We start from the raw sequence: 115343 nt of genomic DNA, 5'->3' as shown, positions 1-115343 counted from the left end.
ATTCTGAACCTGGGAGCGGCACAACTATAATGGCTTATGCCGGAATTACAGGTCCAGACAATGTGGCCTTAAACAGTGACGATTATTTTCACTACCACAGCATTAAGCAAATACTGGATAATTTAGCAACAAAAAGCTGCCAAACCACTGAAGCTATTGCTAACAACCCGCCAATTGCTGATGCCGGAAATGATTATAACATACCCAAAGGCACAGCCTATGTTTTAAAAGGCGCTGCAACCGATACTGACGGGAGTGACAACCTTACCTATTGCTGGGAACAAATTGATAGCGGGGTAACAAATTATCAGAATTTTGGCCCAACACTACTTGGTGGTTCTATGAATAGGTCCTTACCGCCAACTGGATTTTCTTATAGGTATATTCCTAAATTTTCAAGTGTAGTTAGCGGTAACACAACCCAAACAAACCCTGTTTTAGGGAGTGATTGGGAAACCGTTTCAACTGTAGCAAGAACTTTAAAATGGGCACTAACAGTAAGAGACAGATCGCCTTCATCTGCTAGTGGCGGGCAAACCAGCTACGATACCATGCAAATAAACGTTGAAGATGTAACACCATTTACTGTAACAAACCCTATTTATTGGGTTCAAGGCACTACAGAAACTATCAATTGGGAGGTAGGACAAACAACAAATGGCACTATAAATTGCCAAACGGTAAATATTAAATTATCCACTGATGGTGGTTTAAAGTTTTTAACACCTATAGCTACAAATGTGCCCAATAACGGAGCGTACACTTTTACGGTTCCAGCAGTTGCCAATACCGATAAAGCAAGAATATTAGTAGAGGCTGCCGATAATATTTTCTATGATGTTTCTGATTTTGATTTTTTAATTACAACAGAACCTGATTTTTTAATGATAAATGAAACTTTAGATCCTATTGGCTGTGGAAATACTGCCGTTTTTCACTTTGATTTTATTACTTTAAACAGCTTTTCAGAAACCACCACGTTTAGTGCTACTGGTAACCCTGGAGCTTCAGTAGTTTCGTTTTCACCAAGCGCCAGAAACACATCGGGCCCAGTAACCATGACGGTATCTAATTTAGATGCTGTACCACAAAACGATTACAATATAACCATTACAGCAACCCCAACACCCACTTCAAGTTTAACGAAATCCAAAGATGTAAATCTTCCGTTTTATAATCAGATTTGTGGGTCTGTGGCAAACACAACTTATAGTACGAGTACCACTTTGGTCGAGTTTAATACCATTAATAATTCTACAGGTAAAGGAGATGATATTCCTGTCCCTCCCAATAGCGATGGCTATAGCGATTACACTTCAATCTCCACTAACTTAAACCGAAACAGCTCTTACAACCTAACAGTACATGCCAACACAGACGGCGACTTTACCACTAGCACTGCGGTTTGGATAGATTGGAACCAAAATTGCAGTTTTGATGATGCTGGAGAAGCCTATAATTTAGGTGATGCTACCAATACTGCAGATGGGGCAACAGGTAACTCGCCACTATCTATTGTGGTCCCCAATGATGCTGTTTTAGGCAGTACCATTATGAGAGTATCTACAAAGTTTAGCGGAGACGGCAACCCTATTGCCTGCGAAAATGGTTTTGATGGCGAAGTGGAGGATTATACACTTAACGTACAAGCATCATTAGCTGTTGAAGAATTTGGTTTCGATAATTTTGTGGTTTTCCCCAACCCAAACAAAGGCGAGTTTACCATAAAATTAAACAGCTCGTTATCTAGTACCATTTATGTGGAGGTTTTTGATTTGAGAGGCAGAACAATCTATAAAAACACCTACAAAGATACTGGCGATTTTAATGAAAAAGTAAATTTAAACATGGTTCAATCCGGAATGTATATTTTAAATGTAAGCGATGGGTTACGAACATCTACTAAAAAGATAATTGTTGAGTAAATAAAAGCCAATTTATAAAAAAGGGACAAACTGAAAAGTCTAATTCTATTTTATACTGAGTACTTAGACTGCGCTCAGCACAAACTTTGCCCAAATATTTTACTTATTTACAATCAAGAAACTAAAGCTATCAAATTAAGCTAAAAAGGCTTTTTAAACAGCTTTTTTTATTTGCCATTAAAGCTATTCATGGTATGGTTAACACCTGCCAACACAAAAGATTTTATAAGTTCTACCGATTTTTCTAAACGTTCTTTAAGGTTTTTGTTTTCTTGTTCGGTCCAATCGCCCAAAACGTAATCTACTTGCCGGCCTTTGCTAAACGTGTCGCTTATCCCAAACCTAAAACGATTGTATTTTACGGTGTTTAATTTATTTTGAATATCTTTTAATCCGTTATGCCCACCATCACTTCCTTTGGTTTTTACGCGAATACTGCCAAATGGCAAGTTTAAATCGTCTGTTATAACCAACAGGTTTTCTAAAGGTATTTTCTCTTTTGTTAGCCAATACAAAACAGCTTTTCCGCTTAAATTCATATACGTGTTGGGTTTTAAAAATATAAAGGTTCTGCCTTTTAATTTGTAAGTAGCAAGGTCTCCTAGTTTTTGGGTTTCGAAAGTCAAATCTTCTTTTTGAGCAAAATAATCTAAAACTTTAAAACCAATGTTGTGTCTGGTATTCTGATATTTTTCGCCAATATTCCCCAGGCCTACTATTAAGAATTTTTTCATTGAATCTTGTTCTGCTGTTTTATTTTTCTTGTTAAATAAGTTTGACAAAAATTGCCACATCTGTTTTTTTTTTGCTAAAATACATTAAACATGCCAAAAATTGGATTGTTACTTTGTTTTAGGCTGATATGCCCGCGTTAGGGATTGTAGTGGAAAGCCCGACCTGCCACCTTGAGCGGAGTCGAAAGGCAAGGGTAACGCCCAAATTTTGATTATAAAAAAAGCATCCTGAATTAACAGAATGCTTTTTATTATTTGATTGAGGATATATTTCTATTCTTGTGCTGCTGGTGCTTCTGCGCCTTCTGCCTCTGTGCCTTCTACTTCTTCTTCGTCTTCATCATCTACAATTGCTACTCTAGACGTGCTCACTCTACAAACCACAGTATTGTCGTTGTGCAAGAAGGTGTAGCCTTCAGTTGGCAAATCGCTAACTGCTACTTTATCGCCAATTTTAAGAGGTGTAATATCTATTTCTATAAAATCCGGTAAGTTTGCAGGTAGTGCCTTAATACGGAGTTTTCTGTTGGTTCTTCTTAAAACACCACCGTTTTTAACACCTCTTGAGTTCCCTACAAGTTTAACGGGTATGTTTAGTGCTATTTCTTTGTCTTCGAATAACTGATAGAAATCTATGTGTAAAATCCTGTCTGTTACTGGGTGGAATTGAATGTCTTGAAGTACAGCGTTAAAAGTGTTTCCATTGTCCAGCTCAATCACAACTGTATGCGCATTTGGCGTATATACAAGTTTTGAGAAGGCTAATTCTGGTGCAGAGAAATGCACTGGTTTGTCTCCTCCGTATAATACGCAAGGAACCTGACCAGCATTACGTAAGGCTTTTGTTGCTTTTTTGCCCACGCTTTCTCTTTGAGATCCGTTGATTGTAATTGATTTCATTTAAAAATTATTTATTGATTATTAATATTATTATTGAACACTTCTTTATCTTATACTTTGCAGTGTCCCTTTAACCGTTCTGGACAAAAAAAGGGCTTTACATTACAAATTGAGAACTTATAGATTTGTTGTGATGCACTTTATGCATTACGTTTGCAAACAGATCGGCACAGGTTAAAACCCTTACTTTATCGCTTTTCTGCGTTAAAGGAATTGAATCTGTTACTATTAATTCTTCAAGTTTTGAGTTTTCCAATTTTTTGTAAGCGTCTCCAGATAATATAGGATGGGTACAAATGGCCCTTACACTCAAGGCACCGCGCTCCATCATTAAATCTGCGGCCTTGGTTAAGGTTCCTGCCGTGTCTACCATATCGTCAACCAGTACTACGTTTTTTCCTTCAACATTACCTATAAGCTCCATGTGCGAAATCACATTAGCCTTAGCGCGCTGTTTGTAACAAATTACAACATCGCTTTCTAGTGCTTTGGAGTAAGCATAAGCTCTTTTAGATCCACCCATATCTGGAGAAGCAATAGTTAAATTTGGCAACTTTAAGCTTTCTAGATAAGGTAGAAAAATAGTGGAGGCAAACAAATGATCTACGGGTTTCTCAAAAAAGCCCTGTATTTGATCGGCATGCAAATCCATTGTAATTATTCTGGTTGCACCTGCAGCTTCAAGCATTTTAGCTATTAATTTTGCTGCAATGGGCACTCTGGGTTTATCTTTTCTATCTTGTCTTGCCCAGCCAAAATATGGCATAACTGCTGTTATGTGTCTCGCAGATGCGCGTTTCGCAGCGTCTATCATTAACAACAGTTCCATTAAATTTTCAGAACTCGGATTGGTAGATCCTATAATGAAAATTCGGGTTCCTCTTATAGATTCCTCGTAAGAGGGCTGAAACTCGCCATCGCTATACTTAGATGTAATTACATTACCCAATGCTGTCCCATAGGCTTTTGCAATGTTTTTGGCAAGTTCTGTACTTTGCGTACAAGTAAATATTTTAGCTTCCGTATTAGCGGTTGGCATAGTTAATAGGTTGTATTAGAGTGTAAAAGACGCACTTTTTTTTATCGAGGTGCAAATTTATACATTTATTTTTACCTGTAAAGTATATTGTATGGAATTTTTGTGATTTATATAAAAAATATATTTATTTTTGCAGTCTTAAATTGCTCAAGTGGCGGAATTGGTAGACGCGCTGGATTCAAAATCCAGTTTCTTCGGAAGTGTGGGTTCGATTCCCACCTTGAGTACTTAGCAAAAGTCGAGGTTTTTTTACCTCGACTTTTTTTGTTAAAGCAAACTCTAATAATATAATCGAGGCTAAATCTAAACAAACATTTTCTAAACCTTTGCTTTTACTTACCTTTGCGCAACTTAATATATTTTGAATATGATACATTCAATGACAGGTTACGGAAAATCTGTATTACAATTGCCCACAAAAAAAATTACCATCGAGCTTAAAAGCCTAAACAGTAAAAACTTAGACTTAAACGCGAGAATGCCCTCTATTTACAGAGAAAAAGAACTCGCCATAAGAAAGCTTCTCGCTAAAAAACTAGAACGCGGTAAAATAGATTTTTCAATTTATGTTGAAACCACCGCCGAGGATACCTCGACACAAATTAACGAACCTGTTGTAAAACAATATATTAACCAACTAAAAAAAGTAGTTGACGGCAACGCCATGGATTTACTTAAAATGGCCGTTCGTTTTCCCGATGCTTTAAACACCATTCGGGAAGAGATAGACGAAAACGAATGGAAATCCATTGAAAACGAAATCAACACAGCCATAGCCCATTTAAACAATTACCGCCTAACAGAAGGCAAAGTTTTAGAACAGGATTTTATAAACCGCATAACAACCATTGACAACATACTAGAGCAGGTAGTTACCATGGATCCGGACAGGATAACAGGTGTTCGCGAGCGTTTAGCAAAAGGCATTGATGAGCTAAAAGAAAAATACGACGAAAACCGTTTCGAGCAAGAACTTATATACTATATTGAAAAATTTGATATTACCGAAGAAATAGTGCGCTTAAAAAACCATTTAAACTATTTTACAGAAAGCCTGAACTCCAACGATTCCAACGGCAAAAAATTAGGATTTATCGGCCAAGAAATAGGCAGGGAAATTAACACTATTGGCTCTAAAAGCAATTACGCGCCCATGCAGCAATTGGTAGTGCAGATGAAAGATGAATTGGAAAAAATCAAGGAACAATTATTAAACGTACTGTAAAAAAATTAGCAATATTCAGTAAAAAACATTCGTGTATTCGTGACAAAACATAAAACAAAAAAACAAGGAAAACTTATCGTGTTTTCGGCCCCATCTGGGTCTGGCAAAACCACTATTGTAAAGCACCTATTGGAGATTAAAGATTTAAACCTGGAGTTCTCGGTATCGGCAACCTCCAGAGCAAAACGCGGTGAAGAAATCGATACCAAAGACTATTATTTCTTATCGGCAAAAGAATTTAAAACCAAAATAAAAAACGATGAATTTTTAGAGTGGGAAGAAGTATATCGCGATAATTTTTACGGCACGCTAAAAACCGAAGTGGAACGTATATGGGCTAAAGGGAAACACGTTATTTTTGATATTGATGTATCTGGCGGATTACGCATAAAACGCAAATTTCCAGATGAAACTTTAGCGGTTTTTGTAAAACCCCCAAGCATAGACGAGCTAAAAATAAGGCTTAAAAAACGTAAAACCGAAAGCGACGACAAAATAAACATGCGCATCTCTAAAGCATCAGCAGAATTGGCCACAGCCCCTTTGTTTGATGTGGTTATTGAAAACGATAATTTAGAAAAAGCACTTAACGAAGCCGAGACTTTAATACGTAATTTTGTAAACTCTCAATAGAATAATCATGAAAATCGGGTTATACTTTGGCTCTTTCAACCCCATACACATTGGGCATCTTATAATTGCAAACCACTTAGCAGAACACAGCGACCTGGACCAAATATGGTTTGTGGTAACACCGCACAATCCGCATAAAAAAAAGAGCAGCTTATTAAATAATTACGATCGCTTAGAAATGGTATATCGCGCCACAAAAGACTACATAAAACTACAACCAAGCGATATAGAATTTAACCTGCCACAACCCAATTATACTATAAACACATTGGTTTATTTACAAGAAAAACATCCCAATAAAACCTTCGCATTAATTATGGGCGAAGATAATTTAAAGAGCTTCCATAAATGGAAAAATTACGAGCTAATACTGCAAAACCACCACCTATACGTATATCCAAGAATCTCAAAAGAGAAAGCCGAAACGCGTTTCGACAAGCATAAAAAAATCCACCATATTGATGCGCCCATAATGGAACTCTCTTCAACATTTATTAGAAACGCCATTAAAACAGGAAAAAACATTAAACCCATGCTACCACAACCCGTCTGGGAGTATTTAGACGAAATGAATTTTTACAGATAACCCAAAGAAACTGTCAGGAATATTAATTTTATTCAAAAAAATCATATTTTTCTATTAAAAACAGCAACTTGTTAGCTTTTTTTTAATTTTTTTCTTAGTTTAGATTTTACATTACATATTTAACGATGACGAGTAAAAATCCCAACTTCTATGTTGTTGGTATTGGTGCTTCAGCTGGTGGTTTGGATGCTATACAAACCCTTTTTGATCATGTACCCAACAACACGGGAATGGCATTTATAATCATTCAACATCTCTCACCTGATTTTAAAAGCTTAATGCCCGAATTGCTTAGTAAGCACACTAGCATGCCTATTTATACTGCCAAAGAAAAGCAGATTATAAAGCCTAACTGCATATACTTAAACCAACGGACTAAAAACCTCCATATAAAAGGCAAAAAGCTCTATTTGCTTGATAAAGGCCCCAAGCACAACCTTAACTTGCCCATAGACATCTTTTTCCATACTCTTGGAGAAGAATACAAAGAAAAAGCCATTGGCGTTATATTGTCCGGAACCGGTACCGATGGCTCTAGGGGCATACGCACCATTAAAGAAGGTGGTGGCACCATAGTGGTACAAGACCCTGTTTCTGCCCAATTTGATGGCATGCCAAATTCGGCACTTGCAACCAATATAGTTGACTATGTTCTGGCTCCAGAAAAAATAGCGGAAATATTCAACAAAACACAAGCCAATAAACCTTTGTTAACCAAAGATTTTCATGAAAACCCTTCAAACGACACCATAGTAAATGATATTCTTACCATGGTCTATAAATATTCTGGGATAGATTTTAGAGAATATAAAAAAAACACGCTTTTACGACGACTAGAAAAGCGCATGAACATAAACAACATTGAACACTTAGTTGACTATGCCACATTTTTATCAAGCAACCTAAACGAAAAACAGACGCTAAAAGAAGATTTTTTGATAGGGGTTACACGTTTTTTTAGAGACACCGAAGCTTTTCAAGAGTTAAGGACCAAAGTGATACCAGAACTATGCAAATCGAAAAACAGCACAGAAATCATTAGGGTTTGGATTGCCGGTTGCTCTACAGGCGAAGAGGTGTATTCCATTGCTATTTTAATTGATGATTATATTAAAACGCACAAGCTAAATCTGGATTTCAAGATATTTGCCACAGATATCGACCCTAAGGCCCTTACCATAGCAAGTTTAGGCACCTACCATATAAATATTGTTAATGAAATAGAAAAACCTTATTTAGAACACTACTTTTTAAAAACAGGAGATAGGATTCAGATTATAAAGCGTTTGCGCGAAAAAATTGTGTTCTCTAACCATAATTTAATAAGCGATCCGCCATTTATTAGAATGGACCTTATCTCGTGCAGAAACCTGCTTATTTATTTCGATAATAAAATACAGAAGAAAGTCATGCACAACTTTCAGTTTGCATTAAATCAATTTGCCTATTTGTTTTTAGGAAACAGCGAGTCTTTAGGCGATATTGCAAAGTTTTTTAAAGCCATAGATGTAAAGTGGAAAATCTTTCAAAACATATCTCAGGCAAAACACATTCCCTCCCATAGCAATACCATGGAGCGAATTTCTACATTTTCATACAAAACCCCTGTGCAACCCTTAAGCATCAATCCATCCAAACCCCTAGAAAGTACAGAGCTTATATTTCATAAATACCTCAGCAAAAAGTTTAGCCCTTCTTTGATTTTTATAGATAAAACCTTTAACATTCTTTTTATAAAAGGCGATGCCGGAAAACGTTTGTCGCACAACGAAGGCGTTTTCCAGAACAACTTGCTAAAAATAGTAAGCAAAGATGTTGCCACGGTTATAAGAAGCGGCATTAGAAGATTGGAATCCGAAAAACAGGATATTGTTATTAAAGGCATTGTCAATAAAATCAAGGAAGCCTATTTTACCTTCGATTTGAAATTCCATAAACCACCCCCTGACGAAGGCTTGGAAACCTGCTACGTTATTGAGTTTAGCGAAGACAAAGCGCATGGTAAAAGCGCACCGTTAGAAATTAAAAACGTTGATGTCGATGAGGTTTCAAACCAGCGTTTGGAAGATTTGGAAAACGAACTGAAAATCGTTAAAACCGAATTGCAAAATGCCATTGAAGAGCTAGAAACCAGTAACGAAGAGCTGCAATCGTCCAACGAAGAATTAATGGCATCAAACGAAGAGCTTCAAAGCACAAACGAAGAGCTTCAATCTGTAAACGAAGAGCTCTATACCGTAAACTCCGAAATGCAAGAAAAAAACAAGGCGCTAACCAATCTAAGCAACGATGTTACAAACCTTTTGGACAATACAGATATTGCAACCCTGTTTCTGGATACCGATTTGCGGATCAGGAAATTTACTCCGGCCCTAAAAGAAGTCTTTAATTTGCACGAAGCAGATCATGGCAGATCAATTTCCACCTTTACCTCTAATTTTGATGAAGCAACAAGAACATCAATAATCGAAGACTCTAAATTGGTCCTTAAAAAATTAATCACCATAGAAAAACAAGTTACAGACAAAAACCATAATTATTACCTTAAACGCATAAGCCCCTTTATAACATCTTCAAAATCCATTGATGGCGTCGTGATTACTTTAGATAACATCAATAGACTTATAGAAACAAAAAAAGAATTAGTACAGAAAGACAAAGCATACCACAACTTATTTAAAAACCTAAACGAAGGCTTTATACACGCCAAAATTATAACCAACAATAAAGGCGAACCCATAGATTGGGAATATATAGACGTAAACCCAGCTTACGAGAAACTACTGGGGCTAAAAGCAAAGGATCTTATAGGCAAAAAAGTGTTGGATATTTTGCCAAATTTAAAAGACGACCCCAATAAATGGATACAAAAATATGGCGAAACCGCCCTAACGGGCAAAGACCAAACCCTTGAAGGCTACGTTTACCCCTTGGACAAATACTTTTTTGTAAACGTGTTTAGCCCAAAAAAAGGCGAGTTTGCGGGAACCATATCCGATTTTACAAATTTAAAAGAAAAAGAAAAAGCCCTGATTAAAAGCGAATCGGAACTTAAAAGAGTGCAGGAAATAACGCGTGTTGGAAGCTGGTTTTTCGATGTAAAGACCGATCAGGTAAGATGGACCAAGCAGCTGTACCAGATTTATGGATTTGATGCCTCATTGCCTATACCGCCCTACTCCGATCACCAAAAGCTATTTACAGAAGAAAGCTGGAAAACACTATCTGAAGCTGTCGAAAACACCAGAAAAACAGGAAAACCTTATAATATCGAGTTAAAAATAATAAAAGAAAACGGCAAAAATGGGTGGATATTATCGCATGGCGAAGCAGTAAAGGATGCCCAAGGAAACATAATTGCATTAAGGGGCGCAGCACAAGATATAACCCAACAAAAGCAAAATGAAGAAGAATTGATAAAAGCCAAAAAAGCTGCAGAGGCGGCAAACATCCATAAAAACTACTTTTTGGCAAACATGAGCCATGAAATAAGAACACCAATGAATGGTGTTTTAGGATTTTCAGAATTGTTAAAAAACAGCAATGTTACCGAAGACGAACGCATAAAATATTTAGAAATTATAGACGGCAACTCCAAGCAACTGTTAAATTTACTCGACGATATTATTGATGTGGCCAAAATTGAAGCCAACGAAATTAAAATGGTTTACAGAGCGTGCAACATCCCTAAACTAATCAATAACCTAGAAATAACGTACAACCAATTAAAAATAGCAAGGCACAAAACCGATATTGCCATTAATAAACATATCCCGCAAAAACATAAAGATTTAACCATTATAACAGATGGCCAGAGGTTGCAGCAAGTTGTCTCCAATCTTTTAAACAATGCTTTAAAATTTTCAGAAAAAGGCGAAATTAATTTCGGGTTCAATGTCGAGAGCGGCAATATTAAATTCTTTGTAAAAGATCAAGGCATAGGCATTAGAAAAAACAAGCAAATTGAAATTTTTGAACGTTTCAAGCAAATCAATTACGAAAACAATGCAAGATATGGCGGCACAGGCTTGGGGCTAGCCATTTGTAAAGGTATTGTTGAATTGCTGGGAGGCGAAATTTGGGTAACATCAAAACTCAATATTGGCACCACATTCGAGTTTACCATACCTTTAAATCTTAGCAAAATCAATAAAAAAAACCATAAAAACGTAATTGTAAACGGCAAAGATTTTCTTAAAAGCAAAACCATTTTAATCGCAGAAGACGATGCACTTATACAAATGCTTTTTCAGGTGGTCTTAAAACATAGCGGGGTAAAAATAATATTTGCAAAAACAGGTAGGGAAGCCGTAGATATTTACTCGAAAAACCAAAATATTGATGTCGTTTTATTAGATATAAGAATGCCGGTAATGAACGGGATCGATGCCTTAGATGAAATCTTAAAAATCAACCCAGACGCTAAAATAATCATGCAAACAGCTTATGCCATGCCAGAGGAAAGAGAAAAATGCTTCAATAAAGGTTGTGTAGATTTTCTTTCTAAACCCGTTGTTAAAGAAGAGTTATTTAAAAGTTTATGTAAGTGGGTAAATTAACGCTTACCTTTTTATATAAAATCAGTAAATAACGTATGTAATACTATATAATAAAACTAAGTTTTTGTTTATTTTTGGGCATGCTAAAATTACTATCTTATCCCTTATCGGCAATTTACAACTTGTGCTTTTTAATAATACTGCTCATATTCCATCCCATACAATGGATTTGTTTTAAAGGTTTTGGGTATCAAGCCCATAAAAAAAGTGTTGATGCCCTACAGTACGCCTTAATGCTTTGCGGAAAAATTTTAGGAATTCGATACTCATTTAATAACCCACATAATATAGATACAAACCAAGCCTTAATTGTTGTTGCCAACCACCAAAGTTTACACGACATCTACCCGCTTACCTGGTACATGCGCAAGCACCATCCAAAATTTATTAGTAAAATAGAATTAGGCAAAGGCATACCCAGCGTATCGTTTAATTTACGCCACGGCGGCGGCGCATTGATAGACAGAAAAAACCCGCGTCAATCCTTACCTGCACTCATGAAATTTGGCGAGTATATTGAAAAAAACAAGCGTGCAGCAGTTATATTCCCAGAAGGTACCCGAAGCAAAAACGGCAAGCCAAAACCTTTTCAAACCAAAGGATTGGAAATCTTATTTAAAAAAATACCATCGGCATGGGTTGTTCCCGTTTCCATAAACAACTCCTGGAAAACCCAGCGCTACGGCAAGTTCCCCATGGGTTTGGGCACTCATATCACTTTTACCGTGCATAAACCCATAAAAATTAGTACCTTTAAAGATAAACAAGCTCTTATAAATAGTATTGAAACCACTATAAAAGCACATATCCATCCTTAAAAGCAAAATTATGTCGTCAAAGAATGTTAGATTAGAAGTCATGCAGTTTTTAGAAAAAGACGTTGAATCCTTAATAGAAAAATACCTGATCCCCGTAGAAAAAATATGGCAGCCCACCGATTTTTTACCGAATTCTGAAGGAAACCGTTTTTTTGAAGAACTTACAGAAATACGAGAACTCTCAAAAGAATTGCCCTACGATTTCTGGGTGGTTCTGGTAGGCGATATGATTACCGAAGAAGCCTTACCCACCTACGAATCGTGGTTAATGGATGTAGAAGGCGTTAACCAAGTAGATGGCGAAAATGCTTGGGCAAAATGGGTGCGCCATTGGACCGCCGAAGAAAACCGCCATGGCGATGTACTTAACAAATACCTGTACCTTTCGGGGCGTGTTAACATGCGCGAAATTGAAAAAACCACACAACATTTAATTGCCGACGGTTTCGATATTGGCACCGATAGAGACCCATACAAAAACTTTGTTTACACCAGTTTTCAAGAATTGGCAACCTATGTATCGCACAACCGGGTGGCTAAATTGGCTAAAGAAAAAGGCAACAAGCAACTGGCTAAAATGTGCAAGATTATTTCGGGAGACGAGATGCGGCACCACCACGCTTACTCAGAGTTTGTGGAGCGTATTTTTAAAGTCGATCCTAGCCAAATGATGCTGGCGTTTCATTATATGATGAAACAAAAAATAACCATGCCTGCCCACTTTTTAAGAGAGTCTGGAGATAAAATAGGTACAGCTTTCGAAGAGTTTTCAAACACAGCGCAACGCATTGGGGTTTATACCTCAAAAGATTATGTAGATATATTGCAAAAGCTAATTAACCGTTGGGAAATCGATAAAATTACAAACCTAAGCGATGAGGCCGAAAAAGCCCGGGATTACCTTATGAAACTCCCAAACAGAATGATGCGTTTGGCAGACCGTATTAAAATACCGGAAAACTCATTTCAGTTTAAATGGGTAGAACCTGCAAGAATTAAATAGTAATCGATTTAAAAAAGGGGCTGTCTTTAAAAATAAGTTCTATTGTCTCATTAAGCACTTCAACTAAGCTCAGTACAGGCTCTATCTAAATGTTTTACGCTATTAACAATCAATAAAAGATTTCAACTCTAGTTTATCCTGAGCGCAGTCAAAAGGCTCAACCTAACAAAAAGATATACTTTTATTTTATACCGCTTCTTTTTTATTTTTATACCATGCATGCATCCGAAGAACTCCTAAACAAAACCAAAGCCTTTGTAAAAAAAACACTAGCCAATGCCGAGGGCGGACACGATTGGTTTCACATAGAGCGTGTTTATAAAAACGCTTTGCTCATTTCAAAACATGAAAAAGTAAATGTGCTTGTTGTTCAATTGGGTGCCTTACTTCACGATATTGCCGACAGTAAATTTAATAATGGCGACGATACCGTTGGGCCTAAAATAGCACGCGAATTTTTGTTTAAGCTCAATATAGATTCTGCGATTATCGAACATGTTGTAAAAATTATTGAAAACATATCCTATAACAAATCCATTGAAAAAGGGCAAAAATTCAAATCGTTAGAATTAGGTGTGGTACAAGATGCCGACAGATTAGATGCCATTGGCGCCATTGGTATTGCACGTTGTTTTAATTATGGTGGTTTTAAAAACAGAGCGCTTTATAATCCGGAAATTAAGCCAAACCTAAATATGAGCAAAGCCGAATATAAAAGCTCAGATGCGCCAACCATCAATCATTTTTACGAAAAACTATTGCTGTTAAAAGATAAAATGAATACCAAAACCGGGAGGCAAATTGCGCAAAACCGGCACGATTATATGCTCGGTTTTCTCAATCAGTTTTATAACGAATGGAACGCTAAAGCTTAACACAAACGGTAAATTTATCTGCCATTCCGGATGAGGCACGAGGAGGAATCCCATAATTACTGGATTTCTCGTTGGTTGTTCATCACGCTATCAAAATACCGCTGCACATAAAACCAATGCTTGATTTGGCAATCAATCATAGATGTATTAATAAAACCCACGTTTAAAACAACTTTAATTGACTAGTTTTATAAGGCTCGTGTAAATCGCAATTTAATTTCGGCATAACCTTATTTTTAAAATACTTTTTTCTAGCCAAATGCACCAACATATTTATTTGTTCGGCAATTTTACCTTCGCCTCGCATACGTGTCCCATAACGGCTATCGTTTAATGTTCCGCCGTGGCAACTTTCAATTTGATGCAGCACTTTATCGGCGCGATCGGGCATGGTTTTTTTAATCCAATCGGTAAAAATTTCGCCTATGGCGCCATTAAGCCTTACAATGGTATGCGCTATTCCTAAAGCACCATTATCTGATGCGGCTTTTGCCAATGGTAAAATTTCGTGGCTGTTTATAGACGGAATAATAGGCGCTAACATCACGTTAACAGGAATCTCATTTTCACTTAATGTTTTAACGGTTTCCAATCGTTTTTTTATGGTAGTAGTTCGGGGTTCTAAAAGGCGTCGTGTATCTTCGTTCAGCGATGTAATCGATAGGTTTACACCAATTAAATTATGTTTTGCTAACGCTTTTAAAATATCCAAATCCCTTAAAATCAAAGCGTTTTTTGTAATAATGGCCACTGGGTGTTTGTATTTTAAAAACACCTTTAAACATTGTCGGGTTATTTTAAATTGCTTTTCGGCAGGCTGGTAACAATCGGTATTTCCGGACATCACAATGGGGTGAGCTTTCCAACTTTTCTTTGTAATTAAAGCTTCCAACAGTTTTGGCGCATCTTTTTTTACCATAATACGGCGTTCAAAATCCAATCCAGCGCTATAGCCCCAAAACTCGTGGGAGTTACGTGCGTAACAGTAAATGCAACCGTGTTCGCAACCTTGGTAGGCATTCATGGAGTATGCCATACCAATATCGGGGCTCTCCACTTTATTCACTATGGTTTTTGGGAACACCTCAAGATACAGCGTTTTGTTTTTATCGCTGGCTTCACCTTCTTTATGGCAGAATTCTAAAAAATCGTCGCGTATGTCGTGGCTTAATTCGAAAAAACGATTGGGAGCATTAAGCTGTGCGCCACGGCCTTTTATGGTAGATTTTGGGTTCATTACAGTAAAAATAAAGGTTGAATTTGCCTTGAAAGGCTCTTTAAAATTACTTATAATTTGTTTTGGAAAGTGTTAAAATATAGACAGGTTGTTAACAAAGTTGATGAATTGAGGTTTAAGCATTAAAAAACAGAGATAAATATCTGCCCATTTTTATCTTGATTTTGTAGAAAATTTCAGCTAGATTTGTTTGGCTTCCAATATAAATTATTAAAATGATTTTCAAATAGTTAAATCATTGAAAATAAGCTAAAAAAATGCTCTACAAAAGCAATAATAAGAAGAAATAAAATATATGTTCGAACAAACATTTAAAAATATAGACGACCTGCTTTACAAAGATTCTGGAGCAGATAGCGAATTAGATTACATTGGGCAAACCTCTTGGGTAATGTTCTTGCGCTACTTGCACGAGTTAGAACAAGACAAAGCAGACGAAGCCGAATTAAAAGGGGAAACTTACAACTTTATTTTAGATGAACAATACCGTTGGCCAAATTGGGCAATGCCAAAAGTAAAAGTAATAAAAGGGAACACTGAGGTTCTCGAAGTGGACCATCACGCGGCTTTAACAGGACCAGATTTAGTGGCTTTTGTAGATGGAAAGCTATTTCCGTACCTCGCAAAATTTAAACAAGAAGCAGATTCTGCAAATAGCATTGAATACAAGATTGGGGAAATTTTCTCTGAACTTAAAAACAAGATCCAATCTGGTTATAACCTGCGTGAGATTTTAGAATATGCAGACCAACTGCCTTTCCGTGCTTCAAGTGATAAACATGAGTTAAGCCACCTATACGAAACCAAGATTAAAAACATGGGAAATGCAGGCAGAAATGGCGGGCAATACTACACACCAAGACCACTTATTCGTGCTATGATTAATGTGATTAACCCACAAATAGGCGAAAAAATTTATGATGGTGCAGCAGGTTCTTGTGGCTTTTTATGTGAAGCTTACGAGTACATGTACCAGCGCATGGAAAAAACCACAGACAACCTTAAAACCTTACAAGAAAACACCCTTTACGGCAAAGAAAAAAAGAACTTAGCCTATGTAATTGGAATAATGAATATGATTTTGCATGGTATTGAAGCACCAAATATTATACATACCAATACATTGGGCGAAAATATACGCGACATACAAGAGAAAAACCGCTACCATGTAATTTTAGCAAATCCGCCATTTGGAGGAAAAGAACGCAAAGAAATCCAGCAGAATTTTGACATAAAAACAGGAGAAACCGCTTTCTTGTTTATGCAACATTTTATAAAGAGTTTAAAAACTGGCGGTCGTGCAGCCATTGTTATTAAAAACACCGTATTAAGCAATACCGATAATGCTTCTGTTGCATTGCGTAAACACCTATTAGAAAGCTGTAATCTGCATACCATTTTAGATATGCCAGCAGGTACTTTTACAGGTGCAGGCGTTAAAACCGTTGTCTTGTTTTTTACAAAAGGCGAACCTACCAAAAACATTTGGTATTACCAATTAGACCCAGGACGAAACATGGGAAAAACCAATCCTTTAAACGATAAGGATATGGAAGAATTTGTCAAATTACAAAAGGATGTCACCCTGAGCTTGTCGAAGGGCGAAACCGAAAAATCTTGGACTATAAAAGTAGCAGATATAGACGACACTACTTTTGATTTATCTACCAAAAACCCAAACACACCAGAAGAAACACCTTTGCGTAGCCCTGAAGAAATATTAGCAGAAATGGAAACTTTGGATGCAGAAACCAATACGATACTTAAATCTATTAAAGCGTTGATATGATTGGATGGATGTATATATTAGAGTGCTCTGACGGAAGCTACTACACAGGGAGTGCAAATAATTTGGAGCTGCGTTTTCAACAACACCAAAATGGAGAAGGTGCAAATCATACAAAAAAAAGATTACCAGTTAGGCTGTTATATTTTGAAGAATTTCAAAGAATTGATGAGGCTTTTTACAGAGAAAAACAAGTGCAAGGATGGAGCAGAAAAAAGAAGGAAGCCCTAATACTTGGCTTTCATGAAAAGTTACCAGAACTTTCAAAAAATTACACTCAATATAGAGGGGATGTGGTTTCGACAAGCTCAACCACCGAAAAAACAACAAGTTCAACCACCGAAAAAACAATAAGCTCAACCACCAATATAAATCCGTTGCCTGAGCCTGTCGAAGGCAACACTCAAAAATTAAAGAGTTAATATGAGAGAAGGATGGATTTGTGAGGAGTTAAGTAATTGTATCAAATTAAAAAGTGGTAATGGTCTAACTGCTAAAAAAATGGTTACAGGTAAATTCCCTGTTTTTGGAGGTAATGGTATTGCAGGTTATCATAACACTTATAATTTAGAGGGAAAAAATATAATAATCGGACGTGTTGGTGCTCAATGTGGAAATGCACGTTTTATTGATGAAAAGATATGGTTGACTGATAATGCATTTAAGATTTCTGAATTTATACATGATTTTGATTTTCAATTCTTGTACTACCTTTTAAATCATGTTGATTTGAGAAGTTATGCTCGACAAGCAGCTCAACCAGTAATTTCAAACTCTTCATTAAAAAAAGTAAAATTATGTTTTCCTACGTCTCTAACAGAACAAAAACAAATCGTAGCCATACTCGATAAAACCTTTGCAGCCATAGACCAAGCCAAAGCCAATATTGAAAAAAACATAGCAAACGCTAAAGAGTTGTTTCAATCTAAACTCAATGACATTTTTAGCCACACTTCAACAGGCTCAGGGCAAGCAGGCAATGGTTGGGAGGAGAAGACTTTGGGGGAAGTTGCGAATGTTAGCTATGGCTTTACAGACAAATCAACTTCAGATGGGGACTATAGATATATCCGAATTACTGATATTGATAAGAATGGTGAATTAGATGAAAGTGGAAAAGTTTATATAAAATCTTCAGAGAAAGCACTTGAATTTATTCTAAAGGACAACGATTTATTAATGGCTAGAACTGGAGCAACTTTTGCAAAAACTCTTCTTTATAAAGATTATGAACCCTCAATTTTTGCATCCTATTTAATAAAGATATCTTTTACAGAAAATATTTCAAATGAGCTTTATTGGTATTTTACTAAATCTGGATATTATTGGGAACAAGCTAATAATTTATCCTCAGGCTCTGCTCAACCCCATTTTAATGGTGCAGCTTTAAAGAAAGTCAAATTTTCTTATCCGACAGAAACTAAGAAACAAAATGATTTAATAGAAATAATAAAAGGATTCGACATTTCAACAAAAAAAATAATTTTTTCCTATGAGCAAAAACTAATCAAATTAGAAGACCTCAAAAAATCAATCCTTCAAAAAGCTTTTGCAGGAGCATTAACCAGTCCTGAAAGGACGCCTTCTATCAAGGATGGAAGCATTCCATCCCTATTAGACACAAACAAATAAAAACCCTAAAAGGGTGTTGTAAATGATAAGTAATGAACTGATATATAAAAAACATAAAAGGGTGATATAAACTATGGGACAGTCACTCGTACAGAACTACATACATATCGTCTTTAGTACCAAGTACAGAGAAGAACTCATTTATCCACCCTATGAGCAAGAATTGCATGCGTATTTAGGTGGTGTATGTAACGAGTTAGAATGCCCAGTTTTAATAGTTGGCGGATATACCAATCATATTCATATTTTATGTATGTTGTCCAAAAAAATAGCTTTAATGACTTTAGTACAAAAAATAAAAGCCCATTCAAGCAAATGGATAAAAACGAAAGATAAAAGTTTGGCTAATTTCTTTTGGCAAGATGGTTATGGTGCGTTTTCAGTAAACCCAAGAGAAGTAGATGTGGTAATTAATTATATAAAAAATCAACACGAGCACCATAGCAAAAAAGATTTTAAGGAAGAATATAGAAGTTTTCTAAAGACGTGTAACGTAGATTATGATGAAAAATATGTTTGGGAATAGATATATCGCCCTTTCAGGGCTTTACGCAGCATATCATTATAAGGCAGGACTTCGTCCTACCTTTTTGAACATCATCCCTTCGGGATTAAAAACCAAAAACAAATGAACGAAGAACAAACCAAATACGATTTAATAGAACCAGCATTGCGTGAGGCAGGTTGGGGCATAGTTGAAGGCACTAAGGTTTGGAAAGAGTTCCCCATTACACAAGGAAGAATAATTGGTCAAAATAGAAGAGCTCAACCACTCAAAGCAGATTATGTATTACAATACAAAAACAGGCGCATTGGCATTGTAGAAGCAAAAAAAAGAGATTTATACTATACAGATGGCGTTGGGCAAGCCAAAGATTATGCAGAGCGATTAAATATTCGTTTTAGTTATGCCACCAATGGTTTGCAAATCTATGGAATAGATATGGACGATGGTACAGAAGGCGATGTATCCAACTATCCTACACCAGACGAGCTTTGGGAAATGACTTTTCCAACACCTAAAGAAGCGTACAAAGTGGAGATTGCCAATTGGAAAGAACGCTTATTTGCCATCCCATTTGAAGACAGAGGTGGTACTTGGCAACCCAGATATTACCAACAAAACGCCATTGCCAAAGTGTTGGAAGCTGTTTCAGAGAAAAAAGACAGAATCTTGCTCACATTAGCCACAGGAACAGGAAAAACAGCCATTGCCTTTCAAATTGCTTGGAAACTGTTTCATGCCAAATGGAATTTAAAACGTGATGGAAATCGTGCACCTCGCATTTTATTTTTAGCAGACAGAAACATATTGGCAGACCAAGCCTTTAATTCGTTTAACGCCTTTGATGTTATTGATGAAAATATAAAAGTAAGAATTCGTCCTTCCGAAATAAAAAAGAAAGGTAGTGTACCAACCAATGGAAATGTGTTTTTTACCATTTTTCAAACCTTTATGACAGATGCGCAGAAAAATGCTTATTTAGAAGAGGCTCCTGAAGATGAAGCAATTACAAAAAAACAACCAGAGGATTTTAATTTCGGACAGTATGCACCCGATTTTTTCGATTTCATAATTATAGACGAGTGCCATCGTGGTGGTGGAAATGATGAAAGTTCTTGGAGAGCCATCATGGATTATTTTTCGCCTGCTGTACAACTGGGTTTAACCGCTACCCCAAAACGAGATGTAAACGGAGACACTTACAATTATTTTGGCGACCCTGTTTATACCTATAAGTTAAAAGATGGTATTAATGATGGTTTCTTAACACCTTTTAAGGTAAAAGAAATTCAAACCAATTACGATGAATATACGGTAACCAAAGATGACACCATTTTGTTTGGTGATGTAGAAGTTGGAGATACGTTTACCTATCGAGATTATGGTCGTAAAATAATCATTCAACAAGTTGAAGCATACAGAGTTAAAAAATTCTTGGAAATCATTAACCAAAGTCAAAAGTCGCTGGTGTTTTGTGCAACACAAAAGCATGCTGCTTTAATTAGAGATTTAATCAATCAACATTCAACTAGTACGAGTACCAATTATTGTAATCGTGTAACAGCAGATGATGGCAACATAGGAGAACAGCATTTACGCAATTTTCAAGATAATGAAAAAAGCATTCCAACAATACTAACAACTTCTCAAAAGCTAAGCACAGGTGTTGACGCACCAGAACTAAGAAACATTGTGTTGCTTCGTCCAGTAGATTCTATGGTAGAATTTAAACAAATCGTTGGGCGCGGTACACGATTGTTTGATGGTAAGGATTATTTCACGGTATTCGATTTTGTACATGCACACCATCATTTCCAAGACCCAGAATGGGATGGAGAACCATTAGAACCAGAACCACCAACAGGAGGCGGAACACCAAGACCTTGCAACGTTTGCAATATATCTCCTTGTATTTGTGCCAAAGAACCTGAACCAGATTATGTGTGTACTAAGTGTGATAATGCACCTTGTGTTTGTGATACACTACCGCGACAAATGATTAAAGTTAGACTTTCAGATAATAAAGAGCGGGAGATAGATTCTATGGTAAAAACTACTTTCTGGAGTCCAGAAGGCAAACCCATTGGGCACCAAGAATTTTTAGACCAGCTTTTTGGCGATTTACCAGAATTCTTTAAAAGTGAAGATGAGTTACGAAAAATTTGGAGTTTACCAAGCACCCGTAAAAACCTATTGACTGAATTAGAAGAAAAAGGATATACCAATGCGCAATTAGAAGATTTACGTCGATTAATTCATGGAGAAGATAGCGACCTTTTTGATGTGTTAAGTTATGTGGCTTATCACAAAGACCTTGTTGCAAGATTAGAACGCGCAAGTAGAGCTAAAATCCAAATGAATGAATACAACCAAAAACAACAAGAATTTTTAAATTTTGTCTTGGAACAATACGTAAAAGAAGGAGTTGATGAATTAGACGACTCAAAACTTCCTGACTTGTTGGAATTGAAATACAAAGCCATTGCAGATGCAAAACGCGAATTAGGAGATATTAAATCGATTAGAGAAACCTTTATCGGATTTCAAGAATACTTATACCAAGAAAGAGCCATCTAGAGAGGGGTGCCAAACCTAAATCTACTTCCCTATAAAATCCGCTCTACGCTTCTCTAAAAAAGCGGTGGTGCCTTCGGTAAAATCCTGGGTATCAAAACAGTTTCCAAATTCAAAAATTTCAACCTCAAAACCATTGGTGCCGTCTTTATAATTTGCGTTAACGGCTTTAATGGCGGCACCAATGGCCACCGGGGAGTTTCGGGCTATTTTACCGGCTATTTTTTCGCACAACGGCAACAAATCTTCGGGTGCGGTTACGTGGTTAACCAAACCGTAGCTTAAGGCTTGGTTAGTATCAATCATGCCTGCGGTCATAATCAGTTCCAAGGCGCGTCCTTTGCCAATAAGCTGCGGTAAACGCTGTGTACCACCATACCCCGGGATAACACCAAGCGATACTTCGGGCAGTCCCATTTTGGCATTGTTGCTGGCCACCCTAAAATGGCAGGCCATGGCAAGCTCCAGTCCGCCACCAAGGGCAAAACCGTTAATAGCGGCAATGGTTGGAGTAGATAGGTTTTCAATAAAATCGAACAATAATTCCTGACCCTTTTGGGCTAGTTTCTTGCCTTTTTTAGAATCGAAATGGGCAAATTCCGATATATCTGCACCTGCAACAAAGGCCTTTTCTCCGCTGCCCGTTACAATAATAACCTTGGTGTTTTTATCGGTATCGGCATGTTTAAAAGCCGCATGTAATTCCTTAATGGTAGCCTTGTTTAAAGCGTTTAGTTTACTAGGGCGGTTTACGGTTATGGTTGTAATGCCCTGGCTAAATGCGGTTAAAATGTTATTGTAATTCATGTTGTAATGCTTTTGGAAATGTTACTGTAAATGTTGTGCCTTTATCTTTTTCTGAGGTAAACGTAATGCTGCCCTTATAGGTTTCCACAATGTTTTTCACCATGGCCAACCCAAGGCCCATTCCGCTGGTTTTTGTGGTAAATTTGGGCTCGAAAACCTTTACCCTGTTTTCTTCTGAAATACCGTTGCCATTATCTGAAACTATAATCTTTACATGGTTGTTTTCTGAAGTTACCAGAACAGCAACACTTGGGTTTTCATTGTTTTCCGGAATGGATTGAATGCCGTTTTTTACCAGATTGGTAACCACCCGAATAAGCTGTGTACGGTCTAATTTGGCAACTATCTCGTCTTCATCGGCTTGAAAATGAATATAATCTTCGTTAAAGATATCTAAGGCCAGCTTAACGATTTTTACAACGTTCAAGGTTTCGTTTTGTTGCGCTGGCATTTTGGCAAAGTTAGAAAACGCCGAAGCTATAGAGCTCATGGTATCAATTTGCTGTATTAAGGTTTTGCTGTACTCGTCAACTTTGTTATGAATGTTTTCGTCTTGCGGATTAAACTTACGTTGAAAGTTTTGAACCGTTAAACGCATGGGCGTTAATGGGTTTTTAATTTCGTGCGCCACTTGTTTTGCCATTTCTCTCCAAGCTTGTTCGCGCTCGCTCTTTGCCAATTGTACCGCACTCTCCTCTAGCTCGTCAATCATACTGTTGTAAGATTTTACAAGGGTAGATATTTCTTCGCTGGTATCTTCTATTTCTATTTTTTCGTTGCGCTTCTCTAAGCGTGTCGCATTAATTTTATCGCTAATGGTTTTTAGCGATTTAGTAATGTATTTTGATAATAAAAAAGCAATACCAATGGCTATAAGCAATACAAACAAATAAGCATAGGCGATACGCTCTAAAAAGGCGTCTAATTCCTTAGAGAGAAAACTATCTCTTTCTAAATAAGGTATGTTCAATATGGCCAAAGGTTTGGATTTACTATCGTTAATATAGGTGTATAAAGACTGGAAAGTCTCACCGTTTTCTTTATGGTAATCTACAAACCTATGCTCTGGGGCATTGGTAATACTGTTTATTTTCAAGGTATTAGACAGGTCGTTAAGTATGTGTGCCGCAATACATTTATCTTTTAAACTGGGCTGCATGTTGGCTTTCGATGAGATTAAAAGTGCGCCCTCTAAATCGAATAGGTTAATCTGCAGGCCATGTATTTCGGCTATGTTGCCTATTTCTTCTTTAAAAATCAATGGAATGTTCTCGGTTTTAACTTCCCAGGTGTTTTGTCGTCCATTCAAAACCCTGCCAATATGGGTCTTTATACTATGCTCTTTGCGCTCTAAGCGTTGTTTGTGGTAGTCTTTGGTTTCTTCGCGGTATTGGTAAATGGCTACGGCTGCAATTAAAATAGAGGCCAATAACACCAGCAGTATCATGGTTAAAAAAATACGTGTCCGCAAAGAGAGTTTCCTTAATTTCATTTGAAGTAATAATGCATAAATATAGTAATAATCAAACCAAAGCCCCTAAGGCTTATTTAAAAAACCAAACAAGAACCAGTACTTGGCAGGCACCAAGGTTTAAGGCACTGCAATAAACTGAGCTAAAGAGAAAGCCAGTGTGTTTTTTTTGTGATGGGCTTACACTATCTTGTTTAAAGCCCAAGAAGGAACAATTAACTCTGTTGTGGGCGGCTCAGGATAAGCAAAAACGCATCAATCTAACTTATCGGTTAATTTTTTAAAGATCTTTTTTGGATTTTTGTTTTCGTATAATATCGCGTAAACGGCATTTATAATGGGTATTTTTGCTTTTTTACCATTTTTTTCGTGCAGTAAATGGGCACTTTTTGTAGCGTAGTAGCCCTCGGCAATCATATTCATTTCCATTTGAGCAGACTTTACGGTATAGCCTTTACCTATCATGTTTCCAAACATACGGTTTCTAGAAAACACCGAGTAGCCCGTTACCAACAAATCGCCCAGATATGCCGAATTATTAATGTTACGCTTCATTTTATGGCGCTTTTTTATAAAACGCTTCATCTCTCTTATGGCATTGCTCATCAGTACACTCTGGAAATTGTCGCCATAACCCAAGCCATGTGCAATTCCTGCAGCAATAGCATAAATGTTTTTTAGCATTACGGCATATTCTACACCAATAATATCGTCGCTAATTTTAGTTTTAATGTAATCGCTAGATAAGTTATTGGCTATGTGTTGCGCCTTTTTGGCATCGGAACACGATACCGTTAAATACGACAAACGCTCTAAGGCAACCTCTTCGGCATGGCAAGGGCCCGCAATTACAGCAATATTGTTATAGGGGATTTTATAAACCTCATGAAAATGCTCGCCAACCAACAAACCGGTTTCGGGCATTATGCCTTTTACCGCAGAAACTATAATCTTGTTTCCAATGTTAGTAGTTAATTTTTCTAATTCTGAGTGCATAAAAGCCGATGGAATTACAAATATCAATACATCGGCATATTCGGCAATTTCATTAATATCGTTGCTTAGTTTCAATTGTTCTAAATGAAACTCTACCGAGCTTAAATAACTCGGGTTGTGCTGTTCTTTAAGCAAATGTTCTTTGGTGTAAACACTACGCATGTACCACCCTACTTCATCTAAATTTTCGCAAAGCATTTTTACAATGGCCGTTGCCCAACTTCCTGCACCAAAAACCGCATATTTTAAAGGTTTGTCCATAAAAAACATAAATTGTTTAAGTGCCAAAAATACATAAAATATTTATCTGCCTTAAGCATGTACTCAATAAAGATCAATCTATAGAAAAAGGGCCAAAAACCAAAACATATTAAATTTTTGGCACGCGTTTTGAAACCCTTTTTACAGAAACCCTAAAATGTTTTAATTATGAAAGCCGTAAAATTACTTTTAACCTTCGCCTTAGCCTCAACACTTTTTACAGCCTGTTATGTAGAAACCAACATAATCGAAGAGGAACCCACAGTTTCAATTCACCAATTGTTAAGCACCTACGAGCTGTGGTACGTAGATATTAACAGCACCAGCGGTTATGGCACGACCCCGTTTTTACAAAAAGCGTTTACTATATCGTTTAAAAACGGTGTTATGTACGCCAACAACAACTTGGTGGGCATTGGCAGCAGTGGCAACGGCTACGGTATTGCGGTGGCAAATTACGATGCTTACGACATGATTTTAGATGTAACACACGACATTGATGGCTTTGAGACTTTTGATGTGTATCAAATTGACAACAATACCATAGAATTGTACAATCCCAATAACGATACATCGTACTTTTTAGACGGCTACCAACGCAGTAATTTCGATTACGATTTTGTGTTTTATGACAATATTCATTATTTCTTACAAGAATACGAAGCTTGGGAAAAAACATATACCAGCGAATTTGGAGCGATTAATGAATTTGATAACGAAAATTATTTACAGTTTTTGGCCGGCGGAAACGATGAAACCTTTAGAAGCTCGCAAGACGAAACCGGAATTAGCACAAACAACCTGGTTTGGGATTACACAGGCGTTTACGGCGTTGGAAACGTAACCGGAAACACCATGCTTAAAACTTTAACATTAGATTATAATTACTTCAACAATGAATATTTTGAATTAAGCGTTATTAATGATGCAAAGATAGAACTGTACCACCCTACTTCTGAAACCGTTTACCGGTTTGAAGGCAGAGGATATATACAGTATTTAAAAAACAGCAATGCAAAAAAAGCATCAGTAAAAAGAAACGACATGCGTAAGCATAGAAAAAACAAAATAGACAACCCAAGAGAAAACACTAGGGTTAACTAAGAATTTGGTTGGTTATTTAGTTAAAAAACTGTCTTGGGCAATTTGCCTTAGGCAGTTTTTTTTGTTTAAAAACAAGTAAGTTTTCAATTAAAAATCATTCCTATAAACCACATTAAAACATTTGTTGTTTTTTTAATTTACTCAGGATTAATTTCCAATAAGCATTGCACCTGTTTGTTTAACAGATTAGAATTAAACGTATATTCTCGATTCTAAAAACATAGGGGCATTAAATATTTTTAGACTTAATATGTGACCAAAAAATCTTTTTGTGTCCAAACCAATGTATCGATAAAATTACGTATTTTAACCCTGCAAAAACTTATTAGTAACCCTTAAAAAAACAAAACAAAATGGGACTATTTTCATTCATTAAAAACGCTGGTGCCAAAGTATTTGGCATAGGAAAAACAGAAGCCGAAGAAGCAGCCGAAGCAGCCGAAGCGAAACTTAAAGCAGAAGCGGCGGCGGCGGCAAGTTTACAAGAAACCGTTGCCGATTTGCAATTACAAGTAGAAAACCTAAACATCCACATAGCCGGAGACACTGCCACCATAAGCGGAATGGCTTACAACCAAGCCACAAAAGAAAAAGTGGTTTTAGTAGTAGGCAATTCAAATGGTATTGCAACGGTTGACGACCAAATGACGGTGGAGCACGTAGAGCCTGAAGCCCAATTCCATACCGTTATCAGTGGCGACACACTAGGCAAAATAGCCAAAAAATATTACGGCAACGCCATGAAATATCCAGAAATTTTCGAAGCCAACAAGCCCATGCTTACGCATCCAGATAAAATTTACCCAGGACAAGTATTACGTATTCCTGCCTTAAACTAATTTAAATCACCTACCTCTTATGCAAAAAGCCAACTAAATTAATAGTTGGCTTTTTTGTTTCTACTGGTCATTCCAGAGCGAAGAAGGAAAATCTGTAAATTATTAGTTGCAATCAAAAAGATTGATAGCCACCCTTCCTTCACAAGAATCAATATTTTTTTAACAATGCTCGTTATAAGCATCAACAAGGTTTTCGGCTATTAATTCTGCTGGCCTGCCTTCAATATGGTGGCGTTCTAACATGTGCACCAATTGGCCATCTTTAAACAAGGCCACACAGGGCGAACTTGGAGGGAACGGTACCATGTGCTCTCGCACTTTGTCCACAGCCTCCTTATCAACACCTGCAAAAACAGTAGTAATATGGTCTGGCCTTTTGGCATTTTGCAAGCTCATGCTAGCTCCTGGGCGCGCATTTGCTGCCGCACAACCGCAAACCGAGTTTACAACCACTAAAGTGGTTCCTTGCTTTGCTAAAGCTGCCTCAACAGCCTCGGCAGTTTGTAATTCTTCAAAACCCACATTGGTTAAGTCTTCGCGCATTGGTTTTACTAATTCTGCTGGATACATATCGTAACTTTTAAATTTATTATTGTTAAGTTGCAAAGTTAATCAAAAAACATATAATTAGTATTGGGCATCCCCTTAAAACGCTTATGGAGCTATAAGGTCAGGCTATATACTACATCTTTTGCAAAAAAAAGCAAAAGGATAAATTTATCCTGAGCTTAGTCGAAGGGCTTCTATCCTTAACCTATAATACCAATTTAATTTTGAAATGTCGTGATGATAAATTGATTTATTTTTTGTTTTAACAAGGCAAAAAATATCAGCATAGCCATAGCTACGGTTTTATTTTTTAACGCTGGAAAAACAAAAAAGAAACTATTTATAGCGACATTTTGAGGTTAAATTGGTATAAATTAGTAACAAAACAAAATGAACATAAAAACTTAAATATCGAGATTAAAGCATACGCAAGAATTAGTATATTTACGCATGCAAATTCCCAAAGGAAAAAAAATATATTTCGCCTCAGATAACCACTTAGGCGCTCCAACACAAGAAGCCTCGCGCCCGCGCGAAAAAAAATTCGTAGCTTGGTTAGACGAAGTAAAACACGATGCTGCAGCTATTTTTCTTTTAGGTGATCTTTTCGATTTTTGGATGGATTACAAATATGTAGTACCAAAAGGGTTTACACGAACCTTAGGAAAACTTGCCGAATTATCAGACTCAGGGATTCCAATCCATTTTTTTGTGGGCAACCACGACCTTTGGATGAACGGCTATTTTGAAGAAGAACTAAACATTCCCGTATATCACAAACCAAAAGTATTTAGTTTTAACAACAAAACGTTTTTAATTGGGCATGGCGATGGTTTAGGCCCTGGCGACAAGGGCTATAAACTCATGAAAAAAGTATTTACAAATCGGGTATGCAAATGGCTATTTAGGTGGCTACACCCTGATTTGGGGGTACGTTTAGCACAACACCTATCGGTAAAAAACAAACTTATTTCTGGAGAAGACGATGCCAAATTTCTGGGAGAAGAAAACGAGTGGCTCGTACAATATTGCAAGCGAAAACTAAAAGACCAACACCGCGATTTCTTTATTTTTGGACACAGGCATTTGCCACTGGATATAGACCTAAACGAAACATCCAAATACATTAACCTGGGCGATTGGATTCAATATTACACCTATGGGGTTTTTGATGGCGAAACCATGGAATTAAAAGAATTTAGCTAATATTTTATTTTAATAACCATTTAAAGAAACGCCAATATTAGCAATAGCACAAACCTTTTTATCTTTACAAGCATGCAAGAATTCCATCTATATTTACTAATTTTTGGAGTAGGGATTGCAGTGGGTTTTATTAACACTATCGCTGGAGGAGGCTCTTTGCTTACTCTACCAATACTTATTTTTTGTGGCTTAGCACCAAGTGTAGCAAACGGCACAAATAGAATAGGTATTGTGTTTCAAACCGCTATGGCCACCGCAGGTTTTAAAAGCAAGGGCGTTTCTACATTTCCGTTTAATGTTTATTTGGGCATTTCGGCCATATTTGGAGCAATTATTGGGGCTAACATTGCCGTAGAGGTTAAGGGTGAAACCTTTAATAAAATTCTCGCCCTTGTAATGATAATTGTAGTGCTTTTAATTCTGTTTAAACCAAAACTAAATACTACCGATATACAAGAACGGCTTACGGGAAAATATTTATGGGTGGGCATAATTGCCTTTTTCTTTTTTGGTATTTATGGCGGGTTTATTAATGCCGGATTGGGTTTTATAGTTATTTTATTTTTGCATTTTTTCCATAAAATGAATTTGGTTAGGGTAAACGCCACAAAAGTTGTGGTTGTTCTAATCTATACGCTTTCGGCACTTGTTGTTTTTGTAATAAATGATAAGGTTGATTGGAAAATTGGATTGATTTTAGCCTTGGGAAACGGTATTGGAGCTTGGTTTGGAAGCCGTTTTTCGGTAAAAAAAGGAGAGGGCTTTATTAAATCCTTTTTGGTGGTCATGATTGTAATCATGTCTGTAAAACTTTGGTTCTTCAACTAATACCCATAGTGCAATCAGGCTTTAATATCACGAAGTTTTAATTGAAGCGACACATTGCCCCTAAATTCGTTTTCATCAATAGAATATACGGCCTTAAATGGTTTTTTACCAGAAATCAATTCATATTTATCGCCCATGCCAAAGCCAATACAAACTATACTTTTAGAGGCTTCGGGTTGCGTTGCGGTTAAGCGCAGGTGGGTTTTATCTGCGCCAACGCATTTACCGTAACCGGTATCTATTAAATCTTCTGTTATAAAAACAGGAGTCATATTTGCTGGCCCGTAAGGTGCAAACTGTTTTAAAATCCTGTAAAATTTAGGTGTAATATCGTTTAAATCTATTTTAGCGTCAATTTTAATTTCTGGGGTTAATAAATCCCTGTCAATTGTTTTTGTAACCTCGTCTTCAAAAGCTTGTTTAAAGGCTTCGTAATGCTCCTCTTTTAGTGTTAAACCTGCCGCATATTTATGGCCTCCAAATTGCTCTATGTGCATACTGCATGCCTCAATGGCATTATATACATCGAACCCACGAACAGAGCGTGCCGAGGCTGCTAATTTTTCGCCGCTTTTTGTAAAAACTATGGTAGGCCTGTAATAAGTTTCTGTTAATCGGGAAGCAACAATACCTATAACGCCCTTGTGCCAATCTTCTTGATAAACCACAGTTGTTAAGCGGTTTTGCTCTTTGTTGTCTTCTATTTGCTTTAGCGCTTCTTCTGTTATTTTTTTATCGGTTTCTCGCCTGTCTAAATTATACTCGTCTATTTCAGAGGCATATTGATGTGCTTTATCAATATCTTCTTCGGCCAATAAAGTTACGGCATAATTACCGTGTTTCATGCGTCCCGCAGCATTAATTCTGGGGGCTACAATAAATACCACATCGGTTATGGTGAGTTCGGTTTTTTCAACCTGATCTAAGATGGCTTTTATCCCGGGGCGCGGATTGCTGTTAATAACCATAAGGCCATAATAAGCTAATGTGCGGTTTTCGCCATCAATGGGCACGATATCTGCACCAATGGCTGTGGCAACTAAATCTAGATATTCGGTTAAATCGTCAATCGTTTCTCCGTCTTTTGAGGCCAATGCCTGAACCAGTTTAAAGCCAACTCCACAACCACACAATTCTTTATAGGGGTAATTGCAATCATCTCGTTTGGGGTCTAAAACAGCTGCTGCTTTTGGGATTTCGCTTCCGGGTCTGTGGTGATCGCAGATAATAAAATCGATGCCTAATTTTTTAGCATGGGCTACTTTTTCAACCGATTTAATGCCGCAATCTAAAGCAATAATTAGCGAGAAATCGTTCTCTAAAGCAAAGTTTATGCCTTTATACGATATGCCATAGCCTTCGTCGTACCGATTAGGGATATAAGTATGTACCAGTGGGTATTTGGATTTTAAATAAGTTGACATTAAAGCGACTGCCGTGGTACCATCGACATCGTAATCACCATAAACCAGGATATTTTCTTTATTGGCCATGGCTTTTTCTATGCGCGCTACGGCCAGATCCATATCTTTCATTAAAAACGGATCGTGCAAATCTTTTAACCTGGGCCTAAAGAATGTTTTGGCCTCATCAAAGGTTTCAATACCACGTTGTATTAACAGGGTTGCAATGGGTGTATCTACATGCAATGCTTCTTTTAAAACTGCTATTTTATCGGCTTCGGGTTTTGGCTTCAGTGTCCAACGCATTTAAAAAAAATTTAAGTTTAAAGTGCATTTAGTTGCTTTGTTACTATATTATTTTAGTTTTAATCCAGCTATTGAAATACCCCTATTAAGGTTTAAAAAAAAATTATGTGCCATAGTTTGTTTTGGGCGGCTAAAGGGTTTAACAATTGATGTTAAAAACCAGTATTGGATTAAATTTAAAATAAAACCTTCTTTTGTGTTTAAAAAATCCAATTACTTAAAACATTATTTATTGTGATAATGGACATCTATTTTAATTTCGGCAAAATGACGAAACATTTCCATAACACCGCAATATTTTTCAACCGAAAGATCTACTGCGTTTTTTATTTTGTTTTCATTCAAATCCTTACCGTAAAAATGATAATCTACCGATACTTTGTGGTAGTATTTAGGATGCTCTTGGGTAAGTTCGCCTTCAACAACCATTTTAAAACCATCAATTTTAACGCGCATTTTGTTTAAAACCGAAACCACGTCCAAACCCGAGCAGCCTGCTAACGAAGATAGCATCATCGCCTTTGGCGCCATGCCAGAGTTGGTGCCCCCAAATTCTTCTGAGGCATCCATCATTATAGATTCCCAACGCGGGTTATCCGATTCAAAAACCATATCGCCTTTCCACTGTGTGGTAACTTTATCTGCCATTTTATAAATATTTTTGTTACTTGTAGTTTCAAAAGTACTATTTATATACTTAAAACAATAATCTTGCTATTATTATGAAATCTTTTTTTAAGCTTTTATTGCTGTTTACAACCTTATCTGTGGCTAGCCAAACCACCCATTTTACTTCTAAAATCTATGAAACTTACTATGTTTACAAAGAAACCAGCTTAGATAAAAGGCGCATTAAACACCAAGATATTCAACCTTTAATTAATACGCTTAAAAACAAACCTGGGTTTAGCGTAAATAAAGTGGGGCAATCTATTGAAGGGCGGGATTTAACTTTAATTAGTATTGGTTCTGGCAAAACCAATGTGTTTTTATGGTCGCAAATGCATGGCAACGAACCCACGGCAACTCAGGCTATTTTTGATATTTTTAACCTATTGACCAGTAGCGATTTTTTAAAGGAAAAGGAAACCATACTTAATAGCGTAACGCTTCATTTTTTACCCATGTTAAACCCCGATGGCGCAGAAAAATACATGCGACGCAATATTTTAGGAATAGATATTAACCGAGATGCGCTACGTTTACAATCGCCGGAAGGCCTAACTTTAAAGCGCATTAGAGATAGCCTTAATGCCGATTTTGGGTTTAACCTGCACGACCAAAACATTTATTACAATGCCGAACTTACCAACAAACCGGCAACCATTTCGTATTTGGCACCGGCCTATAATTACGAAAAAGACATTAACCAAGTGCGGGGAGATGCTATGAAGCTTATTGTTTTTATGAATAACATTATCCAGAAATACGCACCCGGGCAAGTGGGTAGATACAATGATGCTTTCGAGCCCAGGGCTTTTGGCGACAACATACAGAAATGGGGCACCAGCACCATTTTAATTGAATCTGGAGGCTATAAAAACGATGTTGAAAAACAAGAAATAAGAAAACTAAATTATGTGTCTATTCTATCGGCTATTTATGCCATTGCTAACGGGCAGTACAAAAATATTGCTATTGATGATTACGAAAAAATACCGAGAAACGACAGCAAATTATTCGATTTAAAAATTGAAAATGCCACCTATAATTTATTGGGAAAACCTTATAAAATTGATATTGGCGTGAAGCGTTATGAGGTTGACAATGCAGATCATTCCGATTTTTTTAATGTGGGCAGAATTGTTGACCAAGGCGATTTATCGACCTATTATGGTTACAACACTTTTAACGCGGAAGGTTATACTATTGTTGAAGGCAAAGTACATTACGAGGTTTTTAAAACTGTTGATGCGCTATCGGATCCAAAAGTCTATGAGCTTTTAAAATCGGGTTACACTTATATTAAAATAGAAACGTTGCCCGAAAACAATATTGAGGCTACAAAACCTATCCATTTGGTTAAAACCGATTACGAGTTACTTGAATTTAAAATAAAGCCTGGAGTTAATCCAACGTTTTTGTTGCAAAAAAATGGGGTTAACGAATATGCTGTAATCAATGGGTTTTTAATTGATTTGAAAACTGAAAAGAACGCGCTTAAAAATGCATTGGTTTATAGGTAGTTGTTAATAATTATCGCGAAGCCACTCAAAAATTAATTGCATGCGTTTTTTAACATCGGTTGTAGGTTTTCGGTAATGGTTGTTCATAAAACTAAAAACCAAGGTTTTTCCAGAGTTTGTAATTAAATAACCGCTTAGCGAATAATTATTGCCCAAAGTGCCCGATTTGGCATAAATATAAGGTTTCCCTTCGCCCAAATAATAGTTTGTTAAAGTACCAGATGCTCCGCCAGCAGGAAATAAATTAAACAAGCGTTGCTGCGGAATTTGATTGTGCAATTTTTCGAGCACCTGCACAAAGGATGTTGGTGTAAATAAATTATATCGGCTTAAACCGGAGCCATCAACCCAACGCGGTTTTTGTTTTAAGTCTTTTAATTGTTTGTTTAAAATAGTGTCTCTAATACGTTTTGAACTCAATGTATCTGAAAGTGTTGATGATGCCAAAATAAGCATCTGTTCGGCTAAAAAATTATCGCTAACCAACATCATCCGTTTGTATAACGAATCGGATGGCACACTACTATAAGCTATTTTATCTAATTTTTTTCCATCATATTTAGAAATGGATACTATACCTGGCAATACATCATCCCATAATCTCGATAGTAATAAGGTATCAATTACCATGGGTACTTCAATGGTATCTTTCCGTTTTGGGTTGTAATAAAATGTATTATCGTTAAATTGTCTTCTTTTATTGGATTCTGAAAAATGGACGTGATTTTTTAATGCTTTTGGAATACTTTGCAAACTATCTTGATTACTAATGGCAACCACATTACCATACATGGGGAAGCTGCTTTTTTCTGGACTAAAATAAGTGTCGTAATCTTCCCAAGCCCAACCGGGGCCAAATTTTTCATCCTCTAAATTATTTAAAATCAAATTAACATTTTTATAATTTTTTGCCATTTTTAACGCAGTGCTGTCATTAAAAAACGGATGTAAAAAAGTGGGGTTTCCAATACCTTGAATGGTAATGGTGTCGTTTTCAACACCATATTTAAACGCTGGTATTTGTGCAGGCAACATTTGCAAAGCCGTATATAAAGTAAATATTTTGGTGTTGCTTGCCGGCGTAAAATATTTGTCGGCATTATACTTAAATACGGTGTCTTTTGTTTTTGGATGGTAAACCAGCAATCCCGTAAACTGGTTGTTATAAAAGGAATTACCTAAGTTTTTTGAAATGTAGTTTGATTTACAGCTAAGAAAAAGCAATGCCAATAAACATAAATAAATTAGTTTGTTTTTTAAAGCTCTCAACATTTTAAGAATGGTATTATTCTGTTTCTTACGGAAGGAAATAAAATTCATTTCAAATAAAATTAGAATCACTTTTGATTAAATAATTACCGCGTTAATGGCATTAAAATCTTCAAAAACAGGATTTGATGGGTCAATATCGGTAATGATGGCATCTATTTCGTTAATGGGTACAACGGTATGCCTTTTAACCGACATAAGTTTGCTGCTAATACACATAACCGTAACGTGGTTTGAAGCTTCAATCATCCTTCTTTTTATTCGAGACACGTCCCAATCTTGTTCTGTTAAACCTCTTTTAAGGTTTATGCCGTCCACACCCATAAAGCAAATATCGGCACTTATATTATTAATTGAAGTTACCAAATCTATCCCAACGGTAACCTGGGCCGCTTTATTTAATTTTCCGCCCAAAAAAATAACCTCAATTAAAGGGTGATACGACAGTTGTGTGGCAATGGGCAAGCTGTAAGTGTAAACGGTGGCGTTTATATCTGGTGGAATAATTTTAGCCAATTCTAAATTGGTCGAGCTGCCGCTCATAATAATGGCTTGCCCGTTATGTATTAAATTAACGGCTTTTTTTGCAATTTTCTTTTTCTTATCAATATCGGCAATACTTCGTTCATCATAAGATAATATCCTGCTTTCTTTTAATAAAGCGCCTCCATGTACTTTATAAACAAGGTTTTTAGATTCTAATTCTTTTAAATCCCGCCTAATGGTATCTTCTGAAACCAGCAACTCTTGACTCAATTTTGCAGACAGTACTTTTTTTTGAGATTTTAGCTTATCTAAAATTGCGTGATGTCTTTCTTGCTTTAGCATAATTTCTATCGAATTTTCACTAAATATGCAACAAACCAATCAAAATTGCAAAAAAACGCAGACAAAACACTTAAAAAACTGCATATAAATTATTATATTTGAAGGACTATTAATTCAAACTCTTAATTTATGAACAAAAAAACAACCCTCTCTTTTCTTGTTTTTTTTGCCGCTACCTGTAGTTTTCTGTTTGCTCAAAACATAACTGTAAGTGGTACGGTAACCGATGCGTCAAGCGTTCCGTTACCAGGTGTAAACATTCAAGTAAAAGGTACAAGTAAAGGAACATCAACCGATTTTGATGGAAATTATTCTATTTCTGCAAATCAAGGTGATGTGCTAATTTTTTCTTTTATAGGATTTACTACTAAAGAAATTATTGTAAACAGCGCTACAGTTAATGTTAGTTTAACAGAAAGGGCAGATGCCTTAGACGAAGTAGTTATTACAGCGTTTGGTATTCAAAGAGAAACCCGAGAACTCGGTTATTCTGTTACACAAGTAGATGCCAACGATGTAAATTTAGCAGGACAAGCTAATGCCATTACCGCATTACAAGGTCGTGTTGCCGGTGTTCAAATCAATCAAACCTCTGGATCTGCTGGTGGTGGTGTAGATATTTTAATTAGAGGTATCACCTCTGTAAATCCAGACAGGAACAATCAACCCCTTATTATTGTTGATGGTTTAGCCTTGAATAACGACACCTTTTCTGGAGCCGATATTTTACCTAGTGCTGGTTCTAACTCACCAAGTAGTTCGGAGCAATTCTCTTTTTCAAACAGGGCTTCAGATATAAACCCTGAGGATATTGAAACCTTTAGTGTATTAAAAGGCGCAGCTGCTACCGCTTTATACGGCGTTAGAGCATCAAACGGCGCCATTATAATTACCACAAAAAAAGGTAAAGACGGAAAAGCTAAAGTTAATATATCGGCCTCAACAACGTTTAGAAGCATACAAAAAACACCCGAATTACAAACCACTTACCGTGAAGGATGGAGAGGATTGCCCAGAGCAACCTACAGCCCAGAAACTGGTATTACCAGATTGGGCGGAACGGTATTTTATTCATGGGGCCAAAGTTTTCTGATGATAGTGTAACTTTAGGTGATGGTACTGTTGTAGATTTATCCGACGATAAATTCTATAGCCCTTATGAGTTGTTTAAAACAGGTATTAATTCGCAAATCAACTTTAACATTAGTGGTGCTAACGATAAGTTAGATTATTTCTTTTCTGTTGGTAACAATAGTGAAGAAGGTGTACTACCAAATACCGACTACGACAAAACAACACTACGCTTTAAAAGCGGTTATAAAGTTACCGACAATTTTAACATTAACACCTCTATCGCCTATACAAACGCAGGTGGAAAACGAGCTAACGGTGGCGATAAATCGGTGTTTAGTTCACTAACCTATTGGTCTGGCACATTTCCTATTAACGATTATTTGAATGACGATGGCTCGCAACGCAACTATACATTTGGTATTATTGACAACCCGCGTTATTTCTTAGAAAAAAGCCCATTAATAGACGATGTTAATCGTTGGGTAGGTAGTATTAACATGAATTGGGCACCAAAAGATTGGATTAACGTTTCTTATGCGGCTCAAATTGATAACTATTCAGATAACAGAAACCGTTTTATGCCGCCAGAATTAGATGCAGGTTCTCAAGTAGGTGGCTTTATAGTAAACCAAAATATTAACCTTTTAGCGTTAGAATCTAATTTATTGGTAACCTTAACTAAAAATTGGTCTGAAGATTTTGGCACTACTTTAACATTAGGCAACCAAGTATCCGACTCTAAACGAGATTATTCATTTATAAGAGGAGAAACTTTAAATGTTCCTGGAATTAACGATTTAGCAAATACCATTAACACCTTTGCTGGCAAAACTGTAACACAAACTAGAAACGTAGGTGTTTTTGGAGAGTTAAAGTTAGATTATAAAAACAAGCTGTTTTTAACCTTAACAGGAAGAAACGACTGGATTTCAACCTTGCCCAAACAAAACCGTTCGTTCTTTTATCCATCGGTAAGTTTAGCTTACGATGTGCATGATTTATTTGCAAAAGATAGCGAAGTCTTTACATTTGGTAAACTAAGAGCCTCTTGGGCCGAAGTTGGTAAAGGCCCATTATTTGGAAGAATAGGGCAGTATTTTATAGCCGATGGTAATTTCCCGTTTGCAGGCTCTGGTGGCTATAGAGCAAGTACCAGATTAGGAGACCTTAACATTCTCCCAGAACGAAATCGATCTATAGAATTTGGTGCCGATTTACGGTTCTTTAGTAACAGATTGCGTTTAGATTATGCCTATTATAAAACACGTATTAAAAACCAGATTTTTACGGTTGGCACAGCATACTCAACAGGCTTATCTGGTATTGTTAGAAATGCTGGCGATTTTGAAACCTCTGGACACGAATTCTTATTAACTGCCGATATATTTAAAAATGATAATTTTACTTGGGAAACCACCTTAAACTGGTCAACCAACGAAGGTAAAGTCTTGTCATTACCAGACGACATTGAGGCTCTTATTTTTGCTAATTCCGGTTTTGCAGGTGTAACTTCCGAAATTAGGGATGGCGACAAAATGGGCTCTCTTTACGGTTGGAAATGGCGCTACGAAAACGGACAACGTTATATTGGCGACGACGGATTACCACGTGTAGATTTTGATGAAAGACAAAAAGTTGGAAATGCTTTTCCTGATTTTATTGCATCCATCGGAAATCGTATAACTTATAAAAACTTTGGACTGGATTTCTTATTAGAATGGAAAAAAGGAGGCGATTTATACACCTCGGGCATCAGAAATTCCATTAGAAACGGTATCTTAAAATTTACAGAATTTAGAGACGTAACTACCGTTTTAGAAGGTGTTAAAGATGATGGAAATGGCGGGTTTGTAACCAACGATCAAGAAGTTGAAATTACCCAAGATTACTACCGAAGTTCTACCCGTTTCAACAGAGCATCAGAAATTTTAGTACAAGATGCCTCTTGGGTTAAACTACGCAACATTGGGCTTAGTTACAATATAACTGGTAAAATATTAGACAAACTGCGTATGGATAACATATCGCTAACTGCAAGTGCTAATAATATTTTAATATGGACACCATTTGAAGGATTTGATCCGGAAGGCAACCAATACAGCGCAGGAAGTAATGTATATGGATTTACTGGTTTAAGCACTCCAATTACTGAGAGTTATTCATTCGGAATTAAATTAGGATTTTAAAAGATGAAAAAGATGAAAAAAATTATAACAAAAATAATGTTACTCGGATTCCTGTCAGTTGTCATTTCAGCTTGCAGCGAAGCCTATTTCGATGTAAATACGCCATCTGGAACTGTAGAAGAAGAGCAGTTAAGAATGAACGATTTACTGGGGCCAGTAATATACAGAACCGTAACAGGTCAACGATCCGCAGAGTTATCATTTGGTAACTATACACAATACTTTGTAAGCGATGGTGGCGGTGCTGCTGGCGAAACTACAGCAAGCGGGCTTTGGTCTAATGTTTACTTATACGCGCTGCCAAACTTAAAAACGATCAAGGAAAAAGCCGCAGAGGCAGGTGCTGTTCATTATGCTGCTATTGCAGATATTTTAACAGCCATGAATCTTGGTATTGCAACAGATACTTGGGATAATATTCCTTATTCTCAAGCCGCTTTAGGTCAGGATAATTTATTCCCGTCTTTTGATACGCAACAATCTATTTACGATGAAATTTTTAAATTATTGGATAGTGCTATTGCAGGCTTGCAAAGTGCTGATAATTCTGGGATTTCAATTGGTAATGGCGATATTATTTATGATGGCGACATTAACAAATGGTTAAGAGCCGCTTACACCGTAAAAGCACGTTATCAATTACATTTAGTTAACAAAGGTATTACTTCTGCTAACGATGTGCTTGCAAGTATAGCCAATGGTTTTACTTCTAACGCTGATGATTTTCAAATGTTATTTGACGATAAAAATATCAACCCTTGGTATTCGGGTGAAATTTTAGCACGTAACACAGGAAACTTTCACCATGATATTGCAAGCCAATTGGTAAGCTCGATGAATGGTGATTATTACCCGTTTGAAAGTGGCGTTGTAGAAATAGACCCAAGATTACCTCGTTTTGCTACCAATGATGGTGCTGCCGAATGGAAAGGCTATGTTAGTGGTGGTGGTGGTTTAGCACCAGACGGAACAGATGCAAATACCAACTTTGTTGAAAACGGATTTTATACAAGTATAGATTCACCATTGTTAGTAATAAGTTATGCTGAAGCAAAATTTATAGAAGCCGAAGCTGCGTTTTTAGCTAATGGCGGAAACACAACAAGTACAGGCTCTAACACTGCGGCATACACCGCCTATATGGAAGGCATTAATGCAAGCATGAGCAAATACGGTGTTGATGGAACAGATTATATGGCAGATACAGCAGTAGATGTTGGAGAAGCTGGCTTAATGCTAAATCATATTATGAAAGAAAAATACATACATAATTTCTTAAATCCTGAGACTTTTGTGGATTTTAGACGCTATAATTTTTCAGATGATGTGTTTAAAGGTCTTACCATTAGAGAAGAAGAAGATTCAGAAGGAGATTATTCTGGCCAATGGTTTAGACGCGCTAGCTATCCTTCAACAGAACTTAACCGTAATGGCGATGTTGTTGAAGCCAACCAACAAACTCCAGTAACGCCAGTTTGGTGGGAACAGTAAAACAGCATAGTTTAAAAAAGAATTCCTCGAGGCTCTGCTTCGGGGTTTCCGTTGAATTTGTCATTCCCGAGAAATCGGGAATCTAAATAATAAAATTTTAGTTTTTGACTCAAAAGTCAAAATGAAATGAGCAAAATATCTCAATGGCTCTGCCTCAAAGATAGTTCGTTTCAATAAATTTTTTATTACAATTAAAAACCGCTCTTTTTTAAAAATAAAGAGCGGTTTTTTTATGTTTTAAATAAATATTTCACAAAGAAACCAACGCCTCTTTCAACCTTGTTAAATCTTCTTTAGTATGGTTTGCCGTTATTACAATCCTATTCATTCCATCTTTATAATTGGGGTATTTAAAATTTGTAATAACAATGTCTTTTTCAAGTAATTTTTTATAAATAGATTCTTCAATGCTATAAATTACGGGGTAATCTCTATTAAACTTAAAGCTATCTTTTAATTCTAAATCTTTAAATAAAAAATCTAAATTGTCTTTCAGTTTTCTTTGTTGATTTTTAATTAAGCTTTGCGACAACACATAACTTTCTAAATAAGCCGCATTGGCGCAGGATGATGACACAAAAAGCACTTCGTTCTTTATAGCGTTAATAAAGCTTTCATCTGAAGCAATAACACCTCCCGAAAGCCCTAAAGCTTTTCCTAAAGAGGCTATCATTATTTTTCTTTTTAAGCTTTTATTTTGAATAGTCTTGAAAATACCTTCACCTTGTTTTCCTAAAACACCCAAACTATGCGATTCGTCAACAACTAAAGTAATCTGTTTTTCATTAGAAATAGCATCTAAAAAATCGAATGTTGTTGGCGCAACTTCTAAAGCTAAAACGGCATCGACTGTAATTACGATGCTTTCCGTTTTATTATCAACAAGATTTTTATGAAGTATTGCGTTTTCAAATAAAGGCAAACTATTATTTTGTAAAATCGCCGGATGTGTTTTGGGGTAATGGTAAAATGTGCTTTCCGTTTTTGATAAATATTCTAAAACCAGTTTCCCTGCTAAAGTTCCGGATGAGGCAATCACAGTTTGTTCTACGCCTATTTGTTGTGCAAACAGATTTTCTGCTTTATTGAAAACAGATAGTTTTATATTGGAGTTTCTTGAGCTTCCGTAAAACGACCCCCATTTTGCTATACTTTTAATTAGTGCATTTTGAAAATTAGCATTAGTAGGAAGTCCTAAATATGCAGTTCCTCCAAAATATAAATACTCTTTTTTATTTATTGTAACGGTTCGGTCTGGAAAGCTTTCAACAATCATTAAAACATTAAATTAAAGAAACCCCCGTTCCGTTTAAATGGCTGTATTCAACAACACCATTTTTAATAGTTACACCTTGGGCAATATCTTCAGACAATAACAAGGCACCATCCATATCTACATAATCCAAAAGCGGCAATACATGTGCTATTGCAGAAATACCAACCGAAGATTCCGTCATGCAGCCCACCATGGTTTTCATGCCCAATTTTCTGGCTTTGCTTAGCATACGTCTTGCTGGAGTTAATCCGCCACATTTTACCAGTTTTACATTAACGCCATGAAAATGGTTGTGGCATTTAGCAATATCTGCTTCAATTTGGCAGCTTTCGTCGGCAATAATGGGCAACACCGATTTATCGAAAACTTCTTTATGCGCGTCCCAATCGTTGGCCTTTAAAGGTTGTTCTAAAAATTCAACACCAAGAGCTTTTAAAGCAATGGCGTTTTTAATGGTTTCATCAACCGTCCATCCGCAATTGGCATCAATTCTAAAAACAGCATCGGTGTGTTTCCGTAAAGCTTCAATTATGGCTATATCTTCTTTTGTGCCCAGTTTAATTTTGTAAATGGGCCATGGCAACTCTTTCATTTTGGCTACCATTTTATCAATAGTATCGATGCCGATGGTATAATCGGTTAGTGGGTTGTTATCAATATTGTAGTTCCAAAGTTCAAAAAGTTTTTGTCCTTTTTTGCGAGCAAACAAATCGTTATAAGCCAAATCTAAGGCGCATAAGGCAAACATGTTGTGTTTTAAATGCGGGTACATGGCATCCCAAAAGGCTTCGGGCGTTTTATTGCTATTAGCTTCAATTATATGCTTGATGCGTAATATATCATCAGTCATTTTTTGTACCGTAGTGCCATAATACGGGTTTGAAGTAGCCTCGCCATAGCCCGAAAAACCGCCATCTTTTAGCTCGACAATTAATGTAGGCTGTGTGTTAATAGACTCCCTAGAAATTGTAAACGTATGCTTTAATTTAAGCTCGAATGGTCTTAAAATTAGATTCATAAATTGCGATTTATTTTACTTTGGAAAGTTAATAAAAATTATACCCTTCAATATAACATAATATTATTTTTTAGATACACTTAATACGGGATCGCAAAAAACTTAGCACATAACTGGAGACGTTTATTAAATGAATACAATAAAGTTAATAATGATTAGATTTATTTTCTGAAAATTTTGGCTAAAAAAATAAAGCTATTAGCATATTTTTCGAATATTTATAAATGAGCAATGACAGGTTGCACGGTACTTTAATACTAAATCGAGATTACATATTTGGGGAACTGTAAATCTAGATTTTTTTCGTGCTTGCTGCCATTGTTCATGCTAGTTATTAACAAGCTTTAATGCTTTATTAATTTCATTGTAGTTTTTTTATTTTCCGAATCAATCGATATGAAATACATACCTGGTTCGAGGTTTAAATCCAGTTCTAATGTTTGTGTATTTTTGTAGCTAGATAGGTTTATTAGTTTACCGTTTATATCATTAATTCTAACGGTGCATGCTTTCATCACTTTACCTAAATCGATTTTAACCATACCGTATGTTGGGTTTGGGTAAACAATTATTTTATTGCTAAATGTGTTTTCAAAAACATTAAGTGTTGTTACTGCATAACATGTAGAGGTTTCTACACAGTTATTTTGCGTTATTTTAACGGCATAGCTTCCATTTTGAGTTGCAGTAAAAGATTGATTGGTTTCGCCATCAATTACTGAAAAACCATTATTACAATCTAACCATTGATACGCTGCTCCTGTTGTGTTTGCCGTAAGCAGTTCTCCGTTTTGAGTTACAGAAACATCAACGTTGTTAATGTTAATGGGTAAATTAATTGTGTGCGTATCATGTGTACCCAATAACGTATCAGTTACCTTAAGGTTAACTTGGTAGGTGTTAGATGTATTGTAAACATGGGTTGGATTAGCTAGTGTACTAGTATTGCCGTCATCAAAATTCCACAAATATTCATCGCCGTCTATACTTAAATCTGTAAAGCTAACTACAGTAGAGCCACACCCTACTTGTGTTGAATAGCTAAAATCTGCAATGGGTAAAGATTTTTTTGTAATGGTATCTGTTGTAACAGAACTCCACATGCCCAAATTGTCTTTAAACTGAAAACTAATACTGTGCTCGCCTTTAGGGATTTTAGTAAAATCAAGATTATCTATTAGGTTAAACTGTTTAATTGGTGTCTGTAAAACAACATTAACGGCATTTACAAAATCATTACCTACCCAATAACGATACTCTGTAATTAAATTATTACCTATTGTTTGTTCTGGCATTTTATAGAAAAAATTACTTGTTGTACTGCTCCACAGGCCTCTATCGTCTTTAAAGCGAATATTAAAAACATGGATACCGTTAGTGAGTGTGCTCATAGAAATCAATTCGTTAACATTAATTTGTTTTTGTACAGGTGTATTAACAACCACGGCACTCGCATAATCGTTATCTAGCCAATATTCGTAAGACACTAAATTTGAAGTGCTTTGTGCAGTGGAAGGCATTTTGTAGAAAAACTCACTTGTTGTGCTACTCCATAAACCTTCATTGTCTTTAAAGCGAATATTAAAAACATGAATCCCGTTTGTTAATCCGGTAGTTGGGATATTTTGATTAACAAGTAATTGCTGCGTTGTTGTAACTGTTGTTGTCGTTTTATTGGCAAAATCATTATTGAACCAATATTCATACTCCTCAATATTTGATTGCCCATAGGAACAAATTACCCCCAGCCATAGTAGAATTAAAAAGTAAATATGTTTCATAGTTATTGGTTTTGAGCTTCCACTTGTATTTGTATTTGCAAATCGCCGTTTGCATCGGTAGCGGGTGCTATATCTTTGAGTTGAATATGCGGATTAGTTGGTATCATGCCTACTTTTGCAGGTGCAAAACCACCATAAATACCCACTTCATTGCCTGTTGTACCAATATAACTTGCTGGGTTAAGCAGATGAAAGTCTTCTTCATAATTAAATACTATACCCGTATAATTGGTAAAAAAAGAATTGGAGGCAACACCAAAAAAGTTATTTTCTCCGGTATTTAGCGACAGATTAGGGTTTCCGTTAAACACATTGTTTTTAAACGTGTTGTTTAACACGTTGTCTCTTAACACGTTATCAACCCTATTCCCTTCGTTAAATATTATATTATTATCAAATAGGCAATTTGTAATGTTACTAAGCATATAATAATTCCTGTAGTTAACACTATGCCCTTTTGCTACTATAATATTATTGTGTATCCATGCATTATTGTTAAAATTATAAATCACATCGTACCCATCTTTTTTAATGATATTATTAGCAATAACTGTATTTACAGAACCTGTCCCAGCTATACCTTCAATCACATTTTCTATAATTTGAGTTCCAACCGAGGCATGCCCCCCAAAATCAACCGATGTTAGTTTACAGCGTTTTACTACTACCGAGTCGGCAACAGCACCATAGTACAGACGAGTAAAACTAAGCCCCTCAAAATGGCTTTTTGCAGCTCCCGAATACAAATTTATATATCCGGTGAGTATTGTTTTACCCATTACCGCGGTATAATCGGGATGATGTCCGCTTCCGTAAACCACAATGTGCTTGTCAATATTATCTGGCAACGCGTAGGTGCCTCCTGGCAGGTAAATTGTGTCTCCATCAACAGCAGCAGTATAAGCTTCTTGGAATGGATTGGCACCAGTGAAAAAACTTGATACGCCATTACTGTGCAATGCTACCTTGTTTTGTGCTAAAAGTGCATTAACACTAAGTAAAAGTGCAACGATAAATAATTGTTGTAGTTGTTTCATAATATTTAGTTTTAAAATTAATTGTCTTGTGCTTCAACCTGAAACTCAATTTGCAAATTTCCACTGGCATCGGTGGTTGGCGCTATTGTTTTTGAACTTATATGAGGGTTTAGTGGAACAAAACTTTCTTTTAACGGAAACATGCCTCCATAAATACCAACTTCACTATTATCTTCTCCTAAGTATGTACCTACTGCAGCGGGAAGCAAATGGTAATCATGTGCATAATCATAAATGTTTCCGCTTTGGTTAGTGTAAACAGTAGTTAAATCAACACCATAATAGTTATTTATTGCAACAGAACCGCCTCCTAATTTTGGGGTAGCATGAACAAAAATATTGTTTAGAAAAATATTTCCTGTCCCGTCAATTATTGTTGAGTTGTTGGTAGAGAAAATAGTATTTGCAATTGTATTATTATTTGAGGATCTAAAAATATGGTTTGATGTTGATCCGGAAGCCCCTAATATACTATTGTTTCTAAAGGTGTTGTTATCAGAGTATCTTATATGATTTTGGATAATAGAGTTGCTAATCAGTACATTTTGCATACCCTTTAAATTAATGGACCCAATAAAAACGCTCTGAAAAGCAACCAACTGTGAGCTGTTAACCGAAGATGTTCCATTACGGGAAAAATTACAGTCTCCATTTACCCTGCACCTAATAATACTTATATTGTTAACGGATAGGTTATAGTTTTTTTGAAGACTATTGTTTATTAGAAGGCCTTCAAAGGATATCCCATCTGCTCCTGTATCAATTAAAATATCGCCATTTAACACGGTGGGTAGCGTAGCCACAGTTGAGTTGGGATGAAAACCAGCACCAATAATAGCAACACCTTTATCTAGTCTTGATGGAACAGAAAAGCTACCTCCTGGCAAATAAATAGTATCGCCTGTTACCGAACTATTAAATGCTTCTGAAAACGCATTAGATCCATCAAAAAGGGTAGTTGTACCGTTGCTTTGCAAGGCAACTTTTGGTTGTGCAAATAGCGTACTAGCACTAAATAATAATATTATAATTAATTGTTGTAGCTGTTTCATAATATTTAGTTTTAAAATTAATTGTCTTGTGCTTCAACCTGAAACTCAATCTGCAAATTGCCATTGGCATCGGTGGTTGGTGCTATTGTTTTTGAACTTATATGAGGGGTTAGTGGAACTGCGCCTTCTTTGTAAGTTTCGGAATTACGAAAATGAGCATCCTGGACATGGTTATGTGATGCACCAAATTGATAAAAAAAACAATCATTCCTAAACGTATTTTCTGTTGATACTGTATTTTCTGTGATACAATTTTCAATTAGTAAGTTATCATCCTTAGGATTCTCAGTATTAACCCAGTACTTATCCTCGAGAGGCTTGTTACTTGTCATCATTTCATCATATGACGCTATTTTTTTATAAACATCAACTCCTATTCTATTTATCAAATTAGTTCTATAACTGTAAACCTTTTTGAACCTAATGGCATGTTGATATAATTTCTTACTTTCTAAAGTGCTTTTATAAAACATATAAAAACAATAAACCATTCCTAAAATTAAAATGGTCAGCCATATTTTTATAAGTATTTGCATAATTCAAAACGCCACATAACAACAAAATAATTAGGTGTTTGAGGTCTTTTGTTAAATTAAAGATTAAGCTGTATGTACATTAGCAGTTAAGTTGTCCAAGTTGTAAAAGACTTTATTTTTTACAATTAGTATTATTTCATTAACTAAACTAATTCCTTGCTATAATTAAGCATATTTAAAACGTACATTTGTTGAGTCAAATCGTACATTATTGACCAAATAGGATGTTTTGGCGATTAAAAAATATTTTTGTAGTCTTTTACGCATAAATAAAAAATAAGTATAGCTACTCTTAATTTCAAGAAAAAATAATAAGACTAAAAATGATACTTGAAAAAATTATTGTGTTTACCCCTATTTATGTTTCTATATTTTGGTCGATTGTGTTTTTTGCCAATCACTATTCGGCAAACAAACCACGTTATTTTCTGGGTGTTTTTATGGCTACAACAGCTATTTTATATATTTGCCATGCATTTTTTTTCTTAGGTTTTAAAGCACTTTATTTAAAAACAGACAGCTTATATCTGTTTTCTAGTCTATCGGTATTCCCGCTATATTACATCTACGTGCTATTACTTACCAGAGATACCTCAATAAAAAAAATACATTTCATTCATTTTCTACCTGCAATAATACTAGGGTTTTCTTTATTAGTTTCACAGCTAATTTCTACTACAGAAGATAAATTGGCTTATTACCAAAGCGCGCTCCTGCAAAACAATTGGCCTTTGGCAGGTGCATCGCTTTCAACTATTACCATGTCGGCTCTGTTTTTTACTAGCCGATTAATATTCGGTATCCAAGCATTTGTATATTTATTATTGGGATATAGTTTGGCAAAAAAATATAATTATCGCATTGCCAATTTTTATTCTAATTTAGAAGGTCGCGAACTGGTTTGGGTAAAGTTGTTATCGATAACTTTTCTCATTACTGCTTTAGCAAGTATAGTAGCCAATATAGCAGGTAGAGGTAGTTTTATGCACCACAATTGGCTTTTAGCCATACCTTCTTTGGTGTTTAGCACCTTATTGTTTACAATTGGTTTACTGGGCAACAAACAGAATTTTACCGTAAAAGGATTAGAGGCAGATAAAGAAAATGAGGCTGAAACGATTTTGGAGGAGAAAGAAAACGTTTACTGCACCACCAATTTATTAAATAGAACACAGCAGCGCAATGAAACACTAAAAAGAGAGGTGCTAAAACTATTAAAAGAAAAGAAAATATATCTTAATCCAGAATTAAAAATAACAGAAATGTGCAAGATGTTAAGTACAAACCGCACTTACTTATCGGGTTTTATAAATCAAGAATTTGAGTTAAGCTTTAACGAATTAATTAACAGTTATCGTGTACATCAAGCCGTTTCGATATTAAAAACCAACAATAACGACCTTACGCTTAATGATATTGCTATAGCCTCCGGTTTTGGTTCTGTGAGTTCTTTAAACAGAGTATTTAAAAATCATACAGGCTCCACTATTAGCCATTATAAACAAAAACACATTAATACACCTTAGCTCATTTTTAATTTACTTATGATACAGGATTGGATTTTAGTTTAGCGGCCTCGCAAGTGCCAAACGGTGTTGATGAAGAAATAAAGAAACGTTTATATGAACATTGGAATGAAGGCGAAATTGTTGAAATGCTCGGTGTTATTTCACTCTTTGGATATTTGAATAGATGGAACTATAGCATGGGCTCTTATATTGAAAGCGGTGCTGTTCAAAGTGGCGAGCAGTATTTAGGAAAGCATGGTTGGGAGAAAGGGAAGCATTTTTAAAATAATTGTCATTGCGAGGAACGAAGCAATCTCATGATACTTATCTGCCCTTTTAATTAGCCACTAATACACGAATTATTTTATTTGATAACCTTTCCAGAAATGGGGAGGTTTTTTGTTTCTAATATAAGTTGGAACAAGATGTCCTTTTTTAATAATTACAATTTTACTAGGTTCGTTTTCAGAACATTAACTAAAACTAAAAACCATGTCTCAAACCGTTTTACATGACTGAATTATTTTAGCTTAAAATTATCACACTATGGATTATTGGTATTATTATTTAGGAATTCCAAGTTTATTTGCATCACTTGTATATCTAATTTTAGTTAAAATAAGGGAAAAAGAAAAACGCAAAAGAATTAAGCTTTTTGAAAAAATGGATAATTCTAAAATTAAAGCAATAGGCGATTATGAAAAAAAATCAAAACTTAAAAACCATAAAAATTTTAAAAATAAATTATAAGCATAATTCTTTAATAAATAATACCTTATTTAGTCTTAATGATTAATATTGATGTCAACATATTATCAAAATTTAAAGGAAAGTATTTCCATAAATCTATAATTTGCATAGTAATAGCTGTTGTTTTAATTGCCATCATATTTACTTACCTAATAATTTATCATAATGATAAGTTAACTCATCTAATTAAAGCTTTATAATTTAATAGAGTTCTTTTCTGGAACAGGTGGATTACTTATTGAGCTTTAAAATGCTTTTTACTTTTTGATTTAATACTGGCAAAACCTCAACCTCAAACCAAGAATTCTTAGTCAGCCAAAACCTATTTCGTGGCGACGGATGTGGCAAAGGCAAATATTTGGGCAAATACTCGTTATAATTTCTAACCGTATCGGTTAATGTTTTTTTTGCTTCTTTTTGTAAATAATACTTTTGGGCATACATGCCAATTAAAATAACGAGCTCTACATTTTTAAGCTCATCAAAAAGGGGTTTATGCCATTGCGGTGCGCATTCTGGCCGTGGTGGCAGATCGCCCGTTTTTCCTTTTCCTGGGTAACAAAATCCCATAGGGATTATGGCAAACTTTTTTTCATCATAAAAATATTCATCAGTAACCCCTAACCATTTTCGTAATTGTTTACCACTTGGGTCGTCCCACGGAATACCAGTTTTATGCACTTTCGTCCCTGGCGCCTGACCAATAATTACAATTTTAGAATCTAGGTGTGCCGAAACTATTGGGCGTGGCCCTAAAGCTAAATGTTTCTCGCAAATAGTGCATTGTTTTATGTTTTGAAGTAGTTTTTTCATCAGTATAAAAACCCAAATAAATATAGTGGTATTACATTTAATCCTCCAACTTCAATATCATCTTTAACCACAAAGCTATCTTTAATGCCTTGTATTTGTTTTGATGTTTTTTCTTTGCCACCAATTTCAAACGTGTATTTTCTATCAACAATAAAATCGCCTTTTTCAGCAAGATGAATTTCGTGGATGTGTTTCATTTGATTTGCAAAAAACGTTTCTCTTAAAGTCCCTATTTCCACATTTTTTTCATCCAATGCATATCCCAAATTTGAATTGTTAAGATAGAGTTTTTCTGGTTTTGTAAAGGCGCCAATTCCTTTTGTTGGTTTGTATAATTCCATTATCAAATCAGCTTTATCTAATAACCGTAAAGCCTCAATTAAAAACCCTCTTTGTACTCCCAATCGTTCACTTAACTTTTTTATGTTTGGTGTAAATGGCGCACTTTGAGCTATTGCAACCAATAATTTTTTTATTTTTCTGCTATCTTGATAAGTTATATTTTCTACTACATTAAAATCAATTTCTAAAATTAAAGTAATTGTTTGATTTAGTTTTTGTAAGTAACTTTCTTTATTCTCCATATAATATGGATATGCACCATATTTTAAATAATCTCTGAAAAATTTAATTATTGTTCCTGTTTCTGTTTTTGTTTTTCTAGCTATTTCTTTATGATTTTTAAGAAGTTCTGAAAGCTCTATTTTTGGTAATACTATGTTTTTTTCAAAATACAGAAACTCTCTAAACGATAATTCTTTTAGGTTATAAGTAACAACTCTTCTACTTAAATCGGATTCTCCTTTATAAATTTCTAAAATTGAAGAAGATGTAAATACCGTTTTTAACTTTGGAAATTGGTCATAAATCAACTTTAACTCTCTAGACCAATTAGGGTATTTATGAACTTCGTCTAAAAACAAATGTGTTCCACCTTGTAAAACAAATTCTTGGGCGAAGGAAACTAATGTGTTTTCTAAAAAATATAAATTATCCAATGAGACATACAACGACTCTGCTTCTTTATCTAATTTATACTTTATATATTGTAATAATAATGTGGTTTTACCTGCGCCTCTTGCTCCTTTAATCCCAATTAGCCTGTTTGACCATTCTATTTCCTCTAACAAATAGCGTTGTTTATGAGAAATATTTTCTAAAAACTGTTCCTGTAAAGTAAAGAAATTTTCCATTTGTGTTTATTTATAAAACAAAAATAGATAAAAATTGTTTATTTAAAAAACAAAAAATAGGTTAAACTGTTTTTTAAAAAAACACTATGATTTACTTTTTACCTCCAACCACAATAACAATTTCGCCTTTTGGTGGTTTATTGGTGTAGTAATCTAAAACTTCTTTGGCTGTTCCGCGAATAGTTTCTTCGTAAAGTTTGGTGAGTTCTCGTGATACTGAAACTGGTCTGTCTTCGCCAAAATACGCGCAAAAATGCCCTAAGGTTTTTACCAATTTATGCGGACTTTCGTAAAAAACCATGGTTCGGTTTTCTTCTGCTAAAAGCAACAATCGGGTTTGTCGTCCTTTTTTAACGGGTAAAAAACCTTCGAAAACAAACTTATCGTTTGGCAAACCAGAATTTACCAAAGCCGGTACAAAGGCGGTTGCCCCGGGTAAACAATCCACTTCAATATTATTTTCTATGCAAGCTCGGGTTAACAAAAACCCTGGATCTGAAATGGCCGGTGTTCCGGCATCGCTAACTAAGGCTACCGAGGTCCCGCTTTTTATTTTTTGAATTATGCTTTCTACCGTTTTGTGCTCGTTGTGCATGTGGTGCGATTGCATGGGCGTAGAAACCTTGTAATGTTTTAACAGTTTTCCTGAGGTACGCGTGTCTTCGGCAAGAATTAAATCGGCTGCTTTTAAAACATCGATAGCTCGAAATGTAATATCTTTTAAATTACCTATGGGTGTTGGTACGATGTATAGTTTACTCATGTAATACGGCTGCTAATGTGTTAGGGATTGAGGTATTGTTGAAGCTCTTTTTGTGTTGTTGCACCTATGCAACACAAAAAAGCGACTACCGAAAGCGCGACCACGCCTTTTTTTGGCGTGGGAACACCCAAGTTTTAAAGAAACTTACTTTCTATTATTTCAAAAAAACGTGCTTCAAACTCTTCTTTGCCTGCCCAATGGTTATAATCTGGCTTTACAATATCTTCAATAAACCGTTTGGCATCGTTTAATGTCGCCGAGGTGTTTAATTGCGAAACCACACGATCGTAGTCTTCGCTTTTGCCGTTAAACAAATGCTTTATAAAGGCTATTTTATCGTTAAGTCCAATGCTTAATCCGCCACTTTTAAGTTTATCGTTAAGCGATTTTTTTTGGTTTCCGTTTTGTAATTTGGAAACAGGCTCGAAAACGGGCATTTGCTCAAAACCAGAGGTAAGGGTTTCCAAATCTACTTTTTGCGGTTCGGTGGTTTTTGGAGATGGTGCCTTGGGTATGGCCGCTTCAAAAACCGAATCGATTTGCAAGCTCTCCTGCGGCATTTGTGCAACCATATCTTTAATGGTTTCCATCAAGGGCTCTGTAATAGCCTCGTTTTCAGAATCATCAAGGTTTATGTAAACTTTATCTTCTACCTCAATGTTATCGCTTACCTTATTGTTAAAAGCGGTGTCGAGCATGCCAAAAAAAGAGGAGTTGTTTCCTATTGAGGGTATATCGTCATCAAAATTGTCGTGGGCAAATTTAAGTACAGACAGTTTTTCGTAAAGCACACTGGCCTCGGCGTGCATTTTCACAACATCTTCTTTCCCTTTTAATTTAAGGATTCTATGGGCTATACTAATGAGTTCTGACTCTAACTTCTTCTTCATTGCTTATATTTTTAAAATTATTGCTATTGGGGCTTTTGATTTTTAATAAATTTACGCCACCTTTATACAAACGAAAAATAGGTTTGTTTTAGTGCTAAAATTACAAAATGTTTCTTGAAAATACAGTAAATCATAAAGAACAATTTGGCTGGATTGAAGTTATTTGCGGCTCCATGTTTTCTGGAAAAACCGAAGAACTCATCCGAAGGCTTAAACGCGCCCAATTTGCAAGGCAAAAAGTTGAGATTTTTAAACCGGCCATTGATGTGCGTTATGATGAAGATATGGTGGTCTCGCACGATGCTAACGAAATTCGCTCTACACCAGTGCCCGCTGCAGCAAACATTCCCATTTTAGCAGATGGCTGCGATGTGGTTGGCATTGACGAAGCCCAGTTTTTTGACGACGAGATTGTTAGCGTCTGCAACGATTTGGCCAATAAAGGCGTTCGGGTAATCGTTGCGGGACTGGACATGGATTTTAAAGGCAACCCCTTTGGCCCCATGCCAAACCTTATGGCAACTGCAGAATATGTTACCAAAGTGCACGCCGTTTGTACGCGCACAGGAAATTTGGCCCAATATAGCTACCGTAAATCCAAAAGCGATAATTTGGTGCTTTTAGGCGAAGTTGACGAGTACGAACCCTTAAGTAGAGCCGCTTATTACAAAGCCACAATGCGCGATAAATTACGCAACATGAAGGTAAATGATGCCGAAGAAATGACCACTAAACCAAAAAAACCCAATGCCTAAAGCGCAAGAAACCGTACTCGAAATAGATTTAAAAACCCTTAAACACAACTTTGGGCATTTAAAATCTAAGCTTAACAAAAAAACCAAATTTTTAGCCGTAGTAAAAGCTTATGGCTATGGTAGCGATGCCTGCCAAATAGCAAACTATTTGCAAACTCTTGATGTAGATTATTTTGCAGTGGCATACGTAAAGGAAGGCGTTGCACTAAGAAAATCGGGCATTACAAAACCTGTTTTGGTCCTGCACCCACAGGCTGTGAATTTTAAAACCTTAATTGACAATTGTTTAGAACCTAGTATATATAATGCTAAAATTTTAAACGAATTTATTAATATCGCTTCGGCGGAAAAACAAACCAACTACCCCATTCATATTAAATTTAATACTGGGTTAAACCGATTGGGATTTTGGGGAAATGATTTAAATTATATCGCATCAAAATTAAAAGATTCGGCTTCAGTAAAAGTAAAATCTATCTTTTCGCATTTGGCGGCCAGTGAAGATTTAAAAGAAAAACAATTTACCCTAAATCAAATTGAAAACTTCAAATCTATTTCTAAAAACGTTACAAAAGCCCTTGGTTACAAACCTATGCTTCATATATGCAACACCTCGGGGCTATTAAATTATCCCGATGCGCATTTCGATATGGTACGCAGCGGCATTGGATTATATGGGTTCGGAAATTCAGAAAAAGAAAACAAACATTTAAAACCCATAGCCACCTTAAAAACGGTTATTTCTCAAATTCATTCGATTGAAAAAGGGGAATCTGTTGGTTATAATCGAGCCTATAAAAGCAATGCCTTTTTAAAAACGGCAACACTACCCCTTGGGCATGCCGATGGCATTGGCAGACAATACGGAAACGACAATGGCTTTGTAACCATTAACGGGCAAAAGGCCAATATTATTGGCAATGTTTGTATGGACATGATTATGGTAAACATCACAAATATTGATTGTAAAGAAGGTGATGAAGTGATTGTTTTTGATGCAAACCACACCGCCGAAAATTTAGCCCAAACCACCAACTCCATTTCTTACGAGTTAATTACTGCCATTTCGCAACGTATTAAACGCGTTATTCTTCAATAGTTTTTTAACTTTTGTTAACATTTAATTTTTTTAACTAAATTAGTAACTTATCTAACTAAAAATTTAAAACAATGTTAAAAGAATTTAAAGAATTTGCAATGAAGGGCAACCTTATAGACATTGCAGTAGGTTTTGTAATGGGCGCTGCTTTTAAAGAAGTAGTTACCGCATTTACCGGTGGCATAGTATCGCCTTTAATTGGTTTAATTTTCGATTCAGACTTTAAAGCATTAAAATATAAATTAAAAGACGGCACATTAAACGATGCTGGAGAAACCGTAGGCGAAGTGTTTTTAGAATACGGTACTTTTTTAACCAATGTTATCGATTTTGTTATTGTAGCCTTCGTAATGTTCTTGGTTGTAAAAGGCGTTAACAAAATGAAGAAAAAAGAAGAACCCGCACCCGAAGCCCCAAAAGGGCCATCGCAAGAAGATTTACTTGCCGAAATTAGAGATTTACTTAAAAAATAACCGTTTGTTAATTATATAACGTATTGTTATTTGTTGTCAAAAAAGCCTTTGTTTTCTAAAAATGAAGGCTTTTTTTAGGTTATAAAATAGAATTAATACTTAGTTTTGTGGCAGTAATTATATAAATTCAATAAAGATGAAAGTAGCAGTTGTTGGCGCCACCGGAATGGTTGGCGAAGTCATGCTAAAAGTATTGGCAGAACGTAATTTCCCGATTACCGAATTGCTGTTGGTAGCCTCAGAACGCTCAGTAGGCAAAAAACTAAAATATCAAGATAAAGAGTACACCGTTATTGGTCTAGCCGATGCCGTGGCAGCCAAACCAGATATCGCAATTTTTTCTGCTGGTGGTGGCACATCGCTAGAATGGGCGCCAAAATTTGCTGAAGCCGGCACAACGGTAATCGATAATTCTTCAGCTTGGAGAATGGACCCGAACAAAAAATTAGTGGTTCCAGAAATTAATGCCAAAGAGTTAACCAAAGCCGACAAGATTATTGCAAACCCCAATTGCTCAACCATACAAATGGTAATGGCACTAGCGCCGCTTCATAACGCATATAAAATGAAACGCGTGGTGGTTTCTACCTATCAATCGGTATCGGGTACGGGCGTAAAAGCGGTACAACAACTGGAAAACGAAATTGCCGGTGTTGATGGCGAAATGGCCTACCCCTATCCTATTGGCAGAAATGCGTTGCCACATTGCGATGTTTTTGAAGACAACGGTTACACCAAAGAAGAAATGAAACTGGCACGCGAGCCTCAAAAAATATTTAACGACAAATCCTTTTCTGTAACGGCTACTGCGGTGAGAATTCCAACTTCTGGTGGACACTCTGAAGCGGTTAACGTCGAGTTTGAAAAAGATTTCGATTTGGCAGATGTGCGTAAAATGCTATACGAAACCCCTGGAATTGTTTTGCAAGATAATACAGATACAAACACGTATCCTATGCCCATTTATGCACACGACAAAGACGATGTTTTTGTGGGCAGACTGAGAAGGGATGAAACGCAACCAAACACTTTAAACATGTGGATTGTTGCCGATAACTTACGCAAAGGCGCTGCAACCAATACCATACAAATTGCAGAATATTTAGTTGAAAACGATTTGGTTTAAAATATATTAGGTTTTAGATTTTTAGAATAAAAAAAGAGGCTGCCTGAAAAGGCAGCCTCTTTTTTTACAGACTTTAATCTTGGTTGATAAATTCCATTTTATAATCTGTCGCGGCAAGTTCCATAATCGTTTTAAAAATATAATCGCACACCTGTTTTTGGCCCTTAAAGTTAATTAAATCTACGGTATCTTCGGGCCTGTGGTATTGCGGATGCGCTCCGGTATGCAACCCCAAAACCGAAATGCCTTTTTTGTAAAACGACACATGGTCCGATCCGCCAACAGAACCCGCATGCACAATGGGTGTTAAATTTAAAGATTCGCCTAAGCTTTGCATAAAAGCAACCCCATTAGGAAATGTACCTGCGCCGCCCATATACACATGTTTCTCTTTGTTCATCCTGCCCACCATGTCCATATTAATCATTAATTTAATTTGAGACAGCGGCACTAACGGATTATCAACAAAATATTGGCTTCCTAATAAGCCTTGTTCTTCTGCTCCAAATGCAATAAAAATAATACTGCGTTTTAATTTGTGCTTTTGGCTTGCTATTTTTTCGGCTATCTCCAAAAGAGCCGAAGTCCCACTGGCATTATCGTCGGCACCGTAATGAATGGTATTCTTTGTATCGGATTTTGACGATGGCCCGCCCAAACCCAAATGGTCGTAATGCGCGCCCAAAACAATATATTCATTTTTCAACCCGGCATCGCTGCCTTCAATAAAACCAACCACGTTACAGGTTTTTACAACGGGTTTTTCCATAGCTCCTTTTTCAACCCGCAATGCGGCTTTAAAGTTTTGCTTGTAACCGCTATCAAAAGGGGCAACCCCTATCTTTTTAAATTCTTTTTTTAAATAGTTAACAACGCGCCTATTGGCTTTTCCTCCAGGGAATCGGCCTGCGTTTTTTTCTGAAGCTAAAAACAGTAGGTGATCTTTCAATTCGTTTTCGGTTATTTCAGATTGGGAAAACACATTAAAACTTAACGTACTAATTAGTAAATACAAAAAAATATGTTTCATAGTCTATTCATTTTTTCAACAGCTTCAAATATATAACAAGTGGCCATAAAATTTGGTTTGTTTTGCTTATTTTTGACGATTAATTATTTATCAATCATGAAAAAAATATTAGTTGTTATTTCTGCACTAACACTTACTTTAGGTTGTAAAAAAGCAGAAGAAGAAAAAAACACGGTTGTTGTGAATTATCCTGAAACAAAAAAAGTTGACACCATAGACACATACTTTGGCGTAGAAGTTAAAGACCCATACCGCTGGCTGGAAGACGATAGAAGCAAAGAAACCGAAGCCTGGGTAAAAACACAAAACCAAAGCACTTATGCGTATCTGGACGGCATTCCGTTTAGGGACGAATTAAAAGAGCGTTTGTCTGAACTATGGAACTACGAAAAAATAGGCGCCCCGTTTATTGAAGGCGAATACACGTATTTTTCAAAAAATAACGGTTTACAGAATCAAAATGTATATTACCGAAAAAAGGGAGATGCAGAAGCCGAAGTGTTTTTAGACCCCAATACGTTTTCTAAGGATGGCACCACATCGTTAGGCGGTGCGTTGAGTTTCTCTAAAGACAGTAACCTACTGGCCTACCCCATATCTGAAGGCGGTAGCGATTGGCGCAAAATTATAGTAATGGATACAGAAACCCGAGCAATTGTTGAAGACACGATTAAAGATGTAAAATTTAGCACCATATCGTGGTACAAAAACGAAGGGTTTTATTACTCTAGCTACGATAAGCCAAAGGGCAGCGAACTTTCTGCAAAAACCGATCAGCATAAACTGTATTACCATAAATTAGGAACCCCTCAAAAACAAGATGTTTTAATTTTTGGAGGCACGCCAGAAGAAAAACACAGATATGTTTTTGCTAATGTAACCAAAGACAATAAGTATTTAATAATTTCCGCCAAGGTATCTACCTCTGGCAACAAACTCTTTATCAAAGACTTATCAGACCCCAACAGCCAACTTGTTACCATTTTAAACCACACAAATAGCGACACATCTATTATTGAAAACGAAGGCAGCAAATTATTTTTGGTTACAAACCTAAATGCACCAAACAAAAAGATAGTAACGGTTGATGCCTCCAATCCAACACCTGAGCAATGGAAGGATTTTATCGCTGAAACCGAAAATGTTTTAACACCATCAAAAGGAAGTGGTTTTTTCTTTGCTAAATACATGGTAGATGCCCTCTCTAAGGTAAAGCAGTACAATTATAAAGGCGAATTGATAAGAGAAGTTGAGTTGCCCGGTCTGGGCACCGTAGGAGGTTTTGGAGGAAAAAAAGAAGATACGGTTTTATACTACTCGTTTACCAATTACAATACGCCTTCTAGCATTTACAAATTCGACCCAAAAACCGGCGAAACCCAACTATATTGGAAACCAAACATAACCTTTAACAGCACCGATTATGTATCCAACCAAGTATTTTACACCTCAAAAGATGGTACTAAAATACCTATGATGATTACCCATAAAAAAGGCTTGGAGCTTAACGGAAAAAACCCCACTATTCTATACGGTTACGGTGGCTTTAATATTAGCTTAACACCTTCGTTTAATATTGCTAATGCCGTTTGGATGGAGCAAGGTGGCATATACGCTGTACCCAATTTACGCGGTGGCGGCGAGTACGGTAAAATATGGCACGATGCAGGAACGCAAATGAAAAAGCAAAATGTATTTAACGACTTTATTGCCGCAGGTGAATATTTAATTGAAAACAACTACACCTCATCTAATTACCTAGCCATCCGTGGCGGATCTAATGGCGGTTTACTGGTTGGAGCAGTAATGACACAGCGCCCCGATTTAGCCAAAGTAGCATTGCCCGCCGTTGGTGTTTTAGATATGTTGCGTTACCACACATTTACTGCCGGAGCAGGTTGGGCTTACGATTATGGTACGGCCGAACAAAGTAAAGAAATGTTCGAGTACCTTAAAGGGTATTCTCCTGTGCATAATGTAAAACAAGGCATTGAATACCCAGCAACTTTAATTACAACAGGCGACCATGACGATAGAGTGGTTCCTGCCCATAGTTTTAAATTTGCCGCCGAACTGCAAAGCAAGCAAACAGGAAACAACCCAACCTTAATACGTATTGAAACCGATGCTGGCCATGGCGCAGGAACACCTGTTAGCAAAACCATTGATCAGTATGCCGATATTTTTGGCTTTTCGCTTTATAATATGGGTTTTGATGTGTTACCAAGCAAAACCAAAGAAAAGATAAAAGGGTAACTTTTTAGTAACACTGAGCGCAGTTCGAGTGTCTCATTATAAAGTTAATCGAAAACCGTTCTTCTAAAAAGAGGAACGGTTTTTATATAATTTTTGCGCTATGCTTCAAGTAAAAAACATATCGTTTTCATATAAAAAAACACTTATTTTAAAAGGGATTTCTTTTAAAGTAAACCCAGGCGAACATGTTTCAATACTAGGAGAAAGCGGCTCTGGAAAAAGCACGCTCTTAAAATTACTATATGGCACTTACAATTTAAATAATGGGCGCATTTTTTGGAAAGACAAAGAAATTCTGGGGCCAAAACAAAACCTCATTATTGGTCCGGAATACATGAAATATGTGGCTCAAGAATTCGATTTAATGCCCTTTATTACAGTTACTGAAAACATTGGCGCTTTTCTCTCCAACTTTTATCCTGAAGAAAAACAAAAACGCATAGATGAGCTTTTAAACGTTGTCGAGTTAACGGCTTTTGCAAATACCAAAGTAAAATTATTAAGTGGCGGACAAAAACAACGTGTCGCTTTGGCCAAAGCCATTGCCAAACAACCCGAGATTATTTTGTTGGACGAACCCTTTAGCCATATCGACAACTTTAAAAAACAATCGTTACGCCGAAGTTTGTTTAAGTATTTAAAAGAAAAAAACATTACTTGTATTGTGGCTACGCACGATAAAGATGATGTGTTGCCTTTTTCAGATTATATGATTGTTTTGCACGAGGCCCAAATTATTGCAAACAATACACCTCAACAATTGTTCAAAAATCCTCAAAACACATTAATTGCTTCGTTTTTTGATGAGTTTAATATTATTGATGATGAAATAATTTATACACACCAACTTAAAGCTGTTGATAAATCTAATTTAAAAGCTACAGTTAAAAAAAGCTATTTTAAAGGCCATTATTATTTAATTGAAGCCAATTTAAATGGCAACACCGTTTTTTTTGAAAGTAAGTTTCAATATGATGAAAACAAAGAAGTATTTCTAAAAAAAACATTATAAAACTTCGGTTATCTTAAAACTGCCATCTCTAAAAACAATAGCTTCTCCAACAGTTTTTCCAATTAACAACTTTCCAATTGGCGTATTTGGGGAAATCGCATAAAAACTGGCGTTATCAACTTCTAATTTCCCTGCACTTATTGCTATATAGTAATTGCATTTAGTTGTAAAAACCACACTACCTAAGCCAATGGTTTTTGAAGATCTTGAAGCATCAATTTTAGAAAGTACCGCTTTTACTTTTACAATTTCAGAGAGTTGGTTCCCTGCTTTTTCACGTTCTAATTATAACATGGCGCGTCCGGTTTCATGTTTATCGCCTGCACTACTTTTGGTTTCGCTCGTTAACGATTCTTGTATTTCTGATATAGTATTTTTAATGGTTTGAAAACGACTATTAACAAACACAACACATTGACTGAATAATTCTTCTTTTATTTTCAATTTTTATTTTTAAAAAAGTGGATTCCGCATCAAGTGCGGAATGACAGATACGTTAAATTAAATCTGCTAATTCTTTACCAACCAAACTACCAATGGCTACGCCCATGCCGCCTAATCTTACACCACAAAATACGTTATTACTAAATGGTTTTACAATAGCTTTTTTTTGTCCCGATAGCAATCGGGATCCAACTCCCATAATACCACTCCATCTATAATCGACCTGAAAAGGTGTTTCGGGTAAAATTGTGGTTTTTAAAAGGGTTTCTAATTTGTTTTGTATAAGTTCGGTTTGTTTTAATTCGGTGGTTTCTTCAGCTTTAAAATCAAGGTTTCGTCCGCCACCCAATAAAATTCTATCGTCAATATTTCTAAAATAATAATAGCCTTTTTCTAAATGAAATGTACCTTTAATCTGTAGGTCTTTAATGGGTTTGGTAATTAACACTTGTGCTCGTGCTGGTTTTACTTTTTCATTAATTAATTGTGATGCAAACCCGTTTGTTGCAATGAGTAATTTAGAGGTTGAAAACTCGAATTGATTGGTTTTTATTTTAACTGAATCTGAATCTTCTGAAAAAGATTCGACAACAACATTATTCAATAGCTTTATGCCACTTTTTGAAACTAAATGAATCAATGAATCCATCATTTTTCCGGTATCAATTTGTCCTTCAAACGAATTGAAAACATATTGATTTTTTATGTTTTTAAAGTTGAAGCTGTTGTTTTTTAAACTAAAAACATCATGATTAAAAACGGGCTTCAACAACTTATTTATGGCTTCTTTTTTAGAAATACAGGCTTCAAATAAACCCGAATCCAATTCAGTAAACAACTCAAAACCACCTAATTGCTTATAATTAATGTTTGCATCGCCTAATGTATGCCGTAAAAGTTTTAAGCCGTTAACTCGTTTTTTTACAAGATTAACAACGTCTTCTTCGGTGTGTGTTTTTAAATCGTCTAGAATTTCACTTAGGCTTCCAAAACAGGCAAAACCTGCATTTTTTGTGCTCGCACCTTGTGGCAACATGCCTTTTTCTAAAATGAGAATATTGGCTTTTGGAAAGCGTTCTTTCAAGCTTAACGCACAGTTTAAGCCTACTATACCACTACCAACTATGGTATAATCTACTTGGGTGAGCCACGATTTAATTTCCCAATAAGATAAATTCATGATGCTAATTTAGGATTTTAAATTGAAGTTCTGCACTGTGTTAAGGATAGTAGTGGCATCCTTTTTGTTTTTCACAAAAAGATATAACGAATAGCCTGACTTTTGCTTTTTGGAGCAAAAGTAACACCATAAAAATTGTTTTAAATGAGCGGTTAAAATAAATTCGGGATGGGTTAAATCATCCATTTTTTTAATGTATTGTTGTACCGCTTTTAAAAAACTGGTTTAAAAAAAACTCCGAAAATGAATTTCGGAGTTTTAGTTATTTATTCTTCTATTTGCTTTTCCATTACAAAATCTTCCATAAACTTAGTGGTGTAATTTCCCGCTAAATAATCTGGATGATCCATAAGCTGCCTATGGAAAGGTATTGAGGTTTTAATGCCTTCTATTACAAACTCATCTAAAGCGCGTTTCATTTTATTAATGGCCTCTTCTCTGGTTTGCGCCGTGGTAATTAACTTAGCAATCATAGAGTCGTAGTTTGGTGGCACGGTATAACCGGCATAGACATGTGTATCTAAACGAACACCGTGGCCTCCTGGGGCATGTAAGGTTGTTATTTTCCCTGGAGATGGTCTAAAATCGTTGTACGGATCCTCGGCTGTTATCCTACACTCTATAGAGTGTAATTTTGGTGTGTAGTTTTTACCCGAAATCGGCACTTTTGCGGCTACAAGAATTTGTTCTCGAATTAAGTCGAAATCTATAACCTGCTCTGTAATGGTATGTTCTACTTGAATACGGGTATTCATTTCCATAAAGTAGAAATTACGGTGCTTATCTACTAAGAATTCAATGGTTCCTGCGCCTTCATATTTAATGTATTCGGCAGCTTTAACGGCAGCGTCTCCCATTTTTTTACGCAAGGCAGTAGTCATAAAAGGCGAAGGGACTTCTTCTGTTAATTTTTGATGGCGACGCTGGATGGAGCAATCTCTTTCTGAGAGGTGACAAGCTCTTCCTGTGGAGTCTCCAACAATTTGAATCTCGATATGTCTGGGCTCTTCAATAAGTTTTTCCATGTACATATCGTCGTTTCCAAAAGCGGCTTTGGCTTCTTTTTTTGCGGCATCCCAGGCTTCTTTTAGCTTTTCTGGTTTAAATACACCTCGCATACCTTTGCCACCGCCACCGGCAGAGGCCTTTAGCATAACCGGGTAACCTGTTTCTTCGGCTAACCTCTTGCAGTCTTCAAAATTTCCAATAACACCATCACTACCAGGTACACAGGGAACGCCTGCGGCTTTCATGGTTTCTTTGGCATTGGCCTTATCCCCCATTCTTTCGATCATTTCTGGAGATGCGCCTATAAATTTAATATCGTGCTCTTGGCAAATTTTAGAGAATTTAGCGTTTTCTGCTAAAAACCCATAGCCTGGGTGAATGGCATCTGCATTGGTGATTTCTGCGGCAGCTATAACGTTAGACATCTTTAAATAAGATTCGCTGCTGGCGGGCGGCCCAATGCAAACGGCCTCATCAGCAAATTTTACATGCAAACTATCGGCATCAGCTGTAGAGTAAACCGCAACGGTTTTAATGCCCATTTCTTTACAGGTTCTAATAACACGTAGTGCTATTTCTCCTCTATTGGCAATCAATATTTTTTTAAACATAACTTAGAGTAAATTATGAATTCAGAATTCTGAATTCTGAATTTTTAAGATGGATCTACTAGAAATAGTGGTTGATCGAACTCCACAGGGGATGAATCGTCAACTAAAACTTTTACAATCTTTCCTGAAACTTCTGATTCGATTTCGTTGAAAAGTTTCATGGCTTCAATAATACAGAGTACATCGCCTTCTGCTATGGTTTGCCCTACCTCTACAAACAAGGGTTTGTCTGGTGATGGCTTTCTGTAAAAGGTTCCTATTATAGGGGATTTTATAGTAATGTATTTTGAGTTGTCGTTTGCGGGAGCTGCTGGCTCTTGCACCGGAGCTGCAGGTTGTGCGGCAACGGGTTGTTGAGCCACTTGCGGAGCTTGGGGTATTTGTGGAGCAGCAGGGACTTGGTGTACAATTGTAGTATCAGAGTCTGATCCTGTTTTGATGGTAATTTTAACATCGTCCATCTCCAATTTAACCTCGCTTGCACCAGATTTGGCAACAAACTTAATTAAGTTTTGAATCTCTTTAATATCCATAATTTTTGCTTATTAGTTTGTGGTTAGTTTTAAGAATTATAGGCCCATTTTAAATAGATAGAGCCCCAATTAAATCCGCCTCCAAAAGCGGCAAATATTAAATTATCGCCTTTTTTTAGCTGCGATTCGTAATCATTTAAAAGCAATGGTAAGGTTGCAGATGTGGTATTGCCATACTTGTGTATGTTCATCATTACCTTTTCTTCTTCTAAATTAATTCTGTTGGCAGTAGCGTCTATAATACGCTTGTTTGCTTGATGTGCCACTAGCCAATCTATGTCGTTTTTGGTTAAGTTGTTGCGCTCTAAAATTTTTACCGTGGCATCTGCCATGTTAAACACCGCGTTTTTAAATACGGTTCTTCCTTCTTGAAAAGCACAATGCCCTCCGTTTTCTAAAACTTCGGGTGTAATGGCATAAGAAGAGCCGCCGTATGTGGCTTGTAAAAACTCTCTACCAGTGCCATCGCTTCGCAAGTACTCGTCTTGAAGTCCTAAATTTTCATTATTTGGCTCGAATAAAACGGCACCAGCTCCATCTCCAAAAATTATACAGGTTGCCCTGTCTTTGTAATTGATTATGGAAGACATTTTATCTGCCCCTATCAAGAGTACGTTTTTATAGCGTCCAGACTCGATATATCCAGCGGCTACGGACATGCCGAACAAAAAGCTCGAGCAAGCTGCATCCATATCAAAAGAAAAGGCATTTACAGCGCCTATCTCTGAAGCGGTATAAGCTGCGGTTGAAGCGGCTTTCATGTCTGGTGTTGCCGTGGCAACTATAACAAGCTCTATATCTTTGGGGTCTATATTGCTCTTTTTTATAAGATCGTTGGCTGCCTTAATGGCCAAAAAAGAAGTGCCTTTGCCTTCTTCTTTAAGTATGCGACGTTCTTTTATTCCTGTTCTGGTGGTTATCCATTCGTCGTTTGTGTCAACCATTGTTTCAAGAATTTGATTGGTTAACACATATTCTGGCACGTAAGCGCCTACAGCTGTGATTGCCGCCGAGGTTTTACTCATAATTTTATAGTTAATTCGTCCAAAATAAAATTATAATTTGGGCAAAAACGTTATAAATTTTTTGAAAACTACTAAATTTTAGCTAAATAAAACAAAAATTTATAGTTTTTGTGATTTATTAAAAACATATCACAAAAAAAACGCCCTAAAGTGAGCGTTTTATAATATGCGTGCATAATACTTATGCAACGTCTTCTAAGTTTTCTGAGTTATCAATTAAAACTTGACCTCTGTAGTATAATTTGCCTTCGTGCCAATGTGCTCTGTGGTACAGGTGGGCCTCACCGGTTGTGGGGCATGTAGCAATCTGTGGCGCAGTTGCTTTGTAATGTGTTCTTCTTTTATCTCTTCTTGTTTTCGAGATTTTTCGTTTAGGATGTGCCATTTTTTATGTTATTTATCCGTTAATAGTTTTTTTAATGTATTCCATCGAGGATCAATTCCCTCGTTAGTGTCTTTGTTTTCTTTAAGCTTTGGGCTTAATTCCTCTAGTTTTTCAAGTATCTCTGAGTGCAAGGTGCCATCTTTAACTCCGGGATGTAGCCGTTTAATGGGTACGGCAAGCACAATTAATTCGTAAATGTATTGTTGGATGTTAATCTCGTAAGTACCATGGGGCACTATAAGAATATCGATATTCTCATCGTTATATTCGTTACCAAACTTTACAACCAGCTCAAATTCATTTTCAATAGTTTGATTAAATGGTTCGTTTGTTAAATCGCAATTGATATTAACAAATCCCGAGGTTTTAAAATGCAATTCAAGCAATGTTGTTTTTTTCTCAAATACAACATCAACCTTTATATTTACATTGTTAAACTCCTTATACTCAAAATGCTCAAAGAACGCTTGGTCAATATTATATTCAAAAAGATGCTGTCCTATTTTTAATCCTACGAACGGAATTGTAAATTCTTTAAGTAGTTTCATCATCACATCTATTTTGAGCCTGCAAATATATAACTTTTTTATTTACACAACTGTACTTAAAAGCATTTTTTTGTTTATCGTTTTTTTGGTGCTTTTTTTAACGGATTTGCGGTAAGCTGCTCGTAATCAAATCTGTTTTTATAAATCTGGATGGCCGTAAAGAGAGCTTCTTTAAACGAATTTTCGTCGGCTTTACCTTGTCCTGCTATTTCGTATGCCGTTCCATGGTCTGGAGAGGTTCTTACTTTGCTTAATCCGGCTGTATAATTAACGCCCTGCCCAAAAGACAGTGTTTTAAAAGGAATTAAACCTTGATCGTGATAGCAGGCTATAATGGCATCGAAATTTTTATAGTTGTTGGAACCAAAAAAACTGTCGGCTGCATAAGGCCCGTAAACTAATTTGCCGTCGTCTTTTATTTTTTTTAGTGTTGGTCTTAATACTAGGTCGTCTTCATTTCCTATAACGCCGTTATCTCCAGTATGCGGATTAATACCTAAAACCGCAATTTTTGGCTTTCTGATTTTAAAATCTTTTTTCAGCGATTTATATACGGTATCAATCTTTTTTACTATTAGCGCTTCTGTAATATGGTTAACAATGTCTTTTACGGGCACATGATCTGTTAACAAACCAACCCTTAAAGTACTGTTTACCATCAGCATTAAGCTTTCGCCCTCTAACTCTTTTGCCAAATAATCTGTATGCCCGGGAAAGTTAAAAACCTCAGACTGAATGTTATGTTTATTTATTGGCGCGGTTACCAAAACATCTATGGCACTTTCTTTTAATGCTTTGGTTGCAGCTTGAAGCGATTTTATGGCGTATTCGCCAATTTTAAAATCCTCTTTTCCAAACTCAATCTTTACAGGCTCGTTCCAGCAATTTAACACATTAAACTTTCCAACAGAGACCTGCTCGATGTTATTAATGTTATTAAAATGTATTGCCGATTTAAAATGCGTTTTTAAAAAACCCATGGTTTTGGCCGAAGCGAAAATTACTGGGGTACAAAAATCCAGCATTCTATTATCTTCAAAAGTTTTTAACACTATTTCGCCACCAATACCGTTTAAGTCGCCTATGGATATGCCTACAATTATATTTTCTGCTTCCTTCATAAAAAATAACAACTATTGTTTGTAATTTTGAATTTCGTTTAGTTACTCTTAATCGGCTAAGATATTTTACCTTGCCCAAGAAAGCCTAAACCAATTTAATGTTGCAAATTTAACCAAATAAACAAATAATAGTATGTTTACAGGAATTATTGAAGATGTTGGAGTTGTTACACATTTGAACAAAGAACTGGACAATCTCCATATTACAATACAAAGCACCATAAGCCCGCTGCTAAAAATAGACCAAAGCGTTGCCCATAACGGGGTTTGCTTAACGGTTGTAGAGATTAACAACAACGAATATACAGTTACCGCAATTAAAGAAACTTTAAACAAAACTAACTTAGACACCCTAAAGCTTAACAACCAAATAAACCTTGAGCGCGCCATGAAACTTGGCGACAGGCTTGATGGACATATTGTTCAAGGACATGTAGACCAAACTGCAGTTTGCACCAATGTTAAAGAAGAAAACGGAAGCTGGATTTTTACTTTTAATTATGATGCCGCACTAAACAACATAACCATTGAAAAAGGCTCGATAACCATTAACGGAACGAGTTTAACGGTTGTAAACTCAAAAAAAGACAGTTTTAGCGTTGCCATTATACCCTATACCTATGAGCACACAAATTTTAACACTTTAAAAATTGGGGACGTTGTTAACTTAGAATTTGATGTTTTGGGAAAATACGTAACCAAGCTCCTGGAATTGAACTTATATAAAAAATAATTACCTTTTTTTTAGCAGCTTTTTTACCCCATAAAACAACGCAAAACAAGCACCAGCAATTAAACCTCCATCTATAGAAAGACCTGGTGGAGGCGGTCCTGGTGGAGGCGGTCCACCGCCTTGGGCAGCACACACAAAACTTATTAATACAAATAAGATTGAGGCAAATATTCTTTTATTTTGTATGGTCATGGGTACACAAATGTATAAAAAAAAGCGATTGTACAAAACAAATATAGAGCTTTCGGCGCAAAAACATCTATGAAAAGATTAAAATTCACGACAAAGCGCATTTTTTCTACAAAAGCCACTAATTACAAAACGCACGTTTTTTAAAAAATTATATGAACAAAAAAAAAGATCCCTCAATTTTTTTCTTTTTTAAAAGAGCAAATATATAGAAGTTACTCAAGAGAATAAAATTAAAATATGGTTTGGCTAATAGCTGATTGTGAGCAATAAAAAAAAGCCTCGCGCAATTGCAAGGCTTTTAAGGCATTTAAAGTGGTCCCACCTGGGCTCGAACCAGGGACTTTCTGATTATGAGTCAGATACTCTAACCAACTGAGTTATAGGACCTTTTCAAAATAAATACAACTTTCTACCTTTCGGAAAAGCAATATAGTTCTGAAATTGGAGTGCAATATTACTATTTATTTTATTTCTTACCAAGAAAAATTATTGCTTTATGGTAAATGATTACTTAAATAACTGAATGCGAACCGTAAAACACAAGTACAAACGAAGTAAATCGACTGTTTTATTCCACATTTGGCTTTAGGTCTTGGCACAGCTCTATTAAAACCCCGTTTGATGTCTTGGGGTGCAAAAAAGCCACTAGCTTATTGTCTGCGCCTTTTTTTAGCCCCGAAACTTCGGGATCGTTCAACACTTTAAAACCTTCATTTTTAAGACGTTTAATTTCGGCATAAATATCATCGACATCAAAAGCTATATGGTGTATGCCTTCCCCCTTTTTTGCAATAAACTTGGTAATTGGGCTATCATTATTTGTGCCTTCCAACAATTCAATCTTACTTTCGCCTATTTTAAAAAAAGAGGTTTTTACACCTTCACTGGCAACTTCTTCTATTTTATAATGCGCTTTTCCAAATAATTTAGAGAACAGCTCATTGGATTCTTCAAGGTTTTTTACAGCTATACCAATATGCTCAATCTTATTCATGTAAAGGTGTTTTTTGTTTTAAGATACAAATTTTACAAACCAAAAGTAAGATAATCTTTAAATATCTGTTATTTTTGCAGCATAAAAAAGCAGCATATTTTATTTTAACTTATTTAAAATATGGGCTTTATAAAATTTAAAGAATTTGGAAGAAAGTCAAAGACAAAAAAAAATAGCATCGGTTTTACAACGCGATCTGGTTGATGTACTGCAAGGTGCAGCTACTCAAGGTGGCTTGCAAGGTATTTTAATCTCGGTTACCAAAGTTAAGGTTACCGTAGATCTTTCTGTGGCCAAGGTGTATTTAAGTATTTTTCCCAGCAATAAAGGGGCGGCTCTTATTAAAGGCATAAAATCTAACGCCTCATTAATCAAGCACGAATTGGCGCAACGTACAAAAAACCAGCTCAGGCGCATGCCACAACTGGAGTTTTTTATTGATGACTCTCTGGAGTACATCGATAAAATAGACAAATCCTTAAAAGGCGGCGAGAACCCAATTAAAGACCCTTCGTTTCTCGATAAACGAAAAAAATCTTAGCCCTTGCTTATTTACCGGAAACCTTTGGCAACATTTACAAAAACTAACGGACTTAACAAAAACCGCAACTATTGTGTAATGCAGCTTTTCTTTTATTAAACCCATGAATTTTTCACTGTATATCGCAAAACGTTATTTACGCTCTAAAAGCAGCAATAATGCCATTAATATTATTAGCATAATTGCGGTAATAGGCATTGTTTTAGGTGCAGCATCGTTATTTATAGTGCTTTCTGGCTTTGCAGGTTTAAAAGATTTTACTTTACAGTTTTCTACTATTGCCGATCCCGATTTAAAAGCCGAGGCAGCAGTTGGAAAATCTTTTTTAATTACAGATGAAAACCTCGATAAGCTAAACCATATTGAGGCTATTGCCTCGTTCTCTAAAATTATTGAAGAACGTGTTATAGTAGCCTCTAACGATAAAAATTATTTAGCAAAAATAAAAGGAGTTGATGCGAATTATAAACAGGTGGTGCCCATAGATTCGGTAATCGCCCAAGGCAGTTGGTTGGACCAAAAAACAAACCAAATCGTGGTAGGCTGGGGCATTTCCAACAACCTGTCTTTTGGGGTGTTAGATTATGCCAAAACCATAAGTTTATATGTCCCCAAGCCCGGTAAAGGCCAAATAACATCTGCTCAAAACGCCTTTAACAGCGTTAACGCCATAAACGTTGGTGTTTTTGATGTTAACGAAAACTTAAACGACACCTACGTTTTTGCCTCTATAGATTTGGCACAACACCTTTTAAGCTACAGGCCCAACCAAGTATCGGCTATAGAGTTTAAACTGGCTCAAGGCGCAAACCAGCTTCAAGCAAAAGCAGACATTCAAGCCATATTGGGAGACAACATAATTATAAAAAACCGAGCACAGCTTAACGATGCGCTTTACAAAATGCTAAACACAGAAAACCTGGTGGTTTACTTAATATTTACCTTGGTTTTAATTATTGCGCTGTTTAATGTTATTGGGTCGATTATTATGATGATTTTAGACAAAAAAAAATCGCTCAACACCCTTTTTAATTTGGGCGCAACTGTAAAAGAAATTAGAAACATATTCTTTTTACAAGGCACGTTAATGTCGGTTTTGGGCGGCTTAGTGGGTTTAGTTTTAGCATTAATTATAGTAGCGCTTCAAAACATGTTCGATTTAGTCATGATAACCCCATCGCTGGCGTATCCCGTTACCATAAAAACCGAAAACTTTTTTATTGTACTTGCTACCATTTCAGTTTTAGGCATTATAGCTTCAAAAATTGCATCGGCACGCATTACAAAAACCCTGGTACAAGCCCAATAACAAAATGGTTTAGGGCGAATTGCCATAAAAATGGCAAATAGGCTTAGGTTTATTTAGAGTGCAGAAGGAAAGCTATATCTATTTAAAACGCAATAGCGCGGTGGCTTGCCATTTGCCCAAAAAACTCTTGAAAATTTTTATTGGCGAAAATTAGTATTCTCGATAGCTATCGGGACGTATTTAAAAAACTACTCCATAAACTCATAACCAGCAAATTTTTGCAACACCTCATCAAAAGCAGCAAACACATCTTTAGGGTGGTCGCTGGTTACCATTTTCATGCGGTGTTCTTTAAAATGCGGAATCCCTTTAAAGTAGTTGGTGTAATGGCGTCGGGTTTCAAAAACGCCAAGGGTTTCACCTTTCCAATCTATGGCCATTTGTAAATGGCGGCGCGCTGCCTCAACACGCTCTTCCAAAGTAATTGGTGGCAAATGTTCGCCGGTTTTAAAAAAGTGTTTTACTTGTTTAAAAAACCACGGATTACCTATACTGGCACGACCAATCATGGCGCCATCAAGTCCGTAACTATCGCGCATTTCCATGGCTTTTTCGGGTGAAGTAACATCGCCATTTCCAAACACGGGAATATGCATTCTTGGGTTGTTTTTTACCGCAGCAATAGGTTTCCAATCGGCATCGCCTTTGTACATTTGCACACGTGTTCGCCCATGAATAGCAATGGCTTTACAGCCCACATCCTGTAAACGCTCTGCAACTTCAACAATTTTTATAGAATCGTGGTCCCAGCCTAAGCGTGTTTTAACGGTAATGGGGATGTTGGTGCGCTTAACCATTTGGGCAGTTAGGCTTTCCATAAGGCACACATCTTTTAAAATACCTGCACCGGCGCCTTTGCTCACCACCTTTTTTACGGGGCAGCCAAAATTAATATCGATAATATCGGGTTTTGATGCCGAAACAATATCGATGGTTTGTAACATACTGTCTAAATTCGCGCCAAATATTTGAATACCAACAGGCCTTTCTTTTTCGTAAATATCTAGCTTCATAACGCTTTTTGCAGCGTTACGTATTAAACCTTCGCTCGATACAAACTCGGTATAAACCACATCGGCTCCTTGTTCTTTACACAAAGCACGAAACGGCGGATCGCTAACATCTTCCATGGGTGCTAATAGCAACGGGAAATCGGGCAGTTCTATATTATCTATTTTTACCAAGTTAAATTATTTTGGTGCAAAAGTATTGAAAATGAATTAAATATTAATCCACCCCTTAATTGTTTCGTTATAACTTATAACCTTTGTAATATTTGTAATACTTGTTTGTGCTTTATTGTTTAATGTGATGACATATCTGCTATTAAAATACTTTTGAATATCGTTAACATAATTCTTGTTAATAATTACCCCTCTTTGAACGCGCAAAAAAATGATCAGGCAACTTTTTTTCTAAGCTCGAAATAGATTCCGATGTTAAATAATTTCCTTCTAAACCTATTTTTATATCTGTACCCCATTTTGTTATGGGAGTGAATCTATTACTACTCATTTCAACAATATCTACCCATGGCATTTCAGGTAATTTTTCAGTTTCCTGCGCGAAAGACAAAATTCCTAGAAACTGAAACAATAAAAAGAAGTGTGATTTTTTCATGATGATAAATTTAATTATTTATGCCACAATAAAACACCCGTTTAAAAGCTTATAAAACCTATTTTTTGTAAACTGCAAATTTGGGTTGTTAACTGCATCCATTCGGTGTATCGTTTAGGTAAACAAGTAGGTTACTCTAAAAAACCTTATTTCTCAACATTATAATGCGTTTTTACCACCACAGGAATGCCGCTTGCAGTTATGCCTTCCAGGGTTACTTTTACGCGGGTTTCTGCAGCACTATTGTAATAGCTGCTAAAATAAACACCACTCTCGTTTGGATGCACATAAGGATCCCAAAAGAGCGTGTTTCGTATGGCGTTTCTATTATCCATTGTGGGGTCTGGGTTTTCCAAATCTGGTGAGTAAAATTGACGTGCATCATAAAAGCCCGCTATTTCTTGGGTTATAGAATGAAACACCTTTTTTACTCTTTTGTTAACAACACCTTCTTTTAAGTAAATTATTATCACGCCATTGGCTCCTTTAGAGCCAAATATTGCAGCGCTGCTACTATTCATAGATTCAATTTTAGCAACGTCACTTGGCTGAATAAAGTCTAGATCTTCTTGTATGGATGGAACGCCATCAATTATTATATGTGCAGGGCGTCCATTATATCTATTAAACCCAACTGAGCCTCCGAATGTTATAACCCCAGGTATTGTAAATTGAATAAGTTGCTGTATTGTTGAAAATTGCGGTGTTTTTTCATCAAAAACATAAGTTCGGTCTGCTCTCCCATATAAACTTGGTGTTTCTTTTTTCTTTTTACCTATAATTTCGACTTCTTCCAAAACATTTTCGGGGGCAACCCCAAACATAATGTGCTTTTTATATACTGTTTCTGTTAAAGTATTGATTTCTGGTGTAAACTGAATGCCATCGCTTTTAAAATGGGTTTCCATGGCTGGTTGATGAAGAGAATCTAAGACAATCATGCCACGATTTTTTCTTTTTCGGTCTTGGGTATTTAGCATCATGGTGGCGTTACCCATAAACACCATGTTTTCAAATGTGAACCTCCCCATAGAGTCGGTTACCGTAGTAAGCATATTTACTTTCCCTTTATTTAGCAATCCTAGGGTAACTTGATTGTTTACTTTTGGTGTTCGTCCAAAAAGTTTTTTTACTATCCCGGTTACAGTTATACCCTTTTCTACGTTATAATTGGGCTTGCCTTTTAGTATTGGCATTTTTTTCCATAAAAAATCACGCCAACCCTGGGTTAAAAGAAGCAAATCTAAGTGGGCTAACCTTTTAGGGTTGCTCTTGTCGAAATAATATCCGGGGTTGTGCACGTGTCCTCTAATATCCGATTCCATTAAAAAATAAGAACTAATATTCGTACCATAATCACTTGCATCTTCCACTCCATTCATATCTGTACTACTTAACGAAAAGCTACCTGGTGCTATGTCTCCTGTTTTGGTCTTGGACGAAATATTTACAGTTACTTTTTCATTTGGTTTGTAAATTTTCTTGTTGGTGCTTAGGTTAATTTGCAGGTCATGTTCTTTTTCAACATAAACCAATCGTTCGGTTTGCGGTACAAGGTTAGCATCATACAGCGTAACTTGACTAATACCGTCGGGGAAATCGGCTGTAGGCAATTCAAAAGATAATGTGGTGTTTTCTAGGGGTTGCGTGCCTTCAAAATAAGTAATTCCTCTGGTAGTACAAATTATTGTAACTGGTGCATTAGGGTTCTGTTTTAACGTTGCATCATTAGTGCTAATGGTTATAATATCTTTATCATTCCTTTTTTTCGAGCTTATAACATAACCTTGGGCAATTGCCTTTGGAAGATCTGCCTTTATTTGTACACCATTTACTGTTGTTATTTCTGCATGATATGTTTTACCTTTGGTGGGTTTAAGCTGAAATTGCCCCATGCCATCATGTATGCTTCCCATAATGCTTACCAGAGCTCCATCAGAATCAAAAACCTTACACTCTACGGCTATAGGTTTACCTCTATCATCAACAGCTTTAAAAGCTACCACACTTAAAACATTTTCAACTAACGAACCGCCTTCGGGGAAAAATTGCACGCTAAATTTGGACCGTCTCCCTTCTGAAACAGTTTTAACTTCTTTTATAGATTTAGATGTATTTGAGGCCTCTTTTTTTTCAGGTTGGTTTTTAAAAACATCTAAAATTTCAATAGTCTTTTTAAAAACAAAATCTTCTCCAAAGTTTCGGTTCCAGTTAGTGTATGCTCTTATTTGATAAACGCCCGCTTTTTTTACCCCAACAGAGTCCGTTAATTTAAAATCGCCATGTCCCAACCCCTTCTCGATTCTTGTTTTATTTCGTGAAATTATTTTAGAATCGGGCGAAATTAACTCCACATACAACATGTTACTATGGTCGAAAAGCAAATTATTGTATGCATAAACAGAATATACTTTATACCACAAAGATTCGCCAATGGTATATTGTGATCTATCGGTGTGGAGGTATGTTTTTTCAATATCTGGAATTGTTTTTTTGGTTTGAGACGACAATAACGTACTATTAGCGAGGCATATTGAAAAACACAGCAATATTTTTTTTATCATACTATTTCTATTTAAAAGATGAGATATTAAGTTCCATGAAATAAATAATTTCGATTCTTATTTTCATATACTGATATGCGGTAAATCTATAATAATTGGGTATCGGATAAATCTTATTAAGCAACAACAGAGTATTAGACTGCATAAAGAAGTGAAAGTTTCATTTTTATTATAAAAAAAGCAAGTTTTTTTTCAATCTTTAACATTAAAGTTCGCAATAATTGGTTTAACAGTTACATTCTAAAAAAAACAGAAATACTAAAACATGGTTTTTCTTATCGTTATAAATTTTATTAACGCAAAAGAATGCTAAACAAAAAAACTGTAAAACCCATTTCGGGCAAACTGCATATACAGGTTATAAACTGCATACATTCAATTTAATAGTTACCACGCCACAATACCCAAAGACCGTAAAAGCCCAGAAACAATTCAGCAAATGTGCCAAACAAATATCCTGAAGTTGGTGTGCCATCTAAAATTAAACTAAGCAGCCTTCCAAAGCCTAAACCCATCATAAAAATAAGGTTTGCAATTAATGCGAGTTTTAAATAGCTTGCTTTAAAAATTCCTAAAACCCAAAACGCAGAAAACCCCAAATACAAACCCATAATGGCTTTAAAGAAATTACGCTCGTTGGTGGTATTTAAATAAATATCGAATTGTAAATCGGGGCCAAAACCATAAACAAAAGAAACTGGCACCACAATAAGTACCGAAATAATTAGGTGTATTTTACAAATGAAATCTTGCTTGGTTTTTATCATAATTAAAGTTTCAAATAAATATACTAATAATTAGTTTTTTATAATTTCAAAAAACACATTAAATGCGCTTTATAACATCCTTTTTAGCATCAAAAATTTAAACTATCTTTGCACATTCTTTTTCTTAGAAAGATTTATATATGAAGAACATCAGGAATTTTTGCATCATTGCACACATAGATCACGGCAAAAGCACACTAGCAGACCGTTTGTTAGATTACACAGACTCTGTAACCGACAGAGAAAAGCAAAACCAGCTATTGGATAGCATGGACTTAGAGCGCGAACGTGGTATTACCATAAAGTCGCATGCCATACAAATGGACTACGAGTACAAAGGTGAAAAATTTGTTCTGAATTTAATAGACACACCCGGGCATGTAGATTTTTCTTATGAAGTATCCCGCTCCATAGCCGCGTGCGAGGGCGCATTGCTTATTGTTGATGCCGCACAAAGCATACAGGCACAAACCATTTCCAATTTATACTTAGCCCTGGAAAACGACTTGGAGATTATCCCTGTTCTTAACAAAGTAGATTTACCAAGTGCCAACCCCGAAGAAGTAACCGACGATATTGTAGATTTGCTGGGTTGCGACCCCGAAGAAGTTATTCACGCCAGCGGTAAAACAGGCTTTGGTGTCGATAATATTTTAGAAGCCATCATAGAGCGTATTCCTGCGCCAAAAGGCGACCCCAACGCACCATTACAGGCCTTGATTTTCGATTCGGTTTACAACACCTTTAGAGGGATTGAAACCTATTTTAGAGTATTTAACGGCGAAATTAAAAAAGGCCAGCACATAAAATTTGTAGCTACAGGAAAAGATTATTATGCCGACGAGGTAGGGACCTTAAAACTAACCCAAGTCGCCAAACAAAGCGTAAAAGCGGGCGATGTAGGCTATTTAATAACAGGCATAAAAACCGCAAAAGAAGTAAAAGTAGGCGATACCATTACAGATTTTGCAAAACCAACCACCAATATCGTTGAAGGCTTCGAAGATGTAAAACCTATGGTTTTTGCCGGCATTTACCCTGTTGATACCGAAGATTACGAAGAGTTGCGGACCTCAATGGAAAAGCTTCAATTAAACGATGCATCGTTGGTGTTTCAACCTGAAAGTTCTGCGGCATTGGGTTTTGGTTTCCGCTGTGGGTTTTTAGGAATGCTCCACATGGAAATTATCCAAGAACGCTTAGAGCGCGAATTCGATATGACGGTAATTACAACCGTACCCAACGTATCGTATTATGCCTACACCAACAAAACACCAAACGAGGCCATAGTGGTAAACAACCCATCAGATTTACCAGATCCTTCAACCATAAACCGAGTTGAAGAGCCTTACATTAAAGCTACCATCATCACCAAAGCAGATTTTGTTGGCAACGTTATGTCGCTGTGTATTGAAAAACGCGGCATTATTATAAACCAAACCTATTTAACACCAGAGCGCGTAGAATTGACTTTTGAAATGCCTTTGGCTGAAATAGTGTTCGATTTTTACGACCGCTTAAAAACAGTTTCCAAAGGTTATGCCTCTTTTGATTACCACCCCATAGGCATGAAAACATCAAAACTAGTGCGTTTAGATATTCTGCTAAACGCATTGCCCGTTGATGCGCTTTCGGCGTTAATACATGCAGACAACGCCCAAAACATCGGCAAAAAAATGTGCGAAAAACTAAAGGAGCTGATTCCGCGCCAACAATTCGACATTCCAATTCAAGCGGCAATTGGCGCCAAAATAATTTCTAGAGAAACCATTAAAGCACTTCGTAAAGACGTTACGGCAAAATGCTACGGCGGCGATATTTCGCGAAAGCGTAAACTACTGGAAAAGCAGAAAAAAGGGAAAAAACGCATGAGACAAGTTGGTAATGTAGAAATTCCACAACAAGCTTTTATGGCTGTTTTAAAATTAAATGACTAAATACATAAAAAAACCTAAAATTATTCTTAATTAGTTGGCCAATAAGCTGTTTTATTACATTTATTTCAAAAAATAATCGAATACCTCTTTTTTTATCAAAAATTCGATTTCAACAAAGTTATTAACATAAATTTTGTATGTTTATAAACTTACGCACCAGCCTTTTTTTTAGGGCTAACAGCTCTTACTAGACTAACTCTTAAAGGATTTTTTTATGAAAGCACTTTTTTACACCAGAGAATTCCCACCTTATGTGTATGGTGGCGCAGGAGTACATGTTGAATATTTAGCAGGCGAATTAGCCAAACTCATGGAAATGGATGTAAGGTGTTTTGGCGACCAAGACGAGAAATCTGCCAACTTAACCGTAAAAGGATTCCCTTTTGATGATGGTGTTTTTAAAGATTCGGACGATAAATTAAAATCTGTATTTAAAACCCTAAGTACCTGCCTGCACATGAATGCAGCCCCCATAGATGCCGATGTGGTCCATTGCCATACTTGGTACGCACATTTTGCGGGTATTGTTGCCAAATTGTGTTACGGCACGCCTTTGGTTATTACCACACATTCCCTTGAGCCTTTAAGACCCTGGAAAAGAGAACAATTGGGCAGAGGCTACGATGCATCTTCTTGGGTAGAAAAAACAGCTATTGAAATGGCAGACGCCTTAATTGCAGTGTCTGAAGAAACCAAAGACGACGTAATTAAGCATTTTAATGTAGATGAAAGTAAAGTTCATGTTATTTATAACGGTATAAACCTGCAACAATACATTACTACTTCTGAAACCTCGACATTAGACACCTACGGTATAGATAAAACCAAGCCCTACGTGCTTTTTGTTGGAAGGATTACTCGGCAAAAAGGCATCATTCATTTGGTAAATGCCATTAAATATATAGATCCAGACACACAAATCGTACTTTGTGCCGGTGCACCAGATACTCCAGAGATAGGTAAAGAAATGGAACATGCGGTTAACGCAGTAAAAAAGACCAGGCATAATGTAATTTGGATAGACAAGATGGTTACTAAAGAGGAAATCATTCAACTGTACTCGCATGCCGATGTATTTTGCTGCCCATCCATTTACGAGCCCTTCGGCATCATAAATATCGAAGCCATGGCATGTAACACAGTAGTTGTAGCCAGTGCCGTTGGCGGCATAAAAGAAGTGGTTGTTCACGGAGAAACAGGACTTTTAATTCCTTTAGAACAACAAAAAGAAGCTCCTTTTGAACCTATCGATCCCGATAAATTCTCTAGAGACTTGGCCCATGGCGTAAATACTGTAATACGCGATAAAGACCTTAGGGAACGTATGGCAAAAAATGGCAGAACACGAGTTGAAGATTATTTTGACTGGGTTGCCATTGCCAAACAAGTCGAAGCATTGTACAAATCTTTGCTATAAATATTGTAAATTACAGAAGCACGAGACCTTCTTAAAAACATACATCTTTAATATACAAAAACCACAGCTAAAAATGATAAACGACAAAGTATTAGCCATAATATTAGGTGGCGGCCAAGGCTCAAGATTATACCCCTTAACACACGCAAGATCTAAACCGGCGGTTCCCATTGCCGGCAAATACAGATTGGTAGATATCCCTATCTCTAATTGCATCAATTCAGATATTAAACGCATGTTCGTATTAACACAATTTAACTCGGCCTCGTTAAACAAGCACATAAAAAACACCTATCATTTTAGTTTTTTTAGCTCTGCGTTTGTAGATATTCTAGCTGCCGAACAAACCCCAAACCACAAAACCTGGTTTCAAGGTACTGCTGATGCGGTTCGTAAAAGCATGCACCATTTTTTAAAGCATGAATTCGATTATTTTTTAATACTCTCTGGAGATCAATTGTACCAAATGGATTACCAAAAAATGATTGATGCCCACATTAAAGCCGAGGCCAAAATATCTATTGCCACCATACCGGTTAATGCTAAAGAAGCTACAGAATTCGGTATTTTAAAAGCCGACAACAATAATGTGGTAACCTCGTTTATTGAAAAACCAGACGCCAGTTTATTACCAGATTGGACATCAGAAGTAAGCAAAGACATGAAAAGCCAAGGTAGAGATTACCTAGCATCAATGGGCATTTATATCTTTAACAGAGATTTGTTAACCCAATTAATGCAAAACCCAGACACTAATGATTTTGGAAAAGAAATCATTCCGCAAAGTATAGAAAATCAAAAAACACTAAGCTACCAATACGAAGGCTATTGGACCGATATAGGAAATATAGACTCTTTCTTTGAAGCAAACATTGGGCTTACGGCAGATATACCCCAATTCGATTTATACGACAAAAAAAAACGTATCTACACCCACGCCCGCATGCTGCCCACATCAAAAGTAGCAGGCACCATGTTGGATAAAGCGGTAATAGCCGAAGGCTGCATTATTAGTGCCGCCAAAATCGAACAATCTGTTATTGGCATTCGTTCTAGAATTGGCAATGAATCTACCATTATAAATACCTACATGATGGGATCGGATAGATACGAAAACATTTTAACCATAGACAGAAAGGAAACACCTGTACTAATGGGTATTGGAGAACGCTGCTTTATTAAAAATGCCATTTTAGATAAAAATTGTCGCATTGGGGATGATGTGAGAATTAATGGAGGAAAACACCTTAAAGACACCGAAACCGACACCTATTTTATTAAAGAAGGTATTGTTGTTGTTAAAAAAGACGCCACTATACCAAACGGGTATGTTATTTAAAAACCAGAAGTTTTAACCAATTCCAACAAATAATTACACAAACAAAAAGCTTTACTTTTGTACGCCTTGGCAAACACATAAAACAATGTAATAACAAGGTAAAATATAACCAACTAACATGCAAGATCAAAGAAGAGTTGTAATAGATTATGTCTCGCCAAGTGTGAATTGTGGCGAATTTTATATTAAACGCGTAGTAAACGAAATTGTTAACGTAGAGGCTCACATTATGGCCGATGGGCACGATGTGCTTGGGGCTTCGGTTCTTTATAAACACGAAAAAGACAAAAATTGGCAAGCCATTAGAATGCGATTGCATAACAACAATGAGTGGCAAGCCACCTTTTCTGTAGAAAAACAAGGCTTTTACAGCTATAAAGTACAGGCATGGGTAGATTACGCCCTTAATTGGAGGCATGGCTTAATCAGGAAAATTAATGACGGGCAGCACGTTCGTTCAGAATTATTGGAAGGCGTTCAGTTTATTGAGGCCATTGTAGATAAAGTAAGTGCCGAGGATAAAACCTATTTAAATCATCTACACCGTATTTTTCAAGATGAAAACGATTATGGCGAAGCTATTACCCAAGCCAGCACTCAAAGATTATACGATATATTTTATGCTAATCCTGTAAAAATTCTCGATAAGGTTTCAAAAGAATATCGCGTTTACGTCGATAGAAAAAAAGCGCGATTCAGCACTTGGTACGAATTCTTTCCGCGTTCGGCATCACAAAAAGAAGGCGAACACGGTACCTTTAAAGACTGCGAACGTTTGCTTCCGCGCATAAAAAACATGGGGTTCGATGTGGTGTACCTCCCACCCATCCATCCAATTGGCGAAGTTAACCGAAAAGGAAAAAACAACACCACAGAAGCAAAAGATGGCGATGTAGGCTCCACATGGGGCGTTGGCTCTAAACATGGTGGACATAAAGACATCCATCCAGAATTAGGGTCGCTTACAGATTTTAAATCCTTAATACAAAAAGCCAAAGAAAACAATCTGGAAATTGCTATGGATTATGCACTGCAAGCAGCCCCAGACCACCCTTGGGTTAAAGAACACCCCAAATGGTTTAAATGGCGACCAGACGGCACCGTGCAATATGCAGAAAACCCTCCAAAAAAATACCAAGATATTTTACCCATTTACTGGGAAAGCGACGATTACAAAAACCTTTGGGAAGAATGTCTGGATATTTTAATGCATTGGATAGACTGCGGTATTAACATTTTTAGAGTGGACAACCCACACACCAAACCCTTTTATTTTTGGAATTGGATTATTACCAAAGTAAAAGCCAAACACCCAGATGTTATCTTTTTAGCCGAAGCCTTTACCGCACCAAAAGTGATGCAGCAATTAGCAAAACAAGGCTATACCCAATCTTATACTTATTTTACTTGGCGAGAAAACAAGCACGAGCTTATTGAATATGTTGAAGAATTAACAAAAAGCGAATTATGCCAATACATGCAACCTAATTTCTGGCCAAACACACCAGATATTAACCCTTACCATTTACAGGGTGCAAACGAGTCTATGCATATTATACGCTATGCACTGGCAGCAACTTTAAGTTCCAGTATCGGGATTTACGGACCCGTTTTCGAATATATGCTTTCAAACCCCTTATTAGGCAAAGAAGAGTATCTCAATTCTGAGAAATTCCAAATCACGCACTACGATTGGAACATCCAAAACAAACTCATTACCATTATCGCAAAAATAAATTACATTAGGCACAACAATCCTGCGCTTCAGCAAACCAACAACATTAAATTCTGCCACATAGCAAACGACAACCTTATTGCTTTTTACAAATGGAACAACGACCGATCTAATGAAATCTTTGTTGTAATTAACCTAGATTCGCTCAACTCGCAACAAGGTACGGTTCAGGTACCCCTGAACGACTTAAAAGTGCACCATGGACAGAACATAGAAATGCACGATTTAATTACAGACAACCGTTACAATTGGAATAGCGAGTGGTGCTATGTAGAATTACACCCCACCATGCCATTTCATATTTTTAAAATAAACAAATAACCACAACTAACCGCTAAACAAAATAAAGCAATAAAATGGCTCAAGTAAAAGTTCACAGTTTTTTTACAGAATTCGACATCAACCTTTTTAAAGCAGGAAAACACTACAGGCTTTACGAAAAGTTCGGTTCTCATCTTACCACCGTAGATGGTATAGAGGGTGTATATTTTGCCGTTTGGGCTCCAACAGCAAAACAGGTATCGGTAATTGGAGATTTTAATTATTGGATGGAAGGCGAGCACCAATTAAACGTACGTTGGGATTCCAGCGGCATTTGGGAAGGCTTTATCCCCTTTATTGAAAAAGGTGCAACCTACAAATACAAAATACAAAGCCACAATAACGATATAAAAACCGAAAAAGCAGACCCCTATGCAAGACGCTATGAGCACAACCCAAAAACCGCATCTATAGTCTGGGACGACGACTATAAATGGAAAGACAGCAACTGGATGAAAACGCGCAAAAAGCACAATGCCCTAGACGCACCCTATTCAGTTTACGAAGTACACTTAGGCTCTTGGAAAAAACAAGTTGAAGAAAACAGGTTCTTATCCTATTACGAGCTTGCCGACGATTTGGTAAACTATGTAAAAGACATGAATTTTACACACGTAGAACTGATGCCTATTATGGAATTCCCATACGATCCCTCTTGGGGCTACCAAGTTACAGGGTATTTTGCCCCAACATCGCGTTTTGGCTATCCTGAAGAATTCAAATATTTGGTAGATAAATTCCATCAAGCCGGTATAGGCATTATTTTAGATTGGGTACCATCGCATTTCCCTGAAGATGCCCACGGATTAGGTTTCTTTGATGGCTCAAATTTGTACGAGCACCCCGATAAACGCAAAGGCTACCACCAAGATTGGAAAAGTTTGATTTTTAATTATGAACGTAATGAAGTGCGCTCGTTTTTAATAAGCAATGCCGTGTTTTGGATGGATCAATACCACGCCGATGGCCTACGTGTTGATGCAGTTGCCTCTATGCTGTTTTTAGATTATTCGAGAGAAGATGGCCAGTGGGAACCAAATATTCATGGCGGTAGGGAAAACCTAGCTGTTATAAGCTTTTTAAAAGAATTAAACGAAGAAATTTACAGTTCTTTCCCAGATGTACAAACCATAGCAGAAGAATCAACAGCATTCCCGGGCGTTTCCAAACCCGTGTTTTTAGGCGGTTTGGGCTTTGGAATGAAATGGATGATGGGATGGATGCACGACACTTTAGAGTATTTTGCCAAAGACCCTATTTACAGAAAATTCCACCAAAACGATATTACTTTTAGTTTAGCTTACGCATTTTCAGAAAACTTTATGTTACCGCTTTCGCACGACGAGGTGGTTTACGGCAAAAAATCCATTTTAGGAAGAATGCCAGGTGATGAGTGGCAACGCTTTGCTAACCTGCGTCTTTTGTACAGCTATATGTTTACCCATCCAGGAACAAAATTAGTGTTTATGGGTGGCGAATTTGGGCAACAAGACGAGTGGGATTTTCAAGGCAGTCTAGATTGGAATTTATTAGAATACGGCTCGCATAAAAACTTCCAACACTTCTTTAAAGCACTTAACGCTTTATACAAAACAACACCCGCACTTTACGAAAAAGCCTTTACCAACGAAGGCTTTGAATGGATTAGTTTCGACGACCACGAAAACTGCGTGCTCGCTTACATAAGAAAAGGAAAAAAAGCCGAAAACGACGTTGTTGTAGTATGCAATTTAACACCAACAGTTAGAGACAACTACCGCATTGGCCTTAGCAAAAAAGGCAAACTTTCAGAAATTTTCAATACCGACAACAAAACCTTTGGAGGCAGTGGTATTTTAAATACAAAACCAATAAACATAAAAAAACAAGCATGGAACGGAAAAGATTATTCTGCAGAAATCACACTACCGCCATTGGGCGTTTCTGTTTTTGAGTTCAAAAAATAACCATCACATATACATATAACAAGAAAACACTTAATTATTTGGATTTTACACAGCTAAACTCCAGTTTTTTTACTAAATACACAGGGCTAAAACACAATCGTTTTAGTATTTTCGCCTTCAAATAAATTGCTAATAGTTTATGATTTTAAGCACTCAACTAGAATACAAGGGAGACTTGTTTCCCTCCAATATAACAAACTATAAAAAAGATGTAGATGTCCTGCATTTTTCAACCGCCAATAACGTTATCCTACAACTTACGGTTTTAAGAGATAGCGTTTTAAGATTTAGATATACCACCGTTGGGAAATTTGAAAACGATTTTTCTTATGCTATCAGCGAAAATGCGAGCAGTGGCTACAACCATTTGGAAATTACTGACGACCAAGAGAAATATATCGTTACCACTTCGCGGTTAATCTGCCATATACACAAATCCGACCTAAGAAAATCAATCTTTGATGCTAACAACAAATCCCTTATCTGCGAAGACGAAAAAGGGTTCCATTGGGAAGAAAGCTACGAATTAGGTGGCGATATTGTAAAAATGAGCAAAACCGCACAAAACGGAGAAAGCTATTACGGCTTGGGCGACAAACCCAATCATTTAAACCTAAAAGGACGACGGTTTGAAAACTGGGCAACCGATTCTTATGCCTACGGAAAAGACACCGACCCCATTTACAAAGCCATTCCGTTTTATACAGCATTGCACAACAACAAAGCTTACGGTATTTTTTTCGATAACACCTTTAAAACCTATTTCGATTTTTGCCACGAACGCAGAAACGTAACCAGTTTTTGGGCCCAAGGCGGCGAAATGAATTACTACTTTATTTACGGCCCTAAAATGCATGATGTGGTTGTAAATTATACCGATTTAACAGGAACACCAGAACTGCCACCACTTTGGGCCTTGGGCTACCACCAATGTAAATGGAGCTACTACCCAGAATCTAACGTAAAAGAAATAACCGCAAAGTTTAGAGAACTAAAAATACCTTGCGATGCCATTTACCTAGATATAGACTACATGGAAGGTTTTCGCTGTTTTACCTGGAGCAAAGACCATTTCCCAGACCCAAAACGCATGGTTAAAGAACTTGCCGACGACGGATTTAAAACCGTAGTAATTATCGATCCCGGCATTAAAATAGACATGGACTACAGCGTCTTTCGCGAGGGCCTGGAAAAAGACTATTTCTGCAAACGTGCCGATGGCCCCTATATGAAAGGCAAAGTATGGCCCGGGGAATGTTATTTCCCCGATTTTACAAGGCCCGAAGTACGAAAATGGTGGGCAGGCCTGTTTAAAGAACTTATTGAAGATATTGGCGTAAAAGGTGTCTGGAACGATATGAACGAACCCGCCGTAATGGATGTTCCCGGAAAAACATTCCCCAATGATGTAAGGCACGATTACGACGGCAACCCCTGTAGCCATCGTAAAGCACATAACATATACGGGATGCAAATGGCGCGTGCCACCTACCACGGCCTAAAAAAGTTTAATTACCCAAAACGTCCATTTGTTATTACAAGAGCGGCCTATTCTGGAACGCAACGCTACACATCGACTTGGATGGGCGATAACGTGGCGTCTTGGGAGCATTTACAAATAGCTAATATTCAAGCGCAGCGTTTAGCCTTGTCTGGGTTCTCGTTTGCCGGCTCTGATATTGGCGGCTTTGCCGAACAACCCAATGGCGAACTATATGCACGCTGGATTCAGCTTGGTATATTCCATCCCTTCTGCAGAACACATTCTTCTGGAGATCATGGCGATCAAGAACCTTGGGCTTTCGATGAGGAAATTACAGATGTTGTTCGTAAGTTTATTGAAATAAGATACCAATTACTGCCTTATTTGTACACTTCGTTCTACCAATATTCACAAGATAATGTACCGATGCTAAAATCGTTGGTGCTTTTCGATCAAGACGACTCCCAAACCCATTACAGGACAGACGAGTTTATTTGTGGCAACCAACTTTTAATTTGCCCAATAAACGAGCCAAATTCTAAAGGAAGGCGCATGTATATTCCTAAAGGGGAATGGTTTAATTTCTGGACCTATGAGTTGGTTTCTGGAGGTAAAGAAACATGGGTAGATGCCGATTTGGACCGTATGCCCATTTTTGTAAAAGCAGGAGCTATAATCCCGAAATACCCGGTACAGCAGTATGTTGGCGAGAAAACCATTGATGAACTAACCCTTGATGTGTATTATAAACACGGTAAAGAAGATTCAGAGCTATATGAAGATGCCAATGATGGATTTGATTACAAAAAAGGACGTTATAGCCTAAGAAAATTTAATTTATCGGGCAATGACAATAAATTGATTATAAGAATTCACAAAAGAGGAAAATACCACACATCTTATAAAACCTTTAAACTAAATTTAATAGGCCTGCCCTTTAAAGTAAAATCGATAAAGGTGGACAACGAATATGTAGATTTAAAAGACGTTAAATTTAATGGAGACAATTCTTTAGTTGTAAACAAAGAGGTTACTAACATTCAAATAAAAGGATAATACCAATAAAAACCTGTCTGTTTAAAAAACCAGACAGGTTTAAAACTAAATTAACACAGCTAAGGTTAGCAATTTGTATTACACATTTTCATCATTAAAAGGTTTTCCTAAATAAACCAACTGGTAACCTTTTTTAATGGCATCAACCTCTAAATTATAAGACGAAATAATATGTAATTCGCCTTCGTTATCTTTAATAAATAAAGGAATTATATCTTTATCGTCATCGGTTATTTTGATTAAACTTTCGTAGTGTGCCTTATCTTGTAAATCAATTTCATGTATGGTTGGATATCTATCTGTTAGTTCTATCAATGCGTTAAAATCATCTTTATGAGAAAACAAACCTTCTTTCGGATTATTGTTTTCGTCTAGCATTTCATTTTTGCTTACCAACCTGTAAGCGCCATTAACACCAAATTGGCTCCCATATTTTTCAATGGCATATTTGTTAATTTCAGAGCTACCTGTTAATGCCATAATATAGCCTACGTCGTTTAATTCGATATTATCCATTAAGGTATCAGAGTAAATATTGGTACTTATTGCATCTAAGCGAAGCTCTTTTGCTTTTTCTATGTGCCTCTCATTACTATCGATTAATACCACGTGCCTGCCATTGGCTTCAAGGTAGTGGCCTAACAGTCGTGATACTTTTGATGCTCCGATAATTAAAACAGTTTCAGATTTTGTTAAAAACACACCAACCATTTTGGCAAATAATCGAGCTGTAGTGGCATTTAACAATACGGTACCCAAAACAATCATAAACACTAAAGGTGTAATGTATTCGGCACCTTCAACGCCTAACTTTTGTAACTTACTACCAAATAAAGATGCGATTCCGGCAGCTACAATACCACGCGGGCCAACCCAACTTATAAATAGTTTTTCATTAAGCTTTAAGTTGGATTTTGTGGTACTCAAAAAAACGGCTAATGGTCTTATAATAAATACCACAATAGCAAAAAGCGTAAGGGTTTCCCAATTGTAGAGCAGCATTAAATCTTCAATATCTATGTTTGCTGATAATAGAATGAACAAAATAGAAATTAACAACACGCTTAAAGATTCTTTAAAATAAAGCAGTTCTTTTAGGTTTTCCAATTTACTGTTGCCCAGTACCATGCCCATAACAACTACGGCTAGCAGACCAGATTCGTGAGCAAAAATTTCAGACTCAACAAAAACCAATAAAACGGTTGATAAGGATACTACATTTAATAAATAATGCGGAATGAGCTTTTTGTTAATAGCAAATGCCAATCCGTGTGCAAAAGTAAAACCAAAGGTTGTGCCAAAAAGTATAATTTTACCAAACTCCATTAAAGCGGTTTTAGTAAAGCCGCTATCGCCGCCAACGCTAATAAACTCGAACACCAATACAGCCACCAAAGCCCCAATGGGATCTATTAAAATACCTTCCCATTTTAAGACTGCCGAAACATCTTTTTTAAGTGGGATATTTCTTAAAATTGGCGAAATTACGGTTGGGCCAGTTACAATAATAAGTGCAGAAAACAAAAAGGAAAGCTCCCAACTTAATTTAAAAACATAATGCGCTGTAATACCAGCACCAAAAAAGGTAATGGCAGAGCCTAATGTAATTAATTTGGTAATTACAGGACCTACGTTTTTTATTTCAGAACGTTTTAGGGTTAAGCCGCCCTCGAAAAGGATGATGCTTATGGCAAGCGACACAAAGTAATACAATCCGTCTCCGGGAAAAAGCCCTTTTTCGCCATTCCAAACCGGCTCTATCCATTTGGTGCCATCTTCACTTAAATATTCGGCAGCAATGGGGCCAACCAATAAGCCTATTAAAATTAAAGGTAAAATGGCAGGGATTTTAAATTTCCATGCCACCCATTGGGCCAGTATTCCTAAAATAATAATGCCTGCTAATTCTAACATAAATGTTTTTTAAAGCACTAATTTAAGTAAAACAGATGGTTTCATGTTTTTAAAAAATATTATCTTTCTACTTTGTTCAACAATTAATAAAAACCATGTCTGTAAAACCCTTTAAAAGTATTGGTGTTGGCGTTGCTTTTTCGCCCAACTTAAAAGCAAATATTTTTGAAGCTGCACGGTTATCGGTGGTTTTTGGTTCGAAGTTATTTTTAATTCATGTTGGAGAAAATTCAAACGAGAAAACAAACCAACTAAAAACCATCCTTAAACATTTTGAAAAAGACAACTTAGATTACAAGTTGGTTTTTAAAACGGGCAATCCTGTTGATGTAATTTTATCGACTTCCGAAGAAAAAAAGATAGACCTTTTAATTCTTGGTGCGCTACAACGCGAAGGGTTTTTAAAATACTATGTGGGCTCGATAGCAAGAAAAATTACACGAAAAGCAAAGTGTTCTGTCTTACTATTAATTAAACCATCGGTTAAACGCGTACCCTGTGAGCACGTTGTGGTTAACGGCTTAAAAGCACCTAAAACCGAACAAACCATAAAAACAGCTTTTTATGTGGCTAATAAGTTGAGTTCTGAAAAAATAACCATTGTTGAAGAAATAAAGGAAGAACAAATCTCTGTAAAGGTTGACGACAACAAGTCCTTAAGGCATGCCAACATTATTAAAGAGCGCATTAAGCTTAGGGAAAACTCTAGAATTAAAGAGATATTAAATCTTATTCCAGAGGTTTACAAAAAAAACAAAACCATAACAATACAGCCCATATTTGGCAAAAAAGGCTATTCTATAGGGCATTATGCCCAAATATCGCGAGCCGATTTATTGGTAATGAATGCACCATCAAAAACAACGTTTTGGGACCGCCTGTTTCCGCACGATATTGAGCATATTTTAACCGAATTACCAACCGATGTGTTATTACTGCAATGAGCCCAAAAAAAAACAACATAAAAGATTTTTTTAAAGCTTTACCTAAAAATATATTTTCTGGGTTTGTGGTAAGCCTTATTGCATTGCCACTGGGTTTAGGACTTGCCATGGCTAGCGATGCACCGCCAATTGCTGGAATTATAACAGCCATTGTTGGCGGTATTGTGGTTTCTATTTTAGGCGGGAGCCATATTACCATTGTTGGTCCGGGCAACGGTTTGGTTGGTGTGCTAATAATAGCAATTTCTACTTTAGGTTTGCAAAACACATATACAGCAATTATTTTTTCGGGTGTACTTATTTTGGGGCTTGGTTTTTTTAGAATGGGCACGCTCGCCGATTTTTTCCCCTCGTCTGCCATTCAAGGCATGCTTGCTGCCATTGGGCTTATTATTTTAGGGAAACAGTTTCATATCATGCTTGGAAGAAGCATACATCGCGAAGACGCCATAGATTATCTTTTAGAGATTCCGCATTCAATAAACACAGCTTTGCACTACCAAAACAAAGGCTTAATTTATGCTGCTTTGGCCGGTGTAATTAGTCTGGCCATTATGCTGTTTTATTCAAAAATAAGAAACAAATATTTACAACTTGTTCCTGCACCTATGTGGATTGTTATATTATCCATTGGGTTTAGTTATTATGTGGAGTTGGTGCTGCAGCAACCAAACCCAATTGCAAAAGCATATATGCTTTCTGGCATTCCTTCATTTAATAATGTAATTACCGATATCCCAATACCAGATTTTAGCGCTATTGGGTCGCTATCGTTTTGGGGAAGTGTTTTAGCCTTAACGCTAATTTCGGGTATAGAATCGCTTTTAAGCATTAAGGCCGTAGATAAGTTAGACCCCGAAAAAAGACGCTCCAACGTCAATAAAGACCTTAAAGCCTTGGGCTTAGCCACTATTGGGAGCGGATTATTGGGCGGCTTAAATGTGGTAACGGTTATTGCCCGTAGTTCTGTAAACGTAAACAATGGTGCAAGCAATAGGTCGTCTAACTTTTTCCATGCGCTTTTTTTAGTGCTTTTTATTGTTTTGTTTAGTACGCAACTTACACGAATTCCGCTGCCCGCATTAATGGCAATTCTGGTATATACGGGTTATAAATTGGCTTCGCCGCGCGTTGTTACCAAAATATTTTCTATAGGCAAAGAGCAGCTTATTATCTTTTTTGTTACGCTAATGGTTACCTTAAAAATAGGGCTGATAACCGGAATTATTGCAGGCGTTGCAACAACTTTAATTATCCATTTTATCATCAATAAAAGTGTAGCACTTTTTTTTAGAAACGTTTTAAAGCCGAATGTTTTAATGTTTAAGGAAACCGGTAACGAAAACAATTTTTATGTAAGCGTTAAGCATTTTTGCAGCTTTTTAAATTACTACAAGCTTAAAAAACAATTGGAGGCCGTACCCGAGAACGAAGATGTAATCGTAGATTTCTCAATGTGCGAATTTGTAGATCATACCGTCATGGAAAACATGCATAGTTTTCAAGAACTGTTTAAAAAACGCGGTGGGAACTTTGATGTTATTGGGTTGGACATGCTCGACACAGATTCTACGCATCCGTTTGCTTTAAGGCGCATGCTGCCAGTACCAAAAATTATACAAAACAATTTAACGAGGCGGCAAACCAATTTAGAAACCCTAGCAAAAGATTACAGTTTTAAATACACAGCAAAAAAAGAAAAAGACGTATCGTTTTTAACCCATTTTCAGTTTTTTAGCACCAAAAGCATAAACCATATTTACAATAAACTGGCAGACAAAAACAATGGCATTTGCTTATTTGATATCGAGTTTTCAGAAGGGGAGTTTATAGCCAAAGAGGTAGTACGCTTAACCATGCTTCATATAAAACTAAACGAAAACATCCCAAAATTCATTTTAGGCAAAGAGGGGTTTTTAGAAAAAGTCTCTGTATTCTCCCGTTTTAAGGATATTAATATCGAGGCGCACAACGATTTTTCCAACCGTTTTTACTTATACGGCGATAACGAAGGGGAAATAAGTACTTTTTTTAACCAAAATATTACCCGTTTTTTTGAAAGCAACCCCTATTACCGCGTAGAATCCCACGGCAACGCACTGCTTGTTTTTGGCAAAGAACGCTTGGCAAGTTTAAAAGAGATAAAAGCACTGTTTGATTATGGCAAACGATTAAAAGACGTAATGTCGCCTAATTAAGATTTATGCAAACCTACTGCGATTAAATACTTTTATTTTTATAAATAGTACCAGTTTGTGTTTCTTAATATATTCTTAACGTTTTCGACAATTGTTAATATATTTCTTAATTTCGCGTCGCTATGAAATTATACCCAATAAATGCCGGAAATTTTAAGCTCGATGGTGGTGCCATGTTTGGCGTAGTACCAAAATCGTTATGGCAACGCAGCAATCCTGCCGATGCTAATAACATGATCGATTTAACCGCACGCTGCTTACTTATTGAAGATGGTAACCGCCTTATTTTAATAGACAATGGCATGGGCGACAAACAATCGAGCAAATTTTTTGGCTACTATTACCCATGGGGCAATGATTCTTTAGAGAACTCGCTTAAACAACAGGGTTTTCAGGCTGATGATGTTACCGATGTGTTTTTAACCCATTTGCATTTTGACCACTGTGGCGGAAGCATAACATGGAATAGCGACAAAACAGGTTACCAAACCGCTTTTAAAAACGCGCATTTTTGGAGCAACAAAAACCATTGGCAATGGGCAACACAACCCAACAAACGCGAAAAAGCTTCGTTTTTAAAAGAAAACATTCTGCCTATTGAAGAAAGCGGACAATTAAAATTTACCAACCTGCCAAAAACCGATTTACTTAAAAACTCAGCACTTGGCTTCGATATATTTTTTGCTAACGGGCACACCGAAAAACAAATGATTCCCATAATTAATTACAACGGAAAAACCATTTGCTTTATGGCCGATTTGCTGCCAACCGTTGGGCATTTGCCCTTGCCTTATGTTATGGGTTACGATACCAGACCACTTTTAACTTTAGATGAAAAAGAAAAATTTCTTAATCTTGCAGCCAATAATAATTACTACCTGTTTTTAGAACACGATGCCCATAACGAAATTATTACCGTACAACACACCGAAAAAGGCGTTAGATTAAAACACATATACAAAACAAACGAGATATTTAATTAAAACTATTTACACACACAAAAAATGAACGCAACAAAATCATTCCTACTATCGGCTATTGCAGCCTCAATACTTTACGGCTGCGGGAGTACAGCAAGCATCATATCTACACCAATTGAAAACATAGATGCCATTCCTTTAAAAGTTTCAGATTTAACCGAAACCGAAAAACAAAATTGGGGGCATTTAGATTTAGCAAAAGACACCATTCCGGGGATGAGCGTCGATAAAGCTTACGCTGAAATCATTAAAAACAAAAAAGGAAAAAAAGTAATTGTAGCCGTTATAGATTCTGGAATAGACATAGATCACGAAGATTTGAATGCCAACATTTGGACCAACAAAAAAGAAATTCCGAATAACGGAAAAGATGACGACAACAACGGTTATATTGACGATGTACATGGCTGGAACTTTTTAGGCGATGCCTACGACGAGCAATTGGAATACGTTCGCTTAATTGCCAGCGGAGACACTTCTAACCCACGTTACAACGAAGCCGTAGCATTGCTTGAAAAAGAAACCAACAAATACCTTGAAAGAAAAGCAAGATACGACCAAATTGCACAAGCCGTAAATAATGCCGATGAAGCTTTAACCAAACACCTTGGAAAAAACAAATATACTATTGAAGAGGTAAAGGCCATAAAAACCGAAGACCAAAATTTATTGCAAGCTATACAAATAGCAAAAGGCATGCATGCAAATGGCTTGTCTATACCCGAGGCCAAAAAAGAAATAAACGCCGACCTAGAGAGCATAAACGAGCGCCTAAACTACCACTTTAACAAAGACTTTTCAGGAAGAACCACAGGCGATGATATTAACGATTTATCTGATGTGGGCTATGGCAACGGCAACGTAAAACCTGTAAAAAAATCTGAATCCCACGGTACTCACGTGGCCGGAATTATTGCCGCGGTGCGCAACAACGGCAAAGGCGCCAATGGGGTTGCCAACAACGTAGAGATTATGTCTATTAGAGCGGTACCAAACGGCGACGAGTACGATAAAGACGTAGCACTAGCCATTCGATACGCTGTTGATAATGGTGCAAAAATAATTAACGGTAGTTTTGGTAAATCTTTCTCGCCTTACGCGCATTGGGTTAGAGATGCCATAAAATATGCTTCGGATAACGATGTGGTATTTGTACATGCCGCTGGAAACTCTGCTGAAGATATTGATGTAGCCCCTAACTTTCCAGACGACAATGTAGATTTTGTTGAAGTCTCTAACACTTATATTCGAGTAGGTTCGTTAACATCAAAATATGGCTCGCGCATGGTTTCTAGTTTTTCAAATTACGGAAAAAAGAATGTAGATGTTTTTGCGCCAGGATCTGCGATTTATTCTGCTTTTCCGGAAAACGAATACAAAAGCATTAGCGGAACCTCTATGGCTGCTCCTGCCGTTGCTGGTGTTGCGGCCTTAATTCGTTCGTATTACCCAAAGTTAAGTGCTGCACAAGTAAAACAAATTATTTTAGATTCGGGTCTTGCAGTTAAAACCAAAGTAATTGTTGGTGGCGATACCAATAACGTTAAGCCTTTTGCAGATTTATCAAAATCATCAAAAATAGCTAATGCATACAACGCTTTAATTATGGCATCAAAAATTTAAAACCCAAGAAGTTATTCATTAAAGAAGAAAAGTTTTAAATATCAACTCTGGTATCACTCCTAAAGCTTCGGGAGTGATACTGCTTTTTAAAATTTCTATTTTAATGGTGTTCAAGTTAGAACTTAAAAAATGTATTTTATCTAAAAAACAATCCACAATGAAAAGATTCATGTTTTCCTTTTTCAGTTTCTTGCTTATAGTATCATGCAATAGCCCAAAAAATGTGCCGGTTGCTCAGGCTCCAACCCAGCCATCATTCCTATCAACACAAAAATCTGGGTATTGGCAACAGCATGTAGATTATAAAATGGAGATTGATATGGATGTAAACACCTATCAATACAAAGGAAAACAAGAGTTGGCATATACCAATAATTCGCCCGATGTTTTGCACCGCGTATATTATCATTTATACTTTAATGCCTTTCAACCCGGAAGCGAAATGGATGTACGCTCCAGGACCATTGCAGATCCAGACAGACGTGTAGGCGACAGAATTAGCAAGTTAAAGCCCAACGAAATTGGTTACATAAAAGTAAATTCGTTAAAACAAAACGGTGTAAATATTAAACATGAAACTGTTGGCACGGTATTAGAAGTAGATTTAGCAGAGCCCATCCAGCCAGGTGAGAAGGTAACCTTTAATATGGATTTTGATGCCCAGGTACCGCTTCAAATACGCCGTTCGGGAAGAAACAGTAAAGAAGGCGTGGCGTTATCTATGGCGCAATGGTACCCTAAAATGGCGGAATACGATTTTGAAGGTTGGCACGCCGACCCCTACATAGGAAGGGAGTTTCACAGCGTTTGGGGAAATTTTGATGTTAAGCTTAGCATTGATAAAAACTATATAGTTGGAGGCACCGGCTATTTGCAAAACCCAAATGAAATAGGCTATGGGTACGAAACAGGAACAGTAAATCGCCCCGACACCGATAAACTTACGTGGCATTTTAAGGCACCCAACGTACACGATTTTACATGGGCCGCAGACCCAGATTATATTCACGATGTATTACAAATGAAAAATGGTATAAAGCTCCATTTCCTTTACAAAAAAGATTTGGATGCCACCCATTTAGAAAACTGGAAAAAACTTCAGCCCAAAACAGCGGCATTAATGCACTATTTTAGTGCCCAAATTGGCCAATATCCGTACAAACAATACTCTGTAATTCAGGCAGGCGATGGCGGTATGGAATACGCCATGAGCACGCTAATAACCGGAAAAAGAAATTTTGGCAGTTTGGTTGGTGTTACCGCACACGAACTGGCACACAAATGGTTTCAGTTTTTATTGGCCACAAACGAAACAAAACACGAGTGGATAGACGAAGGTTTTACGGTTTACATTAGCAATCATGCCATGAACCAGATAATGGAAGAAGGCAAAAAAAACCCTTTAAAAAACGCTTACAACAGTTATATACGTTTAGCCAACTCTGGATTAGAACAACCCCTTACCACACATGCAGACCGGTATAAGTTTAATAGTGTTTATGGTACCCAAGCCTACAGTAAAGGCGCTGTGTTTTTAGCACAATTGGGATATGTTATTGGCGAAGAAAACTTACAAAAAACCATTAAAAAATACTTTAACGACTTTGCGTTTAAGCACCCAAAACCCTTTGATATTATAAGAACTGCCGAAAAAATATCTGGATTAGAGTTGGATTGGTATTTTATAGATTTTGCACAAACCACTAACACTATAGATTACGGTATTAAATCTGTTGAAAAAAACACCATTACCTTAGAGCGTATTGGTTTAATGCCCATGCCTTTAGATGTAACGGTAAGCTATACCGATGGTAGTACAGAGCGTTTTTATATACCATTACAGATGATGCGTGGCGAAAAACCAACCACGGGAACACTTTTAAAAGATTGGGCTTGGGCATATCCTACCTATACATTTGAAACCAAAAAAACCGTAAAAAGGGTTGAAATAGACCCTACAGGAATGATGGCTGATGTAAACAGGAGCAATAACGTAAAGTAATTTATTAACCATAAGACCAACGCTATCTAATTGTTTTACCGCCCTATAAAAATAGTTTTTCTACGGCGCAACCCATTAGGCTTTATTTTGGCAAACATTAACTTTACGGTTATTTACAAACAACTAAAGCGTATCTAAAGGGCTTTTAACGTTTTGTATTGCTGATTGTGCAACTTGGGTATAAACCAAAGTTGTATTAATATTTCTGTGGCCTAATAGCTTTTGTATAATTCTTATATCTGTACCGTTTTCTAATAAATGTGTTGCAAAACTGTGTCTTAAGGTATGCACTTTAACCGGTTTGTTAATGCGCGACTTGCTTAACGCCGTTTTTAAAATTTTCCTGATACTGCTTGCGCTATAAGAAGCCGATTTTTGTTGGCCTTCAAACAAATACACATTTGGCTTATAAGCTTTAAAGTAAAGCCGCAATAAAACCAATAAGCTTTCGGGAAGCATAACAACCCTATCTTTTTTTCCTTTGGCATTATGTATATGGACCAGCATTCTTTGGCTATCAATGTTGTTAACTTTTAAATTAACAGCTTCACTAATGCGTAAACCTAAACCGTAAATAGTTGCCAAAATGGCTTTATGCTTTATATTTTCTGTTTGCTCCAACATCAACTTAATTTCAGTCTTAGACAATATATAAGGCAAAAAATGCTCTTTTCTGGTAGGGTAGATAATTGAAAAATCTATCTGCCTTTTAAAAAGCTCTTTAAAAAACAAATTAATGGCACCTATTAACTGTTTTTGAGAGGATATGCCATATTGCTTAGATTTTATAATTTCTATTAGTGTTGCAATTACATCTCTATCTTCTAATTTTTCTAGGTTTTTAGACTCAATATTTAAAAACCGCACGAAAATGTTTAAAAAGTTTAAATACGAATCAATGGTACTCTTACTGTATCTTTTAAGTTCTAATATGGTTTTAAACGTTTCAAGTTGCGACATAACGCGTATTTATTTAGTTATGCAATAAATATACAAAAAGTGAAGAATAACTTTACATTTATATTGTATATAATGAACTTTTTTTATAAGTTTGGTTATACTAACGTTCGGCGGCATTTAGCCCTATCGGGCACATACCGCCGAACGTCCCGCGCAGCTGCGCTGCCTGCACTACGGCGTGAAAACGCCGCAGAACAGGCAGCTATACGCCATTTTGCAAAGTGAAAACGTTTCACTACTTTTCACTTTGCAAAACAGCGCATAGCTGCGCGGGACGTTACCCAACATTTGAGAAAAATTATTTTTATACTAAGCTTTATTTTCAGCACATTAATTTTTGCTCAAAACCCTGAATCTTCAACTCTGTATGAAAAAGAGTATTATGATTTACTAAACTACATTCCAAAAAATCTACAAACTGATTCAATTCATAAACTCGAAAGCCCGATTTTAAAAGGCGGCTTAAATACAATTGGGAGCCTAAAACTTTACAACGGATTTAGAGAAGATTTTAAACTATCTGATAATGACAAAAAATGGTTGGAAAATAGAATTGACCAAATCGCAACTGAATTATTTGTTGATGGAAAAAGAATTTTAATAAGTGCAGTCGGTGGTTATTCTGGTTGTCCAGATACAATGATTGAGACGTTCAGATTAAAAAATATTGAAATTATCAACTTAAAGTTTTGCCATACTTGTACTGACTCTTATCGAGACGAAAATTTCATTGAAATATTCAACAGGAAAATGTATTCTTTAATGAAAATTGAACCATCGAATGGAAAAACTAACTGATTTGATTAACGGAAAACGGAAATTAAATAAAAACGTTGGGTAACAACGTGTAAGGTTCATTGCTTAAGCGTTTTCCATCTGAAACATTATTGACTATAAATTGTTAACCCTTTTTTACTAACTTTATTACTAATAACCGCAACAAACCTTACACAAACACGTTGTGCTTAATTATGAACCAAAATCTGTGAACAACATCAAAATTCTTTTTTTTCTATTTTCAATATCGATTTTTTCTCAAAATTTGGTACAAAATCCAAGTTTTGAAAACACAAAAAGATGTTCTGAAATTATCGGAGCTTTTGACCATAATGTAATAAATTGGACTTCACCTACTTTTGGAACTACTGACCTATTTAATTCTTGTGCAAAAGGTCAAGTTGGAATTCCAAGCAACTACAATGGACTACAGCAAGCGAAAGACGGCGACAAATATGCAGGTTTTTATTTGCATTCTGACGATAATTACAGAGAATACGTGCAAGTGGAATTGTCAAATAAATTGGAAAAAGGCAAAAAATACAAGGTCGAGTTTTTCATAAGCCTCGCTGAAAACTCAGATTTTGCAATTAAAAACATTGACTACCTACTTTCCGCAAACGAATTGAACACTTCAATCTTTCGTGAAATGTCTGAAAGGCAATTGAACAAAAATAGTGTCGAAAATTTTAAAATTCACAAGATTGAAAATAACAGGTATTATGACAACAAAAGTAGTTGGACAATACTATCCAGCGAATTTACGGCACAAGGGAACGAGAAATATCTAACAATCGGAAACTTCCTTAAAAATTCCAAAACAGAGAAGTTGCTTGTTTCTAATAAAAATAGAAACAATATGTCCTATTACTACATTGACCTTGTGAGTTTACAAGATGCTAATTGGAAAGATAGTAAACCTAAAGAAATTGTGGTTGATACCAAAAAAGATGATATCACGATTGCTTTGAACAAAGATTACACATTTCAAAACGTCATCTTTGATTTTAACAGTTGGGAGCTATCGAGAGATGCAAAAATAGAAATAAACACTATTTACAATTACCTTACCCAAAACAGAAATACGAAAATCATTATTTCGGGACATACCGACAATGTTGGAGATACAGAATTTAATCAAGCTCTTTCGCAAAAACGAGCAAAATCCGTATCTGATTATTTTATAAATTTGGGTTTAACCAAAAGTAGAATATCATTTGTCGGTTACGGAAGTGAAAAGCCAATTTCAACCAACGAAACTGAAGAGGGAAGAAATAAAAACCGACGAGTTGAATTTAAAATCGTGAAAAAATAACTAAGCACAACAATGGCTATAAGTAATTGCTTGTTCTCGCCTACTTCTGAAAATCCTCGCGGATTTTCAGTTTGGTGCGTACTTGCAAAGTTAAGTGCTAAACCACGCAACTACTCATAGCCGAGACCGTTGTAAGTAATGCCGAAAAACCCAGAAACCAAGTGAATAAAACAATATTTGAAATTACCAAAATGGATTGTCCTTCAGAGGAAAATCTTATCCGAATGAAATTGGACGGAATTTCAAGCATTGCGAATTTGGACTTTGATATTCCGAATCGAAAATTGACCGTTTTTCACAGCGGAGAAATTGACCAAATCGAAAAGTCCGTTATCGAATTGAATTTAGGTGGAAAAAAAATCTCAACGGAACAAACCGACCAAACGGAATTTAAAGAAAACGAAAATCAGAAAAAACTACTTTGGTCTGTACTTGCCATAAATTTTGCTTTTTTCATTATTGAAATGACAACAGGAATTATCTCAAAATCTATAGGACTTGTTGCCGATAGTTTAGATATGCTTGCGGACAGTTTTGTGTACGGAATTAGTTTGTTTGCGGTTGGCGGAACAGTAATAAAGAAAAAACGAATTGCCAAACTTGCTGGATATTTTCAAATAATACTTGCGATTATTGGATTTGTAGAAGTCTTGAGAAGATTTTTCGGAAACGAGAAACTTCCCGATTTTTCAACAATGATTATCGTTTCGATTTTTGCACTTATTGCAAACGGAATTTGTCTTTATATTTTGCAAAAGTCAAAGAGCAAAGAAGAAGCACATATGAAAGCGAGTATGATTTTCACTTCGAATGACGTGATTATCAATTTGGGAGTAATTATTGCAGGAATTTTAGTGCATTATTTGAGTTCTAATAAACCTGATTTGATTATCGGAACAATTGTTTTTGCATTGGTAATTCAAGGAGCATTTCGGATTTTGAAATTAAGTAAGTGAACTAAAAAAGCACTACTTACAACAACGTGTATAATTAATGGCTGGTTCTCGCCTACTTACGAAAATCCTCGCGGATTTTCTATTCGGTTTTTATTTGCTAAATTAGGTGCTTAAACACGCCACTAATCATACACAAAACCGTTACATACAATGGCTCGGAATGAAAAGCAGAACGGACAAATAATCTTTCTGACTGGTTGAAAAACTTGAGAAAAAAAAATAACTGACTTAAAATGCAAGCTGCGAAATTGAAAAAACATCACACGGAATGAAAAGCACAACGCTGAAAAAAATTGAATAAACAATATCCTTCAAAAAAATAAAAAGCGAATTTAAAAATTAAGCGGAATTAAGGTCGAATCAAAAATTTGAAATAAACGAAAAAGAAATATAAGATTTCTGTATCTGCCGTAAATAAAAAGATAACTGAATAAAAAACAATAAGCGGAAAAAAATCAGAGTGGAAAAAATTATTTGGACGGCTTAGCACAGAGCGTTCCAAGCAAAGTGTGTCGCCACAGTATGTAACAACGGCTATAATTCATTGCGGCGGAATTTTCTACCGAAAATTCCACGCTTTTTTCTATCTTTGAGCTACAACGGAATAATTCCTGCGTATTTTTCCGCAACGAAATCATAGCCAAAGCCGTTATCTGCAATGTAAAAAAACTAAAAGGCGTAGTTAAAGAAATGAACGAAACACAAAACAAAACCGCAGAAAGCATACAACAGCTTTTCAAAAATTCAGAGAATGTTCGAATTCCAGCTTATCAACGTGCGTTTAGTTGGGGAGATAAACAATGTTCTCAATTTCTGGAAGACCTTATAGAACAAAAAGGGAAAAAATATTATTTGGGACAAATCCTTTTTGAAAAAGATGGGAACACTCTTTTTATAATTGACGGACAACAAAGACTTACAACAACAATTCTGTTTCTTTCAGCACTTGCCAAAATCAAAATCCTAAAAGGAGAAAATGTTGAACAAATAAGACAAACTTATTTGACAGATGTTTTCAAAACTATTGATGACGACCAAGTAATTTTTAAAAAGGTTACTCAAAAGCATTTAATTTCTGCCATTGACGACACAGAAACCATTTCTCAAAAACGAATTATAGAAGCCTTTAATTTCTTTGAAACAGAGTTGTCTAAACTAGAAAAAGAAAATCTAGACTTAATTCAACAAACATTAGAAAATGCGGTAATTAGCACTTTTTATATTTCTAATAAGGTTGAAGCAACGCAAGTTTTTGAATACCAAAATAATCGGGGAAAAGAACTTTCAAGATTTGAAGTTATCAAGGCATACTTAATGCACCAGATTTACATTCAAAGTTCAGACAATAATCAAGCGAATAATGACATTGCAGAAATTCAAAGCATAATTTCAAAAACGTACAGATACATTGAAGCAGTTGAAGGCTATTTCACAGAAAACGAGCTTTTAGATAATTATTGCAATTTGTTTTTCAACATTGGCGGTAACATTGAAGCCATAAAAGAAAAGCTTAACAAATTAGAGAATAAATCTCAATGGATTAAATTGTTTTTTGAAAACTTTGTTGAATTAACGCATAGTGCAAAAAGTATTGTGAGCAACAAAAACCAATCAAATATTACGAATCTATTTTTTGTAGGTAACGAAGCAAATTGGAAATTGGTTTTATTGACACTTTTTTACAAAGGCGAAGTATCAGGTGATAGCTTCAAGAAAATTTTAAAATTATTAGAAGTTCTGTGTTTCAAACTTAAACTTGGCGACTACCGAACAGATTATTTGCCAAACTTCGCAAAAAGATATTTTAACCCAAAAGACATTTATAATATTGACAATTTATATCAAGATATTAAAAGTGTAACTGAAACTGGCTTTAAATGGTATTGGAATGACGGAGAAAGATTTAGAAATATTATCCCAAACTACTTTGACAATGAAAAATGGCATTACAATCGTAATACAATCAAGTTTGTTTTGTGGCAATACGAAAACAGTTTAAGAATTAAAAATCGTTCAGGTGCGTTATTGGACAAGGATCTTTATAATAGTTACACAATTGAACATATAACACCGCAAAACCCAGCAGACATAGAATATACGGAAGAATTTAGAAAGAACTTTTTACAACTTGCAGGTAATTTAGCACTATTGACACAAAGTCAAAACAGCAAATTTGGAAACAAGTCGTTTGAGAAAAAAAGCGAATTATTCCAAGATACTGCACTTTCAAGTTACACGGAGATTAGGGAAAAAACTCAATGGACGGAAACCGAAATTACAGAAAGACATAATCGAATTTCAGAGTTTGTGAAAACGTACTTTAAAATTGAAAATGAACAGTAACGAAAGGAAACAAAACAGATAACAATGTATATAAAAAATAGGCGAATTAGTGCTAAATTAAAGGTTTTTGGCTCGTATCAAACTTAGTGCATATCAAAATATTTTGAGCTTCGAAATCGCCTACTTTCCATATACTAACCGTTGGGCATAATATTGACAAACATAACGCAAGAATGAATTTACAAGAATTTAAGATTTGGTTAGACGAGGAAAATGGAAGTGACTTCAGAACTATACAAAGTCGAATTTCAAACTGTAGAACAGTAGAAAATTATGAAGGAGATTTAGACGAACATTATGCAAAAGACAACGGAATTTCACTTTTAGAAAGGTTAAGCTATTCGACAGAAGACCAAAGAAACGGATTAGAACCTAAACATAAGATTCCAATAAATGGAGATGTAAGAACAGGTTCAGCAACTTTAAAACAAGCTGCGAAATTATATATGACTTACAAAAGTTCAAACTTTGAACCAAGTGAGACTTCTTCTAAATCTTTTGACATCAAACAATCACTTGAGGAAGAAATTGACAATATCGAAACTTGGACAAATTTTAGTTACGAAAAGGATTTAAAGAACTCAATGGTTTCTCAAATCAATGAATTGTTTCCTGAATATAAAATCATCGGAGAAAACAATGAGGGCGTTGAATATCTAATTGGCGGAAAAAGAATTGACTTACTTCTTGAAAAACATAATGGAGATTTATTAGTAATCGAACTAAAATCAGGAATAGCTAATTATAAAGTTTTTGGTCAAATTTCAATGTATATTGGCTTATTAATGAACAAATTTCCAGAAAGAGAAATCAAAGGCTTTATTATAGCTGGAGAAATGGATGAGAGTTTAAGAAATGCTATTAAGACAACTGACAGAATTGGACTGAAAACTTATAAAATGAAATTGGAATTAAACGATAATTAAAAAAATACTATGCCCAACACTGGCTATAGTTCATTGCTTCTGACTTTCCTCTCGGAAAGTCCTCGCAAATTTGCTATCTTCGGTTTACGGCGGAAAATCCTCGCGGATTTTCACGCAACGAAACCATAGCCAAACCGTTAGCACCAATATAAACCAACCATCAACTAATGAACGAAAATTTAGAAAAAGAGTATACTTTATCAAGTAGAAAAAGACGAATAGCAGCATTTTTAATTGACCATTTTACATTTACTTTCCTGATAGTAGGAATTGTATTCTTATCACTTGGAACAGATTTTATGGACGAAAATAATTTCAGCAATCTAACAAGTAAAATGTTGCCAACAATGTTAATTGGGTTTCTCATATACTTTGCTAAAGATTCAATAAAAGGTATTAGTCCAGGAAAATGGGTTATGGGAATTATGGTTAGAGATGAAAACAATCCGAATGAAGTTCCTTCAATAGGCAAATTAATTATTCGAAATCTATTTCTAATAATTTGGCCAATAGAATTTATAGTTCTTGCTTCAAGTCAAGAGAAAAAAAGACTTGGAGATAAAACTGCAAAAGCAATTGTGGTAAAGAATCCTAACAAGCCGACAAAACTTCCGAGAGTTTTAGCATTGGTTGGAATTGGAATTGCCTTTTTCGCATTTACATTCTTATTTGCTGGTTCAGCGATGAAAAATTCAGATGCTTACAAAGTTGCTATTTCAGAAATTGAACAAAATGAAGAAATCATATCAGAAATTGGCGGAATAAAGGATTATGGAATGATGCCTACAGGTAGTGTCAATATTTCAAATGGATATGGAGAAGCTCAATTGAGCATAAAAGTTATCGGAAATGAAAAGGATTTAAATGTTGGAGTTTACCTGACAAAAGAACCGAATGGTGAGTGGAAACTAATAGAACTGAATAAATAAAATACTGGTGCTAACAATGGCTATAAGTAATTGCTTGTTCTCGCCTACTTCTGAAAATCCTCGCGGATTTTCAGTTTGGTGTGTACTTGCAAAGTTAAGTGCTAAACCACGCAACTACTCATAGCCGAGACCGTTGTGTGCAATTAAAAAAAAGCTAAATAAAAAATGACAAAACTTTTTCTTTCTTCATCATTTGTAGATGTTTCTGAATTTTTGGAATCATTTATTGGAGAAAAATTAGAAAACAAGAAAATAACATTTATCCCAACAGCTAGTATTCCTGAAGAATATAAAGCTTATGTTGAGAATGACAGAAAAGCATTTGAAAAACTAGGACTTATAATTGAAATACTAGACATTTCTAATGTTGCAAAAAATCAAATTGAAGAAATAATCAGAAAAAACGATTTCATCTATGTTTCAGGAGGAAACACGTTTTATCTGCTTCAAGAATTAAAAATATCTGGGACTGACAAAATCATTATTGAAGAAATAAAAAAAGGAAAACCGTACATTGGAGCTTCGGCTGGTTCGATAATCTTGTCAAGAAACATAAAATATGTTGAGAAAATGGACGACAAAACAAAAGCTAAAAATCTAACTGATTACAATGCTTTGAACGTTGTGAATTTTTACCCTTTGCCACATCACACGAACGAACCCTTTAAAAAATCGGTCGAAGAAATTATAGTTGATTACAAAGATAAAATTGATTTGCTTCCAATAAGCAACACGGAAGTAATTCAAGTATGCGGAGAAGAAATAAAAATAGTTGGAACAAAATAAAAACTGCACACAACACGGGCTATAAGTAATGCGGGTTAAAGTGCAATGCCGAAATTTTCATTTGTCAAGTCGCTCACAGTTAGTATATTTATGACTGAAAATTTACAAAATATAAAAACGGTTCGCTCTGTTCCGTGCACGATTTGAAACTTGCAGCTTTCAAATCCCGCACTACTCATAGCCGAGACCGTTAGCAGCAAGTAAGACAGAAATTCCGGCAAATTTGAATAATCAACAAAAATGAATTTTGATAAAACTGAAATTTTAAAGAATATTTGCTACACTGAATTAGTTTACGGTCGAATAAATAAAAAACTGAAAAGCAACTTTTCAAACGTCAAAATTGAGAAATTGATTTTTAAGACAATCGAAGAAACGGAAATTACCAACTTTGAAAAAATCGGGAAGAATTTTTACATTTCAAATTTGGAAAAAAACATAAAAATCACTGTAAACTCTAACACATTCAGAATTATAACAGTCGACAAAATAAAAAAATGAGAAACGGATTTAAAATCATTGGAATTACCACTCGAACTACAAATAAAGACAATAAATCACAAAAAGATTTAGAACAACTTTGGGGACGATTTTACTCTGAAAATGTTTTAGAAAAAGTATCAAATAAAATTTCAAACGAAATAATTTCAATTTACACGGATTACAAAAACGATTATACAGAAGATTACACAACAATAATTGGAATTCCAGTTTCAACGCTTAACGAAATACCAAACGGGCTTATTGGACGTGAGTTTCCATCCGAAAATTTTGAAAAATTTGTGGCTAAAGGAGAAATGCCAAATGCAGTTGTGGAGACTTGGATTGACATCTGGCAAAAAGATAAAGAACTGAATAGAAAATACACGTATGATTTTGAGGTTTATGGAGAAAATTCTCAAAAAGGAGAAAATTCAGAAGTTGAAATTTATATAGCGGTAGAATAAAAATACCTGCTGCTAACACGGGCTATAAGTAATGCGGACCGAAGTGCTAAACCGAAATTTTCGTTTGTCAAGTCGCTCACAGTTAGTATATTTATGATAGATAATTTACAAAATATAAAAACGGTTCGCTCTGTTCCGTGCCGATTTGAAACTTGCAGCTTTCAAATCCCGCACTACTCATAGCCGAGACCGTTCGGCGGCATTTAGCCCTATCGGGCACATACCGCCGAACGTCCCGCGCAGCTGCGCTGCCTGCACTACGGCGTGAAAACGCCGCAGAACAGGCAGCTATACGCCATTTTGCAAAGTGAAAACGTTTCACTACTTTTCACTTTGCAAAACAGCGCATAGCTGCGCGGGACGTTGTGAGCAAGCTGAGAAATGAAAATAGAGAAAGCAATTATTAAAGATGCAAAAGATTTAACTGAATTAACTATTCGGTCAAAGTCTTATTGGGATTATAGTGCAGAACAAATTGAAGAATGGAGAAAGGATTTAACTATATCTGAATCATACATTCTTGAAAATGAAGTTTACAAATTGACCGAGGATAACAATATAATTGGATATTATTCTTTCTTTAAAAGCAACGATACAGACGTAAAATTAGAGAACTTGTTTGTTGACCCTAAATTCATTGGATGTGGAATTGGAAAAACACTAATGACTGATTTTCTGCAACGAATTCGAAAAACAAAGTTTGAAAGAATCATTTTAGACTCTGACCCGAATGCCGAAAAATTTTATGAAAAGATTGGATTTAAAATAATTGGAAAGTTAGAGACTTCAATCGAGAATAGATTTTTACCAATAATGGAAATGAAAATAAAGCCAGCTCACAACATTGTATAAGCAAAATGCGGGCGAAAGTGCTAAAATTAAACGAATTGAATTTTAACAAACATTTCGGTAAAGTTGAAAGTGTCGGCTTCGTAATCCCGCACTTCGCTTATACTTCACCGTTGGCTGTCATTGTAGAAAAACCGTTACCAAAAGAATAACCACATAAGAAATAGAAAAAAATTAATGCAAAAATATTCAGTAAACCAACATCTGATAGAAACGATTTTAGCTTGGGTAAATTCAGGCGAAATTGCAATCCCAGAAATTCAAAGACCATTTGTTTGGAACAATTCAAAAGTTCGTGATTTAATGGACAGTCTTTATCAAGGCTATCCAGTCGGTTACATTATTGCGTGGCGAAATCCAAATGTAAAACTCAAAGACGGAAGTTTAAGCGAAGGAAAAAAGGTGCTTATTGATGGACAACAACGTGTTACAGCTCTTACTGCTGCAATTCTTGGTCAATACGTTATCAATAAAACGTATCAAAGAGTAAAAATAAAAATTGCCTTCAATCCTATTGAAGAACGTTTTGAAGTTCAAAACCCCGCAATTTTAAAAGACAAAACTTGGCTTCACGATATTACAGATGCATTTTCGGGCAAAATTAGTTTGCTAAAATTAGTTCGTGATTATTCTGCATTAAATCCCGAAATTGATGAAGATTTAATTGAAAAATCATTTTCTCAACTCATCGGAATTGTTAAAAAACCAATCGGAATGATTGAATTGACTTCCGATTTGGACATTGAAACGGTTACAGAAATCTTTATTCGTATCAATTCAAAAGGTGTCGTTTTAAGTCAAGCCGATTTTGCAATGAGCAAAATTGCAGCCGATACAGAAAATGGCGGTAACGATTTAAGGAAAGCAATTGATTATTTTTGTCATCTAACCATAGCACCCGACTTTTATAAGCATATTGTAGATAATGACAAGGAATTTGCAAAGTCAAATTACTTTCAAAAAATGCAATGGCTAAAAACTGAAAACGAAGACCTTTACGACCCTGATTATACAGATTTAATTCGTGTTGCGTTCACTTCGCAATTTAACAGAGGACGACTTTCAGACTTGGTTAGCTTACTTTCGGGTAGAAATTTTGAAACAAGAACTTATGAGGCAGAAATCGCTCAAAAATCTTTTGAAACCCTAAAAATTGGCGTAGAAAATTTCATCAATGAAACCAATTTCAAAAGGTTTTTAATGATAATTAAATCGGCAGGATTTATTTCACCAAAACTTATTCGTTCTAAAAATGCAATAAATTTTGCGTACATCATTTACTTAAAGTTAAAAGACCTTGGAGTAAATTCGGTTGATATTGAAACTTATGTCAGACGTTGGTTTGTATATTCCATTCTTACAGGAAGATACTCAGGTTCACCAGAAAGTACTTTTGACTTTGACATTAAACAAATTTCAAAGAAACCTTTCAATGAAATTTTAGAAGAACGCGAAGAAGCGGAACTTTCGGACGCTTATTGGAACGCTTCACTTCCACAAAGTTTAGACACATCAGTTGCGAGCAGTCCATATTTTCACGTTTTTCTTTCTTCACAAGTTAAAGCGAACGACAGAGGATTTTTATCAAAAGACGTCTTGATTGGCGACCTTATTTCACTTCGTGGAGACATTCATCATCTTTTCCCAAAAGATTATTTAAAGAAAAATGGACTTGATAGAGGAAAATATAACCAAATTGCCAACTACGTTTATATGCAATCGGAAATCAACATAAAAGTTGGAAACAAACCACCGAAGGAATATTTTGACTTGATAAAAACACAAATGATTGATGACAATAAACAAGTAAGCGGAATATCAACTGAACAAGAACTTTTAGACAACTTAAAACAAAACTGCGTTCCAAAGGAAATTATGGAAATGACAATAGACGATTATCAAGACTTTTTAATGCAACGTAGAAAGTTAATGGCAAATAAAATGAGAGATTATTATTTTGGACTCTAAAAAACAAACAACGAACAGCCAACAACGGCTATAAGCAATTGGGGCGAAAGTGATAAAACGAAAGTATAAACATAAAACAAAGGTCTGTGCTAAACAGAAAAGTTAGGGCTTTAAATCCCCAACTGCTCATAGCCCAACCGTTCGGCGGCATTTAGCCCTATCGGGCACATACCGCCGAACGTCCCGCGCAGCTGCGCTGCCTGCACTACGGCGTGAAAACGCCGCAGAACAGGCAGCTATGCGCTGTTTTGCAAAGTGAAAACGTTTCACTACTTTTCACTTTGCAAAACAGCGCATAGCTGCGCGGGACGTTGGCGGTAATTTGAAGAAACAATTAACAACGAAAAACATTCAAGAAAATGAAGCTATAAGTAACTGTAAGATAGAATAAGAATTGAAATATCCTTTAATACGCAAAGTAGAAAGGGCGATTGTTAATATTAAAAAATTAGAAAATGACACAGTTACAAATGATTGACAAAACAAAGTCAATAGCTCAAAATGATAAAAATATTTCTGCCGTATTTATGTACGGGTCATTTACCAAAAATGAAGGGGACAAATATTCAGATATTGAATTCTACATCTTCTTGAAGGATAAAGAAAATTTTTCCGCTGAAAATTGGGTAAGCCAAATTCATCCTTTGGCATTATATTTTATCAACGAGTATGGAAGTGAAGTTGCCATTTTTGAAAATATGATAAGGGGGGAGTTTCATTTTTTGACAAACGACCAAATGGAAGTTATCAAATCGTGGGACGGTTTGGTAGAGTTTAGCGACTTTGACAAGATGATTTTAGTAGATAAAGAAGATTTATTGACTAACACGCTCAAAGAAATAAAAACTAAAGTACCTGATCGAACAACAAATGAAAATATCCTGTGGTTGAGCCAATCATTGTTGAATGTTTTACTTACAACAAGCAACTTAATTAAACGACAGGAATTTGCTCACGCTTACCAAAGCTTATCAAATGTTCAAAAATATTTACTTTGGTTAATAAGAATTGAAACATACCAAACCAAACATTGGGAAAGTCCAACAAAAAGCTTGGAAAAAGACATAGACCCAGATTGGTATTCGTTATTTCAGCAGACAACATCAGAATTAGATCCGACAGATATTAAAACAGCTTTCAAGAAGACATTAACATTGACTGAAAAACTTTTTGATAATCTTGGAGTTGAAGCAAAATTAAAGGGGGTATTAAGGAGAATTGAATAAAAAAAACTACCGCCAACATTGTATAAGCGTAATGCGGGCTGAACTGCTAAATTTGAGCATTTTTGCTCCTAAGAAACTTTGTGGTGGGCGGACAGTGAATTGCTCCGAAATCCCGCACTACGCTTATACTTGACCGTTGTAAGTAATGCGAAAATCGTGCAAAAATTGAACATTTGAACTAAAAAAGCCAACGCTCAAACAGCACATTTATTTTTTTTGCCAATGCGAAAAGCCAACGCTGAAAAAAATAAAAGAGCTGTTTCTTGCCAACGCTCGGAATAATATTAAATTTGAGAAAAAAGATTAAAATTTTATGAGCTTATTTCAGAACTCTGTTCTAAACAAATATTTAAAAGGATTGGAGTCCGAAAAAGTCAATCAAGCTTACGAGCGATTTACAAACCATTTCCATAATCCGACCATTCAAGAAAACATACGAAATTCCAAAGAGGAACAATATCAAGGCGAATTTTTGATTGACCTTTTTGTGAATGTTTTGGGCTACACGAAAAACCCAACGCCTAACTTTAATCTGACCACAGAATTAAAAAACATTAAAGGTTCTAAAAAAACAGATGGAGCAATTCTAAAAGGCGAAAAAGCACTTGCAGTAATTGAATTAAAAGGAACAAATACAACTGATTTAAGCAAAGTAGAAACCCAAGCATTTGGATATAAAAACAACCAACCAGGTTGTAATTATGTCATTACTTCAAACTTTGAGAAGTTGCGTTTTTACATTGACAACGCAGTTGACTTTGAGGAATTTAATTTATTTCAGCTTTCAAAAGAACGTTTTGACATTCTTTGGCTTTGCCTTTCATCAGAATATCTTTTAAAAGACATTCCGAAAAAGATTAAAGACGAATCTTTAACGCAGGAAGAAAACGTAACCAAAAAATTATACAAAGATTACGCCTCATTTAGAAACGAGATTTTTGATGCCATTCAAAAAGAAAATCCTGAATACGATAAGTTAACGTTATTCAAGAAAACGCAGAAATTACTCGACCGTTTTCTATTTATCTTTTTTGCAGAAGATAGATTATTACTTCCACCAAATTCAATTCGTTCTATAGTAAACCAGTGGACTGATTTACGTGATAAATATGACGAGTATTTCCCTTTGTACGACCGATTTAAAAAATATTTCGGTTATATGAACACAGGACACAAAGGACAACAACACGATATTTTTGCCTACAATGGTGGACTTTTTGCGCCAGACGATATTTTAGACAACATCAAAATCAATGACGATTTACTGCATAAACACACGATAAATTTAAGTAACTACGATTTTGAAAGTGAAGTAAGCGTAAACATACTTGGGCACATCTTTGAACATTCGTTAAACGACATTGACGAAATTCAAGCAGAAATACAAGGAGTTAAAACCGAACAAAGCAAAACCAAGCGTAAAAAAGACGGTGTTTTTTACACACCAAAATATATTACCAAATACATTGTAGATAATACAGTTGGCAAACTTTGCGAGGAAAAGAAAATCGAACTCGATATTCAAGAATCTGAATACGAAAAAGAACGTAAGGGAAGACAAAAAGCGACCTTAAAAAAGCTAACTCAAAAATTAGATGATTACAGAAAATGGTTATTGCAAATTACCATTTGCGACCCAGCTTGTGGTAGTGGTGCTTTTTTAAACCAAGCGTTGGAATTTTTAATTGCGGAACATCAATACATTGACGAGTTACAAGCCAAATTGTTTGGAGATGCAATGGTATTGAGCGAAGTGGAAAACGCAATTTTAGAAAATAATATTTATGGTGTAGATATTAACGAGGAAAGCGTTGAAATCGCTAAACTCTCGCTTTGGTTAAGAACTGCACAAAAAGGCAGAAAACTAACTTCTTTAAACAACAATATAAAATGTGGTAACAGTTTAATTGACGACACAAATGTTGCAGGAGGTAAGGCTTTTAATTGGCAAAACGAATTTCCAGAAGTTTTTGCAAAAGGTGGTTTTGATGTAATTATTGGAAATCCACCTTATGTTTTCACTAGAGGCAATGAACATTTCCAAAACTTCAATGATTATATATGGACAAATTACAATCATAATAGCGGAAAAATTAATCTATATAGTGTCTTTTTAGAACTATCCACAGACAAACTTTTAAAGGCCAATGGCTTTCTAGGTTTTATTACACCAGAAACATTTATTAGAACCAGTACTTATGGCGAAATCAGGAGATACCTTATAAACCAATTACTTATTCAAAGTATCAGCATTTACGGAATTGGAGTATTTGATAATGTTACAGCAGAAACAATAACATTAATCGTAAGAAAAAGATTTGATACGCAAAATATTGTAAATTTCTACAAGCATCAAAGCATTCAAATTTTTGAAAAATATTCAGAAAATCAAGATGGTTTTAACGAAACACCTGAAAATAGATTTCTCTATGGAAGTTCAAATTTGGATAGGAACATATTTAAGAAAATGCGTAAAAACAATCCGCTTTTAGGAAGTTTTATAGACGTAAGAAATGGTATTGCAACAAAATCGGGTAAAAACAATTACATCTCTAATCAGAAATTAACAGAGAATTACAAAAAATTATTAGAAGCACCTGACTTATTCAGATATGGATTTATTTGGCCAAATGCTTATATTAATTATGACAAAGAAGTATTACATCGTCCAAGGAAAGAAGAAACATTTCTTTCTGATAAAATATTAATACAGAGAGTTTCTTCTAGGTTAATTTGTTCATTTGATGATGAGAAATATTACACGTTTAATTCAGTAAACAATCTTGTTCTTAAGGAAGATAACTACAATTTAAAATTTTTATTAGGCATTCTTAATTCAAGACTTATTGACCACTTTTATAGGAGAAATTATTCACTTGATGCTAGTTATACAATTACTGTAACAAAAACTAATCTTGACTCTATTCCTGTTCCAAAATGGAAAAACTCTGATATTCAGCAGAAAATTATTTCAAATGTTGATTTCATTATCAAAGAAAACAAGAATATAGTTCAACGTAGTTTGTCTTTCCAAAAGCTTCTGAAAAATAAATATTCACTTGAAAAGCTTTCGAAAAAAGTACAAAGTTGGTATCAATATGACTTTGGTACACTTTTGAAAGAACTTAAAAAGTATAAAATTCAGTTAAGCCTAAAGGAAGAAGCTGAATGGATGGAATATTTCACTAATGAACAAGCAGAAATTAGAGCATTAATAAGTGAAATTGAAAATAGAGACAATGAAATTGATAAAAACGTTTATGAATTATACGGATTGACAGAAGAAGAAATAAACATTGTGGAAGAAGCCACCGCATAAGCCATACACATTTGCAATTCGCTCAAGCCAACGCTACACCAAAAATTGCAAAAGAGTATGTCTTGCCAACGCTCACATTTAAACTAAATAAGAAACTTCTGAAAACCAAACTGAATAAAAAAAGCACTACTTACAACAACGTATATAAAAAATAGCGGTTTAAGTGCTTAAACAAAAGAAAATTAATAAATTAGAGGTCAGTAATAATCCGAAAAGTTAGTGCATTTCAATCCGCTACTTTTCATATACAAGACCGTTCGGCGGCATTTAGCCCTATCGGGCACATACCGCCGAACGTCCCGCGCAGCTGCGCTGCCTGCACTACGGCGTGAAAACGCCGCAGAACAGGCAGCTATACGCCATTTTGCA

The 115343-nt window shown here is 36.0% G+C and carries 95 protein-coding genes, 2 tRNA genes and 1 pseudogene (1 of these 98 running past the window's edge); 58 read left to right on the top strand and 40 right to left on the bottom strand.

Going from position 1 to position 115343, the window contains the following annotated elements:
• Positions 1–1925, top strand: the 3' portion of a protein-coding gene (locus ACFSQS_RS11190) for a reprolysin-like metallopeptidase (RefSeq protein WP_388018601.1). 1177 nt of this gene lie to the left of the window's left edge; only the last 1925 of its 3102 coding nucleotides appear in the window; the start codon falls outside the window, past its left edge; its stop codon occupies positions 1923–1925.
• A gap of 167 nt (positions 1926–2092) precedes the next feature.
• On the opposite strand, the gene pth is transcribed toward ACFSQS_RS11190, so the two are convergent.
• The 3 genes from pth to ACFSQS_RS11175 form a co-directional block, all read right to left on the bottom strand.
• On the bottom strand, positions 2093–2659 hold the full coding sequence (gene pth / locus ACFSQS_RS11185) for an aminoacyl-tRNA hydrolase (RefSeq protein ID WP_388018598.1): 567 nt from the start codon (positions 2657–2659) through the stop codon (positions 2093–2095).
• Positions 2660–2932: 273 nt separating this feature from the next.
• Positions 2933–3559 (bottom strand): 50S ribosomal protein L25/general stress protein Ctc, encoded by a 627-nt coding sequence (locus tag ACFSQS_RS11180; protein WP_388018595.1) that lies wholly within the window; start codon positions 3557–3559, stop codon positions 2933–2935.
• A gap of 97 nt (positions 3560–3656) precedes the next feature.
• Entirely contained in the window at positions 3657–4598 is a 942-nt protein-coding gene (locus tag ACFSQS_RS11175) for a ribose-phosphate pyrophosphokinase (protein ID WP_388018592.1), read from the bottom strand.
• Between the two features lie 145 nt (positions 4599–4743).
• Here ACFSQS_RS11175 and ACFSQS_RS11170 point away from each other — a divergent pair.
• The 8 genes from ACFSQS_RS11170 (at position 4744) to ACFSQS_RS11135 (ending at position 14297) form a co-directional block, all read left to right on the top strand.
• A tRNA-Leu gene (locus tag ACFSQS_RS11170) sits at positions 4744–4825 on the top strand.
• Positions 4826–4965: 140 nt separating this feature from the next.
• Entirely contained in the window at positions 4966–5823 is an 858-nt protein-coding gene (locus tag ACFSQS_RS11165; protein WP_388018589.1) for a YicC/YloC family endoribonuclease, read from the top strand.
• A 39-nt stretch (positions 5824–5862) separates the two neighbouring features.
• Entirely contained in the window at positions 5863–6456 is a 594-nt protein-coding gene (gene gmk, locus ACFSQS_RS11160; RefSeq protein ID WP_388018586.1) for a guanylate kinase, read from the top strand.
• 7 nt (positions 6457–6463) lie between these two features.
• Positions 6464–7042 (top strand): nicotinate (nicotinamide) nucleotide adenylyltransferase, encoded by a 579-nt coding sequence (gene nadD / locus ACFSQS_RS11155; protein ID WP_388018583.1) that lies wholly within the window; start codon positions 6464–6466, stop codon positions 7040–7042.
• 125 nt (positions 7043–7167) lie between these two features.
• Positions 7168–11601, top strand: a complete 4434-nt coding sequence (locus ACFSQS_RS11150) for a chemotaxis protein CheB (protein WP_388018580.1) — start codon at positions 7168–7170, stop codon at positions 11599–11601.
• Between the two features lie 80 nt (positions 11602–11681).
• Complete coding sequence (locus tag ACFSQS_RS11145; protein ID WP_388018577.1) at positions 11682–12419, top strand: lysophospholipid acyltransferase family protein; 738 nt, start codon at positions 11682–11684, stop codon at positions 12417–12419.
• A 10-nt stretch (positions 12420–12429) separates the two neighbouring features.
• The gene (locus ACFSQS_RS11140) at positions 12430–13422 is read left to right on the top strand and encodes an acyl-ACP desaturase (RefSeq protein WP_388018574.1); all 993 of its coding nucleotides are present in this window, start codon (positions 12430–12432) and stop codon (positions 13420–13422) included.
• 215 nt (positions 13423–13637) lie between these two features.
• Positions 13638–14297: an HD domain-containing protein gene (locus ACFSQS_RS11135; RefSeq protein ID WP_388018571.1), complete on the top strand. Its 660-nt coding sequence runs from the start codon at positions 13638–13640 to the stop codon at positions 14295–14297.
• 163 nt (positions 14298–14460) lie between these two features.
• Here ACFSQS_RS11135 and ACFSQS_RS11130 read toward each other — a convergent pair whose 3' ends face one another.
• On the bottom strand, positions 14461–15534 hold the full coding sequence (locus ACFSQS_RS11130; RefSeq protein WP_388018568.1) for a PA0069 family radical SAM protein: 1074 nt from the start codon (positions 15532–15534) through the stop codon (positions 14461–14463).
• 295 nt (positions 15535–15829) lie between these two features.
• Between ACFSQS_RS11130 and ACFSQS_RS11125 the strand changes: the two genes are divergently transcribed.
• From ACFSQS_RS11125 to hsdR, 5 genes are all read left to right on the top strand, one after another.
• On the top strand, positions 15830–17323 hold the full coding sequence (locus ACFSQS_RS11125; RefSeq protein WP_388018565.1) for a class I SAM-dependent DNA methyltransferase: 1494 nt from the start codon (positions 15830–15832) through the stop codon (positions 17321–17323).
• Positions 17320–17742, top strand: a complete 423-nt coding sequence (locus tag ACFSQS_RS11120; RefSeq protein WP_388018562.1) for a GIY-YIG nuclease family protein — start codon at positions 17320–17322, stop codon at positions 17740–17742. Before ACFSQS_RS11125 ends, ACFSQS_RS11120 begins: the two co-directional genes overlap by 4 nt.
• Before the next feature lies 1 nt (position 17743).
• Positions 17744–18952: a restriction endonuclease subunit S gene (locus ACFSQS_RS11115; RefSeq protein WP_388018559.1), complete on the top strand. Its 1209-nt coding sequence runs from the start codon at positions 17744–17746 to the stop codon at positions 18950–18952.
• A gap of 73 nt (positions 18953–19025) precedes the next feature.
• On the top strand, positions 19026–19478 hold the full coding sequence (gene tnpA, locus ACFSQS_RS11110) for an IS200/IS605 family transposase (RefSeq protein ID WP_388018557.1): 453 nt from the start codon (positions 19026–19028) through the stop codon (positions 19476–19478).
• 102 nt (positions 19479–19580) lie between these two features.
• A complete protein-coding gene (gene hsdR / locus ACFSQS_RS11105) occupies positions 19581–22034 on the top strand; it encodes an EcoAI/FtnUII family type I restriction enzme subunit R (protein ID WP_388018554.1) in 2454 nt (817 codons plus the stop codon).
• Positions 22035–22055: 21 nt separating this feature from the next.
• Here hsdR and ACFSQS_RS11100 read toward each other — a convergent pair whose 3' ends face one another.
• From ACFSQS_RS11100 to ACFSQS_RS11090, 3 genes are all read right to left on the bottom strand, one after another.
• On the bottom strand, positions 22056–22838 hold the full coding sequence (locus tag ACFSQS_RS11100) for an enoyl-CoA hydratase/isomerase family protein (protein WP_388018551.1): 783 nt from the start codon (positions 22836–22838) through the stop codon (positions 22056–22058).
• On the bottom strand, positions 22825–24285 hold the full coding sequence (locus ACFSQS_RS11095) for an ATP-binding protein (protein ID WP_449267411.1): 1461 nt from the start codon (positions 24283–24285) through the stop codon (positions 22825–22827). Before ACFSQS_RS11095 ends, ACFSQS_RS11100 begins: the two co-directional genes overlap by 14 nt.
• 279 nt (positions 24286–24564) lie before the next feature.
• Complete coding sequence (locus ACFSQS_RS11090; RefSeq protein WP_388018545.1) at positions 24565–25566, bottom strand: NAD(P)H-dependent glycerol-3-phosphate dehydrogenase; 1002 nt, start codon at positions 25564–25566, stop codon at positions 24565–24567.
• Between the two features lie 168 nt (positions 25567–25734).
• Here ACFSQS_RS11090 and ACFSQS_RS11085 point away from each other — a divergent pair, with 168 nt between their 5' ends.
• Complete coding sequence (locus ACFSQS_RS11085; RefSeq protein ID WP_388018542.1) at positions 25735–26670, top strand: nicotinic acid mononucleotide adenyltransferase; 936 nt, start codon at positions 25735–25737, stop codon at positions 26668–26670.
• Positions 26671–27023: 353 nt separating this feature from the next.
• Positions 27024–27509 (top strand): peptidoglycan-binding protein LysM, encoded by a 486-nt coding sequence (gene lysM, locus ACFSQS_RS11080; protein ID WP_388018539.1) that lies wholly within the window; start codon positions 27024–27026, stop codon positions 27507–27509.
• A 159-nt stretch (positions 27510–27668) separates the two neighbouring features.
• Here the strand turns inward: lysM and ACFSQS_RS11075 are convergent, their stop codons facing one another.
• Positions 27669–28079: a BrxA/BrxB family bacilliredoxin gene (locus ACFSQS_RS11075; RefSeq protein ID WP_388018536.1), complete on the bottom strand. Its 411-nt coding sequence runs from the start codon at positions 28077–28079 to the stop codon at positions 27669–27671.
• Positions 28080–28508: 429 nt separating this feature from the next.
• Here ACFSQS_RS11075 and ACFSQS_RS11070 point away from each other — a divergent pair, with 429 nt between their 5' ends.
• Together ACFSQS_RS11070 and ACFSQS_RS11065 are read left to right on the top strand one after the other, a co-directional pair.
• Positions 28509–29264: a UDP-2,3-diacylglucosamine diphosphatase gene (locus ACFSQS_RS11070; RefSeq protein WP_388018533.1), complete on the top strand. Its 756-nt coding sequence runs from the start codon at positions 28509–28511 to the stop codon at positions 29262–29264.
• Between the two features lie 72 nt (positions 29265–29336).
• Positions 29337–30092, top strand: coding sequence for a sulfite exporter TauE/SafE family protein (locus tag ACFSQS_RS11065; RefSeq protein ID WP_388018530.1), 756 nt, complete (start codon positions 29337–29339; stop codon positions 30090–30092).
• Positions 30093–30106: 14 nt separating this feature from the next.
• Here ACFSQS_RS11065 and recJ read toward each other — a convergent pair whose 3' ends face one another.
• Positions 30107–31801 carry a single-stranded-DNA-specific exonuclease RecJ gene (recJ, locus tag ACFSQS_RS11060; protein ID WP_388018527.1) on the bottom strand — a complete coding sequence of 565 codons (1695 nt, stop codon included), beginning with the start codon at positions 31799–31801 and terminating at the stop codon, positions 30107–30109.
• A gap of 225 nt (positions 31802–32026) precedes the next feature.
• On the bottom strand, positions 32027–32449 hold the full coding sequence (locus ACFSQS_RS11055) for an OsmC family protein (RefSeq protein WP_388018524.1): 423 nt from the start codon (positions 32447–32449) through the stop codon (positions 32027–32029).
• 74 nt (positions 32450–32523) lie between these two features.
• Between ACFSQS_RS11055 and ACFSQS_RS11050 the strand changes: the two genes are divergently transcribed.
• Positions 32524–33987 carry a M14 family zinc carboxypeptidase gene (locus ACFSQS_RS11050; RefSeq protein WP_388018521.1) on the top strand — a complete coding sequence of 488 codons (1464 nt, stop codon included), beginning with the start codon at positions 32524–32526 and terminating at the stop codon, positions 33985–33987.
• Positions 33988–33990: 3 nt separating this feature from the next.
• Here ACFSQS_RS11050 and ACFSQS_RS11045 read toward each other — a convergent pair whose 3' ends face one another.
• On the bottom strand, positions 33991–35307 hold the full coding sequence (locus ACFSQS_RS11045; RefSeq protein WP_388018518.1) for a D-alanyl-D-alanine carboxypeptidase: 1317 nt from the start codon (positions 35305–35307) through the stop codon (positions 33991–33993).
• A 27-nt stretch (positions 35308–35334) separates the two neighbouring features.
• Positions 35335–36084: a DeoR/GlpR family DNA-binding transcription regulator gene (locus tag ACFSQS_RS11040; protein WP_388018515.1), complete on the bottom strand. Its 750-nt coding sequence runs from the start codon at positions 36082–36084 to the stop codon at positions 35335–35337.
• 129 nt (positions 36085–36213) lie between these two features.
• Here ACFSQS_RS11040 and ACFSQS_RS11035 point away from each other — a divergent pair, with 129 nt between their 5' ends.
• Genes ACFSQS_RS11035 through ACFSQS_RS11025 form a run of 3 tightly spaced genes read left to right on the top strand, consistent with a single transcriptional unit; the run spans position 36214 to position 40835 of the window.
• Positions 36214–37188 carry a carboxypeptidase-like regulatory domain-containing protein gene (locus ACFSQS_RS11035; RefSeq protein WP_388018512.1) on the top strand — a complete coding sequence of 325 codons (975 nt, stop codon included), beginning with the start codon at positions 36214–36216 and terminating at the stop codon, positions 37186–37188.
• On the top strand, positions 37158–39344 hold the full coding sequence (locus ACFSQS_RS11030) for a TonB-dependent receptor domain-containing protein (RefSeq protein WP_388018509.1): 2187 nt from the start codon (positions 37158–37160) through the stop codon (positions 39342–39344). Before ACFSQS_RS11035 ends, ACFSQS_RS11030 begins: the two co-directional genes overlap by 31 nt.
• A 12-nt stretch (positions 39345–39356) precedes the next feature.
• The gene (locus ACFSQS_RS11025) at positions 39357–40835 is read left to right on the top strand and encodes a SusD/RagB family nutrient-binding outer membrane lipoprotein (protein WP_388018506.1); all 1479 of its coding nucleotides are present in this window, start codon (positions 39357–39359) and stop codon (positions 40833–40835) included.
• Between the two features lie 250 nt (positions 40836–41085).
• Here the strand turns inward: ACFSQS_RS11025 and ACFSQS_RS11020 are convergent, their stop codons facing one another.
• From ACFSQS_RS11020 to ACFSQS_RS10995, 6 genes are all read right to left on the bottom strand, one after another.
• Positions 41086–42111: an aminotransferase class I/II-fold pyridoxal phosphate-dependent enzyme gene (locus tag ACFSQS_RS11020; RefSeq protein ID WP_388018503.1), complete on the bottom strand. Its 1026-nt coding sequence runs from the start codon at positions 42109–42111 to the stop codon at positions 41086–41088.
• Positions 42112–42118: 7 nt separating this feature from the next.
• Entirely contained in the window at positions 42119–43129 is a 1011-nt protein-coding gene (locus tag ACFSQS_RS11015; protein WP_388018500.1) for a dipeptide epimerase, read from the bottom strand.
• Between the two features lie 344 nt (positions 43130–43473).
• The gene (locus ACFSQS_RS11010; RefSeq protein ID WP_388018497.1) at positions 43474–44910 is read right to left on the bottom strand and encodes a T9SS type A sorting domain-containing protein; all 1437 of its coding nucleotides are present in this window, start codon (positions 44908–44910) and stop codon (positions 43474–43476) included.
• Positions 44911–44912: 2 nt separating this feature from the next.
• The gene (locus tag ACFSQS_RS11005; protein WP_388018494.1) at positions 44913–45947 is read right to left on the bottom strand and encodes a hypothetical protein; all 1035 of its coding nucleotides are present in this window, start codon (positions 45945–45947) and stop codon (positions 44913–44915) included.
• A gap of 17 nt (positions 45948–45964) precedes the next feature.
• On the bottom strand, positions 45965–46999 hold the full coding sequence (locus ACFSQS_RS11000; RefSeq protein ID WP_388018491.1) for a hypothetical protein: 1035 nt from the start codon (positions 46997–46999) through the stop codon (positions 45965–45967).
• A 17-nt stretch (positions 47000–47016) separates the two neighbouring features.
• Positions 47017–47535, bottom strand: coding sequence for a hypothetical protein (locus ACFSQS_RS10995; RefSeq protein WP_388018488.1), 519 nt, complete (start codon positions 47533–47535; stop codon positions 47017–47019).
• 323 nt (positions 47536–47858) lie between these two features.
• On the opposite strand from ACFSQS_RS10995, the gene ACFSQS_RS10990 reads away from it, so the two are divergent.
• From ACFSQS_RS10990 to ACFSQS_RS10980, 3 genes and pseudogenes are all read left to right on the top strand, one after another.
• The gene (locus ACFSQS_RS10990) at positions 47859–49061 is read left to right on the top strand and encodes a helix-turn-helix domain-containing protein (RefSeq protein ID WP_388018485.1); all 1203 of its coding nucleotides are present in this window, start codon (positions 47859–47861) and stop codon (positions 49059–49061) included.
• A 29-nt stretch (positions 49062–49090) separates the two neighbouring features.
• A pseudogene (locus tag ACFSQS_RS10985) lies at positions 49091–49327 on the top strand (carboxymuconolactone decarboxylase family protein); the annotation flags it as partial.
• A 262-nt stretch (positions 49328–49589) separates the two neighbouring features.
• Positions 49590–49793 (top strand): hypothetical protein, encoded by a 204-nt coding sequence (locus ACFSQS_RS10980; RefSeq protein ID WP_388018482.1) that lies wholly within the window; start codon positions 49590–49592, stop codon positions 49791–49793.
• 231 nt (positions 49794–50024) lie between these two features.
• Here ACFSQS_RS10980 and ACFSQS_RS10975 read toward each other — a convergent pair whose 3' ends face one another.
• The 4 genes from ACFSQS_RS10975 to ACFSQS_RS10960 all read right to left on the bottom strand — a co-directional run bounded on the left by ACFSQS_RS10975 (position 50025) and on the right by ACFSQS_RS10960 (position 53452).
• Positions 50025–50606, bottom strand: coding sequence for a uracil-DNA glycosylase family protein (locus ACFSQS_RS10975; RefSeq protein ID WP_388018479.1), 582 nt, complete (start codon positions 50604–50606; stop codon positions 50025–50027).
• Positions 50606–51799, bottom strand: coding sequence for an ATP-binding protein (locus ACFSQS_RS10970; RefSeq protein WP_388018476.1), 1194 nt, complete (start codon positions 51797–51799; stop codon positions 50606–50608). The genes ACFSQS_RS10975 and ACFSQS_RS10970 overlap by 1 nt, the downstream gene beginning before the upstream one ends.
• 91 nt (positions 51800–51890) lie before the next feature.
• Positions 51891–52562 (bottom strand): 16S rRNA (cytidine(1402)-2'-O)-methyltransferase, encoded by a 672-nt coding sequence (gene rsmI / locus ACFSQS_RS10965; protein ID WP_388018473.1) that lies wholly within the window; start codon positions 52560–52562, stop codon positions 51891–51893.
• A 134-nt stretch (positions 52563–52696) separates the two neighbouring features.
• Entirely contained in the window at positions 52697–53452 is a 756-nt protein-coding gene (locus tag ACFSQS_RS10960) for a hypothetical protein (protein WP_388018470.1), read from the bottom strand.
• Between the two features lie 107 nt (positions 53453–53559).
• On the opposite strand from ACFSQS_RS10960, the gene ACFSQS_RS10955 reads away from it, so the two are divergent.
• The 4 genes from ACFSQS_RS10955 (at position 53560) to ACFSQS_RS10940 (ending at position 56905) form a co-directional block, all read left to right on the top strand.
• Positions 53560–54207, top strand: a complete 648-nt coding sequence (locus tag ACFSQS_RS10955; protein WP_388018467.1) for a thymidine kinase — start codon at positions 53560–53562, stop codon at positions 54205–54207.
• Positions 54200–55306 carry an alanine racemase gene (gene alr, locus ACFSQS_RS10950; RefSeq protein WP_388018464.1) on the top strand — a complete coding sequence of 369 codons (1107 nt, stop codon included), beginning with the start codon at positions 54200–54202 and terminating at the stop codon, positions 55304–55306. Before ACFSQS_RS10955 ends, alr begins: the two co-directional genes overlap by 8 nt.
• A gap of 71 nt (positions 55307–55377) precedes the next feature.
• Complete coding sequence (gene mscL, locus ACFSQS_RS10945) at positions 55378–55779, top strand: large-conductance mechanosensitive channel protein MscL (RefSeq protein WP_388018461.1); 402 nt, start codon at positions 55378–55380, stop codon at positions 55777–55779.
• A 136-nt stretch (positions 55780–55915) separates the two neighbouring features.
• On the top strand, positions 55916–56905 hold the full coding sequence (locus ACFSQS_RS10940; protein WP_388018457.1) for an aspartate-semialdehyde dehydrogenase: 990 nt from the start codon (positions 55916–55918) through the stop codon (positions 56903–56905).
• 73 nt (positions 56906–56978) lie between these two features.
• On the opposite strand, the gene ACFSQS_RS10935 is transcribed toward ACFSQS_RS10940, so the two are convergent.
• Positions 56979–57935, bottom strand: a complete 957-nt coding sequence (locus ACFSQS_RS10935) for a M28 family metallopeptidase (protein ID WP_388018454.1) — start codon at positions 57933–57935, stop codon at positions 56979–56981.
• 96 nt (positions 57936–58031) lie between these two features.
• Here ACFSQS_RS10935 and ACFSQS_RS10930 point away from each other — a divergent pair, with 96 nt between their 5' ends.
• Positions 58032–60191, top strand: a complete 2160-nt coding sequence (locus tag ACFSQS_RS10930) for a prolyl oligopeptidase family serine peptidase (protein WP_388018451.1) — start codon at positions 58032–58034, stop codon at positions 60189–60191.
• Between the two features lie 100 nt (positions 60192–60291).
• Positions 60292–61203, top strand: a complete 912-nt coding sequence (locus tag ACFSQS_RS10925; protein ID WP_388018448.1) for an ABC transporter ATP-binding protein — start codon at positions 60292–60294, stop codon at positions 61201–61203.
• A 285-nt stretch (positions 61204–61488) separates the two neighbouring features.
• On the opposite strand, the gene ACFSQS_RS10920 is transcribed toward ACFSQS_RS10925, so the two are convergent.
• From ACFSQS_RS10920 to pdxA, 8 genes are all read right to left on the bottom strand, one after another.
• Positions 61489–61647, bottom strand: a complete 159-nt coding sequence (locus ACFSQS_RS10920) for a hypothetical protein (protein ID WP_388018444.1) — start codon at positions 61645–61647, stop codon at positions 61489–61491.
• A 52-nt stretch (positions 61648–61699) separates the two neighbouring features.
• Positions 61700–62827 (bottom strand): NAD(P)/FAD-dependent oxidoreductase, encoded by a 1128-nt coding sequence (locus tag ACFSQS_RS10915; RefSeq protein WP_388018441.1) that lies wholly within the window; start codon positions 62825–62827, stop codon positions 61700–61702.
• Between the two features lie 266 nt (positions 62828–63093).
• Entirely contained in the window at positions 63094–64446 is a 1353-nt protein-coding gene (gene accC / locus ACFSQS_RS10910) for an acetyl-CoA carboxylase biotin carboxylase subunit (RefSeq protein ID WP_388018438.1), read from the bottom strand.
• Between the two features lie 44 nt (positions 64447–64490).
• Complete coding sequence (accB, locus tag ACFSQS_RS10905; RefSeq protein WP_388018435.1) at positions 64491–64979, bottom strand: acetyl-CoA carboxylase biotin carboxyl carrier protein; 489 nt, start codon at positions 64977–64979, stop codon at positions 64491–64493.
• A gap of 29 nt (positions 64980–65008) precedes the next feature.
• The gene (locus tag ACFSQS_RS10900; RefSeq protein WP_388018432.1) at positions 65009–66004 is read right to left on the bottom strand and encodes a beta-ketoacyl-ACP synthase III; all 996 of its coding nucleotides are present in this window, start codon (positions 66002–66004) and stop codon (positions 65009–65011) included.
• A gap of 181 nt (positions 66005–66185) precedes the next feature.
• Positions 66186–66389, bottom strand: coding sequence for a 50S ribosomal protein L32 (gene rpmF, locus ACFSQS_RS10895; RefSeq protein ID WP_388018429.1), 204 nt, complete (start codon positions 66387–66389; stop codon positions 66186–66188).
• Positions 66390–66397: 8 nt separating this feature from the next.
• A complete protein-coding gene (locus ACFSQS_RS10890) occupies positions 66398–66937 on the bottom strand; it encodes a YceD family protein (RefSeq protein ID WP_388019087.1) in 540 nt (179 codons plus the stop codon).
• A gap of 74 nt (positions 66938–67011) precedes the next feature.
• Positions 67012–68058, bottom strand: a complete 1047-nt coding sequence (gene pdxA / locus ACFSQS_RS10885) for a 4-hydroxythreonine-4-phosphate dehydrogenase PdxA (RefSeq protein ID WP_388018426.1) — start codon at positions 68056–68058, stop codon at positions 67012–67014.
• Positions 68059–68191: 133 nt separating this feature from the next.
• Here pdxA and ACFSQS_RS10880 point away from each other — a divergent pair, with 133 nt between their 5' ends.
• Positions 68192–68791, top strand: coding sequence for a riboflavin synthase (locus tag ACFSQS_RS10880; protein WP_388018423.1), 600 nt, complete (start codon positions 68192–68194; stop codon positions 68789–68791).
• Positions 68792–69296: 505 nt separating this feature from the next.
• On the opposite strand, the gene ACFSQS_RS10875 is transcribed toward ACFSQS_RS10880, so the two are convergent.
• Both ACFSQS_RS10875 and mce read right to left on the bottom strand, forming a co-directional pair.
• Positions 69297–69370 (bottom strand) — tRNA-Ile (locus ACFSQS_RS10875).
• A gap of 181 nt (positions 69371–69551) precedes the next feature.
• The gene (gene mce, locus ACFSQS_RS10870; RefSeq protein ID WP_388018420.1) at positions 69552–69977 is read right to left on the bottom strand and encodes a methylmalonyl-CoA epimerase; all 426 of its coding nucleotides are present in this window, start codon (positions 69975–69977) and stop codon (positions 69552–69554) included.
• Positions 69978–70122: 145 nt separating this feature from the next.
• Between mce and rbfA the strand changes: the two genes are divergently transcribed.
• Both rbfA and ACFSQS_RS10860 read left to right on the top strand, forming a co-directional pair.
• The gene (gene rbfA / locus ACFSQS_RS10865) at positions 70123–70518 is read left to right on the top strand and encodes a 30S ribosome-binding factor RbfA (RefSeq protein WP_388018417.1); all 396 of its coding nucleotides are present in this window, start codon (positions 70123–70125) and stop codon (positions 70516–70518) included.
• A 103-nt stretch (positions 70519–70621) separates the two neighbouring features.
• Complete coding sequence (locus tag ACFSQS_RS10860) at positions 70622–71827, top strand: ABC transporter permease (protein ID WP_388018414.1); 1206 nt, start codon at positions 70622–70624, stop codon at positions 71825–71827.
• Positions 71828–72015: 188 nt separating this feature from the next.
• On the opposite strand, the gene dusB is transcribed toward ACFSQS_RS10860, so the two are convergent.
• From dusB to ACFSQS_RS10835, 5 genes are all read right to left on the bottom strand, one after another.
• Positions 72016–73011 carry a tRNA dihydrouridine synthase DusB gene (gene dusB / locus ACFSQS_RS10855; RefSeq protein WP_388018411.1) on the bottom strand — a complete coding sequence of 332 codons (996 nt, stop codon included), beginning with the start codon at positions 73009–73011 and terminating at the stop codon, positions 72016–72018.
• A gap of 36 nt (positions 73012–73047) precedes the next feature.
• Positions 73048–73218 carry a LytTR family transcriptional regulator DNA-binding domain-containing protein gene (locus ACFSQS_RS10850; protein ID WP_388018408.1) on the bottom strand — a complete coding sequence of 57 codons (171 nt, stop codon included), beginning with the start codon at positions 73216–73218 and terminating at the stop codon, positions 73048–73050.
• A complete protein-coding gene (locus ACFSQS_RS10845; protein ID WP_388018405.1) occupies positions 73190–73447 on the bottom strand; it encodes a hypothetical protein in 258 nt (85 codons plus the stop codon). Before ACFSQS_RS10845 ends, ACFSQS_RS10850 begins: the two co-directional genes overlap by 29 nt.
• A gap of 146 nt (positions 73448–73593) precedes the next feature.
• A complete protein-coding gene (locus ACFSQS_RS10840) occupies positions 73594–76011 on the bottom strand; it encodes a TonB-dependent receptor plug domain-containing protein (RefSeq protein ID WP_388018402.1) in 2418 nt (805 codons plus the stop codon).
• Positions 76012–76391: 380 nt separating this feature from the next.
• Positions 76392–76778, bottom strand: a complete 387-nt coding sequence (locus ACFSQS_RS10835) for a DUF4345 domain-containing protein (RefSeq protein ID WP_388018397.1) — start codon at positions 76776–76778, stop codon at positions 76392–76394.
• Between the two features lie 140 nt (positions 76779–76918).
• Here ACFSQS_RS10835 and lepA point away from each other — a divergent pair, with 140 nt between their 5' ends.
• The 6 genes from lepA to ACFSQS_RS10805 all read left to right on the top strand — a co-directional run bounded on the left by lepA (position 76919) and on the right by ACFSQS_RS10805 (position 88012).
• Positions 76919–78715, top strand: coding sequence for a translation elongation factor 4 (gene lepA, locus ACFSQS_RS10830; RefSeq protein WP_388018394.1), 1797 nt, complete (start codon positions 76919–76921; stop codon positions 78713–78715).
• A gap of 214 nt (positions 78716–78929) precedes the next feature.
• Positions 78930–80132 (top strand): glycogen synthase, encoded by a 1203-nt coding sequence (gene glgA / locus ACFSQS_RS10825; RefSeq protein ID WP_388018391.1) that lies wholly within the window; start codon positions 78930–78932, stop codon positions 80130–80132.
• A 73-nt stretch (positions 80133–80205) separates the two neighbouring features.
• On the top strand, positions 80206–81471 hold the full coding sequence (locus ACFSQS_RS10820) for a glucose-1-phosphate adenylyltransferase (RefSeq protein WP_388018388.1): 1266 nt from the start codon (positions 80206–80208) through the stop codon (positions 81469–81471).
• A 118-nt stretch (positions 81472–81589) separates the two neighbouring features.
• A complete protein-coding gene (locus ACFSQS_RS10815; protein ID WP_388018386.1) occupies positions 81590–83527 on the top strand; it encodes an alpha-1,4-glucan--maltose-1-phosphate maltosyltransferase in 1938 nt (645 codons plus the stop codon).
• Between the two features lie 35 nt (positions 83528–83562).
• On the top strand, positions 83563–85473 hold the full coding sequence (gene glgB, locus ACFSQS_RS10810; protein ID WP_388018383.1) for a 1,4-alpha-glucan branching protein GlgB: 1911 nt from the start codon (positions 83563–83565) through the stop codon (positions 85471–85473).
• Between the two features lie 139 nt (positions 85474–85612).
• On the top strand, positions 85613–88012 hold the full coding sequence (locus ACFSQS_RS10805; protein WP_388018380.1) for a glycoside hydrolase family 31 protein: 2400 nt from the start codon (positions 85613–85615) through the stop codon (positions 88010–88012).
• A 78-nt stretch (positions 88013–88090) separates the two neighbouring features.
• On the opposite strand, the gene ACFSQS_RS10800 is transcribed toward ACFSQS_RS10805, so the two are convergent.
• The gene (locus tag ACFSQS_RS10800; protein ID WP_388018377.1) at positions 88091–89926 is read right to left on the bottom strand and encodes a cation:proton antiporter; all 1836 of its coding nucleotides are present in this window, start codon (positions 89924–89926) and stop codon (positions 88091–88093) included.
• A gap of 95 nt (positions 89927–90021) precedes the next feature.
• Here ACFSQS_RS10800 and ACFSQS_RS10795 point away from each other — a divergent pair, with 95 nt between their 5' ends.
• The 5 genes from ACFSQS_RS10795 to ACFSQS_RS10775 all read left to right on the top strand — a co-directional run bounded on the left by ACFSQS_RS10795 (position 90022) and on the right by ACFSQS_RS10775 (position 97673).
• On the top strand, positions 90022–90870 hold the full coding sequence (locus tag ACFSQS_RS10795) for a universal stress protein (protein ID WP_388018373.1): 849 nt from the start codon (positions 90022–90024) through the stop codon (positions 90868–90870).
• Positions 90867–93068 carry a SulP family inorganic anion transporter gene (locus ACFSQS_RS10790; RefSeq protein ID WP_388018370.1) on the top strand — a complete coding sequence of 734 codons (2202 nt, stop codon included), beginning with the start codon at positions 90867–90869 and terminating at the stop codon, positions 93066–93068. The genes ACFSQS_RS10795 and ACFSQS_RS10790 overlap by 4 nt, the downstream gene beginning before the upstream one ends.
• 122 nt (positions 93069–93190) lie before the next feature.
• Complete coding sequence (locus tag ACFSQS_RS10785; protein WP_388018367.1) at positions 93191–94051, top strand: MBL fold metallo-hydrolase; 861 nt, start codon at positions 93191–93193, stop codon at positions 94049–94051.
• A gap of 21 nt (positions 94052–94072) precedes the next feature.
• Positions 94073–95671: a S8 family peptidase gene (locus ACFSQS_RS10780; RefSeq protein WP_388018364.1), complete on the top strand. Its 1599-nt coding sequence runs from the start codon at positions 94073–94075 to the stop codon at positions 95669–95671.
• 157 nt (positions 95672–95828) lie between these two features.
• Positions 95829–97673: a M1 family metallopeptidase gene (locus ACFSQS_RS10775; protein ID WP_388018361.1), complete on the top strand. Its 1845-nt coding sequence runs from the start codon at positions 95829–95831 to the stop codon at positions 97671–97673.
• Positions 97674–97796: 123 nt separating this feature from the next.
• Here ACFSQS_RS10775 and ACFSQS_RS10770 read toward each other — a convergent pair whose 3' ends face one another.
• Positions 97797–98633 carry a tyrosine-type recombinase/integrase gene (locus tag ACFSQS_RS10770; protein WP_388018358.1) on the bottom strand — a complete coding sequence of 279 codons (837 nt, stop codon included), beginning with the start codon at positions 98631–98633 and terminating at the stop codon, positions 97797–97799.
• A gap of 288 nt (positions 98634–98921) precedes the next feature.
• Between ACFSQS_RS10770 and ACFSQS_RS10765 the strand changes: the two genes are divergently transcribed.
• The 13 genes from ACFSQS_RS10765 (at position 98922) to ACFSQS_RS10705 (ending at position 114974) form a co-directional block, all read left to right on the top strand.
• Positions 98922–99431, top strand: a complete 510-nt coding sequence (locus ACFSQS_RS10765; protein ID WP_388018355.1) for a hypothetical protein — start codon at positions 98922–98924, stop codon at positions 99429–99431.
• Positions 99432–99618: 187 nt separating this feature from the next.
• The gene (locus ACFSQS_RS10760; RefSeq protein WP_388018352.1) at positions 99619–100725 is read left to right on the top strand and encodes an OmpA family protein; all 1107 of its coding nucleotides are present in this window, start codon (positions 99619–99621) and stop codon (positions 100723–100725) included.
• A gap of 161 nt (positions 100726–100886) precedes the next feature.
• Complete coding sequence (locus tag ACFSQS_RS10755) at positions 100887–101681, top strand: cation transporter (RefSeq protein ID WP_388018349.1); 795 nt, start codon at positions 100887–100889, stop codon at positions 101679–101681.
• Positions 101682–102371: 690 nt separating this feature from the next.
• The gene (locus tag ACFSQS_RS10750; protein ID WP_388018346.1) at positions 102372–104024 is read left to right on the top strand and encodes a DUF262 domain-containing protein; all 1653 of its coding nucleotides are present in this window, start codon (positions 102372–102374) and stop codon (positions 104022–104024) included.
• Positions 104025–104197: 173 nt separating this feature from the next.
• The gene (locus ACFSQS_RS10745) at positions 104198–104950 is read left to right on the top strand and encodes an endonuclease NucS domain-containing protein (RefSeq protein WP_388018343.1); all 753 of its coding nucleotides are present in this window, start codon (positions 104198–104200) and stop codon (positions 104948–104950) included.
• Positions 104951–105117: 167 nt separating this feature from the next.
• Positions 105118–105879, top strand: coding sequence for an RDD family protein (locus ACFSQS_RS10740; protein WP_388018340.1), 762 nt, complete (start codon positions 105118–105120; stop codon positions 105877–105879).
• 165 nt (positions 105880–106044) lie between these two features.
• Positions 106045–106665 (top strand): Type 1 glutamine amidotransferase-like domain-containing protein, encoded by a 621-nt coding sequence (locus ACFSQS_RS10735; protein ID WP_388018337.1) that lies wholly within the window; start codon positions 106045–106047, stop codon positions 106663–106665.
• A gap of 240 nt (positions 106666–106905) precedes the next feature.
• On the top strand, positions 106906–107166 hold the full coding sequence (locus ACFSQS_RS10730) for a DUF3781 domain-containing protein (protein WP_388018334.1): 261 nt from the start codon (positions 106906–106908) through the stop codon (positions 107164–107166).
• The gene (locus ACFSQS_RS10725; RefSeq protein WP_388018331.1) at positions 107163–107612 is read left to right on the top strand and encodes a GyrI-like domain-containing protein; all 450 of its coding nucleotides are present in this window, start codon (positions 107163–107165) and stop codon (positions 107610–107612) included. The genes ACFSQS_RS10730 and ACFSQS_RS10725 overlap by 4 nt, the downstream gene beginning before the upstream one ends.
• A gap of 381 nt (positions 107613–107993) precedes the next feature.
• Positions 107994–108464 carry a GNAT family N-acetyltransferase gene (locus ACFSQS_RS10720; protein WP_388018328.1) on the top strand — a complete coding sequence of 157 codons (471 nt, stop codon included), beginning with the start codon at positions 107994–107996 and terminating at the stop codon, positions 108462–108464.
• A gap of 174 nt (positions 108465–108638) precedes the next feature.
• On the top strand, positions 108639–110429 hold the full coding sequence (locus tag ACFSQS_RS10715; protein ID WP_388018325.1) for a GmrSD restriction endonuclease domain-containing protein: 1791 nt from the start codon (positions 108639–108641) through the stop codon (positions 110427–110429).
• Between the two features lie 455 nt (positions 110430–110884).
• Entirely contained in the window at positions 110885–111655 is a 771-nt protein-coding gene (gene lnu(I), locus ACFSQS_RS10710; protein WP_388018322.1) for a lincosamide nucleotidyltransferase Lnu(I), read from the top strand.
• Positions 111656–111968: 313 nt separating this feature from the next.
• Positions 111969–114974 (top strand): Eco57I restriction-modification methylase domain-containing protein, encoded by a 3006-nt coding sequence (locus ACFSQS_RS10705; RefSeq protein ID WP_388018319.1) that lies wholly within the window; start codon positions 111969–111971, stop codon positions 114972–114974.
• The last annotated feature ends 369 nt before the right edge of the window (positions 114975–115343 follow it).

Source organism: Gelatiniphilus marinus (assembly GCF_042684345.1).
GTDB classification, from domain to species: Bacteria; Bacteroidota; Bacteroidia; order Flavobacteriales; family Flavobacteriaceae; genus Gelatiniphilus; species Gelatiniphilus marinus.
Note: the sequence above shows the minus strand (reverse complement) of the source record. Positions and strands in the feature narration are given on the sequence as shown.

What these genes read in the sequence shown, in the direction of transcription:
- pth (WP_388018598.1), bottom strand. Translation starts at nt 2,659, where the DNA reads ATGAAAAAATTCTTAATAGTAGGCCTGGGGAATATTGGCGAAAAATAT.
- ACFSQS_RS11180 (WP_388018595.1), bottom strand. Translation starts at nt 3,559, where the DNA reads ATGAAATCAATTACAATCAACGGATCTCAAAGAGAAAGCGTGGGCAAA.
- ACFSQS_RS11175 (WP_388018592.1), bottom strand. Translation starts at nt 4,598, where the DNA reads ATGCCAACCGCTAATACGGAAGCTAAAATATTTACTTGTACGCAAAGT.
- ACFSQS_RS11165 (WP_388018589.1), top strand. Translation starts at nt 4,966, where the DNA reads ATGATACATTCAATGACAGGTTACGGAAAATCTGTATTACAATTGCCC.
- nadD (WP_388018583.1), top strand. Translation starts at nt 6,464, where the DNA reads ATGAAAATCGGGTTATACTTTGGCTCTTTCAACCCCATACACATTGGG.
- ACFSQS_RS11150 (WP_388018580.1), top strand. Translation starts at nt 7,168, where the DNA reads ATGACGAGTAAAAATCCCAACTTCTATGTTGTTGGTATTGGTGCTTCA.
- ACFSQS_RS11145 (WP_388018577.1), top strand. Translation starts at nt 11,682, where the DNA reads ATGCTAAAATTACTATCTTATCCCTTATCGGCAATTTACAACTTGTGC.
- ACFSQS_RS11140 (WP_388018574.1), top strand. Translation starts at nt 12,430, where the DNA reads ATGTCGTCAAAGAATGTTAGATTAGAAGTCATGCAGTTTTTAGAAAAA.
- ACFSQS_RS11135 (WP_388018571.1), top strand. Translation starts at nt 13,638, where the DNA reads ATGCATGCATCCGAAGAACTCCTAAACAAAACCAAAGCCTTTGTAAAA.
- ACFSQS_RS11130 (WP_388018568.1), bottom strand. Translation starts at nt 15,534, where the DNA reads ATGAACCCAAAATCTACCATAAAAGGCCGTGGCGCACAGCTTAATGCT.
- ACFSQS_RS11125 (WP_388018565.1), top strand. Translation starts at nt 15,830, where the DNA reads ATGTTCGAACAAACATTTAAAAATATAGACGACCTGCTTTACAAAGAT.
- ACFSQS_RS11120 (WP_388018562.1), top strand. Translation starts at nt 17,320, where the DNA reads ATGATTGGATGGATGTATATATTAGAGTGCTCTGACGGAAGCTACTAC.
- ACFSQS_RS11115 (WP_388018559.1), top strand. Translation starts at nt 17,744, where the DNA reads ATGAGAGAAGGATGGATTTGTGAGGAGTTAAGTAATTGTATCAAATTA.
- tnpA (WP_388018557.1), top strand. Translation starts at nt 19,026, where the DNA reads ATGGGACAGTCACTCGTACAGAACTACATACATATCGTCTTTAGTACC.
- hsdR (WP_388018554.1), top strand. Translation starts at nt 19,581, where the DNA reads ATGAACGAAGAACAAACCAAATACGATTTAATAGAACCAGCATTGCGT.
- ACFSQS_RS11100 (WP_388018551.1), bottom strand. Translation starts at nt 22,838, where the DNA reads ATGAATTACAATAACATTTTAACCGCATTTAGCCAGGGCATTACAACC.
- ACFSQS_RS11095 (WP_449267411.1), bottom strand. Translation starts at nt 24,285, where the DNA reads ATGATACTGCTGGTGTTATTGGCCTCTATTTTAATTGCAGCCGTAGCC.
- ACFSQS_RS11090 (WP_388018545.1), bottom strand. Translation starts at nt 25,566, where the DNA reads ATGGACAAACCTTTAAAATATGCGGTTTTTGGTGCAGGAAGTTGGGCA.
- ACFSQS_RS11085 (WP_388018542.1), top strand. Translation starts at nt 25,735, where the DNA reads ATGAAAGCCGTAAAATTACTTTTAACCTTCGCCTTAGCCTCAACACTT.
- lysM (WP_388018539.1), top strand. Translation starts at nt 27,024, where the DNA reads ATGGGACTATTTTCATTCATTAAAAACGCTGGTGCCAAAGTATTTGGC.
- ACFSQS_RS11075 (WP_388018536.1), bottom strand. Translation starts at nt 28,079, where the DNA reads ATGTATCCAGCAGAATTAGTAAAACCAATGCGCGAAGACTTAACCAAT.
- ACFSQS_RS11070 (WP_388018533.1), top strand. Translation starts at nt 28,509, where the DNA reads ATGCAAATTCCCAAAGGAAAAAAAATATATTTCGCCTCAGATAACCAC.
- ACFSQS_RS11065 (WP_388018530.1), top strand. Translation starts at nt 29,337, where the DNA reads ATGCAAGAATTCCATCTATATTTACTAATTTTTGGAGTAGGGATTGCA.
- recJ (WP_388018527.1), bottom strand. Translation starts at nt 31,801, where the DNA reads ATGCGTTGGACACTGAAGCCAAAACCCGAAGCCGATAAAATAGCAGTT.
- ACFSQS_RS11055 (WP_388018524.1), bottom strand. Translation starts at nt 32,449, where the DNA reads ATGGCAGATAAAGTTACCACACAGTGGAAAGGCGATATGGTTTTTGAA.
- ACFSQS_RS11050 (WP_388018521.1), top strand. Translation starts at nt 32,524, where the DNA reads ATGAAATCTTTTTTTAAGCTTTTATTGCTGTTTACAACCTTATCTGTG.
- ACFSQS_RS11045 (WP_388018518.1), bottom strand. Translation starts at nt 35,307, where the DNA reads ATGAATTTTATTTCCTTCCGTAAGAAACAGAATAATACCATTCTTAAA.
- ACFSQS_RS11040 (WP_388018515.1), bottom strand. Translation starts at nt 36,084, where the DNA reads ATGCTAAAGCAAGAAAGACATCACGCAATTTTAGATAAGCTAAAATCT.
- ACFSQS_RS11035 (WP_388018512.1), top strand. Translation starts at nt 36,214, where the DNA reads ATGAACAAAAAAACAACCCTCTCTTTTCTTGTTTTTTTTGCCGCTACC.
- ACFSQS_RS11030 (WP_388018509.1), top strand. Translation starts at nt 37,158, where the DNA reads ATGGGGCCAAAGTTTTCTGATGATAGTGTAACTTTAGGTGATGGTACT.
- ACFSQS_RS11025 (WP_388018506.1), top strand. Translation starts at nt 39,357, where the DNA reads ATGAAAAAAATTATAACAAAAATAATGTTACTCGGATTCCTGTCAGTT.
- ACFSQS_RS11020 (WP_388018503.1), bottom strand. Translation starts at nt 42,111, where the DNA reads ATGATTGTTGAAAGCTTTCCAGACCGAACCGTTACAATAAATAAAAAA.
- ACFSQS_RS11015 (WP_388018500.1), bottom strand. Translation starts at nt 43,129, where the DNA reads ATGAATCTAATTTTAAGACCATTCGAGCTTAAATTAAAGCATACGTTT.
- ACFSQS_RS11010 (WP_388018497.1), bottom strand. Translation starts at nt 44,910, where the DNA reads ATGAAACATATTTACTTTTTAATTCTACTATGGCTGGGGGTAATTTGT.
- ACFSQS_RS11005 (WP_388018494.1), bottom strand. Translation starts at nt 45,947, where the DNA reads ATGAAACAACTACAACAATTATTTATCGTTGCACTTTTACTTAGTGTT.
- ACFSQS_RS11000 (WP_388018491.1), bottom strand. Translation starts at nt 46,999, where the DNA reads ATGAAACAGCTACAACAATTAATTATAATATTATTATTTAGTGCTAGT.
- ACFSQS_RS10995 (WP_388018488.1), bottom strand. Translation starts at nt 47,535, where the DNA reads ATGCAAATACTTATAAAAATATGGCTGACCATTTTAATTTTAGGAATG.
- ACFSQS_RS10990 (WP_388018485.1), top strand. Translation starts at nt 47,859, where the DNA reads ATGATACTTGAAAAAATTATTGTGTTTACCCCTATTTATGTTTCTATA.
- ACFSQS_RS10980 (WP_388018482.1), top strand. Translation starts at nt 49,590, where the DNA reads ATGGATTATTGGTATTATTATTTAGGAATTCCAAGTTTATTTGCATCA.
- ACFSQS_RS10975 (WP_388018479.1), bottom strand. Translation starts at nt 50,606, where the DNA reads ATGAAAAAACTACTTCAAAACATAAAACAATGCACTATTTGCGAGAAA.
- ACFSQS_RS10970 (WP_388018476.1), bottom strand. Translation starts at nt 51,799, where the DNA reads ATGGAAAATTTCTTTACTTTACAGGAACAGTTTTTAGAAAATATTTCT.
- rsmI (WP_388018473.1), bottom strand. Translation starts at nt 52,562, where the DNA reads ATGAGTAAACTATACATCGTACCAACACCCATAGGTAATTTAAAAGAT.
- ACFSQS_RS10960 (WP_388018470.1), bottom strand. Translation starts at nt 53,452, where the DNA reads ATGAAGAAGAAGTTAGAGTCAGAACTCATTAGTATAGCCCATAGAATC.
- ACFSQS_RS10955 (WP_388018467.1), top strand. Translation starts at nt 53,560, where the DNA reads ATGTTTCTTGAAAATACAGTAAATCATAAAGAACAATTTGGCTGGATT.
- alr (WP_388018464.1), top strand. Translation starts at nt 54,200, where the DNA reads ATGCCTAAAGCGCAAGAAACCGTACTCGAAATAGATTTAAAAACCCTT.
- mscL (WP_388018461.1), top strand. Translation starts at nt 55,378, where the DNA reads ATGTTAAAAGAATTTAAAGAATTTGCAATGAAGGGCAACCTTATAGAC.
- ACFSQS_RS10940 (WP_388018457.1), top strand. Translation starts at nt 55,916, where the DNA reads ATGAAAGTAGCAGTTGTTGGCGCCACCGGAATGGTTGGCGAAGTCATG.
- ACFSQS_RS10935 (WP_388018454.1), bottom strand. Translation starts at nt 57,935, where the DNA reads ATGAAACATATTTTTTTGTATTTACTAATTAGTACGTTAAGTTTTAAT.
- ACFSQS_RS10930 (WP_388018451.1), top strand. Translation starts at nt 58,032, where the DNA reads ATGAAAAAAATATTAGTTGTTATTTCTGCACTAACACTTACTTTAGGT.
- ACFSQS_RS10925 (WP_388018448.1), top strand. Translation starts at nt 60,292, where the DNA reads ATGCTTCAAGTAAAAAACATATCGTTTTCATATAAAAAAACACTTATT.
- ACFSQS_RS10915 (WP_388018441.1), bottom strand. Translation starts at nt 62,827, where the DNA reads ATGAATTTATCTTATTGGGAAATTAAATCGTGGCTCACCCAAGTAGAT.
- accC (WP_388018438.1), bottom strand. Translation starts at nt 64,446, where the DNA reads ATGTTTAAAAAAATATTGATTGCCAATAGAGGAGAAATAGCACTACGT.
- accB (WP_388018435.1), bottom strand. Translation starts at nt 64,979, where the DNA reads ATGGATATTAAAGAGATTCAAAACTTAATTAAGTTTGTTGCCAAATCT.
- ACFSQS_RS10900 (WP_388018432.1), bottom strand. Translation starts at nt 66,004, where the DNA reads ATGAGTAAAACCTCGGCGGCAATCACAGCTGTAGGCGCTTACGTGCCA.
- rpmF (WP_388018429.1), bottom strand. Translation starts at nt 66,389, where the DNA reads ATGGCACATCCTAAACGAAAAATCTCGAAAACAAGAAGAGATAAAAGA.
- ACFSQS_RS10890 (WP_388019087.1), bottom strand. Translation starts at nt 66,937, where the DNA reads ATGAAACTACTTAAAGAATTTACAATTCCGTTCGTAGGATTAAAAATA.
- pdxA (WP_388018426.1), bottom strand. Translation starts at nt 68,058, where the DNA reads ATGAAGGAAGCAGAAAATATAATTGTAGGCATATCCATAGGCGACTTA.
- ACFSQS_RS10880 (WP_388018423.1), top strand. Translation starts at nt 68,192, where the DNA reads ATGTTTACAGGAATTATTGAAGATGTTGGAGTTGTTACACATTTGAAC.
- mce (WP_388018420.1), bottom strand. Translation starts at nt 69,977, where the DNA reads ATGAATAAGATTGAGCATATTGGTATAGCTGTAAAAAACCTTGAAGAA.
- ACFSQS_RS10860 (WP_388018414.1), top strand. Translation starts at nt 70,622, where the DNA reads ATGAATTTTTCACTGTATATCGCAAAACGTTATTTACGCTCTAAAAGC.
- ACFSQS_RS10845 (WP_388018405.1), bottom strand. Translation starts at nt 73,447, where the DNA reads ATGAAAAAATCACACTTCTTTTTATTGTTTCAGTTTCTAGGAATTTTG.
- ACFSQS_RS10840 (WP_388018402.1), bottom strand. Translation starts at nt 76,011, where the DNA reads ATGATAAAAAAAATATTGCTGTGTTTTTCAATATGCCTCGCTAATAGT.
- ACFSQS_RS10835 (WP_388018397.1), bottom strand. Translation starts at nt 76,778, where the DNA reads ATGATAAAAACCAAGCAAGATTTCATTTGTAAAATACACCTAATTATT.
- lepA (WP_388018394.1), top strand. Translation starts at nt 76,919, where the DNA reads ATGAAGAACATCAGGAATTTTTGCATCATTGCACACATAGATCACGGC.
- glgA (WP_388018391.1), top strand. Translation starts at nt 78,930, where the DNA reads ATGAAAGCACTTTTTTACACCAGAGAATTCCCACCTTATGTGTATGGT.
- ACFSQS_RS10820 (WP_388018388.1), top strand. Translation starts at nt 80,206, where the DNA reads ATGATAAACGACAAAGTATTAGCCATAATATTAGGTGGCGGCCAAGGC.
- ACFSQS_RS10815 (WP_388018386.1), top strand. Translation starts at nt 81,590, where the DNA reads ATGCAAGATCAAAGAAGAGTTGTAATAGATTATGTCTCGCCAAGTGTG.
- glgB (WP_388018383.1), top strand. Translation starts at nt 83,563, where the DNA reads ATGGCTCAAGTAAAAGTTCACAGTTTTTTTACAGAATTCGACATCAAC.
- ACFSQS_RS10805 (WP_388018380.1), top strand. Translation starts at nt 85,613, where the DNA reads ATGATTTTAAGCACTCAACTAGAATACAAGGGAGACTTGTTTCCCTCC.
- ACFSQS_RS10800 (WP_388018377.1), bottom strand. Translation starts at nt 89,926, where the DNA reads ATGTTAGAATTAGCAGGCATTATTATTTTAGGAATACTGGCCCAATGG.
- ACFSQS_RS10795 (WP_388018373.1), top strand. Translation starts at nt 90,022, where the DNA reads ATGTCTGTAAAACCCTTTAAAAGTATTGGTGTTGGCGTTGCTTTTTCG.
- ACFSQS_RS10790 (WP_388018370.1), top strand. Translation starts at nt 90,867, where the DNA reads ATGAGCCCAAAAAAAAACAACATAAAAGATTTTTTTAAAGCTTTACCT.
- ACFSQS_RS10785 (WP_388018367.1), top strand. Translation starts at nt 93,191, where the DNA reads ATGAAATTATACCCAATAAATGCCGGAAATTTTAAGCTCGATGGTGGT.
- ACFSQS_RS10780 (WP_388018364.1), top strand. Translation starts at nt 94,073, where the DNA reads ATGAACGCAACAAAATCATTCCTACTATCGGCTATTGCAGCCTCAATA.
- ACFSQS_RS10775 (WP_388018361.1), top strand. Translation starts at nt 95,829, where the DNA reads ATGAAAAGATTCATGTTTTCCTTTTTCAGTTTCTTGCTTATAGTATCA.
- ACFSQS_RS10770 (WP_388018358.1), bottom strand. Translation starts at nt 98,633, where the DNA reads ATGTCGCAACTTGAAACGTTTAAAACCATATTAGAACTTAAAAGATAC.
- ACFSQS_RS10750 (WP_388018346.1), top strand. Translation starts at nt 102,372, where the DNA reads ATGAACGAAACACAAAACAAAACCGCAGAAAGCATACAACAGCTTTTC.
- ACFSQS_RS10745 (WP_388018343.1), top strand. Translation starts at nt 104,198, where the DNA reads ATGAATTTACAAGAATTTAAGATTTGGTTAGACGAGGAAAATGGAAGT.
- ACFSQS_RS10740 (WP_388018340.1), top strand. Translation starts at nt 105,118, where the DNA reads ATGAACGAAAATTTAGAAAAAGAGTATACTTTATCAAGTAGAAAAAGA.
- ACFSQS_RS10735 (WP_388018337.1), top strand. Translation starts at nt 106,045, where the DNA reads ATGACAAAACTTTTTCTTTCTTCATCATTTGTAGATGTTTCTGAATTT.
- ACFSQS_RS10730 (WP_388018334.1), top strand. Translation starts at nt 106,906, where the DNA reads ATGAATTTTGATAAAACTGAAATTTTAAAGAATATTTGCTACACTGAA.
- ACFSQS_RS10725 (WP_388018331.1), top strand. Translation starts at nt 107,163, where the DNA reads ATGAGAAACGGATTTAAAATCATTGGAATTACCACTCGAACTACAAAT.
- ACFSQS_RS10720 (WP_388018328.1), top strand. Translation starts at nt 107,994, where the DNA reads ATGAAAATAGAGAAAGCAATTATTAAAGATGCAAAAGATTTAACTGAA.
- ACFSQS_RS10715 (WP_388018325.1), top strand. Translation starts at nt 108,639, where the DNA reads ATGCAAAAATATTCAGTAAACCAACATCTGATAGAAACGATTTTAGCT.
- ACFSQS_RS10705 (WP_388018319.1), top strand. Translation starts at nt 111,969, where the DNA reads ATGAGCTTATTTCAGAACTCTGTTCTAAACAAATATTTAAAAGGATTG.